Genomic DNA, 112,457 nt, shown 5'->3' with positions numbered 1-112,457 from the left:
GGTGATGGCGGCAAGGTTCTGCGCGCCGTCGCCACCGACGGCCACCGCCTGGCCCGCATCGACGCGGAACTGCCGCTGGGCGCCGAGGACATGCCCGGCGTGATCGTGCCGCGCAAGACCGTGGGCGAGCTGCGCAAGCTGCTGGACGACGACGACATGGACATCGCGGTTTCGGTCTCCGAAACCAAGGTGCGCTTTGCCACCCCGAACATCACCCTCACCTCCAAGGTGATCGACGGCACCTTCCCCGACTACACCCGCGTGATCCCAGCCGGCAACACCCGCCGCCTGGAGGTGGATGCAGCCGAGTTTGCGCAAGCCGTTGACCGGGTTGCCACCGTGTCCTCCGAACGCTCCCGCGCGGTGAAGCTGCAGCTGGAAGAGGACCGCCTGATCCTGTCGGTGAACGCGCCCGACAGCGGTGCCGCCGAGGAAGAGCTGGCGGTTGCCTACAATGACGAGCGGCTGGAAATCGGCTTCAATGCCAAATACTTGCTGGAAATTGCCAATCAGGTGGACCGCGAAAACGCCGTGTTCATGTTCAACTCCTCCGGCGATCCGACCCTGATGCGCGAAGGCAATGACGAAAGCGCCGTTTACGTCGTGATGCCGATGCGGGTCTGACGCGCCTGACGGCGCGGCCTGCGGCGCGAGTATTTTTAGAAAGATGAAAAGGGAGCGCGCCTCGTGCTGGCCCTGACCGCATTGACCCTGTCCCATTTCCGCTCGCATTTGCGGGCGGAATTGCGTTTGGACGGGCGTCCGGTGGCGATCTACGGGGACAACGGGGCAGGCAAGACCAACATACTGGAAGCAGTCTCGCTGTTTTCTCCGGGCCGCGGGTTGCGCCGGGCCAGCGCGGCAGAGATGGCGCGCCAGCCTGAAGCTTTGGGCTGGAAGCTGAAGGGGGAGCTGCGGGCACCGTCGCAGGCCTATGAGGTGGAAACCTGGTCCGAGGGCGGCACTGCCCGGCAGGTTAAGATTGATAATAAATCCGCCAGTCAGCTGGCGCTGGGGCAGGTGGCGCGGGTGGTCTGGCTGATCCCGGCGATGGACCGCCTGTGGATCGAGGCGGCGGAGGGGCGGCGGCGGTTCCTGGACCGGATCGCGCTGAGTTTCGAACCTGCCCATGCCGAGGCCTCACTGGCCTATGAGAAAGCGATGCGCGAGCGTAACCGGCTGCTGAAGGAGCAGGTGCGCGATGCCGCCTGGTACCGGGTCCTGGAGGATCGCATGGCGGCAGCCGGGCACCGGATCCATGCCGCACGGGTGCAGGCGGTGGATTTGCTGCAGCTGGCGCAGGCGGAGGCGGAAACCGCATTTCCCGCGGCAGAGCTGGAATTGCTGCAGTCGGAGGGCAGCATGCCGTCCTCTGAAGCCGATTTCAAAGAGGCGCTGCAGGAAAGCCGGTTCCGGGATCTGGCGGCGGGCCGCACTCTGGTCGGGCCGCACCGCACTGACCTGATAGGCACTTACCGGGCCAAGGGCATCCCGGCCAAGGATTGCTCCACCGGTGAGCAGAAGGCGCTGCTGGTCTCGCTGATCCTGGCCAACGCCCGGGCGCTGGCACAGCGCGAGGGCGCGCCGCCGATCCTGCTGCTGGATGAGGTGGCCGCGCATCTGGATGCGGGTCGCCGGGCCGCGCTGTATGATGAGATCTGCGCGCTTGGCACCCAGGCCTGGATGACCGGCACCGGGCCGGAGCTGTTTGCCGAACTGGGCGGCCGCGCCCAGGTGCTGGAAGTCTCGGACAGCGGCGGCACGTCGGAGGTTTTGCAAAAATGACCGTCACACCCTGGGAACTGACCCTCTATGCGGGGGCTCTGCTGATCCTGTTCCTGACCCCCGGTCCGGTCTGGCTGGCCTTGATGGCACGCTCTCTCTCGGGCGGGTTTCAGGCGGCCTGGCCGCTGGCGGTCGGGGTGGCCTGCGGCGATATCCTGTGGCCGCTGATCGCGGTGGCGGGCATGTCCTGGGTGGTGTCCGAGTTCACCGGCATAATGACCGTGCTGCGCTGGGTGGCCTGCCTGATGTTCCTCGGCATGGGCTATCTGCTGATCCGCCATGCCGGCGACGCGGTGGAGGAAAACCGGGCCCTGACCCGCCCCGGTGTCTGGGCCGGGTTCATGGCTGGAATTGCCGCCATTCTGGGCAACCCCAAGGCGATCCTATTCTACATGGGGGTGCTGCCGGGGTTCTTTGATCTGTCCGGCACTTCCTGGCCGGATGTGGCTGCGATCGTGACGCTGTCCTTCGTGATCCCGCTGGTTGGCAACTTGGCACTGGCCGGCATGGTGCACCGGGTGCGCCGCGCGGTGACCTCCACGCGGATCCGGCGGCGCATCAACCTGGTATCGGGCGGTCTGCTGATCGCGGTGGGGCTTGTGATTCCTTTCACCTGACCGCTGCCCTCAGGCAGGCGGCAGCAGCCAGGCCCGCAGATAGGGGTCGAGCGCCTCGGCGGGTGACGCGTCGTTTTCGTGCTCGGCGCAGAACCAGACACCCAGCACATGATTCAGAAAGCCTTGGATGCCTTCTGCAAGCAGTTCCGGTGGCTGGTCCTTGCGCACATTGCCCGCTGCCTGCAGGGTCTGCAGCCAGCCTGTCAGCAGGGTGACCTGCCGGATAAAGCTTGCTGCCACCACCTCATCCGGTTCCGCGGCGGTGGTGCCTGAGTAGCGAAGCAGGAGGTCGAAGATCACCCGGTCCTGCGCGACGTAATCGAGATGCGGAGCCAGCCGGGCGGTGAGGGCGGCAACGTCCGCAGGGGTGCCGCCAGCCTCCATCCCGTCGAGCAGGCGCGTGACTTCCTCGCCGATCAGCACAGCCAGCAGCCCGTCCTTGTCCTTGAAGTGGGAAAACAGGGTGCCCTTGGCCACGCCCGCCCGGGCAACCACGTCTTCGACCCGCAGCCCGCTGTAGCCTTGTTTCTGTACGATAGCCGCTGCCACCTCCAGCAGCTTTGCCCGTGTTTCCAGCCGCCGCTTCTGGGGTGCACGTGTCATGTCTCAGCCTCACGATCTCGTTATTGACCGCGGTCACTTTTATAATTGACCGCGGTCATTTTTGGTTCAATAAAGTGACCATGGTCAACTTAACTTGCGGAGCCTCAAATGTCTTCCCGGAAAATCCTGATCCTGAACGGCCACCCCGGCCAAACCTCGCTGTCTAAATCCCTGTGTGCCGCCTATCAGGCCGCGGCTGAGGAAAACGGCCACCAAGTGCGCTGCCATGACATTTCGCAAATGAAGTTCGACATGGACTATGGACAAAGCGGGTATAAGAACCCCAAGCCGCTGGAACCGGATCTGGCCGCCTTCCTGGAGGATCTGGAATGGGCAGAGCATGTGGTGATGTCTTCACCGCTGTGGTGGGGCGCGGTGCCGGCCAAGCTGAAGGCGGTGTTTGACCGGGCCTTGTTGCCGGGGCGTGCCTTTGACACCCGCAACGTCAATTTCATGGGGCTGCCGGCGCCGATGCTGACCGGCAAGACCGCGCGTGTGCTGCTCACATCGGACACCCCTGCGCTGCTGCTGCGGCTGTTCTACGGCAATGCAGTCAAGAAATTCATCAGCCGCCAGATCCTTGGCTTTGTCGGCATCAAACCCACGCGGTTCACCACGTTTGCGCCGGCCACGGATGCGCCGGAGGCCAAGGTCGAATCCTGGCTCAGAACTGCAGGAGGGCTGGGGGCCAAAGCGGCTTGATTCTGCCAAGAAAAAAGGGGGCTTGCGCGTGACATTCCTGGTCAGGTTTCGTATAAAATCCCGAAGCTAAGACAGGAAGATGTGAATGTCCGGAAACGAGCAGGCCCCCGCAGAATATGGCGCGGATTCCATCAAGGTTCTCAAAGGGTTGGAGGCGGTTCGCAAACGCCCCGGCATGTATATCGGGGACACGGATGACGGCTCGGGCCTGCATCACATGGTGTATGAGGTCGTGGACAACGGCATCGACGAGGCGCTGGCGGGCCACGCAGACCATGTGACCGTCAAAATTCACGCCGATTCCAGCGTCTCCGTCAGCGACAACGGGCGCGGGATTCCGGTGGATATCCATGCCGAGGAAGGCGTGTCCGCGGCCGAGGTCATCATGACCCAGCTGCACGCCGGCGGTAAGTTCGACTCGAACTCCTACAAGGTGTCCGGCGGTCTGCACGGCGTGGGCGTTTCGGTGGTGAACGCGCTGTCTGATTGGCTAGAGCTGCGCATCTGGCGCAACGGCAAGGAGCACGTCGCCCGGTTTGAGCGCGGCGATACCGTCAAACATCTGGAAGTGGTCGGCGATTGCGGCGACCAGACCGGCACCGAGGTCCGGTTTATGGCGTCGACGGATACATTCTCGAACCTGGAGTACTCTTTCGAGACGCTGGAAAAACGCCTGCGTGAACTGGCCTTCCTGAACTCCGGCGTGCGGATCATTCTGGAGGATGAGCGCCCGGCGGAGAAGCTCTCGGCTGAGCTCTTTTACGAGGGCGGCGTCAAGGAGTTCGTCAAATACCTTGACCGGCACAAGACCCCGGTGATGGAGGCTCCGGTCTACATCGTGGGGGAAAAGGATGACATCGGCGTCGAGATCGCCATGTGGTGGAACGACAGCTACCACGAGACGGTGCTGCCCTTTACCAACAACATCCCGCAGCGCGATGGCGGCACTCACGTTGCGGGCTTCCGCGGTGCGCTGACCCGCACCATCAACAACTACGCGCAGACGTCGGGCATCGCAAAGAAGGAGAAGGTCTCCTTCACCGGTGACGACGCCCGCGAGGGGCTGACCTGTGTTCTGTCGGTCAAGGTGCCGGATCCGAAATTCTCCAGCCAGACCAAGGACAAGCTGGTATCCTCCGAGGTGCGCCCGGTGGTGGAGAGCCTGATGGGCGAGAAACTGGCCGAATGGTTCGAAGAGAACCCCAACGAAGCCAAGCAGATCGTCGGTAAGATTGTCGAAGCCGCGCTGGCCCGCGAGGCCGCCCGCAAGGCGCGCGAGCTGACCCGCCGCAAGACCGCGATGGACGTGAACTACCTGGCGGGCAAGCTCAAGGACTGCTCCGAGAAAGACCCCTCCAAGACCGAAGTCTTCCTGGTCGAGGGTGACTCGGCCGGCGGCTCCGCCCAGACGGGGCGGGACCGGATGACCCAGGCGATCCTGCCCCTCCGAGGCAAGATCCTGAACGTGGAACGGGCGCGGTTCGACCGTATGCTGTCGAGCCAGGAAATCGGCAACCTGGTGATGGCGCTGGGCACCGGCATCGGCCGGGACGAGTTCGACATCTCCAAGCTGCGCTACCACAAGATCGTCATCATGACCGACGCCGACGTCGACGGCGCCCACATCCGCACCCTGCTGCTGACCTTCTTCTACCGGCAGATGCCGGAGCTGATCGAGGGCGGCTACCTCTATATCGCGCAGCCGCCGCTTTATAAGGTCGCGCGCGGCAAGTCGGAGGTCTATCTCAAGGATCAGGCGGCGCTGGATGACTACCTGATCAACCAGGGCGTCGACGGCGCGGTTCTTAAGCTGGGCGACGGCTCCGAGATCGCCGGCGCAGACCTCACCCGCGTGGTGGATGAGGCGCGTCAGCTCAAGCGCGTGCTGGATGCCTTCCCGACCCACTACCCGCGCCATATCCTGGAGCAGGCCGCGGTGGCCGGCGCCTTTGTGCCCGGCGCGGTGGATGCCGACCTGCAGGGCGTGGCGGACAAGGTGGCGGCGCGGCTCGACGCGATTGCGCTGGAGTACGAGCGCGGCTGGCAGGGCCGGATCACGCAGGACCACGGTATCCGCCTGGCCCGCATCCTGCGCGGGGTGGAAGAAGTCCGCACGCTGGACGGCCCGATGCTGCGCTCCGGCGAGGCCCGCAAGACCGGCAGCTTCACCAAGAGCCTGCAGGAAGTATACGGCACCACTGCCCAGCTGGTGCGCCGCGACCGCAGCCAGATCATTCACGGGCCGCTCGGTCTGCTGCAGGCGATTCTGGAAGAGGGCGAGAAGGGACTCACCTTGCAGCGCTACAAGGGCCTGGGCGAGATGAACCCGGACCAGCTGTGGGAAACCACTCTGGACCCCGATGCGCGCACCCTGCTGCAAGTGCGGATTGACGACATGGTCGAGGCGGATGACCTGTTCACCAAGCTGATGGGAGATGTGGTGGAGCCCCGCCGCGAATTCATCCAGAAAAACGCCCTCAGCGTCGAGAACCTGGACTTCTAGCGCGTTGTAGAGGCCCCCTTAGTACTGCGGGCTCCACCGGTATCGCCGGAGGTGCCTGCAGGTCTGTGGAGGCCTTGGTGTGCAAATTGGCGTCCTGGCCGCATTCGGGAGGGGCCAGGCGGCGTTGCGTAAGAGTGCCTGCCAGCCGCCCTGCCTTTGGGTCATGCTGGTATGAGAACCCATACAAGGAGCAGCGCCATGCCGGTCAGTGCCTGTATGGCCGATGCGCCTGCAAGAATGTATACCGCACGGGCTTCTCGCTTCTCCTCTGCCAGCGCGTCACCACGCACGAGCCAGTAGAAGCTGTCATTGGGCAGGATCGCAACGAAGGAGCCAAGGCAGATCGCAAAGACGGCGGCGATCGGTTCAGTGCCGCTTGCGGCAACGATCGGCGCTGCGACCGGCGAGACCGCGGCGAATGTCGCCATGGATGATCCCTGGGCCAGTTTAAACGCAGCGGTTAGTGCGAACAGGGCGAGCAATGTGAGCGGGCCGCCGCCTTCAGGCACCAGCCGGTCAAGAGGCACAGCCCCGGTCACTGCCGCCCCGAAAGCGCTGGCGGCCCCGATCAGCAGCAGCAATGATCCGGTCCGCCGCACAGCCGCTTCCATGCCGCCGCGGCGCGCGCTGGCTGGGGTTTGCGCCACTGCGAGGACCGCGGCGGCGATCAGCGCGCCCTTGGTCGACAGAAAGAAATCCGCCGCGGCCAGACCGGTTTGCCCGGCCAGCCCGCCGAATGTTAGCAGTGCGGCCATGAGCACGAAGGGCGCAAAAGCGATCCATAGCCGTCCGCTTGCAGGGGCCGGCTCAGGCTCTTTCCCGGCAACAGGCGCTCCGTTGACAAGGCGCACCCAGACCATGCCCGCAGCCCAGACAGGGGGTGTAAGTGCGATTCCTGCGGCCAGCAGAACCAGCGGCGGTGCCGAATCCGGGATTGCACCGCCCAGCCCGGCCGCCACGATCAGGGGACCGGCGGGGTAGAGCAGTTTGAAGCCGGTATAGGCACCGAAAACGGTGGCGAGCTTGTGCCGCCCGGCCGCCGGAGAAAGTGCGGCATAGGCGGTGTCGGGGCAGATCATGCCCGCCCCGGCTACAGGCGAGGCGAGCCCCGCCGTCCGTCCGGCGGCTTCGGAGGCTATGTGCCGGCGTGAGAGTGCGGCGGCAAGCGTGAAAGAGGGCAGCAGTATCAGGGCGAACTCGCCCAAGGCGCGTCCGAAACCGGTGTTGAACAGGCCGATCACCTCCTCCGCTCCGCGACCGTTTGCCAGGCCAAGCACCAGTGTCAGAAGGATCATCCACATTACCAGGGGTAAGTCCGGGAATACCCGACTCACAGTCGCGGCGTCAGCAACAGCAGTACGTGTGTCGGGCATGGCCAATAACCTTTATGCATGAGTTCTGAACATGCTATCCATGCCCCTAACCCTTTCAAAATGAGAAGAAGCAGTACTTATCATGCGTACAACTCATGCTAACCTCCCCCTCAGGTCGCTTCAGGTCTTCGAAGCCGCCGCCCGCCACGGCAGCTTTACGGCGGCGGGTGCAGAGCTGGGGATCACCCAGAGCGGCGTGTCGCGGCAGATCTCGGACCTGGAGGCGGTTCTTGGAGTACGGTTGTTTGTCCGGAAAGGAGCAAAGGTGACCGTGACCCCGGCGGGCGACCGGCTGGCGGCGGGGCTGACCGACTCCTTTGGCCAGATGTGGCGCGCGGTGGCTGAGGCCCGGCGGTCGGAACAGGTGGTCACACTTTCGATGCTCCCTTCCGTCGCGGCCCGCTGGTTTGCGCCCCGGCTGGGACGGTTCATTGCCGGCCACCCGGAAATTGACCTGCGGGTTACGGCTTCGCGCCATCTGGTCGATTTCGCCGCCGAAGGGATCGACGCGGCTGTCCGCTATAGCCGAGAACCTGACATCAGCCTGGAGGCGGTCAAGCTCGGCACTGAGACGGTGCAGCCGGTTTGCTCCCCGGACTATGCCCGCCGGATGCGCCTGGAGGCTCCGGAAGATCTTTATCGCGCAACTCTTCTTCACGCGGATATTCCCGAGGACTGGGCCGCTTGGCTTCACCTTGCGGGGTGCACCCGGCCGCCGCCCGCCGGGCCGCGCCTTGAGGATGATGGAGCCATACTTCAGGCCGCCCTGGATCATCAGGGGGTTGCACTTGGCCGGTCGCTGCTTGTGGCCGGCGACATCGCGGCAGGCCGGCTCATTGCGCCATTTACGGTCAGCCTTGAGGCGAGCCATAGCTATTGGTTCGTCATGCCCAAGGGGGTGGAGCCGTCGAAGACGCTTGCCTCCGTCAAGCAGTGGCTAATCGGCGAGTTTCAAGGCGCGGGTCAGGATGCATCCCGATAAGCAGGAGCGCAGTATTGCCGGCGGTGAGCAGGTCTTGCCGCGAAAGCGGCCTCGCGACCAGCAACCTACCTGCGGCTTGGTCCTGACAAGGCAAAGGGACCCGCAGCGCGCCCGCGGCGCTGGTCGCTTCGGTTTCTGCGCCGCGCTGCAGACGAACGGCTTGTTTTGAATTTACTTAACAAGTTTCTGAAGTCGCCGTTTGCAGCCTGACAAACATTAACTTATGATTTTTTGAATATTTTGATTTTCGGAATATGGCGGCCTTAAAATGACTCAGATCAATGTGACGGACGCCGGTCCTTCGCATTCTCCGGTCCAGCGAAGTGAAGCTGAATTGGAAAACAGGTATCTGACATGACCGTTTCCTGCCTGGCTTGCTCCGCTGACAAAGTGAGAGCCAAGGAGGACGCATATGTCCGAACAGCCAACCAAAGCCGAAGAGCGGAACACTTTCCTGTTTCTCGCTGTCATCCTGGCGCCGGTTCTAGCGGTGGGAATCGTCGGCGGTTACGGCCTGATCATCTGGGTTTCCCAGATCTTCCTGGGCCCGCCCGCGGGTTAAGAGGCCAGGCCGATGCCAGCCCACGCCAGCACAGCCCCTTCCCGGCGCGCCTTTCTGACCGGACGGGTCGCCAGGCCCGAGCCGGAGTTCCGCCCGCCTTGGACCGATGAAACCCGGGTGCAGGCGCATTGCACCAGCTGCAATGCCTGCGTGGAGGCCTGCCCGGAAGAGATCATCGAGTTTGACAGCCGGGGCCGCCCGCGGATCCGCTTCAGCGGCGGCGAGTGCACATTCTGTGCGGCCTGCGCCGAGGCCTGCCCTGAACCTGTTTTCGACCTCGAGCAGCCCGAGCCATGGCCGGTGACCGTGGAAATCGGCAGCAGCTGCCTGCTGTCCGCGGGCATCACCTGCCAGCTGTGCACCGATATCTGCGACCCGCGCGCCCTTCGGATGGATCTGTCGGTCCGTCCGGCAGGTGCCATCCAGGTGGACGCTACCGCCTGCACCGGCTGCGGTGCCTGTCTTGCCACCTGTCCCAACAACGCCATCGCGATCCGCGACCCCCGCCAGCAAAGGAGCCACGGGTGACAGAAGAACTGCATATTTCCAGCCTGCTGGTGCGCAGCGACCCGGCCTGCATGAAGGCCGTGCTGAACAGCATCAAAGCCATGCCGAACTCCGAGATTTCGCAAACGGATCCCTCGGGCAAAATTGTCGTTTTGTTCGAAGCGGACAGTGATCGCGCCATTGGCGATGCCCTGGCCAAAATCCAGCTTCTCGACGGTGTCGCCAGCGCGGCGCTTGTCTTCCATCAGACCTGCGATGCCCAGGAACTCGCCCTCCAAGAAGGAACTTCCCAATGACCGGACTTACACGCCGTGACGCCATCAAGGCGCAGGCTGCCGCCGCCGCGGCACTTGCTGCCGGGCTGCCGATCCCCGCGGCAGCGCAGAACCTTGTCACCGACGCCAGCCTGACCGAACTGAAATGGTCCAAGGCGGCCTGCCGCTTCTGCGGCACCGGCTGCTCGATCATGGTGGCCACCAAAGCCGGACGTGTGGTTGCCACCCATGGCGACACCCAGGCAGAGGTCAACCGCGGCCTGAACTGCGTCAAGGGCTACTTCCTGTCGAAGATCATGTATGGCGCCGACCGCCTGACCACCCCGCTGCTGCGCAAGACCAATGGCGAATATGATAAGAACGGCGAGTTCACCCCGGTCAGCTGGGATGAGGCCTTCGACATCATGGCCGAGAAGTGGAAAAAGACCCTGGCCGAGAAAGGCCCTGAGGGCATCGGCATGTTCGGCTCCGGCCAGTGGACCGTCTGGGAAGGCTATGCTGCCTCCAAGCTGATGAAAGCGGGCTTCCGCTCCAACAACATCGACCCGAACGCGCGCCACTGCATGGCCTCTGCCGTGGGCGGCTTCATGCGGACCTTCGGCATCGACGAGCCGATGGGCTGCTATGACGACTTCGAGAACGCCGACGCCTTTGTGCTGTGGGGCTCGAACATGGCGGAGATGCACCCGATCCTGTGGACCCGCATCACTGACCGCCGCTTCAGCCATCCGCATGTCAAAGTGGCGGTGCTGTCGACCTTCACCCACCGCAGCTTCGACCTGGCGGACATCCCGGCGGTGTTCACCCCGCACTCCGACCTGGTGATCCTGAACTACATCGCCAATTACATTATCCAGAACGACGCGGTGCATAAGGATTTCGTCGGCAAGCACGTCAACTTCAAGCGCGGCAACCAGGACATCGGCTATGGCCTGCGTCCCGAGCACCCGCTGGAGCAGGCTGCCGGGAACGCCGGCAAGGCCGGCGGCGCAACGGACATGAGCTTTGAGGAGTTTGCTGCGTTCGTTTCCGAATACACGCTTGAAAAAGCGGCGGAAATGTCCGGCGTCCCGGCAGAGACGCTGGAGAAGATCGCCAAGCTGTACGCCGATCCGGACACCAAAGTGATGTCGCTGTGGACCATGGGCGTGAACCAGCACACCCGCGGTGTCTGGGTGAACAACCTGCTTTACAACATCCACCTGCTGACCGGCAAAATCTCCACTCCCGGCAACTCGCCGTTCTCGCTGACCGGCCAGCCTTCGGCCTGCGGCACTGCGCGCGAGGTGGGCACCTTCGCGCACCGCCTGCCCGCCGACATGGTGGTCAAGAACCCCGAGCACCGCGCCTATGCCGAGAAGATCTGGAAACTGCCCGAAGGCACCGTGCCCGGCTGGGTCGGCTCCCACGCGGTGAAGCAGAACCGCGACCTGAAGGACGGCAAGATCAACTGCTACTGGGTGCAGGTGAACAACAACATGCAGGCCGCCCCCAACATGATGGAGGAAGGTCTGCCGGGCTACCGAAACCCCGACAACTTCATCGTGGTGTCGGACGCCTATCCGACGGTGACCGCCGAAGCCGCCGACCTGATCCTGCCCGCCGCCATGTGGGTGGAGAAGGAAGGCGCCTACGGCAACGCCGAACGCCGCACCCAGTTCTGGTATCAGCTGGTCAACGCGCCGGGTGAATCCAAGTCCGACCTGTGGCAGCTGGCCGAGTTCTCCAAGCGCTTCACCACGGATGAGGTCTGGCCTGCGGAAATCCTGGACGCCAACCCCGGCTACAAGGGCAAGACCCTGTTCGAGGTGCTGTTCGCCAACGGCAAGGTCGACCAGTTTGAGCTGTCCGAGAAGGCCAAGGAATACGGCAACCACGAATCCGAGGACTTCGGCTTCTACATCCAGAAGGGCCTGTTCGAGGAATACGCCGAGTTCGGCCGCGGCAAGGCGCACGATTTGGCGCCGTTCGACACCTACCACGAGGTGCGTGGCCTGCGCTGGCCCGTCGTCGATGGCAAGGAAACCCGCTGGCGCTTCAAGGAAGGCTCAGATCCTTATGTGAAGCCGGGCTCGGATTTTGAGTTCTACGGCAAGCCTGACGGCAAGGCTGTGATCTTTGCGCTGCCCTATGAGCCGCCGGCGGAAAGCCCGGATGAGGAATACCCGATGTGGCTGACCACCGGCCGGGTTCTGGAGCACTGGCACTCCGGCTCGATGACCCAGCGGGTGCCGGAGCTGTATCAGGCGGTGCCGGATGCGCTTTGCTACATGCACCCGGACGATGCCAAGGCCCAGGGCTTTAGGCGCGGCACCGAGGTGCGGGTGATCTCGCGGCGCGGTGAAATCCGCACCCGGGTGGAAACCCGCGGCCGCAACAAGCCGCCCAAAGGCCTGGTCTTTGTGCCCTGGTTCGATGCGCGCCGGCTGATCAACAAGGTCACGCTGGATGCCACCGATCCGATCTCGAAACAGACGGACTTCAAGAAATGTGCAGTCCGTATCGAAGCAGTGTGAGGCCCGTCATGAAACATCTCCGTCTCGCTATCCTGGCCGCTCCGATCCTTTTGGCCTCGGCCGCCTTTGCCCAGAACCAGGTCGCCACGCTGCGTAATACCGCGCCGCTCGACCAGGAGGGCGAAGCCACCCAGATCCCCGGCATCGTCAACACCGACATCCGCCAGGTGCGCAACTACCCGGATCAGCCGCCGCTGATCCCGCACAAGACCGACAACTATCAAGTCGACCTGAACTCCAACAAATGCCTGACCTGCCACAGCCGCACCGCGGTGGAGGTCAGCCAGGCGCCGATGATCTCGGTCACCCACTTCATGAACCGCGAGGGCCAGACCCTCGCCGCGGTCAGCCCGCGGCGCTATTTCTGCAACCAGTGCCACGTGGTGCAGACCAACGCCCGGCCGCTGGTCGAGAATGAGTTCGTCGATGTGGACAAGGTGCTCGACTATGTGCACTCGAAACAGGGCGGGGCGGACTGATGATTGCTTTCCTGAAAAGGCTCTGGTGGATTATCAGGCGGCCCAGTGCCTATTTCTCGCTCGGCTTCCTGACCATGGGCGGCTTTGTGATGGGGATCATCTTCTGGGGCGGTTTCAACACCGCGCTTGAGGTCACCAACACCGAGGCCTTCTGCACCAGCTGCCACGAAATGCGCGACAACGTGTTCGAGGAGCTGAAGCCGACGATCCACTATTCCAACCGCTCCGGCGTGCGGGCCTCCTGCCCGGACTGCCACGTGCCGCACAACTGGACCAACAAGATCGCCCGCAAGATGCAGGCCTCCAAGGAGGTCTGGGGCAAGATCTTCGGCACCATCAACACGCGGGAGAAGTTCCTGGAGCACCGGCTGGAGCTGGCGCAGCACGAATGGGCCCGGCTGGAGGCCAACGACTCGCTGGAATGCCGTAACTGCCACTCCGACGAGTCGATGGACATCACCCGCCAGTCCAAGCGCGCGGCAGAGGCGCATGAGCGCTTCCTGTTCACCGGCGAGAAAACCTGCATCAACTGCCACAAGGGCATTGCCCACCAGCTGCCCGACATGGCCGCAGCCGAAGGCGAGGATCACGCAGGCCTGCTGGCCCCTGCCCATGGCGAGGGCCTGCTGGCCAGCACCCGCAGCTACTTGGGCCTGAGCGGCGACTGACGCTGCCAGCCTGCCCAAGCACTAAAAAAGGCCGCTGTCCCGATGGGCAGCGGCCTTTCTAATTGTCTGCTACTCGGCAGGGCTTACAGCGGGATGCTGCCCAGATGATCCTCGCCGCGCTCCCGCGCCAGCTTCATCTGTTTCTGCCGCTCGCGGAACCGGGCCTTGTCCTCTTCCGAGGTTTCATTGATGCACAGGTGGCAGGAAACGCCCTGTTCGAACTCCGGCCGGGCCTTGTCCTCAGGCAGGATCGGGCGGCGGCAGCCGTGGCACAGCTCGTGCGGGCCTTCGACCAGCCCGTGGCCGACCGACACCCGGTTGTCGAAGACAAAGCACTCGCCTTCCCAGGTGCTGTTTTCGGCGGGCATTTCCTCCAGGTAACGCAGGATGCCGCCCTTCAGGTGATAGACGTCCTCCACCCCCTGGCCCAGCAGGTAGTTGGTCGATTTTTCGCAGCGGATGCCGCCGGTGCAGAACATCGCAACCCGCTTGTTGTGAAAGCGGTCCTTGTTCTCTTCCCACCAAGCGGGGAAATCGCGGAAGCTCTCTGTCTTGGGGTCAATCGCGCCCTCGAAGGTGCCGATTGCCACCTCATAGTCGTTGCGGGTGTCGATCAGCACCACATCGTCCTGCCGGATCAGATCGTTCCACTCTTCCGGCTCGACGTAATGCCCGACGGATGCCAGCGGATCCACGTCCGGCTGGCCCATGGTCACGATCTCTTTCTTCAACCGCACTTTCATCTTGCCAAACGGCGGCTCGGCGGCAGTGGCCTCCTTCCACTCCAGCGCCGCGCAGCCCGGCAGCGACTTGATATGCGCCAGCACCGCGTCGATGCCAGCGCGCGGGCCTGCGATGGTGCCATTGATCCCCTCCTGCGCCAGCAGCAGGGAGCCTTTGACGCCTTGCGCCTGGCACAGCTCCAGCAGCGCCGGGCGGATGGCGGCAGGGTCGGGGAAACGGGTGAAGTGATAGAGGGCAGCAATCGTGTACATGCCCCGGCCTTAGAACCATGGCGCGCGGTTTTCAAGAGCAAGAACCGCCTGCGCGGGGCCAATAAAACAAGGGCTTTGCATGTATGTTTTCACTTGCGTCAGCCCGCCGCCGGCCAGCGGGAGTTCCCAAGCGGCACTTGTCCCGTTACAAATTGTGCAAGCCAGAAAAGGAGTTGCCGATGACCCAGGCCCTGATCGTTGTGGATGTGCAGAATGACTTCTGCCCGGGCGGGGCGCTGGCGGTGCCTGGAGGGGACGAGGTGGTCGCCCCCATCAACGCTATGATGGCGCAGTTCGATGCGGTAATTCTCACCCAGGACTGGCACCCGGCAGGGCATTCCTCCTTTGCCTCCGCGCACCAGGGCAAGGCACCGTTCGAGACGGTGGAGATGCCCTATGGCACTCAGGTTCTGTGGCCCGATCACTGCGTGCAGGGCACCGGTGGGGCGGCCTTCCACAAGGACCTGCGCACCGACGGCGACCTTATCATCCGCAAGGGGTTCCGCCCGGCAATCGACAGCTATTCCGGCTTCTTCGAAAACGACAGGACCACGCCCACCGGGCTCGAAGGATACCTGCGCACGCGTGGCATCTCACGGTTGACTCTCGCCGGGCTTGCCACCGACTTTTGCGTTGCCTTCACTGCGCTCGATGCGGCCCGGCTTGGGTTTGAGGTGACGGTCGATTTGAAGGCCTGCCGGGCAATTGACCTGGACGGCTCGCTGCAGGCGGCCCTTGGCCAGATGAAAGAGGCAGGCGTTGATCTTCAATCTTGAGTTGATTTGCCGAATTGTTAACAATAGCCGGCTTATGCTGTGCGGGCTCACCGACGGCAAGGCGGAAAGATGAATACTTCGGATGGGGCTGCCGCAGGCCCGCTGGACAGTTATTACAAACGCTACGGTTCACTCGAGCTGCTGCTGCGTTACGCCCGCGGCCGGGTGCGGATGTTTTGGGGCCGCCAGCTGTTCATGGCTCTGGCCTTTCTGACTCTCGCTCTGGTCGTTCCCACGCAATACGCGCTGCTGGCCTTTGCCATAACCTTTGCCGGCGACACCGCGGATTGCATGCTTCTGCGCCGCGCGGACCGCTTGGCCGGCAGCGGCCTGAGTGAAAGGCGGCTGCGGCTGCTGACCGCTCTGACCGCGTTCCTGCACGCCCTGGCGCTCTGCGCGGCTGCATCCATTCCTTTCTGGGTCGAGTTTCCGGCCCAGGACCCGCACACCCACAACGAACCGCTTTTCACTGTCGGCCTGCTCCTGGGGCTGGCCATCAATGCCGCGCTGGTGCTGCCGTATAACCCTTTGGCAGTTATCGTAAAACTCGTCACCTATGCAGCGCTGCCGGTGGCGGGGCTGGCGGTGGAGATCCTGGAAGCGCCGGAATCGGCCGCAATGTACGAATTGCATCTGGCGGGGCTGGCGGTGCTTTACACCTCCTTTCTGTGGTTTCTCGTTTTCGTCAGGCGAAACTTCAGCCGGACCCGCCGCAACATGAGGGCCCAGGCCCTGCAGCAGCAGGAGCTGGAAGCCGCCTATGCGGAGCTGTCCGAACAGCAGATGGAGGCCAAACGCCTGGCGCTGGTGGCTGAAAACGCCAATGACAGCGTGATGCTGATGGACCGGAACGGGCGGATTACCTGGGTCAACGACAGTTTCACCCGCCTCACCGGGTACTCGTTCGACGAGGCTCTGGGTCAGCTGCCGGGTGACTTGCTGAACAGCGGCAGGACCGACCCCGCCGCCATCCGGCTGCTTCAGGACAGTGTCCGCGATGCCCAGCCGGTGCGCGTGGAAATCTGCAACCGGCGCAAGGACGGGCAGCATATCTGGATTGAGACCAGTCAGGTGCCGATGCTGAACAGCGCCGGAGAGCTGGAAACACTGATCGCGGTGGAACGGGACATTTCCGCCGCCAAGGAACATGCACGGCAGCTGGAACAAGCGCGGATCTCGGCTGAGGAAGGTGCCCGCGCCAAGGCGGAATTCCTGGCAACCATGAGCCACGAAATCCGCACCCCGATGAACGGGGTGATTGGCATGGCCCAGCTGCTGCGCGACAGCGGTCTGAACGGCGAGCAGGAGCTTTATGCCAGCACCATCCTCAGCTCGGCGGATACCCTGCTGGCGCTGATCAACGATGTTCTCGACTTCTCCAAGATGGATGTTGAGGGCGTCACCCTAAGCCGCGCCGACTTTGATCCGCGCGCCTGTTTCGAGGAAACGGTGTGCCTGCTGAAGGCTCAGGCGGACTCCAAGGGCTTGGGGATGCTGCTGGAAATCAAGGATCGGGTGCCCGCACAGCTGCGCGGCGACGACCGGCGAATACGGCAGATTTTGCTGAACCTGGCTGGCAATGCGATCAAATTCACCGAACAAGGCCGGGTGCTGGTGACACTGGATGCCGAACCGGCAGGGCAGGGGTTTGATCTGATCTTTTCGGTGGCGGACACCGGCATCGGAATTCCCAAGGAGATGCTCTCCAAGGTGTTCGAGCGGTTTGCCCAGGGGGACGCCGCAATCAGCCGCCGCTTTGGCGGCACCGGACTGGGACTCGCCATTTCCCGCCGCCTGGCGGAGGCAATGGACGGCAGTATCACAGTGAAGTCTGAACTGGGGCTGGGGTCCTGTTTTACTGTGCGGCTTCGCCTGGATCCTGCGAAGGCGCAGCAGGCAGCAACACCCGCTGCCGCACCGCAGCCGGGCGGTTTCGACGCGCTGGAGGGGCTGCGGGTCCTGGTGGCGGAAGACAACGCCGTGAACCGGGTGCTGATGGAAAAGTTTCTGCATCCGACACCGGCGCAACTGGTCTTTGCCCAAAATGGCCGCGAAGCGGTGGCACAGTTCCAGGAATTCGCACCGGATATCATCCTGATGGATATGTCGATGCCAGAGATGGACGGGCTGGAAGCCACCCGCGCGATCCGCGCCTCGGCGCTGCCGCAGCCTGCCATTGTGGCGCTGACGGCCAACGCCTTCGATTCCGACCGGGAGGCTTGCCTTGCCGCAGGCATGAACGAATTCATGAGCAAACCCATCAACCGCAGCAAACTGATCGAGCTTTTGGTGCAGCTGGCGCCACAGGCGCAGGCCCGCCGCGCGGGCTGATTTCCTTTGCCCCCGCTGGCGGGCTATCCTATCAATCCATGACTCCTTAAGCACGAGGCTGCCGGTGGATATTGCAACCCGCGTCTATAATCACAAATGGAAGATTGATCCGATTGTCCGGTCGCTGATCGACACTGATTTTTATAAGCTGCTGATGTGCCAGTCGGTGTTCCGAAACAAGCCGGACACCACCGTGACCTTCTCGTTGATCAACCGCTCCACCCATGTGCCGCTGGCACGGCTGATTGACGAGGGCGAGCTGCGCGAACAGCTGGACCACATACGCTCGCTGTCGCTCAGCCGCGGCGAAAGCACCTGGCTGCGCGGCAATACTTTCTATGGCAAACGGCAGATGTTCCGCCCCGATTTTATGGAGTGGTTCGAAGGCCTGCGCCTGCCGCCCTACCACCTGGAGCGCAAGGGCGATCAGTATGAGCTGACGTTTGAGGGCAAGTGGCACGAGGTCATGCTGTGGGAAATCCCGGCCCTGGCAGTGCTGATGGAGCTGCGCTCGCGCGCGGTGCTGGACAGGATGGGCCGGTTTGAGCTGCAGGTGCTGTACGCCCGCGCCATGACCCGTGTTTGGGAAAAAATCGAGAAACTGCGGGAGATTGACGGCCTGACGATCGCCGATTTCGGCACCCGCCGCCGCCATTCCTTCCTGTGGCAGGACTGGTGCGTGCAGGCGATGATCGAGGGTTTGGGGGAGAAGTTCACCGGCACCTCCAACTGCCTCATTGCCATGCGCCGCGAGGTGGAGGCGATCGGCACGAATGCGCATGAATTGCCGATGGTCTATTCGGCGCTGGCGGACAGCGACGCGGAACTGGCTCAAGCACCTTATGAGGTTCTGTCCGACTGGCATGACGAGCACGAGGGCAACCTGCGCATCATCCTGCCCGACACCTATGGCACCCAGGGGTTTCTTGACCACGCGCCTGACTGGCTGGCCGGCTGGACCGGCATCCGCATCGACAGCGGCGACCCGGCCAAGGGCGCAGAGGTAGCGATCAACTGGTGGAAAGAGCGCGGCGAGGACCCGGCGGAGAAACGGGTGATCTTTTCCGATGGCCTGGACGTGCACCAGATTCAGGACCTGCACGCGCAGTTTTCCAGCCGCACCAAGGTGTCCTTTGGCTGGGGCACGCTGCTGACGAACGACTTCCGCGGGCTGGTGCCGGATGACGCGCTGGCGCCCTTTTCGCTGGTGTGTAAGGCAGTTGCCGCCAATGGCCGTCCGACGGTGAAACTGTCCGACAACCCGGAAAAGGCGATGGGGCCTGCGGATGAGATTGCGCGTTACAAGCGTGTATTCGGCGTCGGCAAGCAGGAACGGCAGGACGTTATCGTCTGAGAGAAAACGAGGGGAGTTATAGAGGGGGCGCCGCCCCCTCGGCCTGGCGGCCTCACCCCCGGAGTATTTGGGAAAGATGAAAGAGGCGGGCGGCCTCAGCCGTGATGGGCCGCCACGGTCTTGAGCTGCGAGAAGCCATAGAGCGCTTCAAAGCCTTTCTCACGCCCGTGCCCCGACTTCCCGACGCCGCCAAAGGGCAGCTCCACCCCGCCGCCGGCGCCGTAGTTGTTGAGGAACACCTGGCCCGCCCGCAGTTTCCTGGCCAGCCGCATTTGCCGGGCGCCGTCACGGGTCCAGACGCTGGCGACCAGCCCGTAGTCGGTCGCATTGGCAATCCGCAGCGCGTCGTCTTCGGTGCCGAACGGGATCAGCACCTGCACCGGGCCAAAGATCTCTTCGCGCGCAAGCACATGATCGTCTGGCACATCGGCAAACAAGGTGGGGCGGACATAGGCGCCGCTTTCCGGCGCATGTCCCACGATGGTCCCCTGCGCCGCGACGGGAAGATCAGCGCCCTTGTCCAGATAATCCTCAACGATCTGCTTTTGCCTGGCAGAGATCAGCGGCCCGACCCGCAGGTCCTCTGCCGCAGGTCCGACGGTCAGCGTGCTGTAGGCCTCTGCCATGCGCCGCTTTACCTCCTCATACGCCCCGCGCTGCACCAGAATGCGCGAGGATGCCGAACAGGTCTGGCCTGCGTTCTGGATACCCGCGTTCACGAGAAACGGCAGGGCAGCGTCAAGATCGGCATCGTCAAACACCAGTTGCGGGGACTTGCCGCCCAGCTCCAGCGTGACCGGCACCACGTTGGCGCCCGCCGCCTGCTGCACCAGCGCGCCAGTCCTGACCGACCCGGTGAAGGAAATGTGATGCACGCCGGGGTGCCCGGCCAGCGCCGCACCGGCCTCCGATCCCAGTCCCGGCACCACGTTCAGCGCACCCGCAGGCAGCCCGGCCTCCATCGCGATATGGGCGAACGCCAGCGCCGTCAGGCAGGCCTCCTCCGCCGGTTTCAGCACACAGGCGTTGCCCATCGCCAGCGCCGCGCCGACAGAGCGGCCGATGATCTGCATCGGGTAGTTCCAGGGCACGATATGCCCCGTGACCCCATGCGGCTCCCGCAGGGTATAGACGGTGTAGCCGTCGAGATAGGGAATGGTCTCCCCCATCACCTTGTCCGCCGCCCCGCCGTAGAACTCGCAATAGCGCGCCAGCGCCACCGCATCGGCGCGGGCCTGGCTCAGCGGCTTGCCCACATCCATCGCCTCAATCTCGGCCAGCAGGTCTACCCGCTCCAGCACGAACTGGCCGATCCGGGTCAGGATGCGGCCCCGTTCCAGCGCAGTCATGCGGCCCCATGCGCCGTTCAGCGCCGTCCCAGCTTCTTGCACCGCGGCCTCGATATCTGCCGCACCGCCGCGGGCGATCTGGCAGATTTCGCTGCCGTCCGAGGGGTTCACCAGCGGCAGAGTGCCGCCGCTGGCCGCGGGCAGCCACTGGCCGCCAATGAGGCAGAGCGCGGGATCGAACCAGAGGGGATCAGACATGCTGGGGGCTCCTTTCCGGGCCGGACAGATCAGGCAGCACCGGGGCTGCGGCGATCAGCTGGCGGGTGTAGGGGTGCTGCGGGTTGCTGAATACGGCTTCGGTTTCACCCTGTTCGACGATTTCTCCGTGCCTCATCACCAGGCAGCGGTCGGTGATCGTGCGCACCACGCTCAGGTCGTGGCTGATGAACAGGTAGGTGAGGCTGTAGGCCTCGCACAGTTCTGCCAGCAGGTCGAGGATGCGGGCGCGGACAGAGACGTCGAGGGCTGACACCGCCTCGTCAAAGATGATCAGCTCCGGCCGGGTGATCAGGGCGCGGGCAATGGCAATACGCTGGCGCTGCCCGCCGGAGAACTGGTGGATGTATTTCCCGGCGTCCTCCGGTTTCAGGCCGACAGCGTCGAGGGTTTCGGCGATCAGATCACGGCCCGCCGCGCCGGTTGGCGGATCAGGCAGCATATGGAACGGTTCGGTGATCAGCCGGTCCACCCGGTGGCGCGGGTTGAAGCTGCCGTAGGGGTCCTGGAAAACCACCTGCATCTTGCGCCGGGTCTCGGGGGCAAGGTGGATCGTGACGGGTTCTCCATCCAGCAGGATCTCCCCGCCTTGCAGCGGCTCCAGTCCCAGAATTGCCCGCGTCAGGGTCGATTTTCCGCATCCGGACTCCCCCACCAGCCCCAGCCGTTCCCCGCGGTTCAGGGTGAAGGAGACATCGTTCACAGCGCGGAAATGGCCGGGTTTGGCAAACAGAGACGGGCGCGGGGTCTTGTAGTCGCGCACCGCGTTCCGCACCTCCAAGAGCGCTGCTGGCGCGGCTGGTTCCGGCAGCGCCACCTGGTGGTTCGACGCGGCAAATAGCATCCGCGTGTAGGGGTGGCGCATATTGCGCAAGAGCCAGTCCGTATGGCCGGTCTCCACCACCTCGCCGTGGCGCATCACCACGATCCGGTCGGCCAGATCCGCCACCACCGCCAGGTCGTGGGTGATGATCAGCAGGCCCATGCCGTAGTCCTGCACCAGACCCTTCAATAGGTCGAGGATCTGCGCCTGCGTGGTCACGTCCAGCGCCGTGGTCGGCTCATCCGCGATCAGCAGCTTGGGGCGCAGGGCGATGGCCATGGCAATCACCACCCGCTGGCGCTGGCCGCCCGACAGCTCATGCGGATAGCGGCTGAGCGGAAAGCGGTCCTCAGGCAGCCCGACCCGCTCCAGCACCTCGCGGGCGCGGGCCTCGGCGTCCTGGCGTGGCATCGCCTTGTGGATCAGGATGGTCTCCATCACCTGCTCGCCGATGGTCTTCACGGGGTTGAGCGCGGTCATCGGCTCCTGAAACACCATGCCGATAGACTGGCCGCGCAGGGCGCACATCTGCTCTTCGGACTGATCCAGCAGCTGGGTCCCGTCCAGCGTGACATAACCCTTGATTTGGCTCCGCTCCGGCAGCAGTTGCATCACCGCCAGCGCGGTCATCGACTTGCCGGAGCCGCTTTCGCCGGTGACAGCAACAATCTCGCCCGGCTCTACGTGGAACGATACATCCTTCAGCACCGGATAGCAGCCGATCTTGAGAGATAAGTGGGTCACATCCAGCAAGGTCATGTCCGCGCCACCCGCAGCTTCGGGTCAAAATAATCACGCAGTCCGTCGCCCAGCAGGTTCAGTCCCAGCACCGTTAGGATGATGGCTGTGCCCGGCACCAGCGCCAGATGCGGTGCAAAGCTGACCATGGTCTGCGCATCGGCCAGCATCCGCCCCCAGCTGGGGGTGGGCGGCTGCGCGCCCAGGCCGACATAGCTGAGGCCGGCTTCGGCCAGGATCCCCAGCGAGAACTGGATCGTCCCTTGCACGATCAGCAGGTTCATTACGTTCGGCAGGATGTGTTCCGCGGAGATGCGCGCCGCGTTCTTGCCTGCCACACGGGCGGCCAGGATGAATTCCCGTTCCCAAAGGCTCAGCGCCGCGCCGCGGGTGATGCGGGCGAAGACGGGGATGTTGAAGATGCCGATGGCGATGATCGCGTTGATGGCGCCAGCCCCCAGAACAGCGGTGATCAGGATCGCAATCACCAGCGAGGGGAAGGCAAAGACGAGGTCATTGCCGCGCATGATCAGCTCATCCAGCCAGGATCCCTTGCGCGCCGCCGCCGTCAGCCCCAGCGGCACGCCTGCGCCCATGCCGATACCAACAGCCACCAAGGCGACGGCGATGGAGGTGCGCGCGCCGACCATGATCATCGACATCAGGTCGCGCCCGAAATGATCGGTGCCCAGCCAGTGCTGCGCATTCGGCGTCTGCAGTTTGGCGGCGATGTTCATTGCGGTGTGGTCAAAGGGCGTCCAGACAAACGACACCGCCGCCGCCAGCAGCACCAGCGAAGACAGCACACCGCCAAGGATCAGGTTGCGGGTCATGTCCGGCTCCTGAGGCGCGGGTCCACCAGCCCATAGGCAAGGTCGACCAGGAAATTCACCGTGATTACGGCAAAGACCAAGAGCATCACCACCGACTCCACCACGATCAAATCGCGCGAGGAGATCGCCTGGAACACCAGCCGCCCGAGGCCCGGCAGGTAGAACACTTGCTCGATGATAATGGCGCCTGCCAGCAGGAAGGAGAACTGCAGCCCGATGATGGTCAGCACCGGGATCAGCGCGTTGCGCACTCCGTGCCGCCATAGTGCCTGACGGCGAGTCAGCCCCTTGGCGCGGGCGGTGCGCATGAAATCCTCACCCAGAATATCCAGCAGGGCGGAGCGCATCACCCGCGTCAGGATCGCCGCCTGCGGCAGCGCCAGGGCAATCGCGGGCAGCGTCAGCGCATGGAGGCCCGCCCAAAGCCCCGCTTCCCAACCCGGAAACCCGCCGGCCCCGAACCAGCGCAGGTTGATGGCAAAGATCAGGACCAGTATCATCGCAAACCAGAAGTTCGGCACCGCGACGCCCAGCTGGGTGGCCCCCATCACTGCCATGTCGCCGGCCTTGCCGCGGCGGGCAGCGGCATAGATGCCGGCGGGAAAGGCGATCAGCGTTGACAGCGTCAGCGCGTAAAGCGCCAGCGGCAGCGATACCCACATGCGGTCGGCAATCATCCCGGCAACAGGCGTGCGGTAGGTGTAGGAGGTGCCGAAATCGCCCGCCAGCATCCCGGTGATCCAGTTCAGATAGCGGGCGGCTTTGGTTTGATCCAGCCCCAGCTCTGCCTTCAGAGCGGCCACCGTGTCGGCCTGCGCATTGACCCCCAGCATGAACGACGCCGGGTCGCCCGGTGCCACCTCCACCACAAGGAAGATCACCAGCGAGGCAACAGCCAGGCTGAGGATCAGCGACAGGAGGCGTTTGAGGGCATAGCGCAGCATGGCTGCCACGTTAGGAGCCTGCGGGGAACGGGTCCAGAGGCCAGCAGAGGGAAACCGGGGCCAGGCGGCAAAAATGCGCAGCGTCAATGGGTTGAGCGGATGCCGCACGGGAACCGGCGGATTGCGCGGGGCAAGCCCTTTGGCAGCGCCCGGAAAACGGCTATCACTCTGCCATGCTGTCCCGCCCCCTGTTCATCGGATCTGAAATCTACCGCGGATCGTCCTATGGCCGCACCCATCCCCTGCGGGTGCCGCGGGTCTCGACAGTGATGGACCTCGCGCGCGCGCTGGGCTGGCTGCCGGATGAGGCCTATGTGAATTCCCCCCGCGCCAAACCTGCGGCGCTTACCATCTGGCACACGCCCGAATACGTCGCGGCCCTGCAGGCGGCGGAGGCGGCGCAAGAGGTGAGCGCGGAAGTGCGGGCGCGGCATCACCTCGGCACTATTTCCAACCCGGTGTTCCCGGAGATATACCGCCGCCCGGCCACTGCCGCGGGCGGCTCGATCCTGGCGGGGGAACTGCTGGCGGGTGGCGGCATCGTCTACAACCCGGCGGGCGGCACCCATCACGGGATGCCCGACCGCGCCAACGGGTTCTGCTATCTGAACGATCCCGTTCTGGCGATGCTGTCGCTGCGCCATCACGGCGCGCAGCGGATCGCCTATGTGGACATCGACGCCCATCATTCCGACGGGGTGGAGCATGGCTTTGCGGGCGACGCGGGCGTGCTGATGATCTCGGTGCATGAGGAAAACCTGTGGCCCAAGACTGGCACACTGACAGAGGACGCAGGCGGGTCTGCCCTGAACCTGCCGGTGCCGCGCGGCTTCAATGATGATGAGATGGCCCATATCCGCGACGCGCTGATCCTGCCCGCGGTCGCGGCGTTTCAGCCGGATGCCATCGTGCTGCAATGCGGGGCGGACGCGGTGACGGAGGACCCGCTGCCGCATCTGGACCTGTCGAACAACGCCCATTGGGAGGTGGTGCGGGCGCTGATGGGCATGGCGTCGCGCTATCTGGTGCTGGGCGGCGGAGGGTACAATCCGTGGTCAGTAGGGCGGCTCTGGACCGGGGTCTGGGCCACGCTGAACGGAGTTGAGGTGCCGGAGCGGCTGCCCGCGGCGGGCGAAGAAGTGCTGCGCGGGCTGGAGTTCAACGGAAACGGCCTGGGCCGCAATCCGCCGGAGCACTGGTTCACCACGCTCAGGGATGCGCCGCGCGGCGGCGAAGTCCGTCAGGAAATCCGGGAGCGGGTGGCCTATTTACGTGCGAAGCGGGGTCTGTGATGCGATGAGGGCAGCGCCTTCCCGTTTTGCCGACGGCAAACCTGCGGTTTGACGGGAGGGGCGGGCGCTGCCCGGCGTTGCCGCCGGGCCATTGGCTTGTATCAAATTACTCCGCCCAGCTGATCGCCGTCAGGTCGATGGCCGCCGTCGGCGCGTTTTCCCACAGACCTTGCAGCCCGGCTTTAGCAACAACCAGCTTGGCCAGCTGGAACAGGTAGCCGTTGACGTAATCCGCTGCGATCATTTCCTGCGCCTCCTGCATCAGCGCGGTGCGGCTGTCCGGATCCGTGGTCGCGTTCAGCCGGTTCATCAGCTCCTGAAACGCCTTGCTGTCGTACTGGAAGTAATACTCGGGCCGGGCGTAGATGCCGATGTCCATCGGCTCGGTATGGCTGACGATGGTGAGGCCAAAGTTCTTACCGCGGAACACGGTCTCCAGCCACTGGGCCCATTCCACATTGATGATCTCGGCCTTGATGCCGACCGCGGCCAGCTGCGCCGCGATGATTTCGCCGCCGCGCCGGGCATAGGACGGGGGCGGCAGGTGCAGGGTAGTCTCGAACCCTTCGGCAAAGCCTGCCTCGGACAGCAGCGCCTTGGCCTGTTCCGGGTCATAGGCGGAATTGCCGGTCAGATCCTTGTAAGCCGGGTTGTGCGGCGCAAAGTGGGTGCCGATCGGAGTGCCGTACCCGAACATGGCGCCGTCGATAATCGCCTGCCGGTCGATGGCATGGGCCATGGCCTGCCGCACCCGGATGTCATCAAACGGCGGCTGCTTGTTGTTGGTGGACAGGATGGTCTCGCCTTCGGTCGATCCCACCAGCACCTGGAACCGCGGATCGGCCTCGAACTGCGGCAGGTTTTCCGGCGCCGGGAAATTGTCGAAGGCGTCGATATCCTCTGCCATCATCGCGGCAAAGGCGGCCGTGGGGTCGGAAATGAACTTGAAGGTCGCCGACGCCAGCGCAGGCTGATCGCCCCAATAGTCCGGATTGCGCGCCAGCGTGATGCGGTCGCCCTGCACCCACTCCTGGAACGTATAGGCGCCGGTGCCGATGGGATTGGTCTTGATGTCTTCGATGCTTTCCGGCGCCACGATCACCGCATCGCCCCAGGCGAGGTTAAACAGCAGGCTGCCGTTCGGCCCGTCCAGCGTAACCCTGACGGTCTGCGGGTCCACAGCTTCGACTTCGGTTATCCCTTCAAACAGCGACTTCTGCGCATTGGTGCTGTCTTCGGCCCGGGCGCGGTCCAGCGAAAATTTCACGTCCTCCGCATCCATCGCGCTGCCATCGTGAAAGGTGACGCCCTCACGCAAGCGGAAGGTGTAGACGGTGCCGTCTTCGGAAATTTCCCAGCTCTCTGCCAGCCCCGGCACCACGGAGCCATCGCCCATGAACCGGGTCAGCCCCTCGAAAATGTTGCTGTAAACCACCGAGTCGATGGCCTGGGCGGCGGCGCTGGTCGGGTCCAGATGCGGCGGTTCCAGCTGCATGGCGATGGTGACGCTGTCCTTGGCCCAGGCACCGCCCGCGGCCAGGGCCAGTGCGGAACCCGCCGCAAAAACAAATGATTTCAGTGCCATTGAATAACTCCCCGTGTACAATATGCGGGCCGTGTGCGGCGCCTATTGGAAACGAGTTTCCCCGATTCCCAAGCGTAATCAAGGGCGGGGGACATTTCGCCCACTGGAAGCACGCGGCGTTAATTGATAATCCGTGTCCACTCCAAGAACCGCGGACAGGAAGCCATGAGCGCAACAGCCAAGAAACAGGCGCCCAACGCCGAAGACATCCGGGCCCGCAAGGGCGGCACCCCTCTGGTGAGCCTGACGGCCTATACCACGCCGATGGCGCGGCTGATGGACAAGCACTGCGATTTCGTGCTGGTCGGCGACAGCGTCGGCATGGTGCTGCACGGGCTGACTTCCACCCTGGGCGTCACCATGGAGATGATGATCCTGCACGGCCAGGCGGTCGCGCGCGGTCTCAGCCAGGCGATGCTGGTGATCGACATGCCTTTCGGGTCTTACGAGGAAGGCCCGCAGCAGGCATTCCGCAACGCCGCCCGGCTGATGGCCGAAACCGGCTGCGCCGCGGTTAAGCTGGAGGGCGGCGTCGAAATGGCCGAAACCATCCGCTTCCTGGTCAAGCGCGGTATCCCGGTGATGGCCCACATCGGCCTCACACCGCAGTCGATCAACACGCTGGGCGGTTACAAGGTTCAGGGCCGTGACGCACAGGCGGACGCCGTGCTGGCAGACGCCCGCGCGGTGGCGGAGGCCGGCGCGTTTTCGGTGGTGCTGGAGAAGGTGCCGCAGAAACTGGCCGACAAGATCACCGCCGAGGTGGCTATTCCCACAATCGGCATCGGCGCCAGCGCCGGCTGCGACGGGCAGATCCTGGTGGTGGACGACATGCTGGGCTTCTTCACAGCCTTCAAACCGAAATTCGTGAAACGCTACGCCGATCTTGGCCCGCTGGCGGAGGCAGGCATCGCCGAATACGCCGCCGAAGTGCGCGCCCGCAGTTTCCCGGCTGCCGAACATGTCTTTGCCGATCAGGCCCCGGCGGCCAAGACGCCCTCCAAAGGATGACTTCCGAAATGACTGCCCCGATCCTGCGCCGTCTGGCCGACCTGCGCGCCAAGACGTCCGAGTGGCGCCGCAACGGCGAAACCATCGGCCTGGTGCCGACCATGGGGGCGCTGCACGCAGGCCACCTGTCTCTGGTCGAAGCAGCCAAGCAGGCTTGCGACCGTGTGATCGTGACCATCTTCGTGAACCCCAAGCAATTCAATAACGCCGAGGATCTGGCAAACTACCCGCGCACCGAACACGAGGATGCGGAGAAGCTCGCCCCCTACGGCGTGGACCTGATCTACGTCCCGGACCCGGATCAGATCTACCCGGACGGCTATGCCACCAATGTGTCTGTCGGCGGCAGCATCACGGACGTGATGGAGGGCCCCTTCCGCCCCGGTCATTTCGACGGGGTTGCCACGGTCGTCGCCAAACTGTTCCTGCAAACCAGCGCGGATAGGGCCTTTTTCGGCCAGAAGGATTACCAGCAGCTGATGGTGGTGACCCGCATGGCCCGCGATCTGGACATCCCGATCGAGGTCATCGGCTGCGAAACCGTGCGCGAGCCGTCGGGCCTGGCCATGTCGTCGCGCAACCTGCGCCTGTCGCCGGAGGCGCTGGCCAAGGCCGCGGCCCTGAATGCGGCAATGCGCGAGGCCGCCGCCAAGGCGTCCGAGGGCGGGCTCTGGGCACCGCTGGAGGCCGCCGCGCGGCAGGCGCTGTCTGAGGCGGGGTTTGGCGACGTCGAATACTTCGACCTGCGCTGCGCGGAAACGCTGGAGGCGCTGGAGACCCCCTCCCGTCCGGCCCGGCTGCTGGCCGCCGCCTGGATGGATGGCATCCGCCTGATCGACAATATCGAGGTTCCTCAACTAAATTCTTAGTAGGGGCTGGTAGCGATAGCACCTTTGCGTTTATTGTCCCCGGTCAGAGGAGACTGGAGGGCAGCCGATGACCTATATTCTGGCAATTGATCAGGGCACCACGTCGACCCGGGCAATCCTGTTTGATGCGGGAATGCAGGTCGCGGGCACCGCGCAGCAGGAGTTCACCCAGCATTACCCGCAGGCGGGCTGGGTGGAGCATGACCCGGAGGAGATCTGGGACACCACCGTCGCCGTCTGCCGCAAGGTGATGGCGGATCTGGATGTTTCTGCTGCGGATATCGCGGGCATCGGCATCACCAACCAGCGTGAAACCACTGTGGTATGGGATAAATCCAGCGGCAAGGCCATCCACAACGCCATCGTCTGGCAGGACCGCCGCACCGCCGCCATCTGCGAGCAGCTGCGCGAGGCCGGCCACGCGGAAATGGTGGCCGATCGCACCGGGCTGCTGCTGGATCCCTATTTCTCCGGCACCAAGGTGAAGTGGATCCTCGACACCGTTCCGGGCGCGCGGGAGCGGGCCGAGGCAGGGGATCTCCTGTTCGGTACAGTCGACAGCTTTCTGATCTGGCGCCTGACCGGCGGCGCCTCCCACGTGACCGACGCGACCAATGCCGCGCGCACGCTGATGTATGATATCCGCAAGGGCCGCTGGAGCAGCACCATCAGCGATCTGCTGAACGTGCCGCAGCAGATGCTGCCGGAGGTGAAGGACAGCGCCGCCGATTTCGGCACCACCGACCCGGAAATCCTTGGCGGTCCGGTTCCGATTCTGGGTGTGGCCGGCGACCAGCAGGCCGCCACCATCGGCCAGGCCTGCTTCCAGCCGGGGATGATGAAATCCACCTACGGAACGGGGTGCTTTGCGCTGTTGAACACCGGGGATGAGCCGGTTGTGTCGAAGAACCGGATGCTGACCACAATCGCCTATCAGCTGGACGGCAAGCCGACTTATGCGCTGGAAGGCTCGATCTTTATCGCCGGCGCCGCGGTGCAGTGGCTGCGCGACGGGCTGGGAATCATCGAACAGGCCTCCCAATCTGGCGAACTGGCGTTGCGGGCGGACCCGGGCCAGGACGTGATCCTGGTGCCCGCCTTCACCGGCCTTGGCGCGCCCTATTGGGAGCCGGAGTGCCGCGGCGGCATGTTCGGCCTGACCCGCAACTCCGGCCCGGCGGAGTTTGCCCGCGCTGCGCTGCAAAGCGTCGCCTACCAGACCCGCGACCTTTATGAGGCGATGCGCGCCGACTGGGAGGACGACAGCCACCACACCGTGACCCTGCGCGTCGATGGCGGCATGAGTGCCAGCGACTGGACCATGCAGAGCCTGTCCGATCTGCTGGGCGCTGCCGTCGACCGCCCGGTGATGCAGGAAACCACCGCGCTGGGCGCGGCCTGGCTGGCGGGGATGCGGGCCGGAATCTACCCGGACCAGACCGGTTTTGCCGACACCTGGAAGCTCGACCGCCAGTTCGCGCCGCTGATGCAGCCCGCCGCGCGCGAAGCGGCCTATGCCCGCTGGCAGCGCGCGGTGCAGGCGGTGATCGGGATCTAGACGCTGGTGAACGGGCAGGGCGGGGCGCTCCCGCCTGCTCCTGTCCATTCGCAGAATGGAGGTCACAGTTGGGCGTAGCGCCGCGCTTTGCGCGGCGCTTTTCTATCTGCTGAGAAGCGCTTTAAGGCCGGAACTGCCCTTAAACGCGCGTTTTCGAGTGTGTGTGTCCATCCGCGCCTCAAGGATAAACCGAGCCTGCGGCACGGCGGCTGCGCCGTCCTTGACCCGCGGTTGGCCGGGGGGCGTGCCTCAGCTGATGCCAGCGCCTGCCGGGATGGTCGGGGGACGCGCGTTGAGTTCTTCGATGGAAAAGCCCGCAATCAACTTGTACTTGGCGGCATGGGCGGCCAGCTCCGCCTGCGGGATCACTTCGCTGATGTCCCGGAAATCTCCGCCGCAGAGGTCCTCGACTTGTTGCAGCACCCCGTCCGGGCCGCCGCCTGCGCGGTTGGCCATACCCACAGCCGTGGTCACCGGACGCACTTCTGCCTCATAGGCCTGCAGAGCGCTGGCGCTGATCCCGTGGTCCAGCAGTCGCGCACCGATCACCCGCGCATCGACAATCGCCTGGCTGGCTCCGTTGGAGCCCACCGGATAGGTCGGATGCGCGGCGTCGCCCATCAGGGTGACGTCGCCATCGGTCCATCGCGCCAGCGGGTCGCGGTCCACCATCGGGTATTCATAGACCACCTCCGCCCCGCGGATCAGGCCGGGCACGTCGATCCAATCGAACTGCCAGCCCGCAAAATCCGGCAGGAACTCATTGATGTCCGCAGGCCGGTTCCAGTCCTCCCGCCGCCAGGGGGCGGAGGGGTCAAAGCGCTTTTCCGCGATCCAGTTCATCGTGACGAGGCCTCCGGCATCCGGCTGGGAGATCGGATACGCGACCAGCCTCAGGTCGTCGTGACCGATCATCGCCATCGCCGCGCCGCCCTTGAAGGCGGGCGCGCGGGTGGTAGCCCGCCACAGGATGCGGCCGTTCCAGATGGGCGCGCCCTCATCCGGCACCATCTGCGCGCGCAGGGCAGAGTGGATCCCATCGGCTGCCACAACCAGCGAGCCTTCGATCCGCCGCCCATCAGCCAGCAGCAGCGTGGCGCCGCCGCCCGTATTCTCAAACCCTGCCGCCCGTGCCCCGGTTTCAATGCAGCCCGCCCCGGCCCGCTCCGCCAGCGCGCGGTACAGCATCATCTGCAACGCCCCGCGATGCACCGAATACTGCGGCCAGGCATAGCCCGCGCCGGTGCCGCGGGGCTCCTCCCAGATCGTTTTGCCCAGCTTGCTGTAAAACCCCAGCTGCCGGGTCTTCACGCCAATCGCATCCAGCTCCGCCTCCAGCCCCAGATCGAACAGCTCCCGCACCGCGTTGGGCTGCAGGTTGATGCCAACCCCCATCGGCTTCAGCTCCCGCGCCGCCTCAAAGATCCGGAAGGGCACCCCGATCTGATGCAGGGTCAGCCCCAGGGTCAGCCCGGCGATGCCGCCGCCGGCGATGAGAATGGACATAATAAGTATACCTCCCAATTGTGCGCGCAGAAAACCACAGCCTACTGCGCAGAACAAGAAGATACGGGGGAGGCGGCTCAGCGCCGTCCGGCGATGATCAGGTCGGGGCCGAAGATCACGTCGGCATAGTTGTGCAGGTAGATCTTCAGCCAGGGTGTGAAGCGCTCGGGATGGCGGCTGACCTCGGCCAGCAGGTCGTGGTAGTCGACCCAGCGGGTTTCCATCACCTCATCCGGGTTCGGGGTGACTTTCAGCGGGCGGTGGGCGTGCGCCAGGAACACATCTACCGCTTCATGCTCCACCAGCCCGTTGCCGACATCGGCGCGGTATTCCAGGTGGTGGCGGAACTCAGGGTAAAGCCCGGTAATCCCCAGCTCCTCCTGCATCCGCCGCACCGCGCAGGCCGAAGCCTGCTCCTCCCACATCGGATGGGTGCAGCAGGTGTTCGCCCACAGCCCCGGCGTGTGGTATTTGCCCATCGCCCGCCGCTGCATCAGGATTTCCACGCCTTTGACCACAAAGACGGAAACCGCCTTGTGCTTCAGCCCGCGCTCATGCGCGGCGAGCTTGTCAACAGGTGTCAAATCGCCGTTCACCCAGGCGGGGATCATGTGGCTCATGCTGTGTCCGTGACGTGGTTCCTTGACCGGCCTACCGCAATTGCGATGGCCTGGCTCCTACCGCTAACGCCTGCGGGTTGCGAAAGCAATTACGCGAAAAGCCGCGGCGAAAATGCCGCGGCTTTGATGCAGTGTTTGCCGGAAATCCGGGCGTTATTCGGTGGCCGCTTCCGCGCTTTCCTCAGTTTCGGCACCCTCTGCCGGGGCCGGGCCGTGGCTGGCCAGGAAGGCATAGATGTCTTCGCCGCCCTTCTTCAGGCGGAAGGACATTTTCGACTTGGCTTTGGAGTCGCCGGTTTCGGCCTGCAGGAACTTCTTGGGGTCGGCGGTGAAGGCCACGAACTTCTCTTCATCCCAGACCAGCCCGGCTTCACCGGCGGCAGCCAGGTCCTTGCTGTATTTGAAGTCTTCCACGGCGCCTGCAGTGCGGCCGGCAACACCCCACAGGTTGGGGCCGGTTTTGCCGCCCTTGACGATCACGTCGCCGTCATCAGAGACGACCATGTGGCAGGACTTGCACTTGTTGAACCCCTTCTCGCCAGCTTCGGGGTCGCCTTCGGCAAAGGCAGGGGCGGCGAGGAGGCCGAAAATAGCGGCAGTAACGAGAGGTTTCATATTGCTTGCTCCGGTTATGAGTTGGCACGTGTGACTCATGATCCAATAGCCCGCAGTGTCAACCGGCAGTTTGACGCGCATCAAAGTTCCGGCAGGAAGCTGCGGCAATTCAAGGCGCCGCCCAGCAGGGCAGCAGATCTCCGGGTTCCGGGCGCGCGTGAAAGACTGCGCGGGCAATGGACCGGCTGAGGCACAGGGCTGCTGCATGGCAGAGGGTGCCAAGGTTTGCGTCCGGGGTTTCCAGTTTGCGCGCACCGGTGCTGGCGGCAAACACCAGATCACCGTCGCCGGGGGTGTGCGCGGGCACGATGGCGCGGCCGATGCCGTCATGCGCCGCTGTGGCCAGCCGCTGGCACTGCGCCTTGGTCAGTGCCGCATCTGTGGCGACGATGGCAATTGTGGTGTTGGCGCGCTCCGGTGGCAGCGGCGTGCCGCTCAGGTTCTGGATCGCTTCGATCTTGCGGCTGCGCAGGCTGCGGCCCAGCCCGGCGGCCCGGTCCGGTCCGATCCCGCCGAATTCCTCGCCAATCTCAAAGGGCGCGGCCCAGAAATGCCGCTCCCCCGGCGTGGTGACGGCGCCCAGCGGATTGGCCGCCACCAGCGCGCCCACGGTGACGCCGCCCTCCAGCACCAGCGAGGCGGACCCCAGCCCGCCCTTCAGCATCGCCGTCAGCGCGCCGGTGCCGGCGCCCGCGGTGCCAAGGTCAAAACTCTCCGCCGCCGCCTCAAACGCCGCCCGGCCCAAATCGCGGTAGGGGTTCTGATCCCAGGCCTTGTTTCCGCCGTTCAGCAGGTCAAAGAGGATCGCCCCCGGCACCAGCGGCACCCGCGCCGGGCCGACCGGAAAACCGCGGCCCTGGCCATGCAATGCGTCCATAACGCCGGAGCAGGCGTCCAGCCCGAAGGCAGAGCCGCCCGACAGCACCAGCGCGTCGATTTTTGCCACCGATTTATCCGGCGCAAGCAGGTCGGTCTCCCGCGTGCCGGGCGCGCCGCCCATCACATGCACCGACGCGGTGAAGGGGCTGTCCGATGTCAGCACCGTGGCGCCGGATTTCAGCGTGGTGTCCTGGGCGTTGCCGACAAGCAGGCCGGGCACGTCGGTGATCAGGTTTCGGGGGCCGGGGAGCATGGCGGGCGGTCCTTTTTCTGAATGAAGCGCGCTGGCGCGCGCTGCCTCCGGCGGGAGTATTTTTGGAAAGATGAAAGCCGGGGACGCTATATGCAGCGGCCGCCGTCCACTTCCATCGCGACGCCTGTCACCATGCTGGCCTCGTCCGAGCAGAGGAAGCAGGCGGCGTTGCCCATGTCCTCCGGCGTCGAAAACCGGCCGATCGGGATGGTGGACAGGAACTTGGCGCGCACTTCCGGAGTATCCTCGCCCATGAAGGATTTGAGCAGCGGGGTTTCGCCCGCCACCGGGTTGATCGCATTGACCCGCACCCCATGCGGCGCGAGCTCCACCGCCATGGTCTTGGTCGCGGTGATCATCCAGCCCTTGGAGGCGTTGTACCAGTTGAGGTTCGGACGCGGCGACACGCCGGCGGTGGAGGCGACATTCAGGATCGCGCCCGCCTTGTTTGCCTTCATATGCGGCACCAGGGCGCGGGCGGTCAGGTAAACGGATTTGACGTTGACGCCCAGCACCCGGTCGAAGTCATCCTCGGAAATGTCCTCCAGCGGGGCAGGCAGATGGGTGACGCCTGCGTTGTTGACCAGAATGTCGAGGCGCCCGAAGGCGGCCAGCGCGGCCTTGGCCATGGCATCGACCGAAGCACGGTCCGAAACATCCACCGCCTGCGGGATGGCGTTGCTGCCCAGTTCTGCGGCCAGCTCTTCTGCCGCAGCGCCGTTGATATCCGCAATCATCACCCGGGCGCCCTCGGCCAGGAACTTGCGCGCAATGCCCGCGCCAAAGCCCGAGGCGCCGCCGGTCACGATGGCGGTCTTTCCGTCCAGACGCATGATTTCCCTCCCGGATTGTTTAACGCCAGCATGGGGCGCTCCGGGCGGCGGTGCAATCCCAAGTCAGTCCGGGTCGATCTTACCGCGCGTCGCTTTCAATTCGCCGCGCTGCTTCTTGGCCTCCAGCCGCCGCTTGACGGAGCCCCGGGTGGGCTTGGTGGCGATGCGCCGCTTGGGCGCGATCAGCGCCTTGCGCACCAGCTCTGCCAGCCGCTCGCGGACGATCTCGCGGTTCCTTTGCTGCGAGCGGGTCTCGTCGCATTGCAGGATGATTGCGCCTTCCTTGGTCCAGCGGCGCCCGGCCAGCCGCTTCAGCCGGTTCTTGACCGCAGGCGTCAGCGCCGGTGAGCGCTCCGCCTCGAACCGCAGCTCAACCGCTGTCGCCACCTTGTTCACATTCTGCCCGCCCGGGCCCGAGGCGCGGACAAAGCTCTCGGTCATTTCCCAGTCCTGCAGGGTGATTTGGTCGTTGATGCGGATCATGGCTCTTTATGAAACGGCGGCCGGAAAAGCGAAAGGGCTGTTCCCACACGCGGGAACAGCCCTTCGAGATGATAGGAGGTGCACCGGTTAGGTCAGCACCAATTCAGTGATCTATACGCGCCAAGGGCTGCCTCGGCCGCACTCCTTCTGAACTGTTCCGGCACTGCTCTCCATAGCTTCTCTAGACAATGGGCACCTCCTTTCTGAATGTTTCGTGTGCCCTCAGCCTGCCATAGATTTGGCCAATGTCAAAACAAAATCATGTGGTCTTTGCGGTGAGCTTACGCACGATGATGCGGAAGGGCACAAGGGCAACCAGCGCCAGCGACAGTTTCACCAGCCAATCGGCCAGGGCCAGCGAGACCCACAAGGGGCTATCGGGGCCGGTGCCCAGCAGCGGCAGGATCTCCCCCGCCCAGGAGACGTCATTGCCCGGCTCCAGCCAAGTGAGCGCGCCGGAAAACGCCACGGTGAAGAAAATCGCGGTATCCACCGAGGAGCCGATCAGGGTCGAGGCGAGCGGGGCACGCCACCATTTGCCGGTCCGCAGGGCGGAGAACACGGCGACATCCAGCATCTGGGCAGTGAGGAAGGCGAGGCCGGAGCCAAGCGCAATGCGCAGAGTGACGGCCGGGTAGGTGAAACCGTCGCCTTCCAGCATGATTTGGGTGCCGATCAGCGAGCAGATCACCCCGGCGACAAACCCCGCCACCACCACTTTGCGCGCCGCGGCGGCGCCGTAGACGCGGTTCATCACGTCGGTGACGAGAAAGGCGATGGGGTAGGTGAAGGCGCCCCAGGTCAGCCATTGGCCGAACAGGAATTGCACCAGGATATTGGAGGCCACCACCACGGCGGCCATGGCAAGGATGCCGGGAATATGCGAGCGGTTCATGTGTCGGATCCGTATGTTTCGGGGCGCGCGGGCAAGGTCCGCGGCAAAAAAAGACCGGCCCCTTTAAAATGATCCGGCCTTGAGGGCAAGGTATCCGGCGGCAGGGAGCGCTCCCGCCCGCTCGCGGTGCATTCCGGGAATGCCCCCCTTCCGGTTGGGCATGGCGCCGCTGGCGCGGCGCGGGCGGCGCGATCAGCGGGGCAGGGCGTATTCCACCAGTTCCGTCCGCTGGAGCGGCAGGAAGTTGTCATCCGACACCATGGTGGCGCGCAGCTGGCCGGTTTCATCGGCCCAGACCGACAGGCCTTCCAGATTGTCGTGGGTGCCGGGGCCGGTCTGCAGCAGGATTGTTTCGTTCACCGGGCCGGCGGCGGTCATGTCCCAGCGGCGCAGGCGGCTGCGGAAGCCGAGAAAGGTCAGGTCCCGCTCCAGAAGATAGAAGCGGCCGTCGGGCCCGAAATCGGCGTCCACCGGCAGAAACCTTCCCTGCGGCGGCAGGCTGAAGGGCCGCGACCAGCGGCGGCCGTTCCAGCGCCAGACCGGGATCTGCCCGTGCTTGTCATAGGCCTTTTCCGGCAGCGTGTAGAGGCGGCCGCGGGAATCGATGGCAAGGGTTTCCAGCGATTTGTTGGGCGGCAGCTTGCGGAAGGCCTTGGGGCGCGGCAGTACCTTGGCGCGGCTTTCAGGACGGCGGTAGCGGACCACCCTCGCGGCGCCCTCAAACGAAATATAACGGCTGCCGTCGGGCGATACCGCCAGCCCCTCGCTGTCTCCGGCAAGTCCGCGCAGCACCTTGCCGGTGGAGGCCCGCAGGCCGTGCGCGCGCTGCGCGGTCACTCCGGAAATGGTGCCGTGGCGGCGCTCGATCCGTGTGGTCACCAGGGTGGCGCGGTCGCTCAGCACCGTCATCACTGTGCCGCGCTCGCTGAGCTTGAGCGCGGAAAAGCCGCCGAACCAGGGCTGGTTCAGCTTCCAGGTATAGCTGCTCAGATACCGCGCTTTGCCCGCCACGGAGGCGGCGGGACGGCTGGCGGAAAAGGCCGCGGCTGTCAGTCCGGCAGCAGCGGCCAGGGCCAGGGTCAGTTTGATTGCAGAACGGCGGCGCATTGCTTGGGCAGATCCGAAAGGGTGTAGTCACGCCGTGGTTTAGGCTTTGGCGCGTTGGGGTCAACCGGTTTCGGCGGCGGCGGGTTCAGGATGTTGTTCACCCACTGCTGCGCATCCGCGCAGCCGTCGCCCTTGGGCGGAGCGGCCTGGTCCACGCAGCCGCGGGCGCCGCGGGGGCAGGCCAGACGCACGTGGAAATGGTAATGATGCCCCCACCACGGCCGGATCTTGCGCAGCCAGCGGCGGTCGCCCTTCTCGTCGTTGCACATCTGCACCTTGGCGCCGGGAAACACGAAAATCCGCGCCACCCGCTTATCTTTGGCCGCGGCCTTGAGGATCTCGTGATGCGCCCGGCTCCAGCTGGCGTTCACATAGGCGCCTTTGGCACGGCGCATGGAGATTGAGGAAATGTTTTCGCGTGCATTACGGCTGAGGTTCAGCCGGTCGGGCGGGCGCATCCAGATGTCGATATCCAGGCCGATCTGGTGGCTGCGATGGCCCGACAGCATCGGCCCGCCGCGCGGCTGGCTGATGTCACCGATGTAAAGCCCCTTCCAGCCGCGCTGCCGGGCGGCAAAGCGGCTCAGGTCCTTGACGAAATCAATCGCGACGGGATGGCCCCAGTTGCGGTTGCGGCTCAGCCGCATGGCCTGCCAGGTGGGGCCGGTCTCCGGCAGCCGGGCGGCGCCGGCAACGCAGCCCTTGGCGTAGGAGCCGAAAGGCGCCGGCCGCTGCTGCGAGGCGGCGGGCTTGGCCCCGAACAGCGCTTTGGCGGGGGTCTGCGCGCTTGCCGGACTTATGAAACCAGCAACCGCTAAACAAAAGGCAAGTAACAGTCTCAACCCTGATCTCCTTCTCCTTGAACCCAGAATAACAGTATCAAACCGATCAGAAACAGCCCGATGACGGGGGTGATCCCCAGCCGCGCGCTGCCGGTTATTGTGGTCGCTGCGCCAATCAGCGCCGGTGCCAGAAAGGCGGTGGCGCGGCCCGAGAGCCCGTAGAGGCCAAAGCTTTCGGTTGCGTCCTTCGGGCTGGTGTGGCGCACCATCAGGCTGCGGCTGGCCGCTTGCAGAATGCCGCCGAAGCCGCCGATCAGCACGCCGCAGCCAAAGAACACCGTGTCCGGCAGGGTGGAGCCTTCGGCCAGGGGCACGCCGAAGATCTGGTGCCGCGACATGGAAACGATGATCAGGCAGACAAAGGACAGGATCAGGATTGAGGCGATGATCACCGGCTTCGGCCCGAACCGCCGGTCCGCCTTGCCGCCCAGCCAGCTGAACAGCGTGGCCGCAAAGGCGGCGACAATGCCGAAGATGCCGATCTGGGTAATCTCCCAGCCCAGCACCAGCTTGGCGTAGACGCCGCCAAAGCCGTACAGCCCGTTGAGCGCATCGCGGTAGAACATCGAGGAGCCGAGGTAGCTCGCCAGGCTCAGCCGGCGGCGCAGGCCGGAGACCAGCTTGACCACCATCTGCCAGGCCTTGCCCAGCGTCGCCTTGCGGCCCGTGGCGCCGCGGTCCTTCACCCACAGGAAATAGGGGATCATGAAGACGGCAAACCAGATTGCGGTAAAGGGTCCGACGGCGCGGGTGCCCTCCTTGGCCTCCGCATCCAGGCCCAAAGCCGGGCTGAGGCCGATCAGGGTCTTGCCGCTGCCCTGCTCGACAAACAGCAGAAGCATGATGAACAGCGCAATCACCCCGCCGAGGTAGCCAAAGGCAAAGCCCGAACCGGAGATATCCCCCACGTCCTCGCGGCTGGCCAGTGTCGGCAGCTGGGCATTGACAAAGATCAGGGCGAATTCAGCACCGATAAAGCCAAACCCGAAGCTGACCAGCATCCACCACAGGTTGCTGCCCTCGGGATCCATGTACCACAGGCCCCAGGCACCGATCAGGTACATCAGCGAAAACACCATAATCCAGGGCAGGCGGCGGCCGGTGATGTCGGCCATGGCGCCCAGGAACGGTGCCCCGAAGCCGATGATCAGCCCGGTCACGGTCAGGCACATCGACCAGACGGTCTGCGCCTGCGCCTTGGCGGCCTCGCTGTCCAGTCCCTGGCCCAGGAAATGCTCGGCGGCGACGGCGGCAAAGAACGGGCTGAAGACAAAGGTGACCAGCAGCGTCTGATACGGCTGGCTGGCCCAATCGAAAAACCACCATCCCCAGATCCGCTTGCGCGTGGACACCTGCTGCATACCCGGCCTCTTTTTATTGTTGCCTTCAGGTATGGCAGGCGGGCAGGGGCCTAGGCAAGCCCGTCCTGCATCGGCGGCCAGGGGCGGCCTGCATCCGCTTGGCACCAGTCCTGGATCCACCCGGGCAATTCAGGGGAGGCCTCGGTGCTTTGCCCCAGAGCCTCCAGAACTTTTTCCGGCGGAACGATACCTTTGCGGTCCGTAACGGCCGTGCGCAGCATCACATGGCTGGCGCACTCGCCGTTTTTCTTCCACATGGACTGTTCGACATAGATGAACCGGTCGTCCCAGCCGGCCGCGCGGCTGCGCATTTCAAAGCGCTCAAAACCGCGGATACGGCGGCGGTAGCGCACCGACGACCCCGCCACCGTCAGACCCCAGCGGTTCTTCTTCAACGCGCTGATCAGCCCGGCCCGCTGTGCCAGCATGGTGCGGCCCAGGTCATACAGTGTCATGGTGCGGCCGTTGTTCAGCTCCATCCACATGTCCAGGTCCCAGGGCCAGCAGATGTGGCTGGAGACATGCAGGCCGGTGATCGGCAGCCGCTCCATCCGGCTGGCCAGAACGGTATCCTTGATCAGGCGGAAAATCGGGTACATGGGCGTGCGCTCCTGTTTCGCATGTGCCCGTGATGCCACCCGTTTACAGCGCGTCAACCGCAACCTCGCGGAAGCCTTGCGTATTTCCTGCCGGCTGCTTACCTGTGTGGCTGTTCGAAAAAGGGAAATACAGATGGTCTCGCTGTTCCAAATCCTGATGCTGATCCTCGACATCGTCTGGTTCTTCATCATTGCCCATGTGATCATGAGCTGGCTGATCAACTTCCAGGTGCTGAACCTGCACCAGCAGCTGGTGGCCCAGATCTGGTACGGGCTGAACCGGATCCTGGAACCGCTCTATGCGCCGGTGCGACGCGTGATCCCCAACATGGGCGGGCTGGACCTTGCACCGCTGGTGGTGCTGGTCGCCGTTTACGCGCTGCGCATCATCCTGGTGAACAACATGGCGGCGTTCTACTGATGGACCTTCTGCCCGGCCGATAGGCCGGGCTGCGCCCGACCCTCCCCACGGGAGGGCGCATTCGCACCCTCCCAGGCTCGGGCGCAGCCCTTGGCGGTTGACCAATAGCGTCGCCGGATGGTTAAGCCCCCCTTGCTGCCCCATGCCTCCTGTGGGATTGTGCCTGCCAAGTAAGAGCAGACCACCACACTGAGGCCCTCCGCCCCATGACAGCCCCGGCAGCCCTGACAGGCGCGTCCCCGATCCTGCGCGAGATCTTCGGCTTTGACGCCTTCCGCCCCGGCCAGGAAGAGATCGTCGACGCCGTGACCGCCGGGGAAAACGTGCTGGCGATCATGCCCACCGGCGGCGGCAAGTCGCTGTGCTACCAGCTGCCCGCCCTGCTGCGCGACGGCATCACCGTGGTGATCTCCCCCCTCATCGCCCTGATGCGCGACCAGGTCCGTGCCCTGCAGGAGGCCGGCGTCACCGCAGGCGCCCTCACCTCCGGCAACACCGATGAAGAGACCGAGATGGTCTGGGAGGCGATCGAGGCCGGGCGGCTGAAACTTCTCTACATGGCGCCCGAGCGCCTCGCTTCCGGCGCCGCCATGGGGATGCTGCGCCGCATCGGCGTCAGCCTGATCGCGGTGGACGAGGCGCATTGCGTCAGCCAATGGGGCCACGACTTCCGCCCCGACTACCTGCGCATCGGCGAGTTGCGCCGCGCCCTGGACGTGCCGCTGGCCGCCTTCACCGCCACCGCGGACCAGGAAACGCAGGAAGAGATCGTCCAGAAACTGTTCGACGGCGAGGCCCCCCGCAGCTTCCTGCGCGGCTTTGACCGGCCCAACATTCACCTGGCCTTTGCCGCCAAGGACAGCCCGCGCCGCCAGATCCTGGAGTTCGCCGCCGCCCGCAAGGGTCAGTCCGGCATCGTCTACTGCGGCACCCGCGCCAAGACAGAGGCGCTGTCCGCCGCACTGCGCGAGGCCGGCCACTCCGCCTGTTTCTACCATGGCGGCATGGAGGCCGAGGACCGCCGCATCGTCGAAACCCGGTTCGCCCGCGAGGACGGGCTGATCGTGGTCGCCACCGTCGCCTTTGGCATGGGCATCGACAAACCCGATATCCGCTGGGTCGCCCACGCCGACCTGCCGAAATCCATTGAGGCCTATTACCAGGAAATCGGCCGCGCCGGCCGCGACGGCGCGCCTGCCGAAACCCTCACCCTGTTCGGCCCCGACGACATCCGCCTGCGCCGGTCGCAAATCGACGAGGGCCTCGCGCCGCCCGAACGCCGCGCCGCCGACCATGCCCGCCTGAACGCGCTCCTGGGCCTGGCTGAGGCATTGCATTGCCGCCGCCAGAAGCTGCTGGGGTACTTTGGCGAGGAAGCAGAACCCTGCGGCAACTGCGACCTGTGCGACACGCCGGCAGATGTGTTCGACGGCACCACCGTGGTGCGCAAGGCCCTGTCGGCGGTTCTGCGGACAGAAGAATGGTTCGGCTCCGGCCACCTGATCGACATCCTCCTGGGTGCCGACAACGAGCGGATCCGCGCCAAGCGCCATGATGAGCTGTCGGTCTATGGCTGCGGCAAGGAGTTCGGCAAGCGCCAGTGGCAGGCGGTGTTCCGGCAGATGATGGGCCACGACCTCTTGCGCCCGGACCCGGAACGCCACGGTGCCCTGCGCTTTACCGAGGCCGCCCTGCCGATCCTGCGCGGCGAGCAGTCCATCGAGCTGCGCCGCGACACCATCAAATCCGCAGACCGCCGCCCGGCGGTCAAGGCGCTGGTCTCCGAGGAGGACGCACCCCTGCTGTCCGCGCTCAAGGCCAAGCGCCGGGCGCTGGCAGAGGCGCAAAAAGTGCCGGCCTATGTGATCTTCCCCGACCGCACCCTCATCGAGATGGCCGAGGTGCGCCCGGAAACGCTGGACCAGATGGCCTGCATCAACGGCGTCGGCGCCAAGAAGCTGGAACGCTACGGCGATGATTTCCTGGGCGTGATCACCGGCGCCGCAGAGCAGCTGCACCCGGCACGGCGCAAGCTGGCAGGGCGCGAGGCGGGCTCGGTTTACGACGGTCTGCTGGAAGCGCAGGCGCAGCTGGCCCGCGGCGAATGCGGCACCTTGAAGCCGCTTACCTGCTCGGCGTCGCTGCTGGCAAAGGTGGCGCAGCTGCGTGCGGATGACGAGGCTGGCGTTTCGCGGCTCTTGGGGGAGCGCCGCGCCGAACGTTTCGCGGCGGCGTTTCTGGACGTCCTGCGCGGCGCGGGCTAGGGTCGCGCCAAGATCATCAAGGGGGCAGATATGCTGGTAGTGACCTCTCCGGCCAAGAAACTGGACTGGGCGGAACGGGATCAGGAGATGACCTGGCCCGCGCTGCATGACGACGCGGTGGAGCTGGCAGAGGTGGCGCGCGGTCAGTCCGTGGCGGACCTGATGAAGCTGATGCACATCAGCGAGGATCTGGCCAGGCTGAATTATGACCGTTTCCAGGACTTCGCCGCCGATCCGAAAACGGAAGCCACCCGCCCGGCGGCGCTGGCCTTTGCCGGCGACACCTATCAGGGGCTGGAGGCTGCCTCGCTGGAGCCTGAGGAAATGGCCTGGGCGCAGGAGCACCTCCGCATCCTGTCCGGTCTTTACGGCGTGCTGCGGCCCTTGGATGCGCTGCAGCCCTACCGGCTGGAGATGGGCTCGCGCCTCAAGAACCCGCGCGGCAAGAACCTTTATGAATTCTGGGGCCGCAAGATCTCGGACGCGCTGAATGCGCAGGCTGAGGCTGCGGGCACGGATATCCTGGTGAACTGTGCCAGCCAGGAATATTTCGGCGCGGTCGATCTTGCGGTGCTGAAGCTGCGGGTGGTCACGCCGGTGTTCATGGAAGACAAGAACGGCACGCCCAAGGTGGTGAGCTTTTATGCCAAACGCGCCCGCGGCGCGATGGCCCGGTTCATTATCCAGCGCAGGCTGACAGACGCGGAAAGCCTGCTGGAGTTCGATACCGGCGGTTATGCCTACCAGCCGCAGCTGTCGGAACCGGACAAGCCTGTCTTCCTGCGCAGCACCTGATACAGGGCCGGGGGCTCCCGCCCGCTCCGGCACAGTCCAGAGACTGCACCGTCCCGGTTGGGCCCGGGCCCCCCCCCCCCCCGCGGGCCCCGCGCGCTGCCGGGCCCAAGGCCGCACAAAGGGTGCTCCGGCGCAGCCGGTGCGCCCGCGGGCGCGGGAGAGTTTGGATTTTGAAATCAGGGGCCATGGCGGCGGCAGTCCGCTCGGCGCTGCCCTTGTCCGGTCTCATGAACCGGGCGGGTAGCACATTTGAGGCTGCAACTGCCGGTTTCGCAAGCTGCGTTTATTGCCTGATGCGGCAGGAAACCCGGCTCTAAAACGGCCGGGACCGATCCTTGTGCCTTCACTGCCCGCTGGCGGCCGGGATCGCAGGCGGGCTGCCGGTGTCCAGCGGGTTGGTGCCGGGCGGGGCGCAATCCCGGATCTTTTCGTGGATCAAGGCCTTGCGCAGCGGCTTGGTCAGGTAATGGTCCAGCCCGGCTGCCAGGATGCCCTCGGCATCGCCGGCCATGGCGTGCGCGGTCAGCGCCACCACCGGCACATGATTGCCGGTTCCGGCCTCCAGCTTGCGGATTTCCGCGGTGGCTTCCTTGCCGTCCATCTTGGGCATCGAAATGTCCATGAAGATCAGATCCGGGGCAAAGGTCCTGAAGGCCTCGACCGCCTCCAGCCCGTTGCTGGCGAATTTCAGCTCGATGTTGAGTTCCTTCACCATCTTGCGGAACACCAGCTGATTGGTCTTGTTGTCTTCCGCCGCCAGCACCCGCATCCGGCGGATTGCCGGGCCGGGCGGGCAGGCTGGCGGTTCCGGCGCCGCCGCCAATGGAATCGCCGCCGCAGGCTCTGGCCCCGCAGCGGACGGCGCTGCCGCGGGCTTGCCGGAGCCAGCCAGATTGGCCAACTGCCTGAACAGCTCATCGCGCGGCACCGGGTTCTGCAGCACGCCGTTCACCAGCTGGCGGATTTCCGGATCGTTCGCGGCCTGCGGGCTGGAGTTCAGCAGCAGCACCGGCACCCCGCGCCACGGCCCGGATTTGAGATCCCGGGCCAGCTGCACGCCGTCCAGAACCGGCAGGTTGTGGCCGCTGATGACCAGGTCGATCCCCTCCTGCATCGCCGCCAGCGCGGCAGCGGCGGTGCCCGCGGTGCTGACCCGGACCCCCAGCATCAGCAGGTGCTTTTGCAGGATCTCGCAGTTCAGCGGCAGGTCATCCACCAGCAGCACATGGCGCAGCGTGCTGGGCAGCGCCGGAACCGCCGCCTCGGGGCCGGCTTCCACCGGCAGCGGCAGGCGGAAGCCGAAGCAGGAACCCTTGCCCTCCTCGCTGTCGACCCAGATCTCGCCGCCCATCATCTCGATCAGCCGTTTGGAGATCGCCAGTCCCAGCCCGGTGCCTTCAAACTGGCGGTTGCGTTCGTCCTCGACCTGGTTGAACTCGCCGAAGATGTGGCCGATCTTCTCTTCGGGGATGCCGATGCCGGTGTCCTCGATATTCACATGCACCGCGCATTGCTTGTCGTCGGGAGAGGTGATGCCGGTCACCCTCAGGGTCACATGCCCCTCCTTGGTGAATTTCACCGCATTTCCTGCCAGGTTGGTCAGCACCTGCCGGATGCGGCCCGGATCGCCGGTAAAGCGGGTGGGCAGGAACAGGTCGTAGTCGACCAGCAAGGCAATCCCCTTGTCCCGCGCGGTGGGCTGCAGCAGCATCACCACCTCATGCAGGCTGCGTTCCAGGTCAAAGGGTTCGGGGTGCAGCTCCAGCTTGTCGGCTTCGATCTTGGAGTAGTCGAGCACGTCGTTGATGATGACCAGCAGCGCCTCGCCCGAATTCTTGATGGTGCTGGCATACAGCCGCTGCTCCTCATTTAGCCCGGTGTCTGACAGCAGCTCCGCCATGCCCACCACCCCGTTCATCGGGGTGCGGATCTCATGGCTCATGTTGGCGAGGAAGGCGGACTTGGCGCGGTTGGCGGCCTCCGCCCGGGCACGGGCGGCACGCAGCTCCTCCTCGTAGCGCACGGTTGAGGTGATATCGAGCGCCAGAGTCACCATGTCGCCGTCATGGCCGCGCTGGTCGATCAGCCGCAGGTAGCGTTCGTCCCACAGCTGGATCACCACCGGTTCCGGCGCGGGAGAGTGCCAGCGCTCATTCATCATCTCGCGCCAGGCATCCGCCGCCATGTCGCCGGTGTTGATCAGCCCTTCGTCGGTCAGAAGCTGCAGAATGCGCAGATAGGAAATGCCGGGCGACACTTCCTCCAGCCCGTCGAAGATATTGAGGTAAGCCGTGTTTGCGCCGATCAGGTTGCCGTCGGCATCAAAGAAGGCAAACCCGTCCTGAAACGCCTGGATCGAATGCCACAGCCGCCGCTCTGCGGTCTCGACTTTGGCGTGGGCGGTGCTGAGGTCGGATTTCACCTTGGCGTTTTCGTCGCGGACCGTCGCCACTTCGGCCTGTGTCTGGCCGATCTGCTTGGTCAGCGCCAGCGCATGGCGGCCAAGTTTGCGGTTGGCGGCGGAAAGCTCGGCCTGCTTGAGCTCAAGCAGCCGTTCCGCGGCGAGCCGGGCCCGCCTTTCTTCCGCTAATTTGTCGGCAAGGCTCATCCCTGCAAACTCCGGCAATGCATCAACACAAACAACGCGCGGCTAATTCCGCGCGGGCGGCAGCCTGGCTGCCCTTAACGTGTTACGCGGGGGAATCTTGCTATGACGTTAAGCCCGTGCCAGCCTGTCTCCAGTATTGGAGGGTGCCATGCCGCGTCTGTTTGCTTCTGTCTTATTGTATTTTATTGCTTTTATTGCGTTTTTGCCCTCGGCTTGGGCCGGGCCGGCGGTTCCTGATTATCGTTACCGCTCTTATGCGGATACCGATTTCTACGGCTCCGACCTGCAGCCGCTGTTTGATACGGACGTGGCCTCCTGTGCCCGCGCCTGCTCCGCTCAGGCCGACTGCGCAGGCTTTGTCTTCAACCAGCGGGCCAGCGCCTGCTTCCCCAAATCGGCGCTGGGGCAATCCAGCCCCTACGCAGGCGCCCTCTCCGCGGTGAGACAGCCCGCCGCGCCCGGGCTGGCCGCCGCGGCAGCGTCCCGCGCGGCACGGCTCGGGTTCCTGCCGGCGCAGGACTTGCAGAACGCCGCCGCCTTTGCGCGCACTTTGGGGCTGGATTACCCGCTGGCCGCCAGTGATCCGGCGGAGGCCCGCGCCGCCGCCCGCGGCCGGCTGCGGGACGGCGATTCCCCTGCCGCTCTGCGCTGGATGGCGCAGGCGGTGGTGCTGAGCGATGAGGCCGCGGATTGGACACAGTTCTCCGGCTATTTGCTGCGCGCTGCCAAGGACAGGGGCAGCCGCAGCCAGCAGCGCCGCTTGCGCGCGCAGGGCTACCTCGCGGCGGTGAACGGCTACTTGCGGGCCGCCACGCCTGCCGCGCAGGCAGAGGCGCTGGCGGCAGCAGCCCGCGCACAGGAGCTGCAGGCAAACGGCCGCGCCATGCTGCCGCTTTTGCGGCTGGCGCAGGACATCGCACCTGATGCCGGCCGCGCCGCGCAGCTGGAGGATGCGACTGCCAAATACGGTTTCCGCGTGCTCACCAGCACGGTCGAAAGCGACAGCGCCGCGCCGCGCATCTGCGCCGAGTTCTCAGAGGATCTGGAGCAGGCCGGCACCGATTACGAAAACTACGTCCGCATGGCCGAGGCCGGCCTGGCCGTCACCGTCCAGGGCCGCCAGCTCTGCCTCGACGGGGCGGAGCACGGCAAGCGCTACCGCCTGACCCTGCGCCGCGGCCTGCCCGCGGCCAGCGGCGAGCAGCTCTACAAAGATGTGGAGCTGACCCACTACGTGCGCGACCGCTCCCCGCAGGTCCGCTTCCCGGGGCGTGCCTATGTGCTGCCAGCCGGCGGTGCCGCTGCGCTGCCGGTGGAAACCGTGAACCTGACAGAACTGGACCTGCGCCTGCGCCGGGTCAGCAGCCGCAACGTGCTGCGCACCCTGCAGGAGGGCTATTTCGCCAAGCCGCTCTCCCACTGGGAAGACAAGCATTTCGCCGCTGACATTGCCGAGGAGATCTGGACCGGCAGTGCCGAAGTGGACACCGCGCTCAATCAGGCCATGACCAGCCGGCTGCCGCTGGAAGATGCGCTGACAGGGCAGAAGAAACCGGGCCTTTACGCGCTGACCGCCCGGGTCCCGGGGGCCGACCCCTACGAGGATGCTGGGGCAACACAGTGGTTCGTACTGACCGGCCTTGGCCTTTCCACCATGTCCGGCAGCGATGGCCTGCATGTGCAGGTGCAGGGCCTGGCGGATGCCAAGCCGGAGGAAGGCGCCGAGGTCAGCCTGATCTCCTCCGCCAATGAGGTTCTGGCAACCCAGACCAGCGATGCCAGCGGCTATGTGCATTTCGCCCCCGGCCTCACCCGCGGCACCGGCGGCAAGGCGCCCGCGCTGATCACCGCGCGGGCAGGGGAGGGCGATTTCACCTTCCTGCCGCTGAACGATGCCGCCTTTGACCTGTCAGACCGCGGCGTGGCCGGGCGTCCCGCGCCGGGGCCGGTGGATGTCTTCCTCGCCACCACCCGCGGCGCCTTCCGTGCGGGCGAAACCGTGCATGTGACCGCACTGGCCCGTGACAGCAAGGCCCAGGCCATCGACAGCCTGCCGCTGACCGCAATCCTCTTGCGCCCCGACGGGGTGGAATACACCCGCCAGACCTCGGCCAATGGCCATCAGGGCGGCCATGTCTTCGCGCTGGAAACCGGCCCCGCCGCCCCGCGCGGCACCTGGCGGATTGAGATCAAGAGCGACCTCAAGGCCCCCGCGCTCGCCAGCCGCCAGATCCTGGTTGAGGATTTCCTGCCGGAGCGCATCGACTTCACGCAGCAGGTCACCAATGCAGACGCCCTCCAGCCCGGCGGCGCCGCCCAGATAGACTTGCAAGCCGACTACCTGTTCGGCGCGCCGGGCGCTGGCCTGAAGGTGGAGGGCAGCATCCGCCTGACCGCCGCCAATACTCTCGAACAATGGCCCGGCTTCCGCTTCGGCCGCTATGATGAAGCTGCCGCGTCCCAGACCGAATATTTCGGCGGCCAGGAAACCGGCGCCGACGGCAGCGCATCCTTCACGGCCAGCCTCCCCGCCGCCACCCCGGCAGAGGGCAAGCCGTTGCTGGCCACGCTCACCACCCGCGTCGCCGACGGCTCTGCCCGCCCGGTGGAGCGCGTGCTGGAGCTGCCGGTCCGCCCCGCAGGCCCGGTCCTCGGCATCAAGCCGCTGTTTGACGAGGCCGCGCCGGAAGGCTCTGAGGCAGGCTTTGAGCTGATCGCTCTGTCGCCGGACCTGAAACCCCTGCCGATGCGCGTCAAATGGACCCTGAACCGGATCGAGACCCGCTACCAGTGGTATCAGCTCTACGGCAATTGGAACTGGGAGCCCATCACCCGGCGCACCCGTATCGCCACCGGCGAGGCGCAGCTGGGCAATGATCCCCTGCCGCTGTCGCAGCCCGTCGACTGGGGCCGCTATGAACTGGTGGTGGAACGCCTGGACGGAGAATACGCTTCCGCCGCTTTTGACTTCTACGCCGGCTGGTACGCGCCCGAAGGCAGCACTGAAACACCGGCAAGGCTGGAGCTGTCGCTGGACCGCGAAAGCTACGCCCCCGGCGACACCGCCCGCCTGCGTATCGTGCCGCAAGCTGCCGGCACTGCGCTGGTCTCGGTGGTCTCCAACCGCCTGATCCACCGCATGGCGGTGGAGGTTCCGGCTGGCGAAACCGTGATCCCGCTCGAAGTGACACAGGACTGGGGCAGCGGCGCCTATGTGACCGCCACGGTAATCCAGCCCGTTGCGGCTGAGCGCGGCCGCACCCCGCTGCGCGCCCTGGGCCTGGCCCACGCGGCCGTCACCCAGCCCGGACAGCAGCTGCAGGTCGCCATTGACGTCCCCGATGTGGTCCGCCCGCGCGGCACCCAAGTCGCCAAGCTCCGCGTCGATGGCGCGGCAGAGGGCGAAGAGGTCTGGCTCACCGTCGCCGCGGTGGACCTCGGCATCCTCAACCTCACCGGCTTCACCAGCCCCGACCCCAGCGCGCATTACTACGGCCAGCGCCGCTTAGGCGTGGAGCTGCGCGACGTCTACGGCCGCCTGATCGACCCGGGCAACGGTACCATGGGCCGCATCCGATCCGGCGGCGATGCGGACAGCGGCATTAAGATGCAATCGCCGCCGCCGACGCAGGATCTGGTGGCACTGTTCTCCGGCCCCTTGCAGGTGGACGTCAACGGAGAGGCCGAATTCCCGATGACCCTGCCCGCCTTCAACGGCACCGTGCGGCTGATGGCGGTTGCCTGGTCGGGCAAGGCCGTCGGCCAGGCAGAAGCCGACATGCTGGTTCGCGACCCCGTCGTGGTCACTGCCTCCCTGCCGCGCTTCCTGGCGCCGGGTGATGAAAGCCGCGCAAGGATAGAAATCGTCCATGCCGACGGCCCGGCAGGTGAGATGAAGCTGACCGCAACAAACGCAGGCGGCCTGACGCTCGGCAGCCTGCCTGCCTCCGTCACACTGGCGGAGCAGGGCAAGGCCGTGCTGGACCTGCCGGTGACGGCAGAAACCGTGGGCGACCATGAACTGACGCTCACCCTCACCACGCCCGATGGGCAAGAGTTGCGGCAGGACCTGCGGATGCCGGTCCGCGCCAATGATCCGGTGACGTCAGAGACCCGCCGCTTCACCCTCGCAGGCGGCGACACCTTCCTGTTCAGCAGGGACGTCTTCGCGGGCCTGCGCCCCGGCACCGCGCGGGCCACCATCTCCTCGGGCCCGCTTGCCAAGTTCGACGTGCCGGGCCTGCTGGCCGAACTGGACCAGTACCCCTACGGCTGCACCGAGCAGGTGACATCCAAGGCCCTTCCGCTCCTCTACCTCAGCAGCGTGGCGCAGGCAGCTGGGCTGGGCAACGGCCCGGCGGTGGACGCCCGCATCAACGCCGCCATCCGCAAGGTGCTGACCCGCCAGGCCCCCTCGGGCGCCTTCGGGATGTGGCGCGCCGACAGCGGGGAGTTCTGGCTCGATGCCTACGCCAGCGACTTCCTCAGCCGCGCCCGCGCCCAGGGCTACGCGGTGCCGCAGCAGGCCTTTGCTCAGGCAATGGACAACCTGCGCAACCGCATCAACTACGCTGCCGACTTCGACACGGGCGGCGAGGAGATCGCCTATGCCCTGCTGGTGCTGGCCCGCGAAGGCGCGGCCCAGATGGGCGATCTGCGCTACTACGCGGATGTAAAGGGCGACGCCTTTGCCACCCCGCTCGCCGCCGCCCAGCTGGGCGCAGCCCTGGCGGCCTATGGCGACCAGCGCCGCGCCGACCGGATGTTCGCCCGCGCCGCGCAGATGATCGGCTCTGATGAACAGGGCGAAGCCCGCCTCTGGCGCGCCGATTTCGGCACCCAACTGCGTGACACCGCCGGCGTTCTGGCGCTGGCGGCAGAGGCCGGATCGGAGGCGGTGGATCGCGCCCGCCTGTCGTCGCGGCTTGCCAATGCGTCCGGCACCCGCTCCACCCAAGAGTCCGCCTGGACCCTGATGGCCGCCCACGCCCTGGCGCAAACCCCCGAAGACTCCGGTCTGCTGGTCAACGGCCAGCCCGTGCAGGGCCCGTTTGTTGAGGCCGCAGACGGTCAGGACACGCCGGAGCTGGCGCTCACCGCCGCCAGCGGGCGGACGGCAGAGATCACCCTCACCACGCTTGGTGTGCCCGAGGTTCCGCCCGCGGCGGGCGGCTTCGGCTACACCATCGAGCGCAGCTATTACTCGCTGGAGGGCCAGCCGCTGGAGGCGCAGTCCGTGCAGGCTGGCGCGCGGTTCGTGGCGGTCCTGCGGGTGAAACCGCATGAAAAGACCGGTGCGCGGCTGATGATCAACGATCCGCTGCCCGCGGGGTTTGAGATCGACAACCCCAACCTTCTGCGCTCCGGCGACTTGCGCGATCTCGACTGGCTGAACCCGGCTGAGGCCGAGCACGCCGAGTTCCGCACTGACCGCTTCCTGGCGGCGGTGAATGTGCGCGATGCCTCGCCTGTGACGCTGGCCTACGTGGTCCGCGCGGTGACGCCCGGCGTGTTCCACCACCCGGCGGCCTCGGTTGAGGACATGTACCGCCCCGCCTACCGCGCCCGCACCGGCACGGGGCGGGTAGAAGTCAGGTGAAACGCTGGCGGAAAAGAGCTGAGGGCAGCGCCTGTCCGCGGGTGGGCGAGTATCGCCCGCCCAGGGGGGCGGACGGGGGATGCCCGGCCTATCGGCCAGGCAAAAGGCGGAAATGGAGCGTTCTGGCCTTAGCGCTTCTGATAGCGGTGACGTTCTCCGCCTACCGCAGCTTCGACACTTGGATCGAGAATGCAAACCTCCCTCTCACCCTGTCGGAGACCTCCACCGAAGTCCTTGACCGCAACGGCAAACTCCTGCGCGCCTACCCCGTGGATGATGGCCTCTGGCGCCTCGCGGTGCAGCCCGCCGACGTCGACCCGCGCTTCCTGAACATGCTCCTGCGCTATGAAGACAAGCGCTTCCGCTCCCACGCCGGCGTCGACCCCATCGCCCTGATCCGCGCCGCAGGCCAGGCGCTGTGGAACGGGCGCGCGGTCTCCGGCGGCTCCACCCTCACCATGCAGGTCGCGCGCCTCTTGGAGGACGGCACCACCGGCCGCTGGGCGGGCAAACTGCGCCAGATGCGGGTGGCGCTGGCGCTGGAACGCCGTCTCAGCAAGGACGAAATCCTCACCCTCTACCTGACGCACGCCCCCTATGGCGGCGCGGCAGAGGGCATCCGCGCGGCAACCTACAGCTGGTTCGGCAAAGAGCCGAAGCGCCTGACGCCGGCAGAAGCTGCGCTGCTGGTCGCCCTGCCGCAGAGCCCCGAGCGCCGCCGCCCCGACCGCTTCCCCGAGGCCGCCAGTAACGCCCGCGACCGGGTGCTTGAGCGGATGCAGCGTCAGAACCTCCTTAGCGAGGAACAAGCCGAGGCCGCCCGGCGCACCCCGCTGCCGCACCAAATGGCCGCCTTCCCGCGCCTCGCCCCGCATCTGGCGGACCGGGTGGCGGCCCAGCACCCCGGCAACCGCCAGCTGCGCCTGACTCTCGATGGCGCAATGCAATCGCGGATGGAGAGGCTGCTGGCAGAGGCCGTCCGCAGCAGCCCGCGCCTCTCCGCCGCCCTCATCGCCGCTGACCACCAGACCGGCGAAGTGCTGGCCCTGGTCGGCTCGCCCGGTTACTCGGACGCCGCACGCCGCGGATACGTCGACATGACGCAGGCGATCCGTTCCCCCGGCTCCACCCTGAAACCGCTGATCTACGGCCTCGCCTTCGACCAGGGGCTGGCCCACCCGGAAACCCTGATCCACGACGGCCCGGTCAACTTTGCAGGCTATGCGCCGCAGAACTTCGACGGCGAATTCCGCGGCGACATCCGCCTGCGCGAGGCGCTGCAACTTTCACTGAACATCCCCGTCGTGAAACTGACGCAAGAGCTTGGCCCGGCCCGGGTGATGGCCGCCCTGCGCGCCAGCGGCGCCGGACCTCAACTGCCCGGCGGGGCGCCTGGCCTGGCACTGTCGCTTGGGGGCCTCGGCATCAGCCTGCAGGACATGGTGCAGCTTTATGCCGGGCTGGCGGCAGGCGGGCAGGGGCCGCGCCTGCGCGTGATGCAAGGCGAAGCACGCGCTCCCGCAGGCCGCCTCGCCTCTCCCGAGGCTGCCTGGCAGGTGGCTGACATCCTGCGCGGCCTGCCGGTGCCAGCGGGCGCGCGTGCAGGCACCATCGCCTACAAGACCGGCACCTCCTATGGCCACCGCGACGCCTGGGCGATCGGCTGGGACGGGCGCCATGCGGTCGGCGTCTGGATGGGCCGCGCCGATGGCACCCCGGTGCCGGGCATCTTCGGCGGGGACCTTGCCGCGCCGGTGCTGTTCGAAGCCTTCGGCCGCCTCAAACCCGCACTCGACCCGCTGCCGCCGCCGCCGCCCGCGACGCTGATCGTCAGCTCTGCCGAACTGCCGCAGCCTTTGCAGCGTTTCCGCCCCCGCGATGCGGCTTTCGCGGAGGCTTCAGACGCGCCGGAGCTGGTCTTCCCGCCCGAAGGCGCAAGGCTAGAACTTGCGGGCGCCGACCTCACCCTCAAACTCCGCGGCGGCACCGCCCCCTTCCTGGTGATGGCCAACGGCCGGCCGGTGCTATCGGGCCAGCGCCGCCGCGAGTTCGCTGTCCCCAGCCCCGGCCCCGGCTTCTCCTCGCTGGTGGTTGTCGATGGCTCGGGCCGCTCCGACCGCGTTAATCTTCGGATCGACTGATCCCGCAATTCCAAGAGGCCCTGCCATGCTGAAACCCTTCCCCGCCGCCTGCAGCCTTGCCTTGTCCGTGGTCCTGGCCGCCCCCGCCGCTATGGCCGCCTGCGCCACCGATGCCGAAATCGCCGCCTTTGTGGACAGCTACTTGGCCAAGACCCCGGCGCAGGCTCTGTCGCCCGGCGCCAGCATGGAGGACGCGCTGTGCTCCCAGGCCAAACTCGCCGCGGCGCTGGAACCGCATTTAGGGCCGGTCATCGGCTACAAGGCGGGCCTCACCAGCAGACCGGCGCAGGAGCGTTTCGGTGCCTCCGAACCCGTGCGCGGCCTGCTTTATCAAAACATGATGCTGGACGATGGCGCCACGCTCGACGCCTCTTGGGGCGCGATCCCGATGGTCGAGGCCGATCTGGTGCTGGTGGTCGCGGATGAGGGCATCAACACCGCGTCGACGCCGCAGGAGGCCTTAGCCCATATCTCCGCCATCCGCCCCTTCATCGAACTGCCCGACCTCACACTGGCCAAGGGCCAGCCATTCACGGCTGAGACGATCACAGCGATGGGCGTGGGCACCCGCCTCGGCGTCCTGGGCGCTCCGGTGCCGGTGGAAGACCCGGCTGAGATGTCCCGCATGCTGGAGGCAATGACCGTCTCGATGCGCGACGGCGCGGGCGGTGTGCTGGTGCAGGCGCCGGGCCGCGCGGTGCTGGGCAACCCGGTGAATGCCGCCCTCTGGCTGCGCTCCAAGGGCGTGGCGTTCAAGGCAGGCGACCTGATCTCCGTTGGCTCCTTCGGCCCGCTGTTCCCGCCGCAGAAAACCAAGGGCGGGATCAGCGTGACCTACGAGGGCCTGCCAGGCGATCCGGTGGTTTCGGTGAGCTTCAAGGAATAATCCGCAGGCGGCTGGATGAGGTGTTTCGCTTCGGGCTGCGCCCGAAGCGACCCGCGCCGCGCCTTTGGCGCGGCGCTTGGCCCAACCAGGGCGGTGTCCGTCAGGAAACCTGCGATGGGCGGGAGTACTCCCTGGTCCAGCGGGCGGTCCCGGCTGAAACGCCTACCGCCGTCCCTCGCGCAGCCAGCCGGCCACCAGGAAGAAGGCCGCCATCACCAGCGCCAGCCAGGCGGGCAGCAGCGGCCCCTGGGAAACCGACAGCGTTTCATAAGCCTCGCGCGGGGTCAGGCCGATCCAGCCGCGTCCGGCAGCCGGGCGTCCGGCGCGCACGCTGCGCAGGGCAGGCATCCCGTCCTCCAGCCGCAGCACTCCGCCGCGCAAAGGCGCCAGCACCGGCTCCAGCACTGCGCCGGAGGCCAGGGTCTCCTCAAACTCCTTCGGCGCGGCAGGCCCCAGCCCGGCGACCGCGGTCTTGCCGCCTTCCTCCAGCCGGTACAGCCCCGCCTCCGGCCCCTCATAGCGGGTTTCCCACTGGCCCGGCGCGGTCTGGCGCAACGCCAGCTCCACCGTGGAGCCATCCGGGTTGGTCACCGTCACCGGCCCGGCCTCCCCTGCCAGCGTCCGGCGCAGGATGCGCATCCGCTGGCCCGAGGTCTCGGCCCACAGCGCCTCTTCCTCCAGTTCCGGCTCCTTCATCATCCAATGGGCGAGACGGCGCAGCAGCTCCAGCTGCGGGCCGCCGCCCTCGTATCCGCGGCTCCACAGCCAGGCGTGGTCCGAGGCCAAGAGCGCCACCCGGCCCTCGCCCACCCGGTTCAGCACCAGCAGGGGCCGCTCGCCTGCGCCGTTCATCAGCACGTGGCCCTCCGGCGTGCGCAGCTCGATCTGGCGCAGCCAGCGGCCCCAGTCCTCCGCGCCCTCGAGCCCGGAGGTGACCGGATGCTGCTTGCCCAGATCGGTGACCTCCGGGCGGTAAGCTTCCTCCAGCACCCGCGCCGATGGCTCTGCGGGCAGGATCAGCGACAGCGGCGAGCGGTAGATGCTGTCGGCGCTGGCGAAATCCGGCCCCGCCGCCACCAGCACCGCGCCGCCGCCCATCGCATAGTTGGCGACATTGTCCAGGTAGACCGCCGGCAGGATGCCGCGCCGCTTGTAGCGGTCAAAAATGATCAGGTCGAAGTCATTGATCTTTTCCAGGAACAGCTCGCGCGTCGGGAAGGCGATCAGCGACAGCTCCTCCACCGGCACCCCGTCCTGCTTCTCCGGCGGGCGCAGGATGGTGAAATGCACCAGGTCCACCGCGCTGTCGGATTTCAGCAGATTGCGCCAGGTGCGCCCGCCCGCATGCGGCTCGCCCGAGACCAGCAGCACCCGCAGCCGGTCGCGCACCCCGTTGATCTGCACCAGCGCGGCGTTGTTGCGCGCGGTCAGCTCACCCGGCTCTTCCGGGACGGAGAACTGGATCACGTTGCGCCCGCCGTGCTGCAGCACCATCGGCAGCTCGAAATCCACGCCGACAGGCAGGGTAAAGCGCTGCGCTTCATCGCCGCCGACCGAGATGTCGAGATCGGCAAAACCGCCCTGCACCGGCACCGCGCCCTGATCCTCGATCCGCAGCGTCAGGGTCACCGGCTCGCCGATGATGGCAAAGCCTGGGGCGTTCCTGACGATCAGGCGGCGGTCCCAGTCGTCCTCGCGCCCGGTCAGCAGCAGATGCATCGGCGCCGGCAGGTTCAGAACCTGGTCCGCGTCATGCACCTGGCCGTCTGACAAGGCGATGATGCCGGCAACCCGCGCCCGCGGCTCATCCGCCAGCGCCCCGGCAATGGCGCTCATCAGCCGGGTGCCCTCATCGCCCGCGCCATCCGCAACGGTGACCCAGCGCACTTCGGTGCCGGGACGGTTCGCCAGCGCTGTCTTCAGCTGGGTACGGGCGCGGGCCATCTGCTCCGGACGGCCGCGCAGCTGCTGGCTGGCGGTCTGGTCCTCGGCAACAATCACAATGTCATCCAGGGGCGCGCGGTCCTCGCTCTGATGCACCGGACCGCTGAGCGCCGCCAGCAGCACCAGCGCGGCCAGCGCCCGCAGGCCCCAGCCCGACAGCCCCTTCCACACCCCCAGGATCAGTGCCGCAAGGGTCACAGCCCCCGCGGCCCAGATCACGGGCCAGGGCACCAGCGGGTCGAACAGGATCGTCTGTGTCATCGCATCCGCCCCCTATTGCCCCAGCCGGTCCAGCAGCGCCGGCACATGCACCTGGTCGGATTTGTAGTTGCCGGTCAGCACATGCATCACCAGGTTGACGCCAAAGCGGAACGCCAGCTCCCGCTGCCGCTCCCCGGCATAGCCGCGCCCCACCGGCAGCAAGGGCCGGCCGTTTTCATCCACGGCCCAAGCCGACGCCCAGTCGTTGCCGCCGATCACCACCGGCGTCACCCCGTCGTTGAGGTTGCGGAAGGGGATGCCCTCGGCCTGTTCCGCATCGGCCGGCGCCGCCTCGACCCAGACCGGACCGCGGCTGTGGCGGCCGGGGAAATCCTGCAGCAGGTAGAAGGCCCGGGTCAGCACGTGGTCCTCCGGCACCACTTCCAGCGGCGGAATGTCCAGGGGCAGGGCAATCTGCTGCAACCGCCGCGCCGTCGGGCTGGTTGCGCCAGAGGAGGAGAGATCGGCGTCGCGGGTGTCGAACAGGATCATCCCGCCCGCCCGCAAGTAGGCGTTCAGCTTGCCATAGGCCTCCGACGACGGCAGCGGCTGGTCGCGGGTAACGGGCCAGTACAGCAGCGGGTAAAACGCCAGCTCATCCCGCTCCAGATCCACCGCCGCCGGGTTGGCCGGCTCCACCGAGGTCCGGAAGAACAGCGTGTCTGACAGCCCCCGCAGGCCCGCCTCGGCAACCCGGTCGACCTGAGGATCGCCGGTCAGTACATGTGCCAGCACCAGTTCCGAGGCCAGTTCGGCTGCCCGGAAATCCTCAGGCGAAGGCACGTCCTGCGCCCGCAGCTGCTGCGGGGCGGCCAGCGCCGCCAGCCCCATAGCAGCCGCCAGCGCCGCCGTGCGGGCACCGCCCAGCAGGCCGGAGACCGCCAGCGTGCCCAAGACGTCCAGCGCCAGCAGCGCCAGCGCCAGCGTCAGCAGCGCCCCGCCCAGCGGCATTTCCTGCGGCGTGTCATACCCGCTGACCTCGACAAAGGCGGGCCAGCGCGCCGCCAGCAGCTCATCTCCTGGACGCAGCACGTTGCGCGCCAGCATCCGCCGCCCGCCATCATAAACCCCGGGCCGCAGCTCCGGCCCCGCGGGGGCGGCCACCAGGTCCGGCCCCTTGACGCCGGGCAGCGTTTCCGCCGCCTCCAGCCGGCCAAAGCCGTCCAGCACTTCGACCGGTGTCCAGGTGGTGCCTTCCAGATCCTCGGCCTTTGGCGTGGCGGCGGAAGAGGACACCGCCAGCCGCTCCAGCATCGACACGAACAGCCCCGACAGGGGCAGGCTGCTCCATTCGGCGTTGGCGGTCACGTGAAACAATACCACCTGGCCCTGTCCCAGCGTCTTGCGGGTGACCAGCGGCGTGCCGTCCGCCAGTTCGGCAATCACCCGCTCCGCCAGCTGCGGATCGGGCTGCGCCACCACCTGCGAACTGATCGCGACCTCCTCGGGCACCTCGAGCCCGTAAAAGGGCGAGCTCTCGGCAAAGGGCGCCAGCGTCTTGGGCTCGCCCCAGCTCATCGCGCCGCCGATGCTGCGCCCGCCAATGCGCAGGCGAACCGGCATCAGGGGTTCCTCGCCGCTGCGGGCAGTGTCGCTGGCGGCCAGCCGCGGCCCGGCAAAGCGCAAGAGCAGGCCGCCGTTTTCCACCCATTTGATGACCTGGTCTTCCTGATCCGGGGCCAGCCGCGCCACGTCGGCCAGAACGATCACATCCGGATTGGCCGGCAGCAGATCCGCCAGAGCACCCTCCAGCAGCTCCGCCGAGGGCGCCAGCGCCTGGCGCAGGTAGTGCAGCGGCGACAGCAGGGCCAGCCCCTCATCGGCGCTTTCGGAGGAGACCAGCGCAACCTCGCGGCGTCGCAGGCTTTCATCGGTCAGCGCCACTGCGCCCGCCGACCTCACCTCGCGGATTTCGAACCGCGACAGCCGCGCCCGCAGCTCCGCGGGCAGCGACAGCTCGGCGGAGGCGCTGCGGGCGCCATCGGCAAACCGCAGCGGCAGCGCCGCCAGGCTGCGGGCGGTGCCGCCCGGATCCTTGCCCTGGGCCACAACCGTGACCTCCTGCGCAGGTCCGCTGCGGCTGCGCTGCACCGTCAGTTCAATCGCGCCGCCGGTATAGCTCGCGGGCATCAGCCCCAGCACCGGCGCGGGCTGTTCAAAGACTTCGATGCCGCCGCGGCGGCTCAGCGCCTGGACCAGCCCCTCGCGTCCCGGATACTCCAGCCCGTCGCTGAACCAGATGGTGTCAAAGCGGCCCTCGGCCCCGTCAATCGCGTCCAGCGCCTGCGCCAGCTGCTCCGGTCCCGGCTGCCAGGGCAGGGGCACCAGCCCGGCCAGCTGCCGCTGCCAATCGCTGGCGGCGCGGAACAGCAGCGGTTCCGGCGCGCTCAGGCGCAAAACGGCCACCGGGCGTCCGGCCCGGCCTGCCTCCTCCAGCTGCACCGCAGCCTGGGCGGTGGTCTGCTTCCACTCCGCAGCACCGCCCCAGCTCGCATCCATCACGATCAAAAGCGGCCCGCTGCCGCCAGTCTCCTCGGCCGAGGGGTTCAGCACCGGCCCCGCCAGCCCGATGATCGCCGCCGCAACCGCCAGTGTCCTCAGCAGCAAGAGCCACCAGGGCGTGCGGTCCGACAGGCTCTCGTCGTCTTTCAATCCCAGCAGCAGCGTCACCGCCGGGAACGGCTGGCGCCTGGGCGCTGGCGGCACTGCGCGCAGCAGCAGCCACAGCACCGGCAAGGCCAGCAAGCCCAGCAGCAGCCAGGGCGCGGTAAAGCCGATGCCCGCAATCATTGTCATGGCGCGGTCCGCTCCATTGCGTGATAGAGCCACATCAGCGCGTTCTGCGCTGGTGTGCCAGTGTGATGCTGCCCGAACCGCCACCCTGCCTCGTGGCACAGCCGCTCCAGGGCAGCGCGCCGCTCCGCCAGCCGATCCAGATAGCGCTCCTGCAGGGCAGAGGCCTTCAGTGTTTCATGTGTAACACCGCCCGCGATGCTCTCGAACAGGGTGCGCCCGGAAAACGGAAACGCTTCTTCTGCCGGGTCCAGCACCTGCAGCAGCACACCCCGGACGCCGCGCGCGGCGGCCTTGGACAGCGCCTGCTCTACCGGTACATACGGCCCCAGGAAATCCGAGATGAACAGGGCGCGCGCGTGCGGGATCAGGGCGCGGCCATTGGGCGGGGCATAATCTTCCTCTTCGTCATCCGACAGCGCTTCGGCCAGCCGCAGGATTTGCACATTGCCGCGCCGGGGCGGCAAGCTGCCGCCAGTGAGGCCCACACGCTCGCCGCCGTGCACCATAAGCACCGACGCAGCGAGGCCCAGAAGCCGGGCCTGATCAATCTTCTGCGGCAGCTTGGGGGAGGAGGCGAACCGCATTGAGGCGCCGGTATCCACCCACAGATGCACCGTCTGCGAAATATGCCATTCCCGCTCGCGCACATACTGGATGTCGCCCATGGCAGAGCGCCGGTGGTCGATCATCCGGCGGCTGTCGCCGGCCTGGGCCGGGCGGTACTGCCAGAAATCATCCCCCGTGCCGGCCCGGCGGCGGCCATGCTCGCCCATCAGCACCGACCCGGCCAAGTGCCGCGCCTGCACCAGCAAGGGCGGCAGGGTGCTGGCCTCGGCCTCTGCCCGGTGCCGCAGTCCAACCGCAGCCTGAGAGGCGGCGGGCCTGGTCACGCGGCGGCCCCGGTCCGGGCCAGATCCGCGGCGGTTTCCTCGATCAGGGCGGCCAGGCTTTCACCGCGCGCACGGGCGGCAAAGTTCAGCTGCATCCGGTGGCTCAGCACCGGGCGGGCCATGTCCAGAACGTCCTCGGCATTGGGTGCCAGCCGCCCCTCCAGCAGCGCCCGCGCCCTGACTGCCAGCATCAAGGCCTGCGCCGCCCGCGGACCCGGCCCCCAGGCCACGGTCTGCGCCACATGGTCAGAGACACCGGGTTCTTCAGGCCGGAAAGCGCGTACCAGGTCCAGAATCATCTCCACAACCGACTCGCCCACCGGCATCCGCCGCAACAGGGTCTGCGCTTCGATCAGCTCAGCAGCGGTAAACACCTGATAGGCCTCTGCTTCCTCCGCCCCGGTGGTGGCCAGCAGGATATCCCGCTCAGTCGCGCGGTCGGGATAATTCACGTCGATCTGCAACAGGAACCGGTCCAGCTGCGCCTCCGGCAGCGGATAGGTGCCCTCCTGCTCAATCGGGTTCTGGGTTGCCAGCACATGGAACGGCGCGCCCAGCGAGCGGTCCTCGCCCGCCACCGTCACCATCCGCTCCTGCATCGCCTGCAGCAGCGCCGACTGGGTGCGCGGGCTGGCCCGGTTGATCTCATCCGCCATCAGCAGCTGGCAGAACACCGGCCCCGGCACGAACCGGAACGACCGGTGCCCGTCGGCGGCGGTGTCCAGCACCTCGGACCCCAGAATGTCCGCCGGCATCAGGTCCGGGGTGAACTGGATCCGGTTGCCATCCAGCCCCATCACCGTGCTCAGCGTCTCCACCAGCCGGGTCTTGCCCAGCCCCGGCAGACCGATCAGCAGCCCATGGCCGCCGCACAGCAGCACCGACAGCGTGAGGTCCACCACCCGTTCCTGGCCGATGAACCGTTTGGTGATCGACGCGCGCGCCTCCTGCAGCTTGGCTTCCAGCGCTTCGATGCCGGCCAGCAGATCGTCCGTTTCAGGCATGACATTCCTCGTTTCCCGGATATATGCTGTTACTCTATCGTGCTGACAGGAAATGGCAAAAGCAATGAGCGGACAAAACCCCGTGACCCCCGATGCCGAAGGCCTTGCCGCGGCGGCAAAAGCGGCCGGCAAGGGCAAGGGTTTGCCCCCAGTCCACCTGTGGAACCCGCCGTTTTGCGGCGACCTGGACATCCGCATCGCCCGCGACGGCAGCTGGCATTACCTCGGCACGCCCTTCAACCGGTTCGAACTGGTCAAGCTGTTCGCCTCGATCCTCAAGCTGGAGGACGGCAAGTATTACCTCGTGACGCCTGTCGAAAAGGTCGGCATCACGGTCGAGGACGCGCCCTTTGTGGCGGTGGATTTCGACGTGGCCGGGCAGGGCCGCGATCAGCAAATCACCTTCACCACCAATATCGGCGACACCGCCGCCGCGGGGCCGGATCACCCGGTCCGGGTGGAACGTGACAGCGCAAGCGGCGAACCCGCGCCCTATGTCATGATCCGTGCGGGCCTAGAGGCGCTGATCGACCGCAAAAGCTTCTACCGGCTGGTGGAACTGGGCGAGCATCACGACGGCTGGTTCGGCGTCTGGTCCGGCGGCGCGTTCTTCCCGCTGATCCCGTCCGCGGAGCTGGACGCCGGCTGACCTTCCGGACGTTCGGTACGGCAACCGCCCTGCCGGCAGCCCAGGCAGCGGCGGCAGCATACCGCCCCGCCTGCTATCCTTTGAATTTCCAGCGAAATCTTGCCGGTTTCGCCGCCGCGCAACCAAGGATTGCAACAGCTGCCTTGCGGGAAAGCGACAATGCGTCGTTTTCTGTGTCTTGGCCTCATGGATTCGCCCACGATAAACCACCGTGAAGCCAGGAGGACCCGCATGCCCAGATTCGCAGCCAACATCTCGATGCTGTTTGCCGAGCTGCCCTATCTCGACCGGTTCCAGGCCGCCGCCGCGGCCGGGTTCGAGGCGGTGGAAATCCTTTATCCTTATGAACTCGCCGCCAAGGAAACCCAGCGCGCCCTGCTGGCCAACGGTTTGGAGCTGCTGCTGATCAACGCGCCGCCGCCGAATTACACCGGCGGCATGCCCGGCTATGCGGCGGTGCCCGACGGGGTGGACCGCTTCCAGCGCGACATCCGCCGGGTGCTGCGCTACGCGGAGGCGCTGAAGGCGGGCAAGATTCACGTGATGGCAGGCTACGCCAAGGGTGAAGCGGCGCAGCGGACCTTTGTCGAAAACCTGCAATGGGCCGCCGACCGGGCGCCGGACCAGCAGTTCACCATCGAACCGCTGAACAGCGGCGACCAGCCCGGCTATTTCCTGGATGACTATACTCTGGCGATGGAGGTGCTGGAGGCGGTGGACCGGCCCAACGTGGGCCTGCAATATGACGCCTACCACGCCCAGCTGATCCACGGCGATGCGGCCAAAGTGTGGGAGACCTTCGGCAGCCGCGCCGTGCACGTGCAGATCGCCGCCGCGCCCGGGCGCTGCGAGCCGGGCACCGGGCCGGTGGACTTCCAAAGGCTGTTCGCCGCCATCGACGACAGCGGCTACGACGGCTGGGTCAGCGCCGAATACACCCCCTCGACCCGCAGGACCGAAGACAGCCTCACCTGGATGCGCTGAGCCGCCGCAGGGTGGAAACATATTCGTGAATTGAAATATGATGCGGCGCGCGTCATAAGGCGGGGGTGATCTGATCAAGGAACCTGCCCATGCTGCCCGCCCGCTTTGCGCCTGTACTGTTCAGCCTGATCCTGTCGGGCCTGATGTCCTTCATCGTGACCGGCGTCGCAACTTGGAAGGCGCTTGGCGTCGCAGCCGGGTTTACCGGGGCCTGGATGCAGGCCTGGTCTCTCAGCTGGCCGATTGCCTTCGCCGTCGCCTTTACCGCCGCGCCCATGGTGCGCGGGCTGGTGGCGAAACTGGTCAAACAGCCGCTGCAGGCCTGAGAGCCGCAGGGGCAGCTCCCGCCCGCCGCAAGCTGCATCAAAGATGCAGCAGCGCCAGTTGGGTGTGGCGCCGCTGCCGCGGCGCAAGGTTTTTGCTGAGAAGCCCCTAAGGGCAGGTTTGCCCTTTAGGGGCGTTTCCGATTGTTTTCAGGGCGGGCCGCGTCAAGGGCAAGCCGCGCGGAACGCGCGGAGGCTGGCGCCTCCCTTGACCCGGTGAGGAGAGGGCGGGGCAAGACCCGCGCCGCGTCAGCGGCGCCCGGCCCAACGGGAGGAGGCCGTCAGGCCGAAGCCGGCGGGAGAGCCCCGCCGCCCTTAAATAACCTGACTTAATGCGCCTCGGCCCAATTCTGGCCGCGGCCTGCGTCCACCACCAGTTTCACGTCCAGATGCACCGCCGGATCGGCGGCGTTTTCCATCACCTCGCGGGCGGCGGCGATGGTCTCTTCCACCGCAGCCTCCGGCACCTCGAACAGCAGTTCGTCGTGCACCTGCAGCAGCATCCGCGCGGGCAGATGCGCGATGGCGTCGGGCATCCGGATCATCGCGCGGCGGATCACGTCGGCGGCTGTCCCCTGGATCGGCGCGTTGATCGCAGCGCGTTTGGCAAAGCCCGCCTTCGGCCCCTTGGCGTTGATCTCCGCGGTGTGGATCTTGCGCCCGAACAGGGTCTGCACGTAGCCATGCTCCTTGGCGAACTCCACCGTACTGTCCATGTACTTGCGGATACCCGGGAAGCGCTCGAAATAGCGGTCGATGAAGCCCTGGGCATCCTTGCGCGGAATGCGCAGGTTGCGCGCCAGGCCAAAGCCCGAGATGCCATAGATCACACCAAAGTTGATTGCCTTGGCCTGGCGGCGGATTTCCGGCGTCATCTCCTCCAGCGGCACCTCGAACATCTCCGACGCGGTCAGCGCGTGGATGTCCTGGCCCTCGGCAAAGGCCTGTTTCAGCGTGTCGATCCCGGCCATATGCGCCAGAATGCGCAGTTCAATCTGGCTGTAGTCGAGCGACAAGAGCACGTTGCCCTCCTCCGCCACAAACGCCTCGCGGATGCGGCGGCCTTCCTCGGTGCGGACCGGGATGTTCTGCAGGTTCGGATCGGTGGAGGCCATACGGCCCGTGCTCGCCCCGGTCTGGGCATAGGATGTATGCACCCGGCCCGTGTCGGCATTGATATGGTCCTGCAGCGCATCGGTGTAGGTCGATTTCAGCTTGCTGAGCTGCCGCCAGTCCAGCACCCGCGCGGGCAGGTCATGCTCGGTCGCCAGATCCTCCAGGATATCGGCACCGGTGGCATAGGCGCCGGTCTTGCCCTTCTTGCCGCCCGGCAGGGCCATCTTGTCGAACAGGATCTCGCCCAGCTGCTTGGGGGAGCCGACGTTGAAACTCTCACCCGCCAGCTCATGGATCTCCGCTTCCAGCGCTGCCATCTTCTGGGCAAAGGCATTGGACATGCGGCTCAGCGTATCGCGGTCCACCTTGATGCCATTGCGCTCCATATCCGCCAGCACCGGCACCAGCGGCCGTTCCAGCGTTTCATAGACCGTGGTCACCCGCTCCTGATGCAGCTGCGGCTTGAACAGCTGCCACAGGCGCAACGTGATATCGGCGTCCTCGGCGGCATACGGCACCGCGTCGTCAATCGCCACCTTGTCAAAAGTGATCGCCGATTTGCCGGACCCCAGCAGCGGCTTGATCGGGATCGGCGTGTGGTCGAGGTAGCGTTCCGACAGCGTATCCATCCCGTGCCCGTGCAGGCCCGCGTGCAGCGCATAAGACATCAGCATGGTGTCGTCGATCGGCGCCACATCCACCCCGTAGCGGTGGAAGATCTTGGCGTCGTATTTCATGTTCTGGCCGATCTTCATGATCGCCGGATCTTCCAGAACCGGCTTCAGCATTGCCACCGCTTCCTCCAGCGGCATCTGCCCTTCGGACAGCCCTTCACCGCCGAACAGATCATCGCCTCCCGCCTTGTGCGCCAGCGGGATGTAACAGGCCTCGCCTGCCTCCACACACAGCGAGATGCCGACCAGATCCACCACCATTTCATCGAGGCCGGTGGTCTCGGTGTCCACCGCCACCCAGCCGCGCTCGCGGATGCGGTCGATCCAGACCTGCAACGCCGCCGCATCGCGGACGCATTCGTATTTTTCCTTGTCAAAAGGCACTGCTTCCGGCGCTTCTGCTGCCGCGGAAACCGGCGCCGCGGCGGGCGCGTCCGGGATTGCCGGCGCCTCAACCCCCAGCCGGTCGGCCATGCGCTTGGACAGGGTGCGGAACTCCATTTCGGTCAGGAAGCTCAGCAGGGTGTCCGCGTCCGGCTCCATCACCTCCAGATCATCCAGGGTGAAGTCCAGCTCCATGTTGCAGTCGAGCTGCACCAGCTTCTTCGAAAGCTCGATCTGATCGCGCTTTTCAATCAGCGTCTGACGGCGCTTGGGCTGCTTGATCTCTTCCGCCCGGTCCAGCAGCTCTTCCAAAGAGCCGAATTCGTTGATCAGCAGAGCGGCGGTCTTGATCCCGATCCCCGGCGCGCCCGGCACGTTGTCAACGCTATCGCCGGCCAGCGCCTGCACATCGACCACCCGGTCCGGGCCGACGCCGAATTTCTCCACCACGCCGTCGCTGTCGATGCGCTTGTTCTTCATCGCATCCAGCATCTCGACGCCACCGCCGACCAGCTGCATCAGGTCCTTGTCCGACGAGATGATGGTGACCCGCCCGCCCGCATCGCGCGCCTGATGCGCCAGCGTGGCGATGATGTCATCGGCCTCAAACCCTTCGACCTCCTTGCAGGCGATGTTGAAGGCCTTGGTCGCCTCGCGGGTCAGCGGGAACTGCGGCACCAGGTCCTCGGGCGCGGGCGGGCGGTTGGCCTTGTAGAGATCGTACATCTCATTGCGGAACGACGTGCCGGAATGGTCAAAGATCACCGCCACATGGGTCGGCGCATCCGGGCCCTTGTTGTCCTCCACCTGCTTGAACAGCATGTTGCAGAAACCGGCCACCGCACCGATCGGCAGCCCGTCGGATTTCCGCGTCAAGGGCGGCAGCGCGTGATAGGCGCGGAAGATGAAGGCCGAGCCGTCGATCAGATGCAGATGGCAGCCCTTGCCGAATGTTGTCCCGCTCATGGCCCGTCGCGCTCCTGTTGGAAATCCGTTCGTGTTCTGTTTCCCGGTTATCGGTGATCCGGCAGGGAAGGGCAATTGCCGTTTGCCGCCGGCGGCAGGAACCGGCAGCGGCGGTCCGTCGCCGCGTCAGAAGGGCGGCGGGTTCCGGCAGCCGCCCTGCTGTGATAGACCTCTGGCCTTCCTTCACCACACATCAGGACGGAACCCCATGCAGCTCAACGGAAAAACGGTCATTGTCACGGGCGGCAGCGATGGCATCGGCAAGCATATCTGCCTGAAACTGGCCGCCGAGGGCTGCAAGCTGGCAATTCTGGGCCGCAACCAGGACCGTCTGGCACAGGTGGCAGAGGAGGCCCGCAGCCTCGGCGCCCCCGAGGCGCGCAGCTATGGTGCGGACATGACCGATCCGGCGGCGATTTCGGGTGCGGCGGCGGCCATCCTCCAGGACTTCGGCAGCGTGGATATCCTGATCAACAATGCCGGTATCTGGCACAAGGCCGGCCCGCTGGACAGCATTTCGGAGGAGATGCTGATAGCTACGGTGCAGACCAACCTGACCGGCCTGATGCAGCTGACCCGCCGCCTGCTGCCCGCGCTGCGCGACCGCGGCGAGGCCGCGATTCTAAACGTCGCCTCCAAGTCCGGCGTCGTCGCCCAGGCGGGCCAGTCGGTCTATACCGCCACCAAATACGGCGTGCGCGGCTTTACCGATGTGCTGAAGGTCGACGAGGCAGAAACCGGCGTGCGCGTCGCGGGCCTTTATCAGAGCGGCACCAACACCGGCATGTTCGCCAAGGCGGGTGAAGACGTCCCCAACCACATCTTCACCGAGCCGGAGGACCTGGCCGATGTGGTGGTCTTCATGCTGTCGCGCCCGCCGAAACTGTGGATGCACGAGGTGCGGGTCGAGCTCTGATCCCGGCTCTGCCCGCCGCAGGGCAGGGGCCTAGAATACTCCCATGCTGAGGCCCGCGCCCATCGCCAGCCCCAGCTCGCGGCAGGTTTCCAGCTCGTCTTCGGGGATCACCTTCTCCGCCAGGATCGCCTCCGGCGTCTGCGCATGGGTGCAGAGGATCAGCGGCGGCTGAACTTCCTTCAGCCGCCAGCCGGTGGCAATCCGCGCGGTCTGGCGGGCGGCATTCTCGCCGTCCGATCCGGCACAGACCATCTGCGCATAAGGCCGGCCTTCGATCCGGCCCAATACCGGGTAATAGCAGCGGTCGAAAAACTCTTTCATCATTCCGGACAGCGCCGCCAGGTTCTCCGGCGCGCAGAAGATATAGCCGTCCGCCGCCAGCAGATCCTCCGGCCCGGCGTCTTCGGCTTGTTTCAGGACGGTCTCTATCTCGCCGCGCGCCGCCTCAAACGCGGCCTCCGCCATCCGGCGGCTGCCGCCGGTGCGTGAGTGGTACACGATCAAGAGCTGTGCCATCGCTGCCGCCCGCCTGTTTCATCCAGCGGCAGATTACCGGGCGCTGGCAAATTTCTTCAAAGAAATTTGGCCGGAAAATTCGAATTTTCCGGGACCGGGCCTCCACCCGATCGGCCTCACGCCGCCCGGATCACTCCGCCGCCTTGGCCGCGTCCCGGTAGACGTATTTGCAGTCGCAATACGGGCATTCCACAAAATTCTCGTCCTCGGGGATCAGCAGATAAACCCGCGGATGCCCCAACGCGCCCTCGCTGCCGTCACAGGCCACCTTGCGGCTGTCCACGATCTTGGTTTCCGGCGCTTCGATGCTCATGGCTGGCAGTCCTTTCGGTTTTCGGCTAGGCGCATTTATGAGCCAAGCAAAAACCGGGGGCAAGAGCGGCAATGACAAGCGATGCAATCCGTATCGAGGCTTTGCGCAAAATCTACGGCGGCTACAAGGGCCAGCCGGAGAAACACGCGCTGAAGGGCGTTGAACTGACGGTGCCGCGCGGGTCGGTGTTCGGCCTGCTTGGGCCTAACGGCGCGGGCAAGTCGACGATGATCAACATCCTGGCCGGGCTGGTGCGCAAGACTTCCGGCAAGGTGACGATCTGGGGCTTTGACCAGGACGAAAACCCGCGTCAGAGCCGCGCCGCCATCGGCGTCATGCCGCAGGAGCTGAACCTCGACCCCTTCTTCACGCCGCGCGGCGCGCTGGAGGTGCAGGCGGGGCTTTACGGCGTGCCCAAGCACGAGCGGCACAGCGACGAGATCCTGCGCATGGTGGGACTGGAGGACAAGGCAGAGGCCTATGCCCGCACGCTTAGCGGCGGTATGCGGCGGCGTCTGCTTCTGGGCAAGGCGCTGGTCCACCGCCCTTCGGTTCTGGTGCTGGACGAGCCGACGGCGGGCGTCGACATCGAGCTGCGCCAGATGCTGTGGGAGAACATCCGAAAGCTGAACGCGCAGGGCATGACCATCATCCTCACCACCCACTACCTGGAGGAGGCCGAGGAGATGTGCGACGAGATCGCCATCATCAACCAGGGCGAGGTGGTCGCACGCGACAGCAAGGCGAGCCTCTTGGGGCGGCTCGATGCCAAGGCGATGGTGGTGCAGCCGGCAGAGCCCGCCACGGCGCTGCCGCAGGGCGATGGCATCGAGGCCAGCTTGCGCGAAGACGGCGCCGTGGTGCTGCGCTACCGCAGCCGCACGACCAGTGCCGAAGAGGTTCTGGCCGCGGTCCGCGCCGCCGGGATCAGCATTCGCGATGTGAAGACGGAAGAGGCGGACCTGGAGGATGTCTTCCTGTCGCTGACGAAAACACAGGCATAATTAACGGCTGTTCCGCCCGGCCGGTAGGCCGGGCCGCGCCCGTCCCGCCCCCCGTCATGCCGGAGGCGCGCTTCCAGCACGATGCGGGCGCTTCGCTTCCACCCCGCCGGGACGGGCGCGGCCCTCAACTTTTTGAGGCCAGCATCACGTTTTCACCCCCGGTCAATCCGCGCCTGATAGCAATTATTGCGCGACGACCGGATGTGGATGTACTCCACCCGTTCATCCTCCAGGATCTTTCCGGCCCGTGCCATCATCTCCGCCTGCGGGATCACGATACCGGTGCCATAAACGATCCGGTGATCCGCGCTGTAGCCCTTGATCAGGTAATCAGGGGAGCCCTCCAGAACCTCCGGCACCTGCTCGCCCTCATGCCGCTTGCAGTGATCCGCACACAGAAAGACCGGCCCGGTCTCGGCATAGGGCTGCGCCTCAGGAAAGGGGCGATGGGCCAGGATCAGCATTTCCTTGCCCGCGGGAATGTATTGCAGGCAATGGCGGCAGGGGTTGGCGCCGCCGTCCGACACCGTACGCTCCGGCATCTGGCCATGGGCGTCCGGCCCGCCATCCTGCAGCGCGCGGACAATATCTGTGGGCAGGGCGGTGATTCTGGTCATGGGGTTTCTCCTTTGCTGACAACACCCTGCCTGAACCGCCCCGCCGAAATCGACCCGGATCCTGCGCATCCGGCAGACCGCCGGGGGCGCTCCCGCCCGCCGGGCGGGCATTGAAAATGCCCTGCGGCGGTTGGGCCGGGCGCCGCGCTGGCGCGCGGCGCGGGGGCGCGTCGCGGCAGGTCCGCCGGGTTCGACTCCACATGAGAACAAAACGGGAATATCATGCGACTCATGTTTGCCGAATTCGCCTGCCTCTCCAACTTCACCTTCCTCACCGGGGCCTCCCACCCGGAGGAGTACGCGGCCCGTGCGCTGGAGCTGGGGATCGCGGGGGTGGCCATTGCCGACGAAAACTCCGTGGCGGGCATCGTGCGTGCCCATGCGGAGTGCCGCGACATCGCCCGCCGGGTGCGCGAGCGGCAGGCCTGGGACCGCCGCAACACCCCCATCGGCCCGCCGCGCCCCGCAGAAATTCCGCAGCCCGCCTCTTTCCCGGTCTATGAAACCGTGCGGCTGATCCCGGCGGCGCGGCTGGTCTTCACCGACGCGCCGGAGGTGATCGCCCTGCCTGTGAACCGCACCGGCTGGGGCAGCCTGACGCGGCTGATCTCCACCGGCCGGCTGAGGGCAGAGAAAGGCAGCTGCACGCTCCAGCTCTCCGACCTTTTGGAGTTTGCAGACGGGCTCCACCTGCTCTTGCTGCCGCAGGCGGGACATTTGCCCTGCGGCGCGGGCGGATGGGGGCCGCATATGGGCGCGCTGACGCGCCGCTTTGGCCCCCGCATGCACCTGCTGATGGCGCCGGCCTATGACGGTGGCGACCGGGCGCGCTTTGCGCAGCTGGCGGAGCTGGCAAAACAGCTGAACCTGCCCCCCTTGGCCAGCGCCGCGCCGCGGATGCACCACGGCAGCCGCCGCCGCCTGGGCGACGTGCTGAGCGCCATCCGCCTGCGCTGCAAGGTCGAAGCCCTGGGCCGCGCCGCCATGGCCAACGGCGAGCAGCGCTTGCGGTCCGGGGCCGAGATGCGCCGCCTGTTCCGGGGCCACGAGGAAGCCGTCGACAATGCCGCCCGGCTGGCGGACCAGCTGACCTTCTCGCTGGATGAGCTGCGCTATGACTACCCGGATGAAGGCAGCGAACAGGAAACCCCGCCGCAAAGGCTCAGGCGGCTGGCCGAAGAGGGCCTGCGCTGGCGCTATCCCGGCGGCGCGCCGGACAAGGTCCGCCAACTGCTGGAGCATGAGCTCGCCCTGATCGCCAAGCTGAAATACGACCCCTATTTCCTGACCGTACGCGACATCGTCGCCTTTGCCCGCTCCCGCGGCATCCTGTGCCAGGGCCGCGGCTCGGCGGCGAACTCGGTGGTCTGCTACTGCCTGGGCGTCACCTCCGTCAGCCCGGAGCTCGGCACAATGGTGTTCGAGCGTTTCGTCAGTGAAGCCCGCGACGAGCCGCCCGACATCGACGTCGATTTCGAGCACGAGCGGCGCGAGGAGGTGATCCAGTGGATCTATGAGCGCTACGGCCGCCACCGCGCAGGGCTGTGCGCCACGGTGATCCACTACCGCGGCAAACGCGCCATCCGCGAGGTGGGCCGCGCCATGGGGCTGACGGAAGACACCATCTCGGCACTGTCCTCGCAGCTGTGGGGCTTCTTCAGCACCAAGGGGGTGGAGGCGGAACGGATGCGCGAGATTGGCCTCGACCCGAACAGCCGCCGCCTGCAGCTGACCATGCAGCTGGTGGAGCAGATCATCGGCTTCCCCCGGCATCTGAGCCAGCATGTGGGCGGCTTCATCATCACCCAAGGAAGGCTGGATGAGCTGGTCCCCATTGAGAACGCCACCATGGAGGGCCGCACGGTCATCTGCTGGGACAAGGATGACATCGACACGCTCGGCATCCTCAAGGTCGATGTGCTGTCGCTGGGCATGCTCACCTGCATCCGCAAGGCGTTCGACCTGATGCGCCAGCACCACCAGCTGGACTACAGCCTCGCCACCCTGCCGCCGGAGGACCCGGCGGTCTACAATATGCTGTGCCGCGCCGACAGTATCGGCGTCTTCCAGGTCGAAAGCCGGGCGCAGATGAACTTTTTGCCCCGGATGCGGCCGCGCTGTTTCTATGACCTGGTGATCGAGGTCGCCATCGTCCGCCCCGGCCCGATCCAGGGCGACATGGTGCACCCCTATATCCGCCGCAGGAACGGCGAGGAGCCGGTGCATTTCCCGTCGGATGCGCTGGGCGAAGTACTGGGCAAGACGCTGGGCGTGCCGCTGTTCCAGGAGCAGGCGATGCAGATCGCCATCGTCGGGGCGGGCTTCACGCCGGAACAGGCCGACCGCTTGCGGCGATCCCTGGCGACCTTCAAGAAACACGGCAACGTCAGCGAATTCCGCAGCCTGTTCCTGCGCGGCATGGCGAAGAACGGCTATGACGCCGAGTTCTCCGAACGCTGTTTCTCCCAGATCGAGGGCTTCGGCTCCTACGGGTTTCCGGAAAGCCATGCGGCGAGTTTCGCGCTGCTGGTCTATGCCTCGGCCTGGATCAAGTGCCACCATCCGGGGATCTTTGCCTGCGCGCTCCTGAACGCCCAGCCGATGGGGTTCTACGCGCCCGCCCAGATCGTGCGCGACGCCCGCGCGCATGGGGTGGAGGTGCGCCCGGTCTGCATCAACAATTCCTATTGGGACAACGTGATGGAGCCCGACGGCCACGGCGGGCTGGCGCTGCGGCTGGGGTTCCGGCAGGTGAAAGGCCTGCGCGACGAGGATGCCGCCTGGCTGACCGCGGCGCGCGGCAACGGTTATCACGAGGTCGAGGACGTCTGGCGCAAGGCAGGCATCGCCCCGCCGGTGATCGAGCGGCTGGCGGAGGCGGACGCTTTTGCCTCCCTGGGGCTGAACCGGCGGGAAGCCTTATGGGCGGCCAAGGCGATCTCCGCCCGCAAGCCGCTGCCGCTGTTTGCCCGCGAGCTGGACGGCGAGGCGATTTATGAGCCGGAGGCCAGCCTGCCGCAGATGGGGCTGGGCGAGGAGGTGGTGGAGGATTACGTCGCCATGCGGCTGAGCTTGCGGGCGCATCCGGTGGCGCTGATCCGGCATCTGCTGACGCCGCAGGACAGAGACGGCAGCGCGCAGGGCGGGCCGGGGATTTGAGTATTTGGGGAAAGATGAAAGGCGCAGGGCGGGTCTGCGCCTGATCTTGCGCCTGATAACGCCAACTGCGGCAGGAATGGCGGTTCACCCCGGGGCGGCGAGGCGTTAGAAGGCTTGCGAACCTTTCCTTGCCCCGGAGCCTGACCCATGACCGCACCCAAACCCGTTGTCCTGTGCATTCTCGATGGCTGGGGCAGCGGCGAGCCGGGCAAGGCCAACGCGCCCTATCTCGCGGATACCCCCACGTTTGATGCGATCATGGCCAAGGGGCCGAGCGCGAAGCTGATCACCCACGGGCCGGATGTGGGGCTGCCGACCGGGCAGATGGGCAATTCTGAGGTCGGGCACACCAATATCGGCGCGGGACGGGTGGTGGCGATGGACCTGGGCCAGATCGATCTGGCGATCGAGGACGGGTCGTTCTTTGAAAACGAGGCGCTTCAGGCGTTTATCTCCAAGCTGAAGGACACTGGGGGCGCCGCGCATCTGATGGGGCTGGTCTCGGACGGCGGGGTGCACGGGCATATCAGCCACATCCTGGCGGCGGTGAAAGCGATCACGGACGCCGGGGTGCCGGTCTGGCTGCATGCGATCACCGACGGGCGCGACGTGGCGCCGAAATCGGCGTTTGGCTATTTCCGCGAACTGGAAGAAAAACTGCCCGAAGGCGCGCGGATTGCCACCGTGACCGGGCGCTATTTCGCGATGGACCGCGACAACCGCTGGGGCCGCGTCAGCGAAGCCTATGATGCGATGATCCACGCCAAGGGGCGCCCCGGCCAGACAGCCCATGGCGCGGTGGACCATGCCTATAACCAGTCGGAAACCGATGAGTTCATCGGCGCCACCGTGCTGGAAGGCTATGAAGGCGTGAAGGACGGCGACGGGTTCTTCTGCCTGAACTTCCGGGCCGACCGGGCGCGGGAAATCCTGCGCGCCATCGGCGAGCCGGGCTTTGCCGAGTTCGACACCGGCGACCGCCCCCAGCTGGCGGGCCTCTTGGGCATGGTTGAATATTCCGACGGCCACAATGATTACATGACCACCTGCTATCCCAAGGCGGCCATCGTCAACACGCTGGGCGAATGGGTGGCCAAGCAGGGCAAGCGCCAGTTCCGCCTGGCGGAGACCGAGAAATACCCGCATGTGACCTTCTTCCTGAACGGCGGCAAGGAAGAGCCGGAAGAGGGCGAGGACCGCTATATGCCGAAGTCGCCGAATGTGGCGACCTATGACCTGCAGCCGGAGATGAGCGCACCGGAGGTGACGGAGAAATTCGTCGAGGCGATCGAGGCGGGCTATGACCTCATTGTCACCAACTATGCCAACCCCGACATGGTCGGCCACACCGGTGACATCAAGGCGGCGATGCTGGCCTGCGAGGCGGTGGACCGCGGCCTGGCGCAGGTGGTGGAAGCGCTGGAGAAGGCGGGCGGCGCGATGATCGTCACCGCCGACCACGGCAACTGCGAGGTGATGATCGACCCCGAGACCGGCGGCGCCCACACCGCCCATACGCTGAACCTGGTGCCGGTGGCGCTGGTGGGCGGGCCGGAAGGCGCTCAGCTGCGGGATGGACGGCTGGCCGATCTGGCGCCGACGATCCTGGAGCTGATGGGGCTGGAGAAGCCTGCGGAAATGACCGGGGAGAGCCTGCTGTCATGATCCGGCGCGCGGGCCTGATGCTGCTGGCGCTGCTGGCCGCACCGCTGCCGGCGGCGGCGGATCCGGCAGCCGCCGCGCGCGAGGCCGCGGCGCAGCTGGAGGCCGCTTCGGTCCAGTTGCAGGAGGCCGACAGTTCCCGCGACCGGGTGAAGGCGCTGACCGGCACCGTGCAGGCGTTTGAAGCCGGGCTGGCCGCGATGCGCGACGGCTTGCGCCGGGTGGCGCGGCGCGAGGCGCAGCTGAGCGCCCAGCTGGCGGCGCGGCAGGAAGAGGTCTCGGGCCTTTTGGGCATCATCCAGACGATTGAGACATCGCCGCCGCCGGTGCTGATGGTTCACCCCTCGGGTCCGTTGGGCGCTGCGCGCTCGGCGATGATGCTGGCCGAGGTGACCCCGGCGCTGCATGCCAAGGCGCAGTCATTGAAGACGGATCTGGACGAGGTGCAGTCGCTGCGGCTGTTGCAGCAGAACGCGGCCAGGACGCTGGAGGAGGGGCTGGCGGGCGTGCAGTCCGCGCGGGTGCAGCTGTCGACCGCGATTGCCGACCGCACCACGCTGCCCAAGCGGTTCACCGCCGATCCGGTGCGCACCGCGATCCTGATCTCCTCGACTGAGACGCTGTCGGGCTTTGCCGACGGGCTGGCCGAGATCGCCGGCGGTGAGATTGCCGAGTCCAGCGCTGACATCAGCGATCTGCGCGGCACCCTGGCGCTGCCGGTCGAAGGGCTGGTGCTGCGCGGCTATGGCGAGCGCGATGCGGCGGGCATTGCCCGCCCGGGCCTGCTGGTCGCCACCCGCCCGCGGGCGCTGGTCACCGCGCCCACAGCCGCCACCATCCGCTACCGCGGGCCGCTCTTGGATCTGGGCAACGTGGTGATTCTGGAGCCGCAGCCGGAAACCCTGTTTGTGCTCTCCGGCCTGGCCGAAGTCTATGGCGAGGCGGGGCAGGTGATCCCGGAAGGCACCCCTGTCGGCCTGATGAGCGGTGAAGCCCCTGGGCCGGACGCAATTCTGTCAACAAGCGGTGAAGGGGGTGGAACTGACCGGACAGAAACGCTCTATATAGAAGTGAGAATGGACAACAGCCCAGTGGACCCGGAAACATGGTTCCGCACTGGAAAAGGTGGATGAAGGCTTGATGAAAAAATTTGCGATGGCCGCCGTTGGCGGCACGCTGGCAGGGATTGTCGCCACGACCTATGTTGCAGGCCCCTTGCTGGCGCAGGAAGGCACGCGCGAGGCCAATGTCTATGAGCAGCTGGACCTGTTCGGCGACATCTTCGAGCGCATCCGCGCGCAATATGTCGAGGAGGTCGACGAGAAGGAGCTGATCGAAGCGGCCATCGGCGGAATGCTGACCTCGCTGGATCCGCATTCCAGCTATTTGTCGCCCGATGATGCCAGCCGGATGCGGGTGCAGACGCGCGGCGAGTTCGGCGGCCTGGGCATCGAAGTCACCCAGGAAGAGGGCTTTGTAAAAGTCGTGTCGCCCATCGACGGCACCCCGGCGGATGAGGCCGGCATGGAAGCCGGCGATTTCATCACCCATGTGGACGGCGAAAGCGTGCTGGGCCTGTCGCTGGATGAGGCGGTCAACCTGATGCGCGGGCCGGTCGGATCGGAGATCGTGATCACCGTGGTGCGCGAGGGCGAGGCGGAACCGTTCGATGTGTCGATCATCCGCGACACCATCAAGCTGACCGCGGTGCGGGCCCGCACCGAGGGCGACACCGTGGTGATGCGGATCACCACCTTTAACGACCAGACCACGCCGAACCTCGAGGAAAACCTCAAGAAACAGATCGAGGAAGCCGGCGGCATGGAGAGCGTCAACGGCATCGTGCTGGACCTGCGCAACAACCCGGGGGGCCTCTTGACCCAGGCGATCAAGGTGGCCGACAGCTTCCTGGAGTCCGGTGAGATCGTCTCTACCCGCGGCCGCAACCCGGAAGACGGCGAACGCTTTAACGCCACCCCGGGCGATCTGGCCGACGGCAAGCCGATTGTGGTGCTGATCAACGGCGGCTCCGCCTCGGCCTCGGAAATCGTGGCCGGCGCGCTGCAGGATCACCGCCGGGCGATTGTCGTGGGCACCAAGTCCTTTGGCAAGGGGTCGGTCCAGACGGTGATGCCGCTCAAGGGCGATGGCGCCATGCGCCTGACCACCGCGCGCTATTACACGCCGTCGGGCCGCTCAATCCAGGCGCTGGGCGTGTCGCCTGATATCGTGGTGGAACAGCCCCGCCGCACCGCCGCGGCCGAGGAGGAGGACAGCCCCGCCCGCCGCTCCCGTTCGGAAGCCGACCTGCGCGGCAGCCTGAACAACGACTCCTTGAGCGAGGATGAAATCCGCCAGATCGAGGAAGAGCGCGAGAAGGCCGAGAAAGCCGCTGAACTGCGCGAGGAGGATTACCAGCTGGCCTATGCCATCGACATCCTGAAGGGGCTGGTGGCGCTGGGCCCGAACTGAGCCCGCCGCAAACACGCAGCACAAAGGGGCCGTCCGGTTGGGCGGCCTTTTTTCATATCTGCTGTTGCCGCCTTGGCGGGCGGGGTCTGTTGTTTCGTGCCGTTTCGCGCTGTGTCCCGATTAAGGGGGCGGCGCCGCCGGGTGGAGTTGGACAGACCCCGCGGGGCCTGCTCGGACAGGATTTCCTGAGCGACCCCCTTTTTATCAGGGCCGGTCTCCGGGTGTTGCGCAGGCAGCCGCACAGATGCCTGCGCCTCGTATCATGGCCCTTGCGCGGGGCCATGGCGGGTGATCTCGATCTGCTGGGAGTGTGGCATGGCAGCGTGAGGATCGGGTGAAGCAGGCGTGCGCCGGGGGCGCAACGCCTTGCCCGGATGAAGGTGCGCAGCACCGCCGGGCTGCGCCCGCCCAGGCAGGCGCAGCCCTCTGTGGAAAACGGGAAACCGAAAACAAGAAGTCTGCGTTTTCTTTTGAGGCTGCTTCGCCCACGCCCTTGCGTCATCGCGAAAATAAACGCCCGATATCCGGCGTACTGAGCGGGCGGGCTGGTCTATGCTCCGCTCATGTTGTTCGACCTGCCTGATTCCCGCACGCTTTACCAAGCGCTGCTAGACCGTGATGCCGCATACGAGGGGCGCGCCTATGTTGGCGTCACCTCCACCGGCATCTTCTGCCGGCTGACCTGCCCGGCGCGTAAGCCCAAGTTCGAGAACTGCCGGTTCCATGCCACCCCCGGCGACTGCATCGAGGCGGGGTTCCGCGCCTGCAAGCGCTGCAAGCCGCTGGCGGCGGCGGCCGGCGATGACCCGGTGGTGCAGGACCTGCTGGCGCGGCTGGAGGCGCGGCCCGCCTACCGCTGGGGCGAGGGCGATCTGGTGCGGCTGGGGCTGGATCCCTCGACCGTGCGGCGCGCGTTCAAGCGGCATTTCGGCATGACATTCCTGGAGATGGCGCGGCAGCGGCGGCTGCGCGAGGGGTTCACCGCGCTGAAGGCGGGGGAGCCGGTGATCGCGGCGCAGATTGATGCGGGGTTTGAAAGCGCCAGCGCCTTTCGCGCGGCATTCGCGAAACTGGTGGGGATCGCGCCGGGGGCTTTCCGCAAGGATGCGCTGCTGCTGGCCGACTGGATCGACACGCCGCTGGGGGCGATGATTGCGATCAGCTGCCGGCATCATCTGCACCTGCTGGAATTTGCCGACCGCAAGGCGCTGCCGCGCGAGGTGGCCAAGCTGCAGAAGGCGCAGCCCGGCGGCCTGGGCTTTGGCCGTCCGGCACCGACGGAACAGATCGCAGAGGAGCTGCGCCGGTTCTTTGCGGGCGAAGGCGCGGATTTCCGGACCCCGCTGTCGCTGCATGGCACCGGTTTCGAGCGCGAGGTCTGGCGCTATCTGCTGACCATCCCGGCGGGCGAGACCCGCAGCTATTCGCAGATCGCGCGGGAGCTGGGGCGGGCCTCGGCCACGCGGGCGGTGGCGCGCGCCAATGGCGCCAACCAATTGGCGCTGGTGGTGCCCTGCCACCGGGTGCTGTCGGCGGATGGATCGCTGACGGGGTACGGCGGCGGCTTGTGGCGCAAGCAGCGGCTGATCGAGATTGAAACAGGCTATAAACAGAGGATTTCAGCATGACATATTCAGAGCGGGCCGCGGCTTTTGCGGCGCTGCACCAGCCGGGCAACCCGGTGGTGCTTTACAACATCTGGGACGCGGGCAGCGCCAAGGCGGTTGCCGGGGCAGGGGCGAAAGCGCTGGCGACCGGCAGTTACCCGGTGGCGGCGGCGCAGGGGTTCCCGGACGGGGAACAGATCCCGCTGGAGTTTGTGCTGGGCAACGCGGAGCGCATCATCGCGGCCACGGACCTGCCGGTGACGATTGATTTCGAGGGCGGCTATGCCAGCGAGCCGGAGCAGCTGACCGCCAATGTGGCGCGGCTGGCTGAGACCGGTGCGGTGGGCCTCAACTTCGAGGATCAGGTTGTCGGCACGGCGGATCTGTACGGGATCATTGAGCAGGCCCGCCGGGTGACCGCGGTGCGGGCGGCCCATGCGGATATCTTCGTCAATGCGCGCACCGATCTGTTCCTGAAGGAAAAGGATGCCTCCAAGCACGGCGCGCTGCTGTCGGAGGCGCTGGAGCGCGGCGAGGCCTATGCCGAAGCGGGCGCCAACGGGTTCTTTGTCCCGGGGCTGAGCGATCCCGATCTGGTTGCCCGGGTCTGCGAGGCGAGCCCGCTGCCGGTCAATACGATGATGCGCGGCATCACGCTGGAAACCGCGCGGCAGGCAGGAGTGGCGCGGGCCAGCTACGGGCCGATCCCGCACGCTAGGCTGATGCAGGTGCTGGCCGAGCATTTCCAGTCGCTGGATTAAGCGGCCTTACATCGTCTCCAGGCAGTGGCGGCGGAACGCGCGCTTGAGCATGTCCAGCTCGGCGCGCAGCAGTTCGACTTCGGCACGCAGGTCGTCAGAGACGGCTTCGCCCGCAATCAGGGTGAAATCGCCCAGGCGGGTGCTGCCGGCAGCGTCGAAGATCACAAAGGTCTGCACCCCGTCAGCCACGGCCTCTGCCGGGATGGGCACCGAGATGGTCCATTCACCGCCCCTTTGGCCCTCGGTCAGCTGGACGTCCTGAACCGGCTGATCCTGGAACATCACGGTGATGTCCGGCTTGGCGCCGCTGGCGGGGGCGTTGCCGATCTGGCCCTCCCAGATGCCATTGCGGAAGCGGATTTTGGTCAGTGTCAGGGTGCTCATGTCCGGGTGCTCATGGGGCAGGGTTCCTCAGATCGCCGCGCGGCGGTGGCGCGAGAAGGTCAGGTCGCGCAGGACAACCTGGTTCATGTCGGGCGCTTCGAAAATCAGGTCGAGCCAGATCTTCTCGATCCGCTTCTCGTTCAGCCGGGAATAGGCCAGGTCGAATTCCACCACGATGTTCTTCTCCTCCATCGGGAGCTCGCGCACGATCTGCTCGGTGTTGGGTCCGTGCTGGATGTTGAGCCGGGCGAAGATCTCGATCGGCTTTTCCGATTCGATGATGCTGTCCACCCGCAACAGATGCTGGCGGGTCATCCCCTCTGCGGCGGCGGGCGGCAGGTCGACCACCAGCGACAGGAAGGAGCCGTCGAATTTGAAGACATCCATGCGCAGGCCGAAGGGGGCGAGATCCTCCTCGCGGGTATTGCGCAGCTGGCGCAGGGTGAGTTCCGAGAAGGCGCAGTCGTGAAACAGCTGCACCTCATCCCCCAGCCGGGCCTTGGCCGGGACTGAGGACAACCCGCGCTCCGGCAAGGGGCCGCGCCACATCTCCGGGCGCCAGGACCAGTCGGTGCCGTGCGGGCGGGGAAAGAAGGAAGAGCCGATCTGCGGCAGCGCCAGGCGGCCGTCGGCGGTGTGGATCAGCCGGTCCAGATGGGTGCGCAGCTGGCGGGCGTGGTTGCGCTGGCGGCGCAGTTCGGACAAGGGCGCGCGGGAGGATTCCTCTGCCGCGGCGCGCCAGCGGCGCAGGCTGCGCAGGTGCATCAGCCGGTCCATGATCCTGCCCATCGTGCTCTCTCTTGCCTAGTTGAGGTCTTGCTGGCCTGTCCGGCCCCGGCGCGGCTGGCCGCGGGGGCTGGCGGCAGTGTAACCGAGCGCGGCTAATGAAATAAACCGGCAATCCGCTGGCGCAGCCCGCGTTTTTTGCGGGCTTCGGGGGCACCGCCGCCTGCCGCCGGGCCCGCAGGCCGCGGCCGGGGCCGCAGCGCTGCGGCGGCTGCCGGGGGGTGTGCGGCCTGCGCCTCCTCCAGCTCCGGCAGGGTGGAGGCCTCCAGCGTGCGGTGAGTCACCTCGTTCAGCAGGGCCGCACCGTGGCTGCCCAGGGCGCGGCTGCCGTCGGGCGCATAAAGCGCCAGCGCGACCAGGTGGCGGTCGAGCACAAAGGCGCCGCGCCAGTGCACCGGGCTGGCGCCCTTGGCCACGGCTTCGGGAAACTCCAGCCGCACCAGCGGCAGCAGCTGATCCTCGCGGCTTTCCAGCAGCCGGGCGCCGGGGAACATGGCGGCGATGTCGGTGGCCTGCGGTGCCAGCGCGTCCTGTTTGGCCGGTCCGATAGAGGCGGTCAGCACCGCCGCCTTGCGGGCGCCGAACCAGCCGCGCCCCTCCAGGCGGCTGCAATGGGCGATCAGGGCAAAGCCGCCGCTGCCGTCCGCGGCGCTGCTGCGCTGGTCGAAACAATAGCTTTCCGGCGCGGCCAGCAGCACCTCGCCGTTGGCAAAGGACATTATCTGGCCCCCTTGCAGGGGGGACGGGCCGGCGTCACGGGCCGCAAAGGAGAGGCTTTGAGGGGCAGAGGAGCAAGCGGTCAGAAACGCGCCGGTCAGCACCGCCGCAGCCGCCTTGGCCAATGGCGCAAGGGTGGGCGCCTTTCCGCCGGCGGGCGGAAAAGACGCGGGTTTTCCGCTGGTTATTTTGGTCACTGCTGCCCCTGCCGGTGTTGTTTTTTGCCAATTTCATAACGGTCAGGAGCGCCGCCGGGCAAGAGTGAACAGCCCCGCGGTGCCGATGCCTTGCCATGGCGTTGCAGCAATGCATAACGTTGGCGGCATTTGGCGGTTGGCCGGAAGGGAGCATCCATGCGGCACAGGCAGGGCTACAGGGCGCATGAGGCCATGGTGCGGTTTGCCCGGGCGCAGCCGCAGCTGTGGCGTCTGCTGCTGGGGCTGGTGCTGGTGGCGGCGGTCAGCTTTGCGATGACAGCAGCGCTGCAGGTGACCGTCGCGGAGCTGTTTCCCGGGGCTTGGCTGCAGGGGCTGGCCGATGGCAGCAACCCGGGTGCGATGCTGGTGCTGTTGGGCAGTTTTGCCTTCCTGTCGCTGGGGGTGGCGATGGCCGCCCGGCTGTTTCACCAGCGCAGCTTTGCCACCGTGACCGGGCATTTGCGGCCCTTGGTCTGGCAGTTCGGCCGCGTCAGCCTGTTTCTGCTGGGGCTGAGTGCAGTGCTGATGGCCCTGCCGCCCTACAGCATGGGGCCGCCGATGACCCCGAATCTGCCGTTCTGGACCTGGCTGGGCATCCTGCCCTTCTCGGTTGCCGCGGTGCTGGTGCAGACCGGCTCGGAAGAGATCCTGTTCCGCGGTTATATCCAGCAGGCGCTGGCAGCCCGCTTCCGCAGCCCCGCGGTCTGGCTGCTGGTGCCCTCGGCGCTGTTCGCGCTGGGCCATTACCTGCCGGTTGATGCCGGGGAAAACGCGCTGCTGATCACCGCCTGGGCCGGGCTGTTCGGGCTGCTGATGGCGGACCTGACCGCACGGGCCGGGACCCTGGGTCCTGCGATGGCGGTGCACTTTTTCAACAACGCCGCCGCGCTGCTGCTGTTTGCCTCGCCCACCAGCCTCAATGGGCTGGCGCTGTACCTCATCCCCTTTGATATGGCCGACACCGGCAACCTGCGCCCGTGGATGGCCGTCGACTTTGCGCTGATGCTGGTGAGCTGGCTGACAGCGCGGCTTGCCATACGCCGCTGATTGCAATTGCGGCAAATGCGCCTTATCTGGGGGGCAAACCGCGCCCCCGGAGAGGCAAGCAATATGAACTGGATCACCAACTATGTCCGGCCCAAGATCAACTCGATCTTTTCACGCCGCGAAGTGCCCGAGAACCTTTGGCAGAAATGCGATGAATGCGGCACCATGCTGTTTCACCGCGAGCTGAGCGACAATCAGAACGTCTGCACCAGCTGCGGCCATCATATGAACATCACGCCGCGCGACCGGTTCACCGCGCTGTTTGACGGCGGTGTCTTCACCGAGGTCGCGGTGCCGGAGCCGCTGACCGACCCGCTGAAGTTCAAGGATCAGAAGAAATATCCAGAGCGGATCAAGGCGGCGCAGAAGAAGACCGGCGAGAAAGACGCGATGCTGGTGGCCGCGGGCGAGATCGGCCGCACGCCGATCATCGCCGCTGCGCAGGACTTCTCCTACATGGGCGGCTCCATGGGCATGTATGTGGGCAATGCCATCATCGCCGCGGCCGAGGAAGCGGTGAAGCTGGGCCGCCCGCTGGTGCTGTTCTCGGCCGCTGGCGGCGCCCGGATGCAGGAGGGGATCCTCTCGCTGATGCAGATGCCGCGCACCACCGTTGCGGTCGAAATGCTGAAAGAGGCGGGCCTGCCCTATATCGTGGTGCTGACCCATCCGACCACCGGCGGCGTCACCGCCTCCTATGCGATGCTGGGCGATGTGCATATCGCCGAGCCGAACGCGCTGATCTGCTTTGCCGGTCCCCGGGTGATCGAGCAGACTATCCGCGAGAAGCTGCCCGATGGCTTCCAGCGCGCCGAATACCTGCTGGACCACGGGATGCTGGACCGGGTGACACCGCGCACCGAGATGCGCGAAGAACTGATCACCATCATCCGCATGCTGATGGACCTGCCGCCGCAGGTGGTGGGCGATCTGCCGGTGCCGGAGAAGGAAGAGACGCCCCAGGCCGCAAATGCGCCGGCCGATGGCGCTCCCAGCGAAGAAGCTGCCGAGTAAACCGGTTTAAACAGATACGCATGGCCTATAAGGCCGGTCAGCGCCCGTCCCTTCCAGGGCGGGCGCTGTTCTTTGCGACCTAAGACACTCCGACCTGACAGGACCAGGCTGATGACCCAGACCTCCGACGCGATCCTCGCCCGCATGATGGCGCTGCACCCAAAGATCATTGATCTGACGCTGGACCGGGTCTGGCGCCTGCTGGAAGCGCTGGACAACCCGCAGGAAAAACTGCCGCCGGTGATCCACCTGGCGGGCACCAATGGCAAGGGCTCGACCCAGGCGATGATCCGGGCCGGGCTGGAGGGGATGGGGAAGAGCGTTCACGCCTATACCTCGCCGCATCTGGCGCGGTTCCATGAGCGGATCCGGCTGGCGGGCGAACTGATCTCCGAGCCGCATCTGACCGAAGTGCTGGATGAGTGCTATGCAGCGAACAATGGCGGGAACATCACCTATTTCGAGATCACCACGGTGGCGGGGCTCTTGGCGTTTTCGCGCACGCCTGCGGACTACACCCTGCTGGAGGTCGGTCTGGGCGGGCGTCTGGACGCCACCAATGTGATTACGCCGGAGGTGTCGGTCATCACCCCGATCTCCATCGACCACGAGCAGTTCCTGGGCAACACGCTGGCCAAGATCGCTGCGGAGAAGGCGGGGATCATCAAGCGCGGGGTGCCGGTTGTGGTCGGTCCGCAGCCGGAAGAGGCGATGGAGGTGATCGAAGCCACCGCTGCCCGCCTTGGCGCGCCGCTGATCGCCTATGGCCAGCACTGGCATGTCTACGAGGAGCGGGGGCGGCTGGTGTTCCAGGACGAAAGCGGCCTGCTGGACCTGCCGCTGCCGGCCCTGCTGGGCGCGCATCAGATCCAGAACGCCGGTGCGGCGCTGGCGGCGCTGCGCCATCTGGGGGCGGATGAGGCGGCTTGCGAAGTCGCGATGCTGAATGCCGAATGGCCTGCGCGGATGCAGAAGCTGAAAACCGGCCCGCTGGTGGAGGCCGCACCGGAGGCCGAGCTGTGGCTGGACGGCGGCCACAACGCCGCGGCCGGCGTGGCGCTGGCGGATGTTCTGGCGAAACTGCCCGAACGCCCCACGCACCTCATCTGCGGCATGCTGAACACCAAGGACGTGAGCGGCTACATGGCCCCGCTGGCACCGCATGTTGCAAGCCTGACCGCCATTTCGATCCCGGATGAGATCAACACACTCAGCGCCGAGGAGACCGAAGCCGCAGCCAAATCCGTGGGCATCGCCGCGGGCACCGCGGAGAGCACCATGGCGGCGCTGCAGGCGGTCATCGCCAAGGACCCGCAGGCGCGGGTGCTGATTTGCGGCTCGCTGTACCTGGCAGGCCATATCCTGCGCGAAAACGGCTGACCTAAGGGTCAGGACCCTGCCCCGGCGGGGCATTGTGCGACAGCAGCCGTGCCTCAAGCAAACGCTGTGCCTGATCAATAATGCACAGGCGGGTGTTTGAACGGTTGTTGTGCTGCACGAGTTTAATCGCGCCTGCGATGGTGGCCAGGGATCCGATGCCGCCTACCCAGAGGCCGATCAGGGCAGGCACGCCGACAATCGGGGCCGTCAGTCCGGCGCCGATCACTATGGCTGTTACACCAACGCCTGTAATCAGATAATCCGAGAGCGGCGGCGCCTTTTCATTCTCCCGCGCGCGGGCCTCGTTCAGGAATTGCCGCCAGCCTTCCACCACTTCATAGTCCCATTCGGCACGGGGGCGGTCGGTGCCGCTCCATTCCAGAATCTGCGAAGGGTCCGCGGCCAGCATACCGACGCCTTCGTCCAGATCGGTTGGGCTGAAGGCGTTGGGCTGCGGCAGACGCATGGCACTGCTGCCTAGCTGGCTTGGCGCAGGCTGCGGAGTTTGGATTTGACTTTTGCCGCACCTTTTGCCGCGCTCTCAGGAGATCGGGCCTCTGGCGCCTGTTCTGCAATCAGCTTGGCAATGCGCCGGGAGGTTTCCTGAGCAACAAGGGCCTGGCGCCGTTTGCGGTATCTGGATGACATGGCGGCGATCAGGCTGACGGCTGCAGCCAGGATCAGGACAGCGGGCACCGCGACCAGAGGGTCGGCTGCAGGCTTGTAGGCGGCAATATAAACAACGCTGGCAACGATGCCGGAAGCGGCACCGCCAAGGGTTGCCAGGACGTCCTGCCAGGTGGAACTGTACATCTCGCGCCCGCAAGCTGCCTGTGCGTCGGTCCAGCGCGGGCTGGTTTGGGTGACCATGATCAACCTCCGTTCAGGCTGTCAAGGATAAGCGCGGCGCGCAAAAATTGCAATCTTTCTGCCCGTGGCCGTCGGCCGTTACCCGTCGCTTCCCCAGTCCTTGTCCTGCATCTCGCGCAAGCGCGAGGCGGTGCGTTCGAATTCAAAGGTGCCTTCGCCCTCGACATAGAGCATTTCGGGCTGCGCCGCGGCGGAGCAGATCAGCCGCACCCGCGCCTCATAGAGGGCGTCGATCAGGGTGACGAAACGTTTGGCCTCGTTGAAGTTGTTGCGGCTGAGGCGGGGGATGTCCTCCATCACCAGGACCTTCACTTCCTCGGCGATGGCCAGATAGTCGCCCGGCCCCAGCATCTTGCCGCAGAGGTCATAGAAAGTGGCCCGCGCCACCCCGTTGCGGAAGGCGGGCAGGGTGACTTCGCGGCCTTTCACCTCCAGCGTCAGCGGCTGTGCCGGGCCGCCCGACAAATCCTCCCAGATCGCGCGGATCTGGGCGCGGGCCTCAGCGTCGACGGGCGCGAAATAGACCTGCGCGCCGGTCAGCCGGTCCTGGCGGTAATCAGTGGCGCTGACCATCTCATGAACTTCCATCTGCGCCTTGATCAGGTCGATGAAGGGCAGGAACAGCTGCCGGTTCAGCCCGTTCTTATAAAGGTCGTCCGGCACCCGGTTGGAGGTGGTGATCACGGTGACGCCGGCGGCGAACAGCGCCTCGAACAAACGTCCAACAATCATCGCGTCGGTGATGTCGGTGATCTGCATCTCGTCAAAGGCCAGGAGCCGCACCGAGTCTGCCACGTCTGCCGCCACCGGCGCCAGCGCGTCCTCGACCCCGTTCTGGCGAGCCTCATGCATCTGCGTGTGGATTTCCTGCATGAAGGCGTGGAAATGCACCCGGCGCGAGGGGATGCCGTCCAGGCTGTCGACAAACAGGTCCATCAGCATCGACTTGCCGCGGCCCACGCCGCCCCAAAGGTAGAGCCCCTTGACCGTCTGGTATTCCGCCTTGCGGAAGAAGCCGCGTTTCACCGGCGGCGCCTTCAATCCTTCTGCGATGCGGTCGAAATGGGGAAGCACGGCTTCCTGGGCCGGGTCGGGCTTCAATTCGCCCGCGTCGATCTTCTGCCGGTAAAGCGCACTCAAATGGGTCATGGGGACAGGGATAGCGCGGGGCGCGGGGGATGGGAAGTTCCTCGTGCGCTCGCGGTGCCAAGGAGTGTTTTGCGTAAGGCAGGCCGGATCAGCTTTTCTGACCCGGCCAGGGCCTAAGAAGCCTGTCACATCAATTTTCCTTAACCATGCGCGCAAAATTCCTGATTTGACCGGCCGCCAGGTTTCCCTGAAAGTTCCGCAGCTTGTCAGGAGAAAGCACATGGACCGTCCCGCGCCGCTGTTTACCCCCGTTCTGATCGTGGGCTGCATCATCATCATGGTGAGCTTTGCGGTGCGCGCCTCCTTTGGTGTCTTTCAGATCCCGATTGCCGAGGAGTTCGGCTGGCTGCGCGCGGAGTTTTCGCTGGCGATTGCGATCCAGAACCTGGCATGGGGCATCGGGCAGCCGGTATTCGGCGCCATTGCCGAGAAGATCGGCGACCGTAAAGCGATCGTCATGGGGGCGATTGTCTATGCCGCGGGGCTGGTGCTGAGCGCCTGGTCAACGACGCCGTTTGAGATGCAGACCTATGAGTGGCTGGTGGGCTTTGGCATCGCGGGCACCGGGTTTGGCGTGGTGCTAGCGGTTGTGGGCCGCGCCAGTTCCGACGAGAACCGCTCGATGTCCTTGGCGATTGTCACCGCGGCCGGGTCTGCCGGGCAGATCTTTGGCGCGCCAACGGCAGAGTGGATGCTGGGGTTCCTGCCCTGGCAGACGATTTTCCTGCTGTTTGCGGGCGTGGTGCTGGCGCTGATTGCGTTCTTGCCGCTGATGCGGGCGCCGGAGGCGGCCTCCAGGCTGGAGCTGGAAGAGAGCATGGGGGCGATCCTGATGAAGGCGTTCAAGGATCCGTCCTACACGCTGATCTTCCTGGGCTTTTTCAGCTGCGGCTATCAGCTGGCCTTTGTCACCGCGCATTTCCCGGCCTTTGTGACTGAGATGTGCGGGCCGATCCTGCCGGGCGGCGCGCTGCATTCGATCGGGATCACAACCACCTCCGCGCTGGGGGCGGCGGCGATTTCGCTCATTGGCGCTGCCAATGTGGGCGGCACGCTGCTGGCGGGCTATCTGGGCAAGCGGTATTCCAAGAAATACCTGCTGGCGGCGATCTATACCGGGCGGACGATTGCGGCGGCAGCCTTCATCATATTCCCGATCACACCGCTGTCGGTGATCATCTTCTCGGTTGCCATGGGCTCGCTGTGGCTGGCGACGGTGCCGCTGACCTCGGGCCTGGTCGCGCATATCTACGGGCTGCGCTACATGGGCACGCTCTATGGCATCGTGTTCTTCAGCCACCAGCTGGGCAGCTTCCTGGGGGTCTGGCTGGGCGGGCGGATGTATGACGCCTATGGCGATTACACCCTGGTCTGGTGGATCGGCGTCGGTGTCGGGGCGTTCAGTGCGATTGTGCATCTGCCGGTGAAGGAGCGGCCGCTGCGGGCCGCCCCGGCTGCGGTTGCGGCGTGACGCCTGCGGTGTGCTGCGTGGCGGGCCGAGGAGCCGGGGCCAGCCCCGGACCCCGGAGTATTTAGGGAAAGATGAAAAGCACGGGCGGCGTTTACATCAGGCCGCGGCGGTGGTTTTGGGCGATGATCTCCAGCACCTGGTCCGTGTGGGTATAAGGCAGGCCGTGGCCTGCGCCGGGGATTTCCTCCTGCCGGACGGATCGGGCGCGTTCGGCCAGGCGGCCGGGCGAGCTCGGAGGTATCACCGCATCCTCCTGTCCCCAGATGGCCAGGGCCGGAACGCCCTTGCTGTGCAGGCTGCGGAGCTCTTCGGTGAAATCCTCGTTCAGGATGCCGCGCAGGGACGCGAGCACGGCGGGAACAAAGCCCCGGTAGCCCAGCTCCTGCTGCTGCAGGTCGATGATGCCGGGGACGGAGGAGGGCAGGCTGCGCTCTGCCTGGGTGCTGCGGATGTGCAGGGCGGGGTAGATGGCGTGCATCAGCCAGCCGCCAAAGACCGGCACATCGCGGATGATGTGTATCAAGCGGCCGCCGCTGCGGCCGAAGCCGGCAGGGGCCAGCAGGATCAGCTCGCGCAGGCGGGTGGGGTGGGCCGCCGCAAAGGCGGTGGCAATGGCGCCGCCCATGGAATAGCCGATCAGTGTGACATCATCGCCCACCTCCTGATCTGCCAGCAGCTCCTCCAGCTGGGTGAGGAAGAATGCGCTGTCCTGCGGGTCTGCGGGGCGGTCCGAATAGCCGCGCCCGTAGAGGTCATAGGTCAGCACCCGGTAGCCCAGGGCGCCCAGGCCCTTGGCGATGCCGTTCCAGACGAAAGACGGTGTGGTGAGGCCGTGGACGCAGACCGCGACGGGCCCGCGCAGGGGGCCGGTCCAGCGGTAATGGGTGCAGCCGCCGGGCAGCTGAGCCAGCGCGCCGGGGGCGGTCTGCCGGGCCTTGGCGTTCATCGGCTTGCGCAGACGCTCGCGCAGGAAGGGCGCGAGTGCGATTGCCAGAACGGCAAGGGCCAGCAGCCAGATCATGCTTTTGCTTTCCACTTCTGCAGGATGTGGTGGCTGGTCATCAGGTCCAGATGGGCGCCGCCGCCGTTCTTGAACAGGGTGATCTGTGCGGGGTCAAAAGCCGGAAAGCTGTCCAGGGAATAGAAATCCGCCAGCACGTCGCTGCGCTGGATGGTGCCTTCGGCCAGCGGGATTTTGAACTCGCCGATATGGTCCAGGGTGGTGTCGAAGCTGTCGCAGTAGATCTGCGCGCGTTTGAGTGCCGCGTCATCGGCTTCGCGCATGTCGGGGCGGTAGGCGCCGATCATGTTGAGGTGCTGGCCGGGGCGCAGCCATGCGCCCTTGATTACCGGGTCGGAGGACATGGTGCAGGTGACGATGATATCCGCCGCGCGCACCGCCGGTTCCAGGTCGGGTGCGTGTTTGGTGCCGGGGTATTGGGCGCAGAGGTCTTCTGCCTTTGACTCGGTGCGGTTCCAGACCCGGATCTGCGCCTGCGGGAACCCGGCGCCGAAAGCTTCGATCAGGGAGGCGCCGACGGTGCCCGCGCCGACGATCAGCACCTCCTGCGCCTCCGGGTTGGCCAGCCGCAGGGCGCCCAGCAGGCTGTCGCCGGCGGTCTTCCACTTGGTCACCAGGTGGAAATCCACCAGCGCCTCAGGCGTGCCGTCCGCGTCGGAGTAGAGGCAGACCGAGCCGTTGATCATCGGCTTGCCCGCATCCGGGTTGCGCGGGAAGATATTGGCGGTTTTCACCGCGATGCCCAGCCCGTCGATCCAGGCGGAGCGGCTGAGCAGCGTGTCGGGATCGCGGTAGAGGAAGGTGTCGCCGATCTCGGCCTTGGGCAGATCGTGGCTGGCGGCCAGCGCGTCAGCAAAGCTGACCCAGTCCAGCAGCGCCTCGCCCTCTTCAAAGGTGATGAATGGGATGCTCATGTGCCTGTCGTCCTTCCTGTGCGTGCCGCCTTATGCGGCCTCTTGTTCTGTCAGCAGCCCTGCCTGCACCAGCCGTGCGGCAAAGGGGCCGGGCGCGGTGAACAGATGGGTCTGCCAGCCGCGCGCGCGGGCGGCTTCGATGTTTTCGGGGCGGTCGTCGGTGAACAGCAGCCGGTCCGGCGCGACCCCGGTTTCGTGTTCGAGAATGGCATAGATTTCCGGTTCTGGCTTGATGCATTTCAGATGCGCGGAGACAAATGTGCGGTCAAAGCCACGTAAGGCGGGGTAGGTTTCGCAGGCCAGCTCAAACGTCTCGGCACCGAAGTTGCTGAGGGCGAAGACCGGGACGTTCCTGGCTTGCAGCGCCTGCATCAGGCGGACGGTGCGGGGGATCGCGCGCGGCACCATTTGCAGCCAGCAATCGTGCCACCAGCGGATTTCCTCAGCCCACTCCGGGTGCTGCTGTGCCAGAGCATAGACGCTTTCGCGGAAGGGGTGGCCGCGGTCGACGTTCAGGTTCATTTCGTGCAGGGGGACCTCAGCGAACAGCTGCTTGCGCCGGGCCGGGCCGATGCGGCTGTCGTAGAAGCGCTCCGGCTCCCACTCGATCAGCACGCGGCCGATGTCGAAGACGACGGCATCAATGGGCATCTAGGGTCATCCTTCTGCGCGCGGGCGGGGCCGGGGGGCGGGGCGGCTGCGGCGGGTTTCGCGCCAGACGGAGACCAGGCCGGAGGCGATGATCAGGGCGCTGCCGGCCCAGACCGCCGCATCGGGCCATTCGTTGAAGACCAGCACGCCCCACAGGACCGACATCGGCATGGCTATGTATTCGAAAGGTGCTGCCAGCGCGGCCTCGTTCATGCGGTAGGCCTGGCTTACCAGATAGCCGCCGATCGACCCGGCGAGGCCGACGCCGATCAGGTAGGGCCAGTCCTGCGGTGCGGGCCAGATCCAGGCGCGCAGGAGGAAGTCGAAGGCGGGGCTGCCGCCGCTGGCAAAGCGGCCGTCGCCGAAGATCAGGCCGGCCAGGGCGCTGAGGATCAGGAAGCCCATCATCGGGTAGAAGGCGAGCGTCGCCCCGGCCTCTGTCCCGCCTGCGCGGCGGGTCAGCACGTGCAGGGTGGCATAGCCGCAGGCGCCCAGCAGCGGCAGCAGGGCGGCGGGCTGGAAGGTGCCGGGGCCGGGGCGCATGATGATCAGAACGCCCAGGAAGCCCGCAAACACCGCGCCCCAGCGCCAGGGGCCGGGGTGCTCGCCCAGGAACAGCGCTGACAGGGCGGTGACGATCAGCGGTGTGGCAAAGGCGATGGCCACAGCTTCGGCCAGCGGCAGGATGGCGATGCCGGTGAAGAAGAAGATATTGGCGAAGAACACCACCAGGCAGCGTGCGAGGTGCAGCTTGGGCTGATAGGTGCGCAGCAGGTGGTAGCCGCCTTCAAGCGGCACGATGATGGCGAGCATGACGGCCACCGCGATGACGGAGCGGAACAGGACGATCTCATAGAGCGGGTAATCGCCCGAGAGGAACTTGAAGACCATGTCGATGACGGAGAAGGCAATACCCGCGCCGGCCGCGGCGAACAGGCCCGGGACGCTGATTTTGACCTCTGCGCTCATCTGTGCCGCCTCCCGTTCCCTGAGTTTGATCAGTGGCGGATTTGGTGTGGCCGGGCAATGGGGCGGGGGACGGAAAAATGCAATTTTTCCGGGCAAAATTCCGGCCCGGAATTTTAGGCCGCAGAACTTGGGGTTCGGGGCTCGGGGAGGGGTTTGATTTCTTGCTGAGAAGCGGTTCAGGGTCAGGTCTTCCCTGAACGCGCCTGCCCGAGTGTTTGCCGGCCTGATCCCGCGTCAAGGCCAGGCCGCGCTTGCGCGCGGTCCGCTGCGCGGAGCCTTGACCCGGTATCAGGCCTGTTTGGCGGCGCGCAGTTCGCGCTCCAGCGCGTCGAGGAAGCGGGAGCGGTCGGCCTTGGTGAAACCCTTGCCGCCGCCCTGAACCCCCAGCGGATTGGCGGCGCGCAGGTCGGCCATCAGGTCGCGCATCGCCAGCTGCTGGCCGATGTTGGCTTGGGTGAAGCGCTCACCGTTGTGGCGCAGCACGCGGGCGCCGGCCTCGATGCATTTGGCGGCAAGGGGGATGTCGCCCGTTACCACCACATCGCCGGGGCCGCAGCGCTCTGCGATCCACATGTCGGCCACATCGGCGCCCTCGGCCACGATCACGGTTTCCACCAGCGGGTTCTGAGACGGGCGCAACCCGCCGTTGGAGACCACGAACATGCGCAGGCCGTGGCGGGTGGCGACCCGCTCGGCCTCCTGCTTCACGGGGCAGGCGTCGGCGTCGATGTAGAGGGCGGTCACTCTGCCGCCTTTTTCTCTGCTTCGGGTTTTTTCTCCGCCTTCGGAGCCGCCTTGGCTTTGCGGGCGGGTTTCTTGACCTTGAACTCCTCCGGGATCGGCATCCGGTTGAAGGCGTCGAGACCGGCGATCTTATAGGCCTCGGCCAGGGTCGGGTAGTTGAAGGTGTTCTGAACGAAGTAGTCCACCGTGCCCTTGAGGTTCAGCACCGCCTGGGCAATGTGGATCAGCTCAGTCGCGCCCTCGCCGACGATCTGCACGCCCAGCACCCGGCGGGTTTTCAGCGAGAACAGCATCTTCAGCATGCCGTGCTCCAGCCCCATGATGTGGCCGCGGGAGGTTTCGCGGAAGCGGGCGACGCCGACCTCGTAAGGGATGCCGCGCTCTTTCAGCTCTTCCTCGGACATGCCGCAGGTGGACATTTCCGGCACCGAGTAGATGCCGTAGGGATACCAGGGGCTTTCCGGCAGGGTCGGGGTTTCCAGCGCGTGGCAGGCGGCGACGCGGCCCTGCTGCAGCGAGGTGGAGGCGAGCGACGGGTGGCCGATCACATCGCCGGTGGCGTAGATGTGCGGCACCTCGGTCTGGTAGGTCTTGCGGTCCACGGAAAGGCGGCCGCGGTGGTCGGTCTTGAGGCCGACGGCGTCCAGGTTCAGCGCCGCGGTGGCGCCCATGCGGCCGGCCGCAAACAGCAGCATTTCACCGCGCACGTGGCGGCCGTTGGCCAGCGACACCTCGATATGCTCGCCTGCGTCCTCGATGCTCTCCACCGCGGAGCCGAGCCGCAGGTCGACGCCGTTCTCGCGGATCTGGTGGGTGAAGTCCTGGATCAGGGTCTTGTCGATGAAGTCGAGGAAGGTCTCGCGCGGCTCGATCAGGGTGACGCGCACATCGAGCGCGGAGAACATGGTGGCATATTCCACCCCGATCACCCCGGCGCCAATGACCACCAGCGAGCGCGGGATCTCGGCCATCTCCAGGAACTCGTCGCCGTCGACGACGGTCTTGCCGTTGAACGGGACGTAATCCGGGCGGTAGGTGCGGGTGCCGGTGGCGATCAGGAATTTCTCCGCCGTCATCCGGGTGGTTTCGCCGGCTTCGGTGGCGACTTCGACCTCGTTCGGGCCGATGAATTTCGCCAGCCCGTTCAGCGTGTCCACGTGGTTGCGGTTGAACTGGTGCTCAAGCACGTCGACCTCGTAATCGAGGGTCATGTGCAGGCGCGCCTTGAGGTCGTTGGCTTCGATCTGGTCCTTGACCCGGTAGGAGCGGCCATAGAACGAGCGTTCGCGCCAGCCCGAGAGGTTCAGCACGGTTTCGCGCAAGGTTTTCGACGGGATGGTGCCGGTGTGCACCGAGACCCCGCCGAGCCGGTCCTTGCGGTCGATCACCAGTACCCGGCGGTGCAGCTTGCCCGCCTGGATGGCAGCGGCGCGGCCCGAGGGGCCGGAACCGATGATGATCAGGTCATAATCAAATTCGTCACTCATGGCCGCGTTCCTTGTCTTTTTTAGTTCTGGTACAGCGCGTCGGCGTGGAAGGAGACATGCTCCTCCATGAAGGTCGACACGAAGAAATAGCTGTGGTCATAGCCCGGCTGCATCCGCAGGGTCGCCTGCTGGCGGCGTTCGGCAACCGCGTGCGCCAGCGCCTCGGGCTTCAGCAGGTCGATGAACTGGTCCGAGGTGCCGGTGTCGATCAGGATCGGGCCGTCGAAGCCTTTTTCGCGCATCAGCATGGTGGCGTCGTGCTGGGCCCAGTTTGCCTCGTCGTCGCCCAGATAGGCGCTCAGCTGCTTGCGGCCCCAGTCGGACTGGGTCGGATTGGAGATCGGCGCGAAAGCGGAGACCGACTTGTAGCGGCCCGGCAGGTTCATCGCCAGCGTCAGCGCGCCGTGGCCGCCCATGGAGTGGCCGGTGATCGCCTGGCGGTCCAGGTCGATGGCGAATTTCTCGCCCAAGAGTGCGGGCAGTTCCTCGGCCACGTAGTCCCACATGCGGAAATGCGGCGCCCAGGGGTCCTGGGTGGCGTTCACGTAGAAGCCCGCGCCCTGGCCCAGATCATAGGCCTCGTCATCGGCCACGCCTTCGCCGCGGGGCGAGGTGTCGGGGAAGACGATGGCGATGCCCTGCTCGGCGCACCAGGCCTGGGCGCCTGCCTTGGTCATCGCGTTTTCATGGGTGCAGGTCAGCCCCGAGAGGTACCAGAGCACCGGCACCGGGCCGTCCTTGGCCTCTTCCGGCAGGAACAGGCCGAATGTCATGTCGCCGCCGGTGGCGCTGCTGGCGTGTTTGTAGACGCCCTGGGTGCCGCCAAAGGCACGGTTCTCGGAAACGGTTTCCATGGTGAGGCTCCTCAAATCTGTTAGCCCTATCGCTATCGCCAGATTGCCGCAGCGTCCAGCGGGAGGGCGGCGGCAATTCCGGTTTTTGCGGCAGAAGGCTTGCGAAACTGCAAACTTCGCGGGGGCAGGGGGCGGATTTCTGGCAGAAGATGTCAGGCAGCGCCGGTGCAAAGGAGAAGCTGGACAGCTGCGCCCAAAGCCGCGACAGTCTGCAGCCGGAGCAGCAGGGAGAGCAGGCCATGAGCAAGTTTCTGAGAGTGACCACCAGCGCCGCGGAGCCGGAGACAGAGCGCCCGGACCCGGCCAAGGTGATCGCCGGCGATCCGGTCTTCACCACGTGGAACGCGGAAGAGGCCGACGGGCTCTATTGCGGCATCTGGCAGGCGACGCCGGGGAAGTGGCGGATTGCCTATGATGAGTGGGAATACTGCCGGATTCTGGAGGGGCGCTCGGTGATCACCGGCGAGGACGGTACGGAATATCCTCTGGCGGCGGGCGACAGTTTCATCCTGCGACCCGGGTTCCGCGGCACCTGGGAGGTGATCGAGACCACCCGCAAGGATTACGTGATCCGGCTTTAGGGGCCGGAGACCCAGGCGATCACCGCGGGTACGGTAATGATCGACAGCACAGTGGAGATGAAGATTGCGGCGGAGGCCCGGTGCGGGGCCACGCCGTAGTGCTGCGCCAGCATGTAGACATTGCCCGCGACCGGCAGGGATGCGGCGGCGATGGCGACGGAGGCGGAGAACGGCGCGGCCGGGATCAGCCACAGCACCGCGACGGCAACGCAGGCCGGGTGCAGCACAAGCTTGGCAAAGCTGAGCCAGCCGGCGACCTGCACACGCTCGGCGGATTTCGAGGCGAGCGAGGCGCCGATGGCAAACAGCGCGCCGGGGGTGGCGGCGCCGCCGAGGATGGTGAGGAAATCATTGGCGGGCTCCGGGATCGGCAGTGCTGAGGCCGACCAGGCAAGGCCCGCGACGATGGACAGGATCATCGGGTTCTTCAGCAAGCCCAGCCCGACCAGTTTCAGGGTTGCCAGCCCAAGCCCCCGACCGCGGCCTGCGTTGATCAGAATCACGATCAGCGAGGAGAACACCACCAGATCGACGCTGAGCACCACCATCATCGGTGCCGCGGAGGCGGGACCGAACAGGATCGCCATCATCGGCAGGCCCAGGAAACCCACATTGCCGATGGCGGCGCATTGCGCCTCCACCGCGGCGGTGGGCACGTCCAGTCCGCGCACCATCGCTACTGCCGTCACCAGCAGATAGACCGCCAGCGTGCCGGCCAGGTAGCCGAGGATCAGCGTGGGGTCGAAGACCTCGGCAAAAGACAGGTTGGCGGCAAAGCCGAAGATCATCGCTGACAGCGGGAAGTAGAAGACAAAGCGGGTGAGATAGGCGGTGGCTTCCTCGGTGAAGAAGCGGCTGCGCCCGGCCCAGTAGCCGAGGCCGATGATTGCGAAAAAGGGCAGGGTGCGGAAGAAGATCTCGGCCATGGGGAATTGGTAACAAGAGGTGACCAATTGGCAAGGGCTGTTTTTGGGGCAGGCGTTGAACGGCCAGGGGCGTGCTCCCGCCTGCTCATGGGCATTCAGGTGAATGCCCTTCGCAGTTGGGCGTGGCCCCGTGCGCTGCACGGGGCAAGAGATTCTGCTGAGACGCGCTCTAAGGGCAGATGTGCCCTGAGAGCGCCTGGGCAATTGTGTGACCGGGCTGTCCCGCGTCAAGGGTGAACCGCGCCTAGGCGCGGCGGCACCGCCGCCCTTGACCCAAGAAAGCCCGGTGGGGCAATACGCCCCCGCAGCGCGCCAGCGCTGCCGGGCCCAACCGGGGAGGGGCAGCCTTTGGCTGCTCTGGAGCGGGCGGGAGGGCTTCCCTCACTCCTAACCGCTGCCGATCAGGGCGCCGGCGCCCAGCACCAAGGCGCCGCCCAGGACAACCTGCATCGTGGCGCGCCAGAAGGGGGTTTGCATGAATTTGTTCTGGATCCAGGCGATGGCCCAAAGCTCCACAAACACAATCAGCAGCGCCAGCGTGGTGGCGGTCCAGAACTCCGGGATCAGGTAGGGCAGCGCGTGGCCGAGGCCGCCCACGGTGGTCATGATGCCGGAGGCCAGCCCGCGTTTGATGGGAGAGCCGCGGCCCGAAAGTTCTCCATCATCCGAGGCGGCTTCCGTGAAGCCCATCGAGATGCCCGCCCCGACCGAGGCCGCCATGCCGACCAGGAAGGTAGTCCAGGTGTCCTGGGTGGCAAAGGCGGTGGCAAAGATCGGCGCCAGGGTAGAGACCGAGCCGTCCATCAGCCCGGCCAGCCCCGGCTGCACCCAGGTGAGGACAAACTGGCGGTGGGCGGCGCGGTCCTCGTCTGCGCGGGTGCCGTCGTCCAGATGCGCCTCTTGCAACTCACCGGCGCGGGCCTGGTGCCCGGCCTCAGCCGCGGCCAAGTCGCCCAGCAGCTTGCGGGTCGCAGCGTCCCGGGTGCGGGCGGCGGCGGCGGTGTAGAAGCGTTCGGCGTCGCGCTCCATTGCGCGGGCCTCGTCGCGGATGCGGTCCAGGCTGAGGTTCTCCATCAGCCAGATGGGGCGGCGGGCATAGTAGCCTGCCACATGCTCGCGCCGGATCAGCGGGATGGCGGGGCCGAACCGCGCCTCGTGCAGGGCAATCAGCCGGGCGCGGTGCTCGTCCTCTTCCGCCGCCATGCCGTCGAACATCGCCGCGGTTGCCGGATAATCCGCCCGCAGCCGCTCCGCATAGCTGCGGTAGATACGCGCATCGTCCTCCTCGGATGCAATTGCCAGGGCAAGAACCTCCTGCCCGGTCAGGTCCGCAAACTGTTTGCGCTGAGTGAAAAACCGCATCATCTGCCCTCTAGTTTAGAATTATTCTAAACATAGCGAGTCCCCGTGGCACCGCAAGATGGCGCGTCAGCCTTGTTGCAAAGCGGCGGCCCGGATTACATTAGAGGCAGGCCCTGCACCCTGCAGCCCGTATCCTGAGGAGCCCTCATGAACCAGCAAGCCAGCGTCCTGCGCACAGGCCGGAAATTCGACCAGGTTCTGGAGGGCGCGCGCGAGGTGTTCCTGGCGGATGGGTTTGAAGGCGCCAGCGTCGACAACATCGCCAAGGCGGCGGGCGTGTCCAAGGCAACGCTGTACAGCTACTTTCCCGACAAGCGGGTTCTGTTCATGGAGGTGGTGCGGTCAGCCTGTGTGCAGCAGGCGGACGCGTCGCTGGAGCTGGCGCCGGGCAGCCGCGGGCCGCGGGAGGTTCTGCGGGCGGCGGCGGAGCGGGTGCACGGGGTGCTGCTGGGCGGCTTCAGCCTGCAGCTGTTCCGCATTTTCGTGGCCGAGGCCGACCGGTTTCCGGAGCTGGGGCCGATGTTTTATGAAAGCGGCCCGATGGTGCTGCACGGAGAGATCCGGGATTATATCGAGGCCGCGGCGGCGCGGGGCGAGCTGAAAATCAAGGATGCCGATCTGGCCGCTGCCCAGTTCATTGAGCTGTGCAAGGCTGATGTGTTCCTGCGCTTCCTGTTCAAGATCGACACCGAGTTTTCCGAGGCCGAGCGCGAGCGGGTGATCAGCGGCGCGATCGACACCTTTTTGGCACGGTTCGGAGCCTGAGCCGCCGGCCTAACCGGCAGAGGCCCGTCGCGGCCGGTCAGTGCGTGATGAAGCTGTTGGGCGTGTTGCGATAGGTCTCGTGGCAGCTCAGGCAGCTTTGCATCAGGCCTGGCAGGGTGCGGCGCAGACCGGGCAGGGAGCGGGTGTTGAGGTTCCGGGCTGCGGCTTCGGCGGTTTCGGCGCGGGCTTTGAAATCCTTCCAGGCGTGCCAGATCTGCGGCCGCGCGTTGGAGCGCGGATCCAGCCGCGGTTTCCGGAAGTGCTTGCGGATGCTGCCGGTGGATCTGATCAGCTGCTTGCGGGCCGTGCGCGCCTTGCCGCGGTCGAATGTGCTGCGCCCGGCCGTCATGCCGGTGAGAACGTCCATGGCGGCCTTTTGCGAGATCATCAGCGCGATCCGCTTGGTCACATGCTTGCTGGTGCTGTCCCGGGCGGTGACGGGAGCGGTGCTGCCGATGGCCAGGGCGATGATTACCGCCAGCAGGGCTGCGGCTTTGTGCAGGCGGAAAGACGTCACGATGCCTCCGGGCGGATTGACCGAATCGTAGAATAAGAACAAAATAAGAACATGCCGTGTGTGCCTCCCGTTCTGCGGCGGCCTTCCGGCCCCTGCTGCCCCTTGCCTGCCCGCTGCCCCGCCCTGCTTTCTGCGTCTGTTGCCATGCCCCACCGCCGCATTCTTTCGCTTTGGTTTCCGCGCCTTGGGGCGGAGCGCATCCTGCGCGCAGAGCGCGGCGGCATCGACGGGCCGCTGGCCGTTGCGGAGGAAGTTTCCAACACTCAGGTTATTTCCGCGTTAAACGCCGCCGCTTTGGCGGAGGGGCTGCAGCCCGGCCAGCCGTTGCGCGATGCCCATGCGATGTGCGCAGGCCTGACGGTGCGGCCGCGCAACCCGGCGGCGGAGGCGGCGTTCCTGGCCGCGCTGAGGCGCTGGGCGGGCAAGTTCAGCCCCTGGGTGGCAGAGGCGGAGCGCGATGGGCTGACCATCGACCTCACCGGCTGCGCGCATCTGTTCGGCAGCGAGGCGGCGCTGATGGAGACGGCGGGTCGCGATTGCGCGGAGATGGGGCTGAGCGTGCAGATGGGGCTGGCCGATACCCTGGGCGCGGCCTGGGCGCTGGCGCGTTACGCCGGCGAGGAGGCGGCGCCGGACCGCAGCGGCGACGCCATCGACCAGGAGGCCCGCGCCACCCGCGCCCGGGCGCAGAAGCGCCAGAGCGTCAAGCGCCGCCACTGGACCCGTGGGGGTGCTGCGCCGCAACTGCAGGCACCGCCGCCGCAGATGGGGCGGATTGCCGGACCCGGGCAGGCCCATGGCGCGCTTTCCCCCCTGCCGGTGGCGGCCTTGCGGCTGGACAGCGCCACGGTGGCGCAGCTGAACCGGCTTGGCCTCAGGCGGATCGGCGATCTGCTGGGGCAGCCGCGGGCCAGCCTGGCGCGCCGGTTCGGGCGCGGGCTGGTCTTGCGGCTGGATCAGGCGATGGGCAGCGCGCCGGAGCCGGTCTCGCCCGCGCGCAGCCCGGATCATTTCGCGGTGCGGCTGACCCTGCCGGAGCCGATCGGGCTGATGGAGGATCTGCTGGCCGGGATCGACCGGATGCTGCCGCGGCTGTGCGCCCGGCTGGAGGCGCGCGGCAAGGGCGCGCGCAGCCTGCGGCTGGAGGCGCACCGCTGCGATCAGGCGATGGAGGCGGTGACCATCGGCCTGGCCCGCGCCAGCCGTGACCCCGCCCGCATCCGGCCCTTGCTGGAGATGAAGCTGGAGCAGATTGATGCGGGCTACGGCATCGACATGCTGCGGCTGGAGGTGCTGCAGGCAGAGGCCATCCACGCCCGCACGCCTGCGGGCCATGCCGAAGCGGGCGCGGCAGCGCGGGCGCGGCAGGAGGATGGCGCGGCGCTGGAGGATCTGATCGGCCGTATCGGCGCGCGGCTGGGGCTGGAGGCAATCACCCGCTATCACCCGGCACAGAGCCACATTCCGGAAAAGACCTTTAGCGTGCAGGCCGCCGCCTGGTCGGAGCCTGCGGCCGGGGACTGGCCCTTGCCGCCGCGCCCGCGCCCGCTGCTGATCTGGCAGCCCGAGCTGGTCCATGCGCCGGAGCGGCCTGAGGTGCCGGAGCGTTTCCGCTGGCGCGGCCGCGACTGGGAGCTGGCAGAGGCCGAAGGGCCTGAGCGGATTGCCCCGGAATGGTGGCTGGAGGACCCCAACTGGCGCAGCGGGGTGCGCGATTACTGGGTGGTGGTGACGGCTTGCGGCGCGCGGCTGTGGCTGTTCTTTGCCCATGGCGGCGCGCTGTCGCCGGGCTGGTTCTGCCATGGGTCGTTTGCCTGAACGCCCGGCAGCGGACAGTTCGCTGCGCGGCGAAGGGTTTTGCTTGGGCTTGCAGGACCGGCGCGCGTAGAGTGGAGCGCATGATCACACCGCGTTTCGACATTCTGGGCCAGGCCATTGCCGACGCCAGCCGCACGCAGATGCTGTGCGAGCTGATGGAGGGGCGCGCCTATACCAACAAGGAGCTGGCGGCGGCTGCAGGCGTGACGCCGCAGACCGCCTCGGCCCATCTGCGGCTGCTGCAGAACGCAGGCTTAGTGGTGGCGGAAAAGCGCGGGCGCTGCGTCTATCACCGGCTGGCAGGCGCAGAGGTGGCCCATGCGCTGGAGCAGCTGGCGGCAATTGCGCCTGCGGACAGCTTGCATCGCGCCCAGCAGCGCAAGGCGGGCGGGCTGGCGCAGCTGCGCAGCTGTTATGACCATCTGGCAGGCCCGCTGGCGGTGGCGATGACCCGGGCCTTTCTGGACCGCGGGATGCTGGCGGAGGAGCACGGCGCCTTTCGCGCTGTGCCCGCCGGGGAATGGCTGAAACTGGGTGTTGTGCTGCCGGATCGGCCCTCCCGCCAGCCCTTCGTGCGGCCCTGCCTGGACTGGACCGAGCGCAAGCTGCATGTGGCCGGTCCAATGGGGCGGCAGATCCTGGATCACGCGCTGGGCAGCGGCTGGGTCAAGCGGCACCGGCACAAGCGCGGGCTGATGCTGACCGCCCCCGGGCGGGTGGCGCTGGAGCAGATTCTGGGCCTGCAATGCGGCGCGCTGGCGGAGGCCTGAGAGGGCCTGAAACAGGCTCTAATATGGGCTCAAACATGGGGCAAAACAGGTGCATTGCACCTGTGCGCCTGCTGCATCACACGAAAAATCGAACGTTAAAAACCTTGATTTGCGGGGGGAAAGGCGCAACCTTTTAAGTATGAGCTTTGATCAGGTGCAGCCTTTTCCCGGATCTCCCATACCTCAGCAAGTCGCGTTTGACCGGCGGGAACTGTCGGTCATTCTTTCCTTGTACGGGCGGATGGTCGCCGCGGGCGAATGGCGCGATTACGGGATTTCTTCCTTGCGTGATCTGGCAGTTTTCTCCGTCTTCCGGCGCACGGCAGAGCATCCGCTCTACCGGATCGAAAAGCGCCCCAAGCTGCGTCTGCGGCAAGGGCAGTATTCGGTGGTCGGCATGGACGGACATATCCTGAAGCGCGGGGCGGATCTGAAGACCGTGCTGAGGGTGCTGGAGCGCAAGCTGATCCGCTCCGTGGAGTAGCCGCAGCGATTGCGGCGGAGCGGTGACCGGAAAATTTGAATTTTCCGGCCAAAAATCTTCGAAAGATTTTTGCCGCCTGCGGCGGCGGGCAGGGACTACCCCAGCCTTTTGTGCGCGGTGAGCGGGCCGTCGCCCTGGGCTTCGATCCGCTCGATTGCCGCGGCGATGGGCTCAAAGGCCACTGCCATGTCATGGGCATTGGCGTGGATCAGCGTCTCGGCATCCCGCACCATCGCAACATGGCCTTTCCAGAACAGCAGATCGCCGCGCTGGTAGTCCCCGGATGGCGCCTGGCTGCCCAGCTCGGCCTCCTGCATGTCGCTGTCGCCGGGGCAGGGGGTGCCGCAGGCCAGCAGCGCCGCCTGCACCAATCCGGAACAATCAATCCCGAAACGGCTGTTGCCGCCCCAGAGGTAGGGTGTGCCGAGGAAAAGCTCCGCCACCGTGACCGGGTCGCCGGTGTGGGCGCCCAGCGGCGAGAGGTGGCGGGCCGGAATGAAGCCAAGGGAGGTTTCCACGAACCGCCCAGAGCCGCCCAGAACCTGCACCCGGCTGCCGTGGCTAAGGGAGAGTGTTTCGGGGGATTTGAAGTCATCCGCCGAATAGGCGTGGGTGGCCGGGGCGCTGACCCAGTGAGTTGCCTCGAAAGGGGCGGTTAGGCTGGCGCTGGGCACATAGCCCACGTAAGCGTCCTTGGCGGCCTGAAGGAAGGACCAGCCGCCGCGGTCCTCGTAGACCGTGACCGGCTCGCCATAGACCAGCTGCCGGTCGCGGGGGCCGTCCGGCGCGCGGAGAAGATCCGCAACCGGAACGCCGATGCGGGCAGCGGTTCCCTCAACGCGCAGCAGCCCCTCTGGCGCATCGCTCAGATGGGCCGCGGCGACGCGGTCGTTCACCGGCGTGCGGCGGCGGTCTGCCATTCCGCTCACAGCTCCAGCAAGTCCGGCAGCGCGGCAAACAGCGCGCGGGCGCCTTGCAGGGCGCCGCCCTTGGGCCGGCCCGGCGCGGCGCTGGGGGTCCAGCCGTAGATGTCGAAATGCATGTAGCGGGTCTCTCCGGCGAAGCGGCGCAGGAACAGCGCGGCGGTAATGGAGCCCGCGAAGCCGCCGGAGGGCGCGTTGTCGAGATCGGCGATGCCCGGTTCTATCATGCTCTCGTAGGGGTTGTGGAAGGGCATCCGCCAGACCGGGTCGGCGTGGCGTGCGGCACTGGCGGACAAGGCTGCGGCGTCGCCATCGTGATCGGTATAGAAGGGAGACAGGTCCGGCCCGACCGCCACGCGGGCGGCGCCGGTGAGGGTCGCCATGGAGATCAGCAGGTCCGGTGTCTCCTCGGCGGCGAGGGTCAGCGCGTCGGCCAGCACCAGCCGGCCTTCGGCGTCGGTGTTGTTGTTCTCGACCGTCAGCCCCTTGCGGGACATCAGCACGTCGCCGGGGCGGAAGGCGGAGCCGGAGACGGAGTTCTCCACCGCGGGAATCAGCACCCTGAGTTTCAGCTTCAGCCCGGCAGCCATGATCATCCGCGCCAGCCCCAGGACGTTGGCCGCGCCGCCCATGTCCTTTTTCATCAGCGCCATGCTGTTGCCGGGTTTCAGGTTCAGCCCGCCGGTGTCGAAACAGACACCCTTGCCCACCAGGGTGAGCCTGGGGCCGCTGCTGCCCCAGCGCAGGTCGATCAGCCGCGGCGCACGGTTCGAGGCGCGGCCCACCGTGTGGATCAGCGGGAAGTTCTGCGCCAGCAGGTCCTCGCCCAGGATAGTGGAGGTATCCGCGCCAAACTCCTCTGCCAGCGCGGTGGCGGCGGCTTCCAGCTGCTCAGGTCCCATGTCGGAGGCAGGAGTGTTGATCAGGTCGCGGGTCAGACATTCGGCGGCGGCCAGCGATTGGATGGCGGCAGCATCCACCCCTTCGGGAGCCTCCAGGGAGGCTGTCTCGCCCTTGGCTTCCTTGTAGCGGTCAAAGCGGTAGGCGGTCAGGAGCCAGCCCAGAGACTCGGTCGCGGCGGCCTCAGCCGGCAGGCCGGAGGCGATCCGGTAGCTGCCCGCGGGCAGTTTCTGAGCCGCTTCGGCCAGCACGAAACGGCGGCGCGCGCGCTGGTCGGCGCTGCCGTATCCGGCCAGGGCCATTTCAATCGCGCCATCGGCGCCCGGCACCGCCAGAGCCTGGCCGCAGGCGCCGGTGAACCCATGCGCCTTTGCCCAGGCCTGAACGCGCTGCGGCTGGCTGGAGAGCCAGCTGTCGAAAGCATCGCTTGCGATAACATGCACTGGGCAGGCGTCAGGGCCGGGTGCGGCAAAGACTGGCGGCATCGAAATACTCCGGTTGCAATCATTTCTGATGCGCCAGAGTAGCCGCCGCCGCGCGGCCTGCAAGCCCTGCGGGCTGCAGAGCTGTCAGATCGTCATGTCCTGTTGGTCCCAGACCGCGGTCAGGGAGCGTTCGCCCACCCGCATCAGACGGAACAGAATCGCGGCAACTGCCGGCGCATCCTCTGCGTCGATGGCTGCGGTCACGTCACTGGCAATGGATGCCAGCGCTGTCATGCCGATCTGATCGGCAATCGCGATCAGCGACCGGGCGCTTTTGCGCAGGCTCGCCATTTCATTCTGCCGCCACAGACGCTCGCAATGCGTCAGCCGCACGGCCATTTCTTCCACCGCACGGCACACGACGTCTTCGGCGCCGGTTTCGCCAAGCTGCTCATAGAGCGCGGTGAGTTTGTCTGGATCGAGACGCACTGTTTCCGAGTGCATTACTGTTAGTATATTGGCCACCACTTTCACCCAAATTCATTATGCCCCCACGGCACGCCTGCCAATGTGCGCCCCACAGGTTTTCAAAAGGTTTCCGCCCGGGTGTTCAAATCTCTCGAATTTAGGGACAATGCAGGCTATCAAGCCCGGCAACACGAATGTTGACAGGACATGACAATGGAATTTGCCAAACCCCTGCCCAGTTATCTGGTGACCCGCTACCACGGGTGGAAAGCCACATCTTATGAGGAGAATCAGGGCTGGTACCGCCGCCTGGCAACCGAAGGCCAGCGGCCGCGGGCCATGGTGATCTCCTGCTGCGACAGCCGTGTGCATGTGACCTCGATCTTCGGGGCCGACCAGGGCGAGTTCTTTATCCACCGCAATATCGCCAACCTGGTGCCGCCTTATGCGCCCGATGGCGACCATCACGGCACATCTGCGGCGGTGGAATATGCAGTGACCGCGCTGAAGGTAGCGCATCTGATCGTGCTGGGCCATTCGCAGTGCGGCGGCGTGCAGGGCTGCATCGACATGTGCAAGGGCCAGGCGCCGCAGCTGGAAGAGAAAACCAGCTTTGTCGGCCGCTGGATGGAGATCCTGAAACCCAAGTTCGATGGCGTGGCGGATATCGAGGATCCGGTGCAGCAGGCGCGGCAGTTTGAGCGCCAGGCCGTTGTCGCGTCTATGGAAAACCTGATGACCTTCCCGTTCATCGAATCGGCGGTCAAGGCGGGCGAGCTGAGCCTGCACGGGCTGTGGACCGATATCGGCGAGGGCGGGCTGGAATGTTATGACCCCAAGACGGGGACCTTTCAGCCGGTCTGAGGTCCGGCCCCTTCTTTGCCATTCCCGAATGCAGCCGCCAGATTGGCGGCTGCTTGCGTATAGCCGCCTGCCGCCCCGTCAACGAAGTGGACGTGGCCGTCCTCGACCGGCGAAGGCACAATGCAGGTGACCAGGGCGGCGTCCTGTTCATGCAACCCGAAATGCACCAGCCCAGCCTCTGCCGCCGCCTCCAAATGCTGGCGGATCCGGTCGCGAATCTCCGGCGTGCAATCCAGCGTCATCTTCAGCCCGTCGTCGAACTTGCGGAAATCCGAATGCGCCTTGAGCACGGACAGGTAATGCACGGGGTCGAATCCGCCGGCGGGCCGTTTGCTGAGGAAGATCAGCCCAGCGAGGGCGCTGTGGGCCAGAAGATAAAGCTTCCGTAAAATCAGAGGGGATTTGCCGCGGGACGACTGCGCCTCCAGATGCAGCCCGGCCGGCGGAAAGCCCAGCTTGGGCCCGGTTTCGGGCACCGGGTGGCCGCTGTCCTTCAATTCGCCCGCCAGATCCAGCAGGCGGGAGGAGAACCGGGCAAAGGCCTGCGGGTCCGCGCCCGGAGCAGGCTGCGCGACCACCGACAGGATGATGCCGTTGCGGGCGGGCGTGTTGCTCCAGCGGCAGGAGAGGCCGGAGAGATCGGGCAGCCCGGCCTGCGGGTCAGCGGGCACTTCAAAGGCGCCAGCCTTCATCTGCGCCTCGGCCCAGGCCAGGCCGCCGCCGCTGAACATGGCGAAATCGGCATGGTCGGACACAGCATAGCGGGCGATTTTGACGTCCAGCCCTTCGGTCCGGATCGAGCCGAGCGGCAGCATGGCGGCACGCAGGGAGACGCCGTATTCGCCCTCGGTCCAGCTGCGCAGGCCAGCCAGAACGCGCTGAGCCGCGGCGCGGTGACGGGGCGGCACCGCGAAGGACGCGCCGTCGCCGCCAAAGACATAGGGGAAGGCCTCGCCCTCCAGCGCGTTGCGCATGGCGGCGATCACCGCGGCGCCGATCATGTTGACGGTCTTGTAGCGGCCCGCCTTCACCAGCCCGGTGGAATTGACGATATCGGTGCAGCACAGGTGCCAGTCCGGCGGCAGCGCGGCAAAAGCCTCAGGCGCGGACAGGCTTGCAAAGCTGCGGACCTTGGGGAGGCCGGCGTAGAAAGTGTCCGTCGTCATCAGTTTCAGCCCCCTGCCGCAGTCCCGTGACCTGCCGTTTCTACCTAAACGAATTGTGTGCTGTGGCCAAACATGCAAGCTGTGCGGCAGTAACGATAAGCTGAGCAGACCTGAGGGGGCGGATAATGCAGGCAGGGTTGATCTTATTGTGCCTGGCCTATGTGCTGAGCCAGTTTTTCCGGGCCTTCCTTGCGGTGCTGTCGGGGGTGCTGGGGCAGGATATCGGCGCTGCGCCGGATGATCTCGCCTTTGCCTCGGGCATGTGGTTCCTGTCGTTTGCGGCGATGCAGCTGCCGGTGGGCTGGGCGCTGGACCATGCAGGCCCGCGCAGGACCGCGGCGGTGCTGCTGCTTTTGGGCGGCGGCGGCGGGGCGGCGTTGTTTGCCGCGGCCACGGCGCCCCTGCATGTGAGCATTGCGATGTTCCTGATCGGCATCGGCTGCTCGCCGGTGCTGATGGCCTCATACTATATCTTTGCCCGCCAGTACCCGCCCGCCCGCTTTGCCACCTTGGCGGCGCTGATGCTGGGCGTGGGTTCGGCCGGCAACCTGGTCGCCTCTTACCCCACCGCGCTGGCGGTGGATCTGTTCGGCTGGCGCGGCACGCTGGCGGGGCTGGCGGTGGTGTCGGTTGCAGTGGCGGCGGGGATCCTTGTGACCGTCTCTGATCCTGACAAGCCCGATGGCGAGCACAAGGGATCGGTGCTGGATCTGCTGAAGATGCCGGTGATATGGGCGATCTTCCCGCTGATGCTGGTGGCCTATGCGCCCTCCGGCGCGCTGCGGGGGCTGTGGATCGGGCCGTACTTGAGCGACCTCTACGGGCTCAGCACCCAGCAGGTGGGGCTGGCGACGCTGGTGATGGGGGCGGCGATGATTGCCGGCACCTTTGCCTATGGCCCGCTGGACCGGATGCTGGGCACCCGCAAATGGGTTATTCTGGGCGGCAACCTGCTGGGCTGCGCGGCCCTGGGCGGGCTGATCCTGGCGGCGGGCGCACCGGTCTGGCTGCCGGTTGCGATGATGGCGGCGGTGGGGTTCTTCGGCGCCTCATTCCCGGTGATCATGGCGCATGGCCGGGCCTTTGTGCCGCCGCATCTGGCCGGACGCGGGGTGACCCTGCTGAACCTGTTCGGCATCGGCGGGGTGGGAATCATGCAGTTTGCCACGGGCCGCATCCACGCGGGACTGGCCGGAGCGGACCCATCCTTGCCCTACACCGGCATTTTCGGCTTCTTTCTGGTGTGCCTGGCGGCGGGATGCGCAATTTATCTGCTCAGCCGCGACAGCATGGACTGATCCGCCCCTTTAAACTTTTGCCCGGAGGCATTATCACTCCCGCGCCGGCCATGGGGCCGGGCAATACTGGAGAAACAGACAAATGGGTTACCGCATCGCCGTTGTCGGCGCCACGGGCAACGTGGGCCGCGAAATGCTGAACATCCTGGCCGAGCGCCAGTTCCCTGTGGATGAGATCGCTGCGCTGGCAAGCCGCAAATCTCTCGGCACTGAAGTCAGCTTTGGCGATAAGACACTCACTACCAAGGATCTGGACACCTTCGATTTTGCCGGCTGGGACATGGCGCTGTTCGCCATCGGCTCGGACGCGACCAAGAAATACGCGCCCAAGGCGGCTGAGGCCGGCTGCGTGGTGATCGACAACTCGTCGCTCTACCGCTACGACCCGGAGATCCCGCTGATCGTGCCGGAAGTGAACCCGCAGGCGGTCCACGAGTACAAGAACAAGAACATCATCGCCAACCCCAACTGCTCCACCGCGCAGATGGTTGTCGCGCTGAAGCCGCTGCATGACCGCGCCAGGATCAAGCGCGTTGTGGTGTCGACCTACCAGTCGGTGTCCGGCTCCGGCAAGGACGCGATTGATGAGCTGTGGGATCAGACCAAGGCGGTCTATAACCCGACCCAGGACGTGCCGCCGAAGGTTTACCCCAAGCAGATCGCCTTCAACGTCATTCCGCACATCGACGTTTTCCTGGACGACGGTTCGACCAAGGAAGAGTGGAAGATGGTTGCCGAGACCAAGAAGATCGTCGATCCGTCGGTCAAGGTCACCGCGACCTGCGTGCGGGTTCCGGTGTTCGTCGGCCACTCGGAATCCATCAACATCGAGTTCGAGGACTTCCTGGACGAGGACGAGGCCCGCGACATCCTGCGCGAGGCGCCCGGCATCATGGTGATCGACAAGCGCGAAGCCGGCGGCTACGTGACCCCGGTGGAATGCGTTGGCGACTTTGCCACCTTCATCAGCCGCATCCGCCAGGATTCGACCATCGAGAACGGCCTGAACCTGTGGTGCGTCAGCGACAACCTGCGCAAGGGCGCGGCGCTGAACGCGGTGCAGATTGCCGAGCTTCTGGGCCGTGAGGTCCTGAAAAAAGGCTAAGCCTTATATCCTTTTGGTGAGGGGGCCGCTTCGAAAGAGGCGGCCCCTTTTCTTTTGCACGGCTGCCGGGGCGCAGCAGGGTCCGGTACTTTCAGAGGGACAGAAGAAAAGCAGAGACAAAGGAAAGAACGCCATGATTGCACTGCAGGACTTCAGCACCGCCGCCCCCGTTTCGCAGATGCTGCCGTCGTTCGCCCCTCTGGAGCTGCAGAAAAGATCCAGGACCGCTTCGCATTCCGCGCCCCAGCGCAAGCCCGTGCTGAAGTGTGGCACCGCGGCCGAACTGAAACGGTACATCGCCGGTGACTTCGCCGCGGCCAAGGATTGGTTCACTCTTTGCCGCGGGCTGCGCCGCAAGGGGTTCTGCCTGCGGATGCGCGGGGAGGATCTGTGGCTGTGCGATGCCGCACGCCTTCGTCCGGTCTGTTCCTGCGAGGATCTGGGGATTGACCCGGAGGAGCTGGAGCTGCGCTTTGGCCTCTCGCAGCAGCAGCGGCAGCCGCGGCCGGAGCCGCAGACACTGGCGCAGCCCCAGCGCAAGCCGCAGGCGCAGCAGCCCGTTGCCAAGGCGGCCTGAGCGCGCTGGCCAGGGTGCAGAGGGACAGATAGGCTTGGCATCAGGCGGGCGGTTTTAGCCGCCCGCATTTCCTGATTGAGAGATGCCAATGCGAATTTCCTTTGTGGCCATTGCCTGTTCCGCGTTTTCCCTGGCTGCCGGCGCCGCCGCGGCGGCCGATATCCCTGTCAGCAGCCGGGTGTCCGAAGTGACCCTCTATCCGGGGCTGGCCGAAGTTACCCGCAATGCTGGCCTCACCCTGACCGAAGGGAGCCACCGGCTGGTCCTGCAAAACGTGCCGCATTCTGCGCTGCTGGAGACCCTTCAGGTGGACGTTTCCGGTGCGCGCCGTACCGGAACCCTGCTGCGCGAGGATTACCGTCCGCCGCGCGATGCCGATGATCCGGAAATCGAAGCCGCTGAGGCGCTGGTCCGCGCGGCTGAGGCCCGCATTGCTGCGGTCCGTGATGAGGCGGAACGGGCCCGGGCCGGTGTGCGGGCGGCGGAGGCCTCGATCGGGTTCCTGCGCCAGCTTGGTGCGAACGAGGGGCTGGCGCAGGCCGATGCCGCATCCCTCAGCGCCATTGCCCGGATGATTTCCGAGGAGGCCGCCGGCGCCAGCCGGGCGGCTGTTGCGGCCGAGGCTGAGGCGCGGCGGATCGAGTTGCAGCTGGAGGATCTGGAGGATCTGGAGGACGATCTGGCAGAGGCCCGCGCGGCGCTGGCGGCGATCAAGCTGGAAGACGAGGACCGGTTGTTCATCGCGGTGGATATTGTGGCTGAGCAGGCGGGCGAGGGGGCGGTGACGGTCCGCTATCTTACGGAAGGTGCGGGAAACATCGGCTGGCAGCCGTCCTATGAAATGCACCTGAACACTGAGGACAGCGCTGCGGGCGAGGCTGAAATCACCCTGAAGCGGGCGGTGCGGCTGGCGCAGGACACCGGAGAGAACTGGCAGGATGTGGCGTTGACGCTGTCGACGGCCAAGCCCTCCGGGCAGGGCAGCCCGTCGGTGCTGCGCCCTTGGCTGCGCCGGGTTGAAGCGCCTGAACTGCCGCGCACGCAAAAGCGGCTGCAAAATTTCGATTCTGAAATGGGCTCGCTGGCGGAGCCGGCGGCAGAGGCGCCCATCTTTGCGGAGGAGGCGCTTGGGTGGAGCGCGGATCGCAGCGGTGCCGCTGTCACTTACCGCTTCAGCGCGCCTGTTTCTGTGGCCTCTGGCGCTGATTTGCTGCGGCTGGAGATGGATGCCCTCACCGCTGCGGCTGAGCTGAGGGCAGTGGCGGTGCCGTCGCGGGATAACACCGCCTACCGCGTCGCGTCATTCACCAACAGCTTTGGCGAGCAGCTGCTGGCCTCGGCCGGGGTGCCGCGCTTTGCGGATGGCAAACTGATGGCAGTGGAAGACTTTCCGGGTCTGGCACCGGGTGCGGAGATGGAGGCCGGGTTCGGTCCGGTGGAGGGGTTGCAGCTCAGCCGCGACGTGCTGGATCAGAGCGAGGGCGGCCAGGGCCTGATCTCGCGCAGCAGCGAACAGGTGCAAACGGTGGAGATCGAGGTGGAGAACCTGACCGGCCAGGATTGGCCCCTGCGGGTTCTGGACCGGGTGCCTTATTCGCAGCAGGACGATCTGGAGATCAACTGGACAGCCAGGCCGCGGCCCGCTGAGGAGGACGTGGGAAAACAGCGCGGCATCCTGGCCTGGGATCTGGAGATCGAGGCAGGCGGAACCCGGACGATCCGGCTGGACACCACGCTCAGCTGGCCCGAGGGCATGGTGCTGCGCTGACGCCGGCGTTGCGCACGGGCGTTGCGGGGATGCTCCCGCCCGTCGTCAGGTATTGAAAATACCTTCCTCCCGTTGGGCGTGGCACCCCGCAAGGCGCGGTGCCCCCCCCAAGGC

98 protein-coding genes (1 of these 98 running past the window's edge) are annotated in these 112,457 nt (G+C 66.1%); 50 read left to right on the top strand and 48 right to left on the bottom strand.

Annotation, left to right across the window (positions count from 1 at the left end):
- From dnaN to AC4HIX_RS02395, 3 genes are all read left to right on the top strand, one after another.
- Positions 1-624 carry the 3' portion of a DNA polymerase III subunit beta gene (dnaN, locus tag AC4HIX_RS02405; protein ID WP_475048253.1) on the top strand. The gene continues 495 nt to the left of window position 1, outside the view, so the window shows 624 of its 1,119 coding nt (coding positions 496-1,119); its start codon lies beyond the left edge, outside the window; its stop codon occupies positions 622-624.
- Between the two features lie 63 nt (positions 625-687).
- Positions 688-1,785, top strand: a complete 1,098-nt coding sequence (gene recF / locus AC4HIX_RS02400) for a DNA replication/repair protein RecF (RefSeq protein ID WP_490397742.1) — start codon at positions 688-690, stop codon at positions 1,783-1,785.
- On the top strand, positions 1,782-2,402 hold the full coding sequence (locus AC4HIX_RS02395; RefSeq protein ID WP_490397741.1) for a LysE family translocator: 621 nt from the start codon (positions 1,782-1,784) through the stop codon (positions 2,400-2,402). Before recF ends, AC4HIX_RS02395 begins: the two co-directional genes overlap by 4 nt.
- A 9-nt stretch (positions 2,403-2,411) precedes the next feature.
- On the opposite strand, the gene AC4HIX_RS02390 is transcribed toward AC4HIX_RS02395, so the two are convergent.
- Positions 2,412-3,005, bottom strand: a complete 594-nt coding sequence (locus AC4HIX_RS02390) for a TetR/AcrR family transcriptional regulator (RefSeq protein ID WP_490397740.1) — start codon at positions 3,003-3,005, stop codon at positions 2,412-2,414.
- 108 nt (positions 3,006-3,113) lie between these two features.
- On the opposite strand from AC4HIX_RS02390, the gene AC4HIX_RS02385 reads away from it, so the two are divergent.
- Entirely contained in the window at positions 3,114-3,707 is a 594-nt protein-coding gene (locus AC4HIX_RS02385; protein ID WP_475048245.1) for an NAD(P)H-dependent oxidoreductase, read from the top strand.
- 85 nt (positions 3,708-3,792) lie between these two features.
- Positions 3,793-6,210 carry a DNA topoisomerase (ATP-hydrolyzing) subunit B gene (gene gyrB, locus AC4HIX_RS02380; RefSeq protein WP_475048243.1) on the top strand — a complete coding sequence of 806 codons (2,418 nt, stop codon included), beginning with the start codon at positions 3,793-3,795 and terminating at the stop codon, positions 6,208-6,210.
- 161 nt (positions 6,211-6,371) lie between these two features.
- On the opposite strand, the gene AC4HIX_RS02375 is transcribed toward gyrB, so the two are convergent.
- Positions 6,372-7,583: a GntT/GntP/DsdX family permease gene (locus AC4HIX_RS02375; RefSeq protein WP_490397876.1), complete on the bottom strand. Its 1,212-nt coding sequence runs from the start codon at positions 7,581-7,583 to the stop codon at positions 6,372-6,374.
- Positions 7,584-7,665: 82 nt separating this feature from the next.
- Here AC4HIX_RS02375 and AC4HIX_RS02370 point away from each other — a divergent pair, with 82 nt between their 5' ends.
- The 7 genes from AC4HIX_RS02370 to AC4HIX_RS02340 all read left to right on the top strand — a co-directional run bounded on the left by AC4HIX_RS02370 (position 7,666) and on the right by AC4HIX_RS02340 (position 13,572).
- A complete protein-coding gene (locus AC4HIX_RS02370) occupies positions 7,666-8,565 on the top strand; it encodes a LysR substrate-binding domain-containing protein (protein ID WP_490397739.1) in 900 nt (299 codons plus the stop codon).
- Between the two features lie 412 nt (positions 8,566-8,977).
- Positions 8,978-9,127, top strand: a complete 150-nt coding sequence (napE, locus tag AC4HIX_RS02365) for a periplasmic nitrate reductase, NapE protein (RefSeq protein WP_475048174.1) — start codon at positions 8,978-8,980, stop codon at positions 9,125-9,127.
- Between the two features lie 12 nt (positions 9,128-9,139).
- Positions 9,140-9,655, top strand: coding sequence for a ferredoxin-type protein NapF (gene napF / locus AC4HIX_RS02360; protein WP_490397738.1), 516 nt, complete (start codon positions 9,140-9,142; stop codon positions 9,653-9,655).
- A complete protein-coding gene (locus AC4HIX_RS02355; RefSeq protein ID WP_490397737.1) occupies positions 9,652-9,930 on the top strand; it encodes a chaperone NapD in 279 nt (92 codons plus the stop codon). Before napF ends, AC4HIX_RS02355 begins: the two co-directional genes overlap by 4 nt.
- The gene (gene napA, locus AC4HIX_RS02350) at positions 9,927-12,425 is read left to right on the top strand and encodes a nitrate reductase catalytic subunit NapA (protein WP_490397736.1); all 2,499 of its coding nucleotides are present in this window, start codon (positions 9,927-9,929) and stop codon (positions 12,423-12,425) included. The genes AC4HIX_RS02355 and napA overlap by 4 nt, the downstream gene beginning before the upstream one ends.
- An 8-nt stretch (positions 12,426-12,433) precedes the next feature.
- Positions 12,434-12,904 (top strand): nitrate reductase cytochrome c-type subunit, encoded by a 471-nt coding sequence (locus AC4HIX_RS02345; protein ID WP_475048166.1) that lies wholly within the window; start codon positions 12,434-12,436, stop codon positions 12,902-12,904.
- Complete coding sequence (locus tag AC4HIX_RS02340; RefSeq protein ID WP_475048165.1) at positions 12,904-13,572, top strand: cytochrome c3 family protein; 669 nt, start codon at positions 12,904-12,906, stop codon at positions 13,570-13,572. Before AC4HIX_RS02345 ends, AC4HIX_RS02340 begins: the two co-directional genes overlap by 1 nt.
- Before the next feature lie 83 nt (positions 13,573-13,655).
- Here the strand turns inward: AC4HIX_RS02340 and trhO are convergent, their stop codons facing one another.
- On the bottom strand, positions 13,656-14,567 hold the full coding sequence (gene trhO / locus AC4HIX_RS02335; RefSeq protein ID WP_490397735.1) for an oxygen-dependent tRNA uridine(34) hydroxylase TrhO: 912 nt from the start codon (positions 14,565-14,567) through the stop codon (positions 13,656-13,658).
- A gap of 179 nt (positions 14,568-14,746) precedes the next feature.
- Here trhO and pncA point away from each other — a divergent pair, with 179 nt between their 5' ends.
- The 3 genes from pncA to pncB all read left to right on the top strand — a co-directional run bounded on the left by pncA (position 14,747) and on the right by pncB (position 19,028).
- Entirely contained in the window at positions 14,747-15,343 is a 597-nt protein-coding gene (pncA, locus tag AC4HIX_RS02330; protein ID WP_490397734.1) for a bifunctional nicotinamidase/pyrazinamidase, read from the top strand.
- Positions 15,344-15,412: 69 nt separating this feature from the next.
- Positions 15,413-17,674: a hybrid sensor histidine kinase/response regulator gene (locus AC4HIX_RS02325; protein ID WP_490397733.1), complete on the top strand. Its 2,262-nt coding sequence runs from the start codon at positions 15,413-15,415 to the stop codon at positions 17,672-17,674.
- A 64-nt stretch (positions 17,675-17,738) separates the two neighbouring features.
- Positions 17,739-19,028, top strand: a complete 1,290-nt coding sequence (gene pncB / locus AC4HIX_RS02320; protein WP_490397732.1) for a nicotinate phosphoribosyltransferase — start codon at positions 17,739-17,741, stop codon at positions 19,026-19,028.
- 95 nt (positions 19,029-19,123) lie between these two features.
- Here pncB and AC4HIX_RS02315 read toward each other — a convergent pair whose 3' ends face one another.
- From AC4HIX_RS02315 to AC4HIX_RS02300, 4 genes are read right to left on the bottom strand one after another with little or no spacing between them, the layout of a single operon-like run.
- Positions 19,124-20,575, bottom strand: coding sequence for an aldehyde dehydrogenase family protein (locus tag AC4HIX_RS02315; RefSeq protein ID WP_490397731.1), 1,452 nt, complete (start codon positions 20,573-20,575; stop codon positions 19,124-19,126).
- Entirely contained in the window at positions 20,568-22,175 is a 1,608-nt protein-coding gene (locus tag AC4HIX_RS02310; RefSeq protein ID WP_490397730.1) for an ABC transporter ATP-binding protein, read from the bottom strand. Before AC4HIX_RS02310 ends, AC4HIX_RS02315 begins: the two co-directional genes overlap by 8 nt.
- Positions 22,172-22,987 carry an ABC transporter permease gene (locus AC4HIX_RS02305; protein WP_490397729.1) on the bottom strand — a complete coding sequence of 272 codons (816 nt, stop codon included), beginning with the start codon at positions 22,985-22,987 and terminating at the stop codon, positions 22,172-22,174. The genes AC4HIX_RS02310 and AC4HIX_RS02305 overlap by 4 nt, the downstream gene beginning before the upstream one ends.
- A complete protein-coding gene (locus AC4HIX_RS02300) occupies positions 22,984-23,931 on the bottom strand; it encodes an ABC transporter permease (RefSeq protein WP_490397875.1) in 948 nt (315 codons plus the stop codon). The genes AC4HIX_RS02305 and AC4HIX_RS02300 overlap by 4 nt, the downstream gene beginning before the upstream one ends.
- 173 nt (positions 23,932-24,104) lie before the next feature.
- Here AC4HIX_RS02300 and AC4HIX_RS02295 point away from each other — a divergent pair, with 173 nt between their 5' ends.
- Positions 24,105-25,223 (top strand): acetoin utilization protein AcuC, encoded by a 1,119-nt coding sequence (locus tag AC4HIX_RS02295; protein WP_490397728.1) that lies wholly within the window; start codon positions 24,105-24,107, stop codon positions 25,221-25,223.
- Between the two features lie 106 nt (positions 25,224-25,329).
- On the opposite strand, the gene AC4HIX_RS02290 is transcribed toward AC4HIX_RS02295, so the two are convergent.
- Complete coding sequence (locus AC4HIX_RS02290; RefSeq protein WP_490397727.1) at positions 25,330-26,808, bottom strand: ABC transporter substrate-binding protein; 1,479 nt, start codon at positions 26,806-26,808, stop codon at positions 25,330-25,332.
- 165 nt (positions 26,809-26,973) lie between these two features.
- Here AC4HIX_RS02290 and panB point away from each other — a divergent pair, with 165 nt between their 5' ends.
- From panB to glpK, 3 genes are all read left to right on the top strand, one after another.
- Positions 26,974-27,819 carry a 3-methyl-2-oxobutanoate hydroxymethyltransferase gene (gene panB / locus AC4HIX_RS02285; protein WP_475048141.1) on the top strand — a complete coding sequence of 282 codons (846 nt, stop codon included), beginning with the start codon at positions 26,974-26,976 and terminating at the stop codon, positions 27,817-27,819.
- An 8-nt stretch (positions 27,820-27,827) separates the two neighbouring features.
- Complete coding sequence (panC, locus tag AC4HIX_RS02280; RefSeq protein WP_490397726.1) at positions 27,828-28,688, top strand: pantoate--beta-alanine ligase; 861 nt, start codon at positions 27,828-27,830, stop codon at positions 28,686-28,688.
- A 67-nt stretch (positions 28,689-28,755) separates the two neighbouring features.
- The gene (gene glpK, locus AC4HIX_RS02275) at positions 28,756-30,246 is read left to right on the top strand and encodes a glycerol kinase GlpK (RefSeq protein ID WP_490397725.1); all 1,491 of its coding nucleotides are present in this window, start codon (positions 28,756-28,758) and stop codon (positions 30,244-30,246) included.
- Positions 30,247-30,495: 249 nt separating this feature from the next.
- On the opposite strand, the gene AC4HIX_RS02270 is transcribed toward glpK, so the two are convergent.
- The 11 genes from AC4HIX_RS02270 to AC4HIX_RS02220 all read right to left on the bottom strand — a co-directional run bounded on the left by AC4HIX_RS02270 (position 30,496) and on the right by AC4HIX_RS02220 (position 40,239).
- Positions 30,496-31,752, bottom strand: coding sequence for a flavin-dependent oxidoreductase (locus tag AC4HIX_RS02270; RefSeq protein ID WP_490397724.1), 1,257 nt, complete (start codon positions 31,750-31,752; stop codon positions 30,496-30,498).
- Between the two features lie 77 nt (positions 31,753-31,829).
- Positions 31,830-32,372: an isopentenyl-diphosphate Delta-isomerase gene (gene idi, locus AC4HIX_RS02265; protein WP_027236097.1), complete on the bottom strand. Its 543-nt coding sequence runs from the start codon at positions 32,370-32,372 to the stop codon at positions 31,830-31,832.
- A gap of 153 nt (positions 32,373-32,525) precedes the next feature.
- Positions 32,526-32,987: a c-type cytochrome gene (locus AC4HIX_RS02260; protein WP_490397723.1), complete on the bottom strand. Its 462-nt coding sequence runs from the start codon at positions 32,985-32,987 to the stop codon at positions 32,526-32,528.
- A 109-nt stretch (positions 32,988-33,096) separates the two neighbouring features.
- Positions 33,097-34,119, bottom strand: coding sequence for a P1 family peptidase (locus tag AC4HIX_RS02255; protein ID WP_490397722.1), 1,023 nt, complete (start codon positions 34,117-34,119; stop codon positions 33,097-33,099).
- Between the two features lie 86 nt (positions 34,120-34,205).
- Positions 34,206-34,952 (bottom strand): SDR family oxidoreductase, encoded by a 747-nt coding sequence (locus AC4HIX_RS02250; protein WP_490397721.1) that lies wholly within the window; start codon positions 34,950-34,952, stop codon positions 34,206-34,208.
- 63 nt (positions 34,953-35,015) lie between these two features.
- On the bottom strand, positions 35,016-35,435 hold the full coding sequence (gene arfB / locus AC4HIX_RS02245) for an alternative ribosome rescue aminoacyl-tRNA hydrolase ArfB (protein ID WP_475048121.1): 420 nt from the start codon (positions 35,433-35,435) through the stop codon (positions 35,016-35,018).
- A 259-nt stretch (positions 35,436-35,694) separates the two neighbouring features.
- Entirely contained in the window at positions 35,695-36,330 is a 636-nt protein-coding gene (locus tag AC4HIX_RS02240; protein WP_490397720.1) for a queuosine precursor transporter, read from the bottom strand.
- A gap of 192 nt (positions 36,331-36,522) precedes the next feature.
- The gene (locus AC4HIX_RS02235) at positions 36,523-37,437 is read right to left on the bottom strand and encodes an esterase-like activity of phytase family protein (protein ID WP_490397719.1); all 915 of its coding nucleotides are present in this window, start codon (positions 37,435-37,437) and stop codon (positions 36,523-36,525) included.
- The gene (gene mepA / locus AC4HIX_RS02230) at positions 37,410-38,279 is read right to left on the bottom strand and encodes a penicillin-insensitive murein endopeptidase (RefSeq protein ID WP_475048113.1); all 870 of its coding nucleotides are present in this window, start codon (positions 38,277-38,279) and stop codon (positions 37,410-37,412) included. Before mepA ends, AC4HIX_RS02235 begins: the two co-directional genes overlap by 28 nt.
- Positions 38,276-39,640: an MFS transporter gene (locus AC4HIX_RS02225; protein WP_490397718.1), complete on the bottom strand. Its 1,365-nt coding sequence runs from the start codon at positions 39,638-39,640 to the stop codon at positions 38,276-38,278. Before AC4HIX_RS02225 ends, mepA begins: the two co-directional genes overlap by 4 nt.
- A gap of 50 nt (positions 39,641-39,690) precedes the next feature.
- Positions 39,691-40,239 carry an acyl-CoA thioesterase gene (locus AC4HIX_RS02220; protein ID WP_490397717.1) on the bottom strand — a complete coding sequence of 183 codons (549 nt, stop codon included), beginning with the start codon at positions 40,237-40,239 and terminating at the stop codon, positions 39,691-39,693.
- A gap of 133 nt (positions 40,240-40,372) precedes the next feature.
- On the opposite strand from AC4HIX_RS02220, the gene AC4HIX_RS02215 reads away from it, so the two are divergent.
- The 3 genes from AC4HIX_RS02215 to yaaA all read left to right on the top strand — a co-directional run bounded on the left by AC4HIX_RS02215 (position 40,373) and on the right by yaaA (position 43,719).
- Complete coding sequence (locus AC4HIX_RS02215; RefSeq protein WP_475048104.1) at positions 40,373-40,660, top strand: YggT family protein; 288 nt, start codon at positions 40,373-40,375, stop codon at positions 40,658-40,660.
- A 206-nt stretch (positions 40,661-40,866) separates the two neighbouring features.
- Positions 40,867-42,924, top strand: a complete 2,058-nt coding sequence (recQ, locus tag AC4HIX_RS02210; RefSeq protein ID WP_490397716.1) for a DNA helicase RecQ — start codon at positions 40,867-40,869, stop codon at positions 42,922-42,924.
- 30 nt (positions 42,925-42,954) lie between these two features.
- A complete protein-coding gene (gene yaaA / locus AC4HIX_RS02205) occupies positions 42,955-43,719 on the top strand; it encodes a peroxide stress protein YaaA (RefSeq protein WP_490397715.1) in 765 nt (254 codons plus the stop codon).
- Positions 43,720-44,062: 343 nt separating this feature from the next.
- Here yaaA and AC4HIX_RS02200 read toward each other — a convergent pair whose 3' ends face one another.
- Positions 44,063-46,327 carry a response regulator gene (locus AC4HIX_RS02200; RefSeq protein WP_475048096.1) on the bottom strand — a complete coding sequence of 755 codons (2,265 nt, stop codon included), beginning with the start codon at positions 46,325-46,327 and terminating at the stop codon, positions 44,063-44,065.
- A gap of 148 nt (positions 46,328-46,475) precedes the next feature.
- Here AC4HIX_RS02200 and AC4HIX_RS02195 point away from each other — a divergent pair, with 148 nt between their 5' ends.
- From AC4HIX_RS02195 to AC4HIX_RS02185, 3 genes are all read left to right on the top strand, one after another.
- The gene (locus AC4HIX_RS02195; protein WP_490397714.1) at positions 46,476-51,926 is read left to right on the top strand and encodes an alpha-2-macroglobulin family protein; all 5,451 of its coding nucleotides are present in this window, start codon (positions 46,476-46,478) and stop codon (positions 51,924-51,926) included.
- A 146-nt stretch (positions 51,927-52,072) separates the two neighbouring features.
- Complete coding sequence (gene pbpC / locus AC4HIX_RS02190) at positions 52,073-54,067, top strand: penicillin-binding protein 1C (RefSeq protein WP_490397713.1); 1,995 nt, start codon at positions 52,073-52,075, stop codon at positions 54,065-54,067.
- Positions 54,068-54,092: 25 nt separating this feature from the next.
- Positions 54,093-54,953: a 2-keto-4-pentenoate hydratase gene (locus AC4HIX_RS02185; RefSeq protein WP_490397712.1), complete on the top strand. Its 861-nt coding sequence runs from the start codon at positions 54,093-54,095 to the stop codon at positions 54,951-54,953.
- Between the two features lie 162 nt (positions 54,954-55,115).
- Here AC4HIX_RS02185 and AC4HIX_RS02180 read toward each other — a convergent pair whose 3' ends face one another.
- Genes AC4HIX_RS02180 through AC4HIX_RS02165 form a run of 4 tightly spaced genes read right to left on the bottom strand, consistent with a single transcriptional unit; the run spans position 55,116 to position 61,848 of the window.
- Positions 55,116-57,158 (bottom strand): hypothetical protein, encoded by a 2,043-nt coding sequence (locus tag AC4HIX_RS02180; RefSeq protein WP_490397711.1) that lies wholly within the window; start codon positions 57,156-57,158, stop codon positions 55,116-55,118.
- 12 nt (positions 57,159-57,170) lie between these two features.
- The gene (locus AC4HIX_RS02175) at positions 57,171-59,954 is read right to left on the bottom strand and encodes a DUF4159 domain-containing protein (RefSeq protein WP_490397710.1); all 2,784 of its coding nucleotides are present in this window, start codon (positions 59,952-59,954) and stop codon (positions 57,171-57,173) included.
- Positions 59,951-60,844, bottom strand: coding sequence for a DUF58 domain-containing protein (locus AC4HIX_RS02170; RefSeq protein ID WP_490397709.1), 894 nt, complete (start codon positions 60,842-60,844; stop codon positions 59,951-59,953). The genes AC4HIX_RS02175 and AC4HIX_RS02170 overlap by 4 nt, the downstream gene beginning before the upstream one ends.
- On the bottom strand, positions 60,841-61,848 hold the full coding sequence (locus AC4HIX_RS02165; RefSeq protein WP_475048077.1) for an AAA family ATPase: 1,008 nt from the start codon (positions 61,846-61,848) through the stop codon (positions 60,841-60,843). The genes AC4HIX_RS02170 and AC4HIX_RS02165 overlap by 4 nt, the downstream gene beginning before the upstream one ends.
- Before the next feature lie 64 nt (positions 61,849-61,912).
- Between AC4HIX_RS02165 and AC4HIX_RS02160 the strand changes: the two genes are divergently transcribed.
- The 3 genes from AC4HIX_RS02160 to AC4HIX_RS02150 all read left to right on the top strand — a co-directional run bounded on the left by AC4HIX_RS02160 (position 61,913) and on the right by AC4HIX_RS02150 (position 63,807).
- Positions 61,913-62,497: a DUF1285 domain-containing protein gene (locus AC4HIX_RS02160; RefSeq protein ID WP_475048074.1), complete on the top strand. Its 585-nt coding sequence runs from the start codon at positions 61,913-61,915 to the stop codon at positions 62,495-62,497.
- A gap of 231 nt (positions 62,498-62,728) precedes the next feature.
- A complete protein-coding gene (locus AC4HIX_RS02155; RefSeq protein WP_490397708.1) occupies positions 62,729-63,481 on the top strand; it encodes a hydroxypyruvate isomerase family protein in 753 nt (250 codons plus the stop codon).
- An 89-nt stretch (positions 63,482-63,570) separates the two neighbouring features.
- Entirely contained in the window at positions 63,571-63,807 is a 237-nt protein-coding gene (locus AC4HIX_RS02150; protein WP_490397707.1) for a DUF2798 domain-containing protein, read from the top strand.
- A gap of 326 nt (positions 63,808-64,133) precedes the next feature.
- On the opposite strand, the gene polA is transcribed toward AC4HIX_RS02150, so the two are convergent.
- Positions 64,134-66,944, bottom strand: coding sequence for a DNA polymerase I (polA, locus tag AC4HIX_RS02145; protein WP_490397706.1), 2,811 nt, complete (start codon positions 66,942-66,944; stop codon positions 64,134-64,136).
- Positions 66,945-67,152: 208 nt separating this feature from the next.
- Between polA and AC4HIX_RS02140 the strand changes: the two genes are divergently transcribed.
- A complete protein-coding gene (locus tag AC4HIX_RS02140) occupies positions 67,153-67,860 on the top strand; it encodes an SDR family NAD(P)-dependent oxidoreductase (protein ID WP_490397705.1) in 708 nt (235 codons plus the stop codon).
- A 30-nt stretch (positions 67,861-67,890) separates the two neighbouring features.
- On the opposite strand, the gene AC4HIX_RS02135 is transcribed toward AC4HIX_RS02140, so the two are convergent.
- Both AC4HIX_RS02135 and AC4HIX_RS02130 read right to left on the bottom strand, forming a co-directional pair.
- Complete coding sequence (locus AC4HIX_RS02135; protein WP_490397704.1) at positions 67,891-68,376, bottom strand: flavodoxin family protein; 486 nt, start codon at positions 68,374-68,376, stop codon at positions 67,891-67,893.
- 130 nt (positions 68,377-68,506) lie between these two features.
- Entirely contained in the window at positions 68,507-68,689 is a 183-nt protein-coding gene (locus AC4HIX_RS02130; protein WP_027245389.1) for a zinc-finger domain-containing protein, read from the bottom strand.
- Positions 68,690-68,760: 71 nt separating this feature from the next.
- Here AC4HIX_RS02130 and AC4HIX_RS02125 point away from each other — a divergent pair, with 71 nt between their 5' ends.
- Positions 68,761-69,693, top strand: coding sequence for an ABC transporter ATP-binding protein (locus AC4HIX_RS02125; protein WP_490397703.1), 933 nt, complete (start codon positions 68,761-68,763; stop codon positions 69,691-69,693).
- Positions 69,694-69,845: 152 nt separating this feature from the next.
- Here AC4HIX_RS02125 and AC4HIX_RS02120 read toward each other — a convergent pair whose 3' ends face one another.
- Positions 69,846-70,310 carry a DUF1203 domain-containing protein gene (locus AC4HIX_RS02120; protein WP_490397702.1) on the bottom strand — a complete coding sequence of 155 codons (465 nt, stop codon included), beginning with the start codon at positions 70,308-70,310 and terminating at the stop codon, positions 69,846-69,848.
- Between the two features lie 231 nt (positions 70,311-70,541).
- Between AC4HIX_RS02120 and AC4HIX_RS02115 the strand changes: the two genes are divergently transcribed.
- From AC4HIX_RS02115 to AC4HIX_RS02090, 6 genes are all read left to right on the top strand, one after another.
- Complete coding sequence (locus tag AC4HIX_RS02115) at positions 70,542-73,469, top strand: error-prone DNA polymerase (RefSeq protein WP_490397874.1); 2,928 nt, start codon at positions 70,542-70,544, stop codon at positions 73,467-73,469.
- 147 nt (positions 73,470-73,616) lie between these two features.
- Positions 73,617-75,134 carry a 2,3-bisphosphoglycerate-independent phosphoglycerate mutase gene (gene gpmI, locus AC4HIX_RS02110; RefSeq protein ID WP_490397701.1) on the top strand — a complete coding sequence of 506 codons (1,518 nt, stop codon included), beginning with the start codon at positions 73,617-73,619 and terminating at the stop codon, positions 75,132-75,134.
- Complete coding sequence (locus AC4HIX_RS02105; protein ID WP_490397700.1) at positions 75,131-76,264, top strand: murein hydrolase activator EnvC family protein; 1,134 nt, start codon at positions 75,131-75,133, stop codon at positions 76,262-76,264. Before gpmI ends, AC4HIX_RS02105 begins: the two co-directional genes overlap by 4 nt.
- A gap of 7 nt (positions 76,265-76,271) precedes the next feature.
- Positions 76,272-77,603: a S41 family peptidase gene (locus tag AC4HIX_RS02100; protein ID WP_490397699.1), complete on the top strand. Its 1,332-nt coding sequence runs from the start codon at positions 76,272-76,274 to the stop codon at positions 77,601-77,603.
- A gap of 563 nt (positions 77,604-78,166) precedes the next feature.
- Entirely contained in the window at positions 78,167-79,231 is a 1,065-nt protein-coding gene (locus AC4HIX_RS02095) for a bifunctional transcriptional activator/DNA repair enzyme AdaA (RefSeq protein WP_490397698.1), read from the top strand.
- The gene (locus AC4HIX_RS02090; protein ID WP_490397697.1) at positions 79,228-79,971 is read left to right on the top strand and encodes an isocitrate lyase/PEP mutase family protein; all 744 of its coding nucleotides are present in this window, start codon (positions 79,228-79,230) and stop codon (positions 79,969-79,971) included. Before AC4HIX_RS02095 ends, AC4HIX_RS02090 begins: the two co-directional genes overlap by 4 nt.
- Before the next feature lie 6 nt (positions 79,972-79,977).
- Here the strand turns inward: AC4HIX_RS02090 and AC4HIX_RS02085 are convergent, their stop codons facing one another.
- The 3 genes from AC4HIX_RS02085 to AC4HIX_RS02075 form a co-directional block, all read right to left on the bottom strand.
- Complete coding sequence (locus AC4HIX_RS02085) at positions 79,978-80,355, bottom strand: hypothetical protein (protein ID WP_490397696.1); 378 nt, start codon at positions 80,353-80,355, stop codon at positions 79,978-79,980.
- A 27-nt stretch (positions 80,356-80,382) separates the two neighbouring features.
- Entirely contained in the window at positions 80,383-81,144 is a 762-nt protein-coding gene (locus tag AC4HIX_RS02080) for a DUF6478 family protein (protein WP_475048033.1), read from the bottom strand.
- 92 nt (positions 81,145-81,236) lie between these two features.
- Positions 81,237-81,860 carry a hypothetical protein gene (locus AC4HIX_RS02075; protein WP_490397695.1) on the bottom strand — a complete coding sequence of 208 codons (624 nt, stop codon included), beginning with the start codon at positions 81,858-81,860 and terminating at the stop codon, positions 81,237-81,239.
- Between the two features lie 351 nt (positions 81,861-82,211).
- Between AC4HIX_RS02075 and AC4HIX_RS02070 the strand changes: the two genes are divergently transcribed.
- The 3 genes from AC4HIX_RS02070 (at position 82,212) to AC4HIX_RS02060 (ending at position 85,496) form a co-directional block, all read left to right on the top strand.
- On the top strand, positions 82,212-83,102 hold the full coding sequence (locus AC4HIX_RS02070; protein WP_490397694.1) for a CPBP family intramembrane glutamic endopeptidase: 891 nt from the start codon (positions 82,212-82,214) through the stop codon (positions 83,100-83,102).
- Between the two features lie 63 nt (positions 83,103-83,165).
- On the top strand, positions 83,166-84,116 hold the full coding sequence (accD, locus tag AC4HIX_RS02065) for an acetyl-CoA carboxylase, carboxyltransferase subunit beta (RefSeq protein ID WP_475048024.1): 951 nt from the start codon (positions 83,166-83,168) through the stop codon (positions 84,114-84,116).
- Between the two features lie 111 nt (positions 84,117-84,227).
- The gene (locus tag AC4HIX_RS02060; protein WP_490397693.1) at positions 84,228-85,496 is read left to right on the top strand and encodes a bifunctional folylpolyglutamate synthase/dihydrofolate synthase; all 1,269 of its coding nucleotides are present in this window, start codon (positions 84,228-84,230) and stop codon (positions 85,494-85,496) included.
- A gap of 1 nt (position 85,497) precedes the next feature.
- On the opposite strand, the gene AC4HIX_RS02055 is transcribed toward AC4HIX_RS02060, so the two are convergent.
- From AC4HIX_RS02055 to zapE, 3 genes are all read right to left on the bottom strand, one after another.
- The gene (locus tag AC4HIX_RS02055) at positions 85,498-85,962 is read right to left on the bottom strand and encodes a hypothetical protein (protein WP_490397692.1); all 465 of its coding nucleotides are present in this window, start codon (positions 85,960-85,962) and stop codon (positions 85,498-85,500) included.
- 11 nt (positions 85,963-85,973) lie between these two features.
- On the bottom strand, positions 85,974-86,366 hold the full coding sequence (locus tag AC4HIX_RS02050; RefSeq protein ID WP_421055286.1) for a hypothetical protein: 393 nt from the start codon (positions 86,364-86,366) through the stop codon (positions 85,974-85,976).
- Between the two features lie 78 nt (positions 86,367-86,444).
- A complete protein-coding gene (gene zapE / locus AC4HIX_RS02045; RefSeq protein WP_490397691.1) occupies positions 86,445-87,515 on the bottom strand; it encodes a cell division protein ZapE in 1,071 nt (356 codons plus the stop codon).
- A gap of 220 nt (positions 87,516-87,735) precedes the next feature.
- On the opposite strand from zapE, the gene AC4HIX_RS02040 reads away from it, so the two are divergent.
- Entirely contained in the window at positions 87,736-88,986 is a 1,251-nt protein-coding gene (locus AC4HIX_RS02040) for an MFS transporter (RefSeq protein ID WP_490397690.1), read from the top strand.
- 91 nt (positions 88,987-89,077) lie between these two features.
- On the opposite strand, the gene AC4HIX_RS02035 is transcribed toward AC4HIX_RS02040, so the two are convergent.
- From AC4HIX_RS02035 to fghA, 7 genes are all read right to left on the bottom strand, one after another.
- Complete coding sequence (locus AC4HIX_RS02035; RefSeq protein WP_490397689.1) at positions 89,078-90,007, bottom strand: alpha/beta fold hydrolase; 930 nt, start codon at positions 90,005-90,007, stop codon at positions 89,078-89,080.
- Positions 90,004-90,921, bottom strand: coding sequence for an ornithine cyclodeaminase family protein (locus AC4HIX_RS02030; RefSeq protein WP_490397688.1), 918 nt, complete (start codon positions 90,919-90,921; stop codon positions 90,004-90,006). Before AC4HIX_RS02030 ends, AC4HIX_RS02035 begins: the two co-directional genes overlap by 4 nt.
- A 30-nt stretch (positions 90,922-90,951) precedes the next feature.
- Complete coding sequence (locus AC4HIX_RS02025) at positions 90,952-91,572, bottom strand: HAD family hydrolase (RefSeq protein ID WP_490397687.1); 621 nt, start codon at positions 91,570-91,572, stop codon at positions 90,952-90,954.
- A 6-nt stretch (positions 91,573-91,578) separates the two neighbouring features.
- On the bottom strand, positions 91,579-92,541 hold the full coding sequence (locus AC4HIX_RS02020) for a DMT family transporter (RefSeq protein ID WP_490397686.1): 963 nt from the start codon (positions 92,539-92,541) through the stop codon (positions 91,579-91,581).
- Between the two features lie 288 nt (positions 92,542-92,829).
- The gene (locus AC4HIX_RS02015; protein ID WP_490397685.1) at positions 92,830-93,285 is read right to left on the bottom strand and encodes a YaiI/YqxD family protein; all 456 of its coding nucleotides are present in this window, start codon (positions 93,283-93,285) and stop codon (positions 92,830-92,832) included.
- Positions 93,282-94,772 (bottom strand): Si-specific NAD(P)(+) transhydrogenase, encoded by a 1,491-nt coding sequence (gene sthA, locus AC4HIX_RS02010; RefSeq protein WP_490397684.1) that lies wholly within the window; start codon positions 94,770-94,772, stop codon positions 93,282-93,284. The genes AC4HIX_RS02015 and sthA overlap by 4 nt, the downstream gene beginning before the upstream one ends.
- A gap of 20 nt (positions 94,773-94,792) precedes the next feature.
- Positions 94,793-95,626: an S-formylglutathione hydrolase gene (gene fghA, locus AC4HIX_RS02005; protein WP_490397683.1), complete on the bottom strand. Its 834-nt coding sequence runs from the start codon at positions 95,624-95,626 to the stop codon at positions 94,793-94,795.
- 239 nt (positions 95,627-95,865) lie between these two features.
- Between fghA and AC4HIX_RS02000 the strand changes: the two genes are divergently transcribed.
- Entirely contained in the window at positions 95,866-96,207 is a 342-nt protein-coding gene (locus tag AC4HIX_RS02000; RefSeq protein WP_475047993.1) for a cupin domain-containing protein, read from the top strand.
- On the opposite strand, the gene AC4HIX_RS01995 is transcribed toward AC4HIX_RS02000, so the two are convergent.
- Together AC4HIX_RS01995 and mbfA are read right to left on the bottom strand one after the other, a co-directional pair.
- Positions 96,204-97,133 carry an AEC family transporter gene (locus AC4HIX_RS01995; RefSeq protein ID WP_490397682.1) on the bottom strand — a complete coding sequence of 310 codons (930 nt, stop codon included), beginning with the start codon at positions 97,131-97,133 and terminating at the stop codon, positions 96,204-96,206. The genes AC4HIX_RS02000 and AC4HIX_RS01995 overlap by 4 nt on opposite strands.
- A gap of 387 nt (positions 97,134-97,520) precedes the next feature.
- On the bottom strand, positions 97,521-98,495 hold the full coding sequence (gene mbfA / locus AC4HIX_RS01990; protein WP_475053034.1) for an iron exporter MbfA: 975 nt from the start codon (positions 98,493-98,495) through the stop codon (positions 97,521-97,523).
- A 147-nt stretch (positions 98,496-98,642) separates the two neighbouring features.
- Here mbfA and AC4HIX_RS01985 point away from each other — a divergent pair, with 147 nt between their 5' ends.
- Positions 98,643-99,260 carry a TetR/AcrR family transcriptional regulator gene (locus tag AC4HIX_RS01985; RefSeq protein WP_475047988.1) on the top strand — a complete coding sequence of 206 codons (618 nt, stop codon included), beginning with the start codon at positions 98,643-98,645 and terminating at the stop codon, positions 99,258-99,260.
- Positions 99,261-99,297: 37 nt separating this feature from the next.
- Here the strand turns inward: AC4HIX_RS01985 and AC4HIX_RS01980 are convergent, their stop codons facing one another.
- Positions 99,298-99,777 (bottom strand): c-type cytochrome, encoded by a 480-nt coding sequence (locus AC4HIX_RS01980; RefSeq protein ID WP_490397681.1) that lies wholly within the window; start codon positions 99,775-99,777, stop codon positions 99,298-99,300.
- A gap of 144 nt (positions 99,778-99,921) precedes the next feature.
- Between AC4HIX_RS01980 and AC4HIX_RS01975 the strand changes: the two genes are divergently transcribed.
- The 3 genes from AC4HIX_RS01975 to AC4HIX_RS01965 all read left to right on the top strand — a co-directional run bounded on the left by AC4HIX_RS01975 (position 99,922) and on the right by AC4HIX_RS01965 (position 102,849).
- A complete protein-coding gene (locus AC4HIX_RS01975) occupies positions 99,922-101,595 on the top strand; it encodes a Y-family DNA polymerase (RefSeq protein WP_490397680.1) in 1,674 nt (557 codons plus the stop codon).
- Positions 101,596-101,675: 80 nt separating this feature from the next.
- Complete coding sequence (locus tag AC4HIX_RS01970) at positions 101,676-102,365, top strand: ArsR/SmtB family transcription factor (RefSeq protein ID WP_490397679.1); 690 nt, start codon at positions 101,676-101,678, stop codon at positions 102,363-102,365.
- 139 nt (positions 102,366-102,504) lie between these two features.
- Positions 102,505-102,849: a DUF2794 domain-containing protein gene (locus AC4HIX_RS01965; protein ID WP_475047977.1), complete on the top strand. Its 345-nt coding sequence runs from the start codon at positions 102,505-102,507 to the stop codon at positions 102,847-102,849.
- Positions 102,850-102,944: 95 nt separating this feature from the next.
- Here the strand turns inward: AC4HIX_RS01965 and AC4HIX_RS01960 are convergent, their stop codons facing one another.
- The 3 genes from AC4HIX_RS01960 to AC4HIX_RS01950 all read right to left on the bottom strand — a co-directional run bounded on the left by AC4HIX_RS01960 (position 102,945) and on the right by AC4HIX_RS01950 (position 105,601).
- Complete coding sequence (locus AC4HIX_RS01960; RefSeq protein WP_490397678.1) at positions 102,945-103,769, bottom strand: C40 family peptidase; 825 nt, start codon at positions 103,767-103,769, stop codon at positions 102,945-102,947.
- A 5-nt stretch (positions 103,770-103,774) separates the two neighbouring features.
- Positions 103,775-105,157: a leucyl aminopeptidase family protein gene (locus tag AC4HIX_RS01955; RefSeq protein ID WP_490397677.1), complete on the bottom strand. Its 1,383-nt coding sequence runs from the start codon at positions 105,155-105,157 to the stop codon at positions 103,775-103,777.
- 84 nt (positions 105,158-105,241) lie between these two features.
- Positions 105,242-105,601, bottom strand: coding sequence for a hypothetical protein (locus AC4HIX_RS01950; protein WP_141891893.1), 360 nt, complete (start codon positions 105,599-105,601; stop codon positions 105,242-105,244).
- Positions 105,602-105,778: 177 nt separating this feature from the next.
- Between AC4HIX_RS01950 and AC4HIX_RS01945 the strand changes: the two genes are divergently transcribed.
- On the top strand, positions 105,779-106,429 hold the full coding sequence (locus AC4HIX_RS01945; protein WP_475047968.1) for a carbonic anhydrase: 651 nt from the start codon (positions 105,779-105,781) through the stop codon (positions 106,427-106,429).
- Here the strand turns inward: AC4HIX_RS01945 and AC4HIX_RS01940 are convergent.
- On the bottom strand, positions 106,417-107,595 hold the full coding sequence (locus AC4HIX_RS01940) for a DUF3095 domain-containing protein (protein WP_475047965.1): 1,179 nt from the start codon (positions 107,593-107,595) through the stop codon (positions 106,417-106,419). The two genes, AC4HIX_RS01945 and AC4HIX_RS01940, sit on opposite strands and share 13 nt — an antisense overlap.
- 125 nt (positions 107,596-107,720) lie before the next feature.
- Between AC4HIX_RS01940 and AC4HIX_RS01935 the strand changes: the two genes are divergently transcribed.
- The 4 genes from AC4HIX_RS01935 to AC4HIX_RS01920 all read left to right on the top strand — a co-directional run bounded on the left by AC4HIX_RS01935 (position 107,721) and on the right by AC4HIX_RS01920 (position 112,343).
- Complete coding sequence (locus AC4HIX_RS01935) at positions 107,721-108,893, top strand: MFS transporter (protein ID WP_490397676.1); 1,173 nt, start codon at positions 107,721-107,723, stop codon at positions 108,891-108,893.
- An 82-nt stretch (positions 108,894-108,975) separates the two neighbouring features.
- Positions 108,976-109,998 (top strand): aspartate-semialdehyde dehydrogenase, encoded by a 1,023-nt coding sequence (locus AC4HIX_RS01930; RefSeq protein WP_490397675.1) that lies wholly within the window; start codon positions 108,976-108,978, stop codon positions 109,996-109,998.
- Positions 109,999-110,131: 133 nt separating this feature from the next.
- Entirely contained in the window at positions 110,132-110,575 is a 444-nt protein-coding gene (locus AC4HIX_RS01925; RefSeq protein WP_490397674.1) for a hypothetical protein, read from the top strand.
- An 88-nt stretch (positions 110,576-110,663) separates the two neighbouring features.
- Complete coding sequence (locus AC4HIX_RS01920; RefSeq protein ID WP_490397673.1) at positions 110,664-112,343, top strand: DUF4139 domain-containing protein; 1,680 nt, start codon at positions 110,664-110,666, stop codon at positions 112,341-112,343.
- Positions 112,344-112,457: the final 114 nt, after the last annotated feature.

Source organism: Leisingera sp. (genome assembly GCF_982940295.1).
The sequence above is the reverse complement of the archived record's forward strand: the minus strand, read 5'-3'. Positions and strand labels throughout refer to the sequence as shown.

What these genes read in the sequence shown, in the direction of transcription:
- AC4HIX_RS01955 (WP_490397677.1), bottom strand. Translation starts at nt 105,157, where the DNA reads ATGCCGCCAGTCTTTGCCGCACCCGGCCCTGACGCCTGCCCAGTGCAT.
- accD (WP_475048024.1), top strand. Translation starts at nt 83,166, where the DNA reads ATGAACTGGATCACCAACTATGTCCGGCCCAAGATCAACTCGATCTTT.
- AC4HIX_RS02240 (WP_490397720.1), bottom strand. Translation starts at nt 36,330, where the DNA reads ATGAACCGCTCGCATATTCCCGGCATCCTTGCCATGGCCGCCGTGGTG.
- mbfA (WP_475053034.1), bottom strand. Translation starts at nt 98,495, where the DNA reads ATGCGGTTTTTCACTCAGCGCAAACAGTTTGCGGACCTGACCGGGCAG.
- yaaA (WP_490397715.1), top strand. Translation starts at nt 42,955, where the DNA reads ATGCTGGTAGTGACCTCTCCGGCCAAGAAACTGGACTGGGCGGAACGG.
- AC4HIX_RS02055 (WP_490397692.1), bottom strand. Translation starts at nt 85,962, where the DNA reads ATGCGTCTGCCGCAGCCCAACGCCTTCAGCCCAACCGATCTGGACGAA.
- AC4HIX_RS02250 (WP_490397721.1), bottom strand. Translation starts at nt 34,952, where the DNA reads ATGCGTCTGGACGGAAAGACCGCCATCGTGACCGGCGGCGCCTCGGGC.
- gpmI (WP_490397701.1), top strand. Translation starts at nt 73,617, where the DNA reads ATGACCGCACCCAAACCCGTTGTCCTGTGCATTCTCGATGGCTGGGGC.
- AC4HIX_RS02075 (WP_490397695.1), bottom strand. Translation starts at nt 81,860, where the DNA reads ATGTCCTTTGCCAACGGCGAGGTGCTGCTGGCCGCGCCGGAAAGCTAT.
- AC4HIX_RS02195 (WP_490397714.1), top strand. Translation starts at nt 46,476, where the DNA reads ATGCCGCGTCTGTTTGCTTCTGTCTTATTGTATTTTATTGCTTTTATT.
- idi (WP_027236097.1), bottom strand. Translation starts at nt 32,372, where the DNA reads ATGAGCCACATGATCCCCGCCTGGGTGAACGGCGATTTGACACCTGTT.
- AC4HIX_RS01970 (WP_490397679.1), top strand. Translation starts at nt 101,676, where the DNA reads ATGATCACACCGCGTTTCGACATTCTGGGCCAGGCCATTGCCGACGCC.
- AC4HIX_RS01930 (WP_490397675.1), top strand. Translation starts at nt 108,976, where the DNA reads ATGGGTTACCGCATCGCCGTTGTCGGCGCCACGGGCAACGTGGGCCGC.
- AC4HIX_RS01920 (WP_490397673.1), top strand. Translation starts at nt 110,664, where the DNA reads ATGCGAATTTCCTTTGTGGCCATTGCCTGTTCCGCGTTTTCCCTGGCT.
- AC4HIX_RS02295 (WP_490397728.1), top strand. Translation starts at nt 24,105, where the DNA reads ATGCTGTCCCGCCCCCTGTTCATCGGATCTGAAATCTACCGCGGATCG.
- AC4HIX_RS02080 (WP_475048033.1), bottom strand. Translation starts at nt 81,144, where the DNA reads ATGGGCAGGATCATGGACCGGCTGATGCACCTGCGCAGCCTGCGCCGC.
- AC4HIX_RS01940 (WP_475047965.1), bottom strand. Translation starts at nt 107,595, where the DNA reads ATGACGACGGACACTTTCTACGCCGGCCTCCCCAAGGTCCGCAGCTTT.
- AC4HIX_RS01995 (WP_490397682.1), bottom strand. Translation starts at nt 97,133, where the DNA reads ATGGCCGAGATCTTCTTCCGCACCCTGCCCTTTTTCGCAATCATCGGC.
- AC4HIX_RS02225 (WP_490397718.1), bottom strand. Translation starts at nt 39,640, where the DNA reads ATGCAGCAGGTGTCCACGCGCAAGCGGATCTGGGGATGGTGGTTTTTC.
- AC4HIX_RS02180 (WP_490397711.1), bottom strand. Translation starts at nt 57,158, where the DNA reads ATGACACAGACGATCCTGTTCGACCCGCTGGTGCCCTGGCCCGTGATC.
- AC4HIX_RS01945 (WP_475047968.1), top strand. Translation starts at nt 105,779, where the DNA reads ATGGAATTTGCCAAACCCCTGCCCAGTTATCTGGTGACCCGCTACCAC.
- napE (WP_475048174.1), top strand. Translation starts at nt 8,978, where the DNA reads ATGTCCGAACAGCCAACCAAAGCCGAAGAGCGGAACACTTTCCTGTTT.
- AC4HIX_RS02105 (WP_490397700.1), top strand. Translation starts at nt 75,131, where the DNA reads ATGATCCGGCGCGCGGGCCTGATGCTGCTGGCGCTGCTGGCCGCACCG.
- AC4HIX_RS02160 (WP_475048074.1), top strand. Translation starts at nt 61,913, where the DNA reads ATGAGCGGACAAAACCCCGTGACCCCCGATGCCGAAGGCCTTGCCGCG.
- AC4HIX_RS02050 (WP_421055286.1), bottom strand. Translation starts at nt 86,366, where the DNA reads ATGGTCACCCAAACCAGCCCGCGCTGGACCGACGCACAGGCAGCTTGC.
- AC4HIX_RS02040 (WP_490397690.1), top strand. Translation starts at nt 87,736, where the DNA reads ATGGACCGTCCCGCGCCGCTGTTTACCCCCGTTCTGATCGTGGGCTGC.
- AC4HIX_RS02200 (WP_475048096.1), bottom strand. Translation starts at nt 46,327, where the DNA reads ATGAGCCTTGCCGACAAATTAGCGGAAGAAAGGCGGGCCCGGCTCGCC.
- AC4HIX_RS02165 (WP_475048077.1), bottom strand. Translation starts at nt 61,848, where the DNA reads ATGCCTGAAACGGACGATCTGCTGGCCGGCATCGAAGCGCTGGAAGCC.
- AC4HIX_RS02385 (WP_475048245.1), top strand. Translation starts at nt 3,114, where the DNA reads ATGTCTTCCCGGAAAATCCTGATCCTGAACGGCCACCCCGGCCAAACC.
- AC4HIX_RS02150 (WP_490397707.1), top strand. Translation starts at nt 63,571, where the DNA reads ATGCTGCCCGCCCGCTTTGCGCCTGTACTGTTCAGCCTGATCCTGTCG.
- AC4HIX_RS02390 (WP_490397740.1), bottom strand. Translation starts at nt 3,005, where the DNA reads ATGACACGTGCACCCCAGAAGCGGCGGCTGGAAACACGGGCAAAGCTG.
- panB (WP_475048141.1), top strand. Translation starts at nt 26,974, where the DNA reads ATGAGCGCAACAGCCAAGAAACAGGCGCCCAACGCCGAAGACATCCGG.
- AC4HIX_RS02095 (WP_490397698.1), top strand. Translation starts at nt 78,167, where the DNA reads ATGTTGTTCGACCTGCCTGATTCCCGCACGCTTTACCAAGCGCTGCTA.
- AC4HIX_RS02085 (WP_490397696.1), bottom strand. Translation starts at nt 80,355, where the DNA reads ATGAGCACCCTGACACTGACCAAAATCCGCTTCCGCAATGGCATCTGG.
- AC4HIX_RS02370 (WP_490397739.1), top strand. Translation starts at nt 7,666, where the DNA reads ATGCGTACAACTCATGCTAACCTCCCCCTCAGGTCGCTTCAGGTCTTC.
- panC (WP_490397726.1), top strand. Translation starts at nt 27,828, where the DNA reads ATGACTGCCCCGATCCTGCGCCGTCTGGCCGACCTGCGCGCCAAGACG.
- AC4HIX_RS01950 (WP_141891893.1), bottom strand. Translation starts at nt 105,601, where the DNA reads ATGCACTCGGAAACAGTGCGTCTCGATCCAGACAAACTCACCGCGCTC.
- AC4HIX_RS02215 (WP_475048104.1), top strand. Translation starts at nt 40,373, where the DNA reads ATGGTCTCGCTGTTCCAAATCCTGATGCTGATCCTCGACATCGTCTGG.
- AC4HIX_RS01935 (WP_490397676.1), top strand. Translation starts at nt 107,721, where the DNA reads ATGCAGGCAGGGTTGATCTTATTGTGCCTGGCCTATGTGCTGAGCCAG.
- AC4HIX_RS02135 (WP_490397704.1), bottom strand. Translation starts at nt 68,376, where the DNA reads ATGGCACAGCTCTTGATCGTGTACCACTCACGCACCGGCGGCAGCCGC.
- AC4HIX_RS02325 (WP_490397733.1), top strand. Translation starts at nt 15,413, where the DNA reads ATGAATACTTCGGATGGGGCTGCCGCAGGCCCGCTGGACAGTTATTAC.
- AC4HIX_RS01925 (WP_490397674.1), top strand. Translation starts at nt 110,132, where the DNA reads ATGATTGCACTGCAGGACTTCAGCACCGCCGCCCCCGTTTCGCAGATG.
- recQ (WP_490397716.1), top strand. Translation starts at nt 40,867, where the DNA reads ATGACAGCCCCGGCAGCCCTGACAGGCGCGTCCCCGATCCTGCGCGAG.
- polA (WP_490397706.1), bottom strand. Translation starts at nt 66,944, where the DNA reads ATGAGCGGGACAACATTCGGCAAGGGCTGCCATCTGCATCTGATCGAC.
- AC4HIX_RS02140 (WP_490397705.1), top strand. Translation starts at nt 67,153, where the DNA reads ATGCAGCTCAACGGAAAAACGGTCATTGTCACGGGCGGCAGCGATGGC.
- AC4HIX_RS02100 (WP_490397699.1), top strand. Translation starts at nt 76,272, where the DNA reads ATGAAAAAATTTGCGATGGCCGCCGTTGGCGGCACGCTGGCAGGGATT.
- AC4HIX_RS02020 (WP_490397686.1), bottom strand. Translation starts at nt 92,541, where the DNA reads ATGAGCGCAGAGGTCAAAATCAGCGTCCCGGGCCTGTTCGCCGCGGCC.
- AC4HIX_RS01975 (WP_490397680.1), top strand. Translation starts at nt 99,922, where the DNA reads ATGCCCCACCGCCGCATTCTTTCGCTTTGGTTTCCGCGCCTTGGGGCG.
- napA (WP_490397736.1), top strand. Translation starts at nt 9,927, where the DNA reads ATGACCGGACTTACACGCCGTGACGCCATCAAGGCGCAGGCTGCCGCC.
- AC4HIX_RS02000 (WP_475047993.1), top strand. Translation starts at nt 95,866, where the DNA reads ATGAGCAAGTTTCTGAGAGTGACCACCAGCGCCGCGGAGCCGGAGACA.
- AC4HIX_RS02115 (WP_490397874.1), top strand. Translation starts at nt 70,542, where the DNA reads ATGTTTGCCGAATTCGCCTGCCTCTCCAACTTCACCTTCCTCACCGGG.
- AC4HIX_RS02305 (WP_490397729.1), bottom strand. Translation starts at nt 22,987, where the DNA reads ATGACCCGCAACCTGATCCTTGGCGGTGTGCTGTCTTCGCTGGTGCTG.
- AC4HIX_RS02315 (WP_490397731.1), bottom strand. Translation starts at nt 20,575, where the DNA reads ATGTCTGATCCCCTCTGGTTCGATCCCGCGCTCTGCCTCATTGGCGGC.
- AC4HIX_RS02260 (WP_490397723.1), bottom strand. Translation starts at nt 32,987, where the DNA reads ATGAAACCTCTCGTTACTGCCGCTATTTTCGGCCTCCTCGCCGCCCCT.
- AC4HIX_RS02090 (WP_490397697.1), top strand. Translation starts at nt 79,228, where the DNA reads ATGACATATTCAGAGCGGGCCGCGGCTTTTGCGGCGCTGCACCAGCCG.
- gyrB (WP_475048243.1), top strand. Translation starts at nt 3,793, where the DNA reads ATGTCCGGAAACGAGCAGGCCCCCGCAGAATATGGCGCGGATTCCATC.
- AC4HIX_RS02290 (WP_490397727.1), bottom strand. Translation starts at nt 26,808, where the DNA reads ATGGCACTGAAATCATTTGTTTTTGCGGCGGGTTCCGCACTGGCCCTG.
- AC4HIX_RS01985 (WP_475047988.1), top strand. Translation starts at nt 98,643, where the DNA reads ATGAACCAGCAAGCCAGCGTCCTGCGCACAGGCCGGAAATTCGACCAG.
- sthA (WP_490397684.1), bottom strand. Translation starts at nt 94,772, where the DNA reads ATGAGTGACGAATTTGATTATGACCTGATCATCATCGGTTCCGGCCCC.
- AC4HIX_RS02255 (WP_490397722.1), bottom strand. Translation starts at nt 34,119, where the DNA reads ATGCTCCCCGGCCCCCGAAACCTGATCACCGACGTGCCCGGCCTGCTT.
- pncA (WP_490397734.1), top strand. Translation starts at nt 14,747, where the DNA reads ATGACCCAGGCCCTGATCGTTGTGGATGTGCAGAATGACTTCTGCCCG.
- AC4HIX_RS02375 (WP_490397876.1), bottom strand. Translation starts at nt 7,583, where the DNA reads ATGCCCGACACACGTACTGCTGTTGCTGACGCCGCGACTGTGAGTCGG.
- AC4HIX_RS02220 (WP_490397717.1), bottom strand. Translation starts at nt 40,239, where the DNA reads ATGTACCCGATTTTCCGCCTGATCAAGGATACCGTTCTGGCCAGCCGG.
- AC4HIX_RS02130 (WP_027245389.1), bottom strand. Translation starts at nt 68,689, where the DNA reads ATGAGCATCGAAGCGCCGGAAACCAAGATCGTGGACAGCCGCAAGGTG.
- trhO (WP_490397735.1), bottom strand. Translation starts at nt 14,567, where the DNA reads ATGTACACGATTGCTGCCCTCTATCACTTCACCCGTTTCCCCGACCCT.
- AC4HIX_RS02185 (WP_490397712.1), top strand. Translation starts at nt 54,093, where the DNA reads ATGCTGAAACCCTTCCCCGCCGCCTGCAGCCTTGCCTTGTCCGTGGTC.
- AC4HIX_RS02035 (WP_490397689.1), bottom strand. Translation starts at nt 90,007, where the DNA reads ATGATCTGGCTGCTGGCCCTTGCCGTTCTGGCAATCGCACTCGCGCCC.
- arfB (WP_475048121.1), bottom strand. Translation starts at nt 35,435, where the DNA reads ATGATCCGCATCAACGACCAAATCACCCTGCAGGACTGGGAAATGACC.
- AC4HIX_RS02070 (WP_490397694.1), top strand. Translation starts at nt 82,212, where the DNA reads ATGCGGCACAGGCAGGGCTACAGGGCGCATGAGGCCATGGTGCGGTTT.
- AC4HIX_RS02025 (WP_490397687.1), bottom strand. Translation starts at nt 91,572, where the DNA reads ATGCCCATTGATGCCGTCGTCTTCGACATCGGCCGCGTGCTGATCGAG.
- AC4HIX_RS01960 (WP_490397678.1), bottom strand. Translation starts at nt 103,769, where the DNA reads ATGGCAGACCGCCGCCGCACGCCGGTGAACGACCGCGTCGCCGCGGCC.
- AC4HIX_RS02340 (WP_475048165.1), top strand. Translation starts at nt 12,904, where the DNA reads ATGATTGCTTTCCTGAAAAGGCTCTGGTGGATTATCAGGCGGCCCAGT.
- AC4HIX_RS02060 (WP_490397693.1), top strand. Translation starts at nt 84,228, where the DNA reads ATGACCCAGACCTCCGACGCGATCCTCGCCCGCATGATGGCGCTGCAC.
- napF (WP_490397738.1), top strand. Translation starts at nt 9,140, where the DNA reads ATGCCAGCCCACGCCAGCACAGCCCCTTCCCGGCGCGCCTTTCTGACC.
- AC4HIX_RS01965 (WP_475047977.1), top strand. Translation starts at nt 102,505, where the DNA reads ATGAGCTTTGATCAGGTGCAGCCTTTTCCCGGATCTCCCATACCTCAG.
- AC4HIX_RS02125 (WP_490397703.1), top strand. Translation starts at nt 68,761, where the DNA reads ATGACAAGCGATGCAATCCGTATCGAGGCTTTGCGCAAAATCTACGGC.
- glpK (WP_490397725.1), top strand. Translation starts at nt 28,756, where the DNA reads ATGACCTATATTCTGGCAATTGATCAGGGCACCACGTCGACCCGGGCA.
- zapE (WP_490397691.1), bottom strand. Translation starts at nt 87,515, where the DNA reads ATGACCCATTTGAGTGCGCTTTACCGGCAGAAGATCGACGCGGGCGAA.
- AC4HIX_RS02120 (WP_490397702.1), bottom strand. Translation starts at nt 70,310, where the DNA reads ATGACCAGAATCACCGCCCTGCCCACAGATATTGTCCGCGCGCTGCAG.
- AC4HIX_RS02345 (WP_475048166.1), top strand. Translation starts at nt 12,434, where the DNA reads ATGAAACATCTCCGTCTCGCTATCCTGGCCGCTCCGATCCTTTTGGCC.
- AC4HIX_RS02310 (WP_490397730.1), bottom strand. Translation starts at nt 22,175, where the DNA reads ATGACCTTGCTGGATGTGACCCACTTATCTCTCAAGATCGGCTGCTAT.
- AC4HIX_RS02155 (WP_490397708.1), top strand. Translation starts at nt 62,729, where the DNA reads ATGCCCAGATTCGCAGCCAACATCTCGATGCTGTTTGCCGAGCTGCCC.
- AC4HIX_RS02030 (WP_490397688.1), bottom strand. Translation starts at nt 90,921, where the DNA reads ATGAGCATCCCATTCATCACCTTTGAAGAGGGCGAGGCGCTGCTGGAC.
- AC4HIX_RS02270 (WP_490397724.1), bottom strand. Translation starts at nt 31,752, where the DNA reads ATGTCCATTCTCATCGCCGGCGGCGGCATCGCCGGGCTGACCCTGGGG.
- AC4HIX_RS02395 (WP_490397741.1), top strand. Translation starts at nt 1,782, where the DNA reads ATGACCGTCACACCCTGGGAACTGACCCTCTATGCGGGGGCTCTGCTG.
- fghA (WP_490397683.1), bottom strand. Translation starts at nt 95,626, where the DNA reads ATGGAAACCGTTTCCGAGAACCGTGCCTTTGGCGGCACCCAGGGCGTC.
- AC4HIX_RS02235 (WP_490397719.1), bottom strand. Translation starts at nt 37,437, where the DNA reads ATGCGCCGCCGTTCTGCAATCAAACTGACCCTGGCCCTGGCCGCTGCT.
- AC4HIX_RS02300 (WP_490397875.1), bottom strand. Translation starts at nt 23,931, where the DNA reads ATGCTGCGCTATGCCCTCAAACGCCTCCTGTCGCTGATCCTCAGCCTG.
- AC4HIX_RS02175 (WP_490397710.1), bottom strand. Translation starts at nt 59,954, where the DNA reads ATGACAATGATTGCGGGCATCGGCTTTACCGCGCCCTGGCTGCTGCTG.